Annotated in this window: 108 protein-coding genes, 1 tRNA gene and 1 pseudogene (2 of these 110 only partly in view); 44 read left to right on the forward strand and 66 right to left on the reverse strand. The window is 70.4% G+C overall.

Annotated features, from left to right (window positions below; all coding sequences use genetic code 11):
* Together ACE3TA_RS10495 and ACE3TA_RS10500 are read right to left on the reverse strand one after the other, a co-directional pair.
* Window positions 1–362 carry the 5' portion of a sulfotransferase gene (locus ACE3TA_RS10495; RefSeq protein WP_374573312.1) on the reverse strand. Its footprint begins 457 nt before the window's first position, so the window shows 362 of its 819 coding nt (coding positions 1–362); its start codon is at window positions 360–362; the stop codon falls past the left edge of the window.
* Window positions 359–1081, reverse strand: a complete 723-nt coding sequence (locus ACE3TA_RS10500; RefSeq protein ID WP_374573314.1) for a WbqC family protein — start codon at window positions 1079–1081, stop codon at window positions 359–361. The genes ACE3TA_RS10495 and ACE3TA_RS10500 overlap by 4 nt, the downstream gene beginning before the upstream one ends.
* A 115-nt stretch (window positions 1082–1196) precedes the next feature.
* Between ACE3TA_RS10500 and ACE3TA_RS10505 the strand changes: the two genes are divergently transcribed.
* A complete protein-coding gene (locus ACE3TA_RS10505) occupies window positions 1197–2906 on the forward strand; it encodes a hypothetical protein (RefSeq protein ID WP_374573316.1) in 1710 nt (569 codons plus the stop codon).
* Between the two features lie 4 nt (window positions 2907–2910).
* Here the strand turns inward: ACE3TA_RS10505 and ACE3TA_RS10510 are convergent, their stop codons facing one another.
* Window positions 2911–3570: a trans-aconitate 2-methyltransferase gene (locus ACE3TA_RS10510; protein WP_374573318.1), complete on the reverse strand. Its 660-nt coding sequence runs from the start codon at window positions 3568–3570 to the stop codon at window positions 2911–2913.
* Between the two features lie 174 nt (window positions 3571–3744).
* On the opposite strand from ACE3TA_RS10510, the gene ACE3TA_RS10515 reads away from it, so the two are divergent.
* Window positions 3745–4674, forward strand: a complete 930-nt coding sequence (locus ACE3TA_RS10515; protein ID WP_374573320.1) for a hypothetical protein — start codon at window positions 3745–3747, stop codon at window positions 4672–4674.
* A 22-nt stretch (window positions 4675–4696) separates the two neighbouring features.
* On the opposite strand, the gene ACE3TA_RS10520 is transcribed toward ACE3TA_RS10515, so the two are convergent.
* The 8 genes from ACE3TA_RS10520 to ACE3TA_RS10555 all read right to left on the reverse strand — a co-directional run bounded on the left by ACE3TA_RS10520 (window position 4697) and on the right by ACE3TA_RS10555 (window position 11699).
* On the reverse strand, window positions 4697–5086 hold the full coding sequence (locus ACE3TA_RS10520; protein ID WP_374573322.1) for a nuclear transport factor 2 family protein: 390 nt from the start codon (window positions 5084–5086) through the stop codon (window positions 4697–4699).
* Window positions 5087–5213: 127 nt separating this feature from the next.
* Window positions 5214–6710 (reverse strand): NAD(P)/FAD-dependent oxidoreductase, encoded by a 1497-nt coding sequence (locus tag ACE3TA_RS10525; protein WP_374573324.1) that lies wholly within the window; start codon window positions 6708–6710, stop codon window positions 5214–5216.
* Window positions 6711–6889: 179 nt separating this feature from the next.
* Window positions 6890–8659: a hypothetical protein gene (locus ACE3TA_RS10530; RefSeq protein WP_374573326.1), complete on the reverse strand. Its 1770-nt coding sequence runs from the start codon at window positions 8657–8659 to the stop codon at window positions 6890–6892.
* A gap of 65 nt (window positions 8660–8724) precedes the next feature.
* The gene (locus ACE3TA_RS10535; protein WP_374573328.1) at window positions 8725–9096 is read right to left on the reverse strand and encodes a limonene-1,2-epoxide hydrolase family protein; all 372 of its coding nucleotides are present in this window, start codon (window positions 9094–9096) and stop codon (window positions 8725–8727) included.
* A gap of 35 nt (window positions 9097–9131) precedes the next feature.
* Window positions 9132–9374, reverse strand: coding sequence for an SHOCT domain-containing protein (locus ACE3TA_RS10540; RefSeq protein WP_374573330.1), 243 nt, complete (start codon window positions 9372–9374; stop codon window positions 9132–9134).
* A 161-nt stretch (window positions 9375–9535) separates the two neighbouring features.
* Window positions 9536–10372, reverse strand: coding sequence for a phytanoyl-CoA dioxygenase family protein (locus ACE3TA_RS10545; RefSeq protein WP_374573332.1), 837 nt, complete (start codon window positions 10370–10372; stop codon window positions 9536–9538).
* 65 nt (window positions 10373–10437) lie between these two features.
* Window positions 10438–11487: a hypothetical protein gene (locus ACE3TA_RS10550; RefSeq protein WP_374573334.1), complete on the reverse strand. Its 1050-nt coding sequence runs from the start codon at window positions 11485–11487 to the stop codon at window positions 10438–10440.
* A gap of 86 nt (window positions 11488–11573) precedes the next feature.
* Entirely contained in the window at window positions 11574–11699 is a 126-nt protein-coding gene (locus ACE3TA_RS10555) for a hypothetical protein (RefSeq protein WP_374573336.1), read from the reverse strand.
* Window positions 11700–11891: 192 nt separating this feature from the next.
* Between ACE3TA_RS10555 and ACE3TA_RS10560 the strand changes: the two genes are divergently transcribed.
* On the forward strand, window positions 11892–14873 hold the full coding sequence (locus tag ACE3TA_RS10560) for a cation-translocating P-type ATPase (protein WP_374573338.1): 2982 nt from the start codon (window positions 11892–11894) through the stop codon (window positions 14871–14873).
* Here ACE3TA_RS10560 and ACE3TA_RS10565 read toward each other — a convergent pair.
* The 5 genes from ACE3TA_RS10565 to ACE3TA_RS10585 form a co-directional block, all read right to left on the reverse strand.
* Entirely contained in the window at window positions 14865–15326 is a 462-nt protein-coding gene (locus tag ACE3TA_RS10565) for a hypothetical protein (RefSeq protein WP_374573340.1), read from the reverse strand. The two genes, ACE3TA_RS10560 and ACE3TA_RS10565, sit on opposite strands and share 9 nt — an antisense overlap.
* Before the next feature lie 7 nt (window positions 15327–15333).
* Window positions 15334–15696 (reverse strand): hypothetical protein, encoded by a 363-nt coding sequence (locus ACE3TA_RS10570; protein WP_374573342.1) that lies wholly within the window; start codon window positions 15694–15696, stop codon window positions 15334–15336.
* A gap of 118 nt (window positions 15697–15814) precedes the next feature.
* Entirely contained in the window at window positions 15815–16909 is a 1095-nt protein-coding gene (gene pstS, locus ACE3TA_RS10575; protein WP_374573344.1) for a phosphate ABC transporter substrate-binding protein PstS, read from the reverse strand.
* Between the two features lie 95 nt (window positions 16910–17004).
* Window positions 17005–17622 (reverse strand): cyclopropane-fatty-acyl-phospholipid synthase family protein, encoded by a 618-nt coding sequence (locus tag ACE3TA_RS10580; protein WP_374573346.1) that lies wholly within the window; start codon window positions 17620–17622, stop codon window positions 17005–17007.
* Between the two features lie 85 nt (window positions 17623–17707).
* Window positions 17708–20728: a DUF748 domain-containing protein gene (locus ACE3TA_RS10585; RefSeq protein WP_374573348.1), complete on the reverse strand. Its 3021-nt coding sequence runs from the start codon at window positions 20726–20728 to the stop codon at window positions 17708–17710.
* Window positions 20729–21060: 332 nt separating this feature from the next.
* On the opposite strand from ACE3TA_RS10585, the gene ACE3TA_RS10590 reads away from it, so the two are divergent.
* Window positions 21061–22950: a methyl-accepting chemotaxis protein gene (locus ACE3TA_RS10590; protein ID WP_374573350.1), complete on the forward strand. Its 1890-nt coding sequence runs from the start codon at window positions 21061–21063 to the stop codon at window positions 22948–22950.
* Between the two features lie 31 nt (window positions 22951–22981).
* On the opposite strand, the gene ACE3TA_RS10595 is transcribed toward ACE3TA_RS10590, so the two are convergent.
* The 6 genes from ACE3TA_RS10595 to ACE3TA_RS10620 all read right to left on the reverse strand — a co-directional run bounded on the left by ACE3TA_RS10595 (window position 22982) and on the right by ACE3TA_RS10620 (window position 28314).
* Window positions 22982–24193 (reverse strand): MFS transporter, encoded by a 1212-nt coding sequence (locus ACE3TA_RS10595; RefSeq protein WP_374573352.1) that lies wholly within the window; start codon window positions 24191–24193, stop codon window positions 22982–22984.
* Between the two features lie 194 nt (window positions 24194–24387).
* The gene (locus ACE3TA_RS10600) at window positions 24388–25317 is read right to left on the reverse strand and encodes a hypothetical protein (protein ID WP_374573354.1); all 930 of its coding nucleotides are present in this window, start codon (window positions 25315–25317) and stop codon (window positions 24388–24390) included.
* A 307-nt stretch (window positions 25318–25624) separates the two neighbouring features.
* Window positions 25625–25714: transfer RNA gene (locus tag ACE3TA_RS10605), tRNA-Ser, on the reverse strand.
* Window positions 25715–25812: 98 nt separating this feature from the next.
* Window positions 25813–26235 carry a PaaI family thioesterase gene (locus ACE3TA_RS10610; protein ID WP_374573356.1) on the reverse strand — a complete coding sequence of 141 codons (423 nt, stop codon included), beginning with the start codon at window positions 26233–26235 and terminating at the stop codon, window positions 25813–25815.
* A gap of 22 nt (window positions 26236–26257) precedes the next feature.
* Window positions 26258–26770: a ribonuclease E activity regulator RraA gene (rraA, locus tag ACE3TA_RS10615; RefSeq protein WP_374573358.1), complete on the reverse strand. Its 513-nt coding sequence runs from the start codon at window positions 26768–26770 to the stop codon at window positions 26258–26260.
* Entirely contained in the window at window positions 26767–28314 is a 1548-nt protein-coding gene (locus tag ACE3TA_RS10620; RefSeq protein WP_374573360.1) for a class I adenylate-forming enzyme family protein, read from the reverse strand. The genes rraA and ACE3TA_RS10620 overlap by 4 nt, the downstream gene beginning before the upstream one ends.
* Before the next feature lie 201 nt (window positions 28315–28515).
* On the opposite strand from ACE3TA_RS10620, the gene ACE3TA_RS10625 reads away from it, so the two are divergent.
* From ACE3TA_RS10625 to ACE3TA_RS10635, 3 genes are all read left to right on the forward strand, one after another.
* Window positions 28516–29982, forward strand: a complete 1467-nt coding sequence (locus ACE3TA_RS10625) for an AMP-binding protein (protein WP_374573362.1) — start codon at window positions 28516–28518, stop codon at window positions 29980–29982.
* Between the two features lie 148 nt (window positions 29983–30130).
* Window positions 30131–31303, forward strand: a complete 1173-nt coding sequence (locus ACE3TA_RS10630) for a thiolase domain-containing protein (RefSeq protein WP_374573364.1) — start codon at window positions 30131–30133, stop codon at window positions 31301–31303.
* 5 nt (window positions 31304–31308) lie between these two features.
* The gene (locus tag ACE3TA_RS10635) at window positions 31309–31734 is read left to right on the forward strand and encodes a Zn-ribbon domain-containing OB-fold protein (RefSeq protein ID WP_374573366.1); all 426 of its coding nucleotides are present in this window, start codon (window positions 31309–31311) and stop codon (window positions 31732–31734) included.
* Window positions 31735–31933: 199 nt separating this feature from the next.
* Here the strand turns inward: ACE3TA_RS10635 and ACE3TA_RS10640 are convergent, their stop codons facing one another.
* The 3 genes from ACE3TA_RS10640 to ACE3TA_RS10650 form a co-directional block, all read right to left on the reverse strand.
* Window positions 31934–32482: a hypothetical protein gene (locus ACE3TA_RS10640; RefSeq protein WP_374573368.1), complete on the reverse strand. Its 549-nt coding sequence runs from the start codon at window positions 32480–32482 to the stop codon at window positions 31934–31936.
* A 124-nt stretch (window positions 32483–32606) separates the two neighbouring features.
* Window positions 32607–33833 carry a CaiB/BaiF CoA transferase family protein gene (locus ACE3TA_RS10645; RefSeq protein ID WP_374573370.1) on the reverse strand — a complete coding sequence of 409 codons (1227 nt, stop codon included), beginning with the start codon at window positions 33831–33833 and terminating at the stop codon, window positions 32607–32609.
* Complete coding sequence (locus ACE3TA_RS10650; RefSeq protein WP_374573372.1) at window positions 33830–34600, reverse strand: IclR family transcriptional regulator; 771 nt, start codon at window positions 34598–34600, stop codon at window positions 33830–33832. The genes ACE3TA_RS10645 and ACE3TA_RS10650 overlap by 4 nt, the downstream gene beginning before the upstream one ends.
* Window positions 34601–34725: 125 nt before the next feature.
* Between ACE3TA_RS10650 and ACE3TA_RS10655 the strand changes: the two genes are divergently transcribed.
* The 4 genes from ACE3TA_RS10655 (at window position 34726) to ACE3TA_RS10670 (ending at window position 37657) form a co-directional block, all read left to right on the forward strand.
* A complete protein-coding gene (locus tag ACE3TA_RS10655; RefSeq protein WP_374573374.1) occupies window positions 34726–35892 on the forward strand; it encodes an acyl-CoA dehydrogenase family protein in 1167 nt (388 codons plus the stop codon).
* Window positions 35889–36665, forward strand: a complete 777-nt coding sequence (locus ACE3TA_RS10660) for an enoyl-CoA hydratase/isomerase family protein (protein WP_374573376.1) — start codon at window positions 35889–35891, stop codon at window positions 36663–36665. Before ACE3TA_RS10655 ends, ACE3TA_RS10660 begins: the two co-directional genes overlap by 4 nt.
* 376 nt (window positions 36666–37041) lie before the next feature.
* Window positions 37042–37275, forward strand: coding sequence for a hypothetical protein (locus tag ACE3TA_RS10665; RefSeq protein ID WP_374573378.1), 234 nt, complete (start codon window positions 37042–37044; stop codon window positions 37273–37275).
* 115 nt (window positions 37276–37390) lie between these two features.
* A complete protein-coding gene (locus tag ACE3TA_RS10670) occupies window positions 37391–37657 on the forward strand; it encodes a hypothetical protein (RefSeq protein ID WP_374573380.1) in 267 nt (88 codons plus the stop codon).
* 7 nt (window positions 37658–37664) lie between these two features.
* Here the strand turns inward: ACE3TA_RS10670 and ACE3TA_RS10675 are convergent, their stop codons facing one another.
* The 10 genes from ACE3TA_RS10675 to pyk all read right to left on the reverse strand — a co-directional run bounded on the left by ACE3TA_RS10675 (window position 37665) and on the right by pyk (window position 46139).
* Entirely contained in the window at window positions 37665–38048 is a 384-nt protein-coding gene (locus tag ACE3TA_RS10675; protein ID WP_374573382.1) for a hypothetical protein, read from the reverse strand.
* Between the two features lie 83 nt (window positions 38049–38131).
* Window positions 38132–38464: a hypothetical protein gene (locus ACE3TA_RS10680; RefSeq protein ID WP_374573384.1), complete on the reverse strand. Its 333-nt coding sequence runs from the start codon at window positions 38462–38464 to the stop codon at window positions 38132–38134.
* Between the two features lie 46 nt (window positions 38465–38510).
* Window positions 38511–39170: a lysoplasmalogenase family protein gene (locus tag ACE3TA_RS10685; protein ID WP_374573386.1), complete on the reverse strand. Its 660-nt coding sequence runs from the start codon at window positions 39168–39170 to the stop codon at window positions 38511–38513.
* 86 nt (window positions 39171–39256) lie between these two features.
* Window positions 39257–40033, reverse strand: a complete 777-nt coding sequence (locus tag ACE3TA_RS10690; protein ID WP_374573388.1) for a sulfite exporter TauE/SafE family protein — start codon at window positions 40031–40033, stop codon at window positions 39257–39259.
* Between the two features lie 75 nt (window positions 40034–40108).
* Window positions 40109–40543 carry an Rrf2 family transcriptional regulator gene (locus ACE3TA_RS10695; RefSeq protein ID WP_374573390.1) on the reverse strand — a complete coding sequence of 145 codons (435 nt, stop codon included), beginning with the start codon at window positions 40541–40543 and terminating at the stop codon, window positions 40109–40111.
* Window positions 40544–40579: 36 nt separating this feature from the next.
* Window positions 40580–41194, reverse strand: a complete 615-nt coding sequence (eda, locus tag ACE3TA_RS10700) for a bifunctional 4-hydroxy-2-oxoglutarate aldolase/2-dehydro-3-deoxy-phosphogluconate aldolase (protein ID WP_374573392.1) — start codon at window positions 41192–41194, stop codon at window positions 40580–40582.
* Window positions 41191–42165 carry a glucokinase gene (gene glk / locus ACE3TA_RS10705; RefSeq protein WP_374573395.1) on the reverse strand — a complete coding sequence of 325 codons (975 nt, stop codon included), beginning with the start codon at window positions 42163–42165 and terminating at the stop codon, window positions 41191–41193. Before glk ends, eda begins: the two co-directional genes overlap by 4 nt.
* Complete coding sequence (gene edd / locus ACE3TA_RS10710; RefSeq protein WP_374573397.1) at window positions 42162–43976, reverse strand: phosphogluconate dehydratase; 1815 nt, start codon at window positions 43974–43976, stop codon at window positions 42162–42164. The genes glk and edd overlap by 4 nt, the downstream gene beginning before the upstream one ends.
* A gap of 14 nt (window positions 43977–43990) precedes the next feature.
* Entirely contained in the window at window positions 43991–44674 is a 684-nt protein-coding gene (gene pgl, locus ACE3TA_RS10715; protein ID WP_374573399.1) for a 6-phosphogluconolactonase, read from the reverse strand.
* 46 nt (window positions 44675–44720) lie between these two features.
* Window positions 44721–46139 (reverse strand): pyruvate kinase, encoded by a 1419-nt coding sequence (gene pyk / locus ACE3TA_RS10720; protein WP_374573401.1) that lies wholly within the window; start codon window positions 46137–46139, stop codon window positions 44721–44723.
* A 145-nt stretch (window positions 46140–46284) separates the two neighbouring features.
* Here pyk and ACE3TA_RS10725 point away from each other — a divergent pair, with 145 nt between their 5' ends.
* Window positions 46285–48093 (forward strand): glycoside hydrolase family 15 protein, encoded by a 1809-nt coding sequence (locus tag ACE3TA_RS10725; protein ID WP_374573403.1) that lies wholly within the window; start codon window positions 46285–46287, stop codon window positions 48091–48093.
* Between the two features lie 6 nt (window positions 48094–48099).
* Here the strand turns inward: ACE3TA_RS10725 and ACE3TA_RS10730 are convergent, their stop codons facing one another.
* The gene (locus ACE3TA_RS10730; RefSeq protein ID WP_374573405.1) at window positions 48100–49152 is read right to left on the reverse strand and encodes a helix-turn-helix domain-containing protein; all 1053 of its coding nucleotides are present in this window, start codon (window positions 49150–49152) and stop codon (window positions 48100–48102) included.
* Between the two features lie 219 nt (window positions 49153–49371).
* Between ACE3TA_RS10730 and adh the strand changes: the two genes are divergently transcribed.
* Window positions 49372–50892 (forward strand): aldehyde dehydrogenase, encoded by a 1521-nt coding sequence (gene adh / locus ACE3TA_RS10735; protein ID WP_374573407.1) that lies wholly within the window; start codon window positions 49372–49374, stop codon window positions 50890–50892.
* Window positions 50893–51034: 142 nt separating this feature from the next.
* Here adh and ACE3TA_RS10740 read toward each other — a convergent pair whose 3' ends face one another.
* Together ACE3TA_RS10740 and ACE3TA_RS10745 are read right to left on the reverse strand one after the other, a co-directional pair.
* Window positions 51035–52018, reverse strand: coding sequence for a threonine/serine dehydratase (locus ACE3TA_RS10740; RefSeq protein WP_374573409.1), 984 nt, complete (start codon window positions 52016–52018; stop codon window positions 51035–51037).
* A gap of 10 nt (window positions 52019–52028) precedes the next feature.
* The gene (locus ACE3TA_RS10745) at window positions 52029–52448 is read right to left on the reverse strand and encodes a VOC family protein (protein WP_374573411.1); all 420 of its coding nucleotides are present in this window, start codon (window positions 52446–52448) and stop codon (window positions 52029–52031) included.
* Window positions 52449–52634: 186 nt separating this feature from the next.
* On the opposite strand from ACE3TA_RS10745, the gene ACE3TA_RS10750 reads away from it, so the two are divergent.
* Both ACE3TA_RS10750 and ACE3TA_RS10755 read left to right on the forward strand, forming a co-directional pair.
* Window positions 52635–53921, forward strand: a complete 1287-nt coding sequence (locus tag ACE3TA_RS10750; RefSeq protein ID WP_374573413.1) for an adenylosuccinate synthase — start codon at window positions 52635–52637, stop codon at window positions 53919–53921.
* Between the two features lie 111 nt (window positions 53922–54032).
* Window positions 54033–54857, forward strand: coding sequence for a two-component system response regulator (locus ACE3TA_RS10755; protein WP_374573415.1), 825 nt, complete (start codon window positions 54033–54035; stop codon window positions 54855–54857).
* Between the two features lie 9 nt (window positions 54858–54866).
* Here the strand turns inward: ACE3TA_RS10755 and rpoH are convergent, their stop codons facing one another.
* Together rpoH and ACE3TA_RS10765 are read right to left on the reverse strand one after the other, a co-directional pair.
* A complete protein-coding gene (rpoH, locus tag ACE3TA_RS10760) occupies window positions 54867–55754 on the reverse strand; it encodes an RNA polymerase sigma factor RpoH (protein ID WP_374573417.1) in 888 nt (295 codons plus the stop codon).
* A 219-nt stretch (window positions 55755–55973) separates the two neighbouring features.
* Window positions 55974–56984, reverse strand: a complete 1011-nt coding sequence (locus tag ACE3TA_RS10765; protein ID WP_374573419.1) for an RluA family pseudouridine synthase — start codon at window positions 56982–56984, stop codon at window positions 55974–55976.
* A 182-nt stretch (window positions 56985–57166) separates the two neighbouring features.
* Between ACE3TA_RS10765 and ACE3TA_RS10770 the strand changes: the two genes are divergently transcribed.
* Window positions 57167–58882, forward strand: coding sequence for an alkaline phosphatase (locus ACE3TA_RS10770; RefSeq protein ID WP_374573421.1), 1716 nt, complete (start codon window positions 57167–57169; stop codon window positions 58880–58882).
* A gap of 109 nt (window positions 58883–58991) precedes the next feature.
* On the opposite strand, the gene ACE3TA_RS10775 is transcribed toward ACE3TA_RS10770, so the two are convergent.
* On the reverse strand, window positions 58992–59618 hold the full coding sequence (locus ACE3TA_RS10775; protein WP_374573423.1) for a LysE family translocator: 627 nt from the start codon (window positions 59616–59618) through the stop codon (window positions 58992–58994).
* Entirely contained in the window at window positions 59615–60010 is a 396-nt protein-coding gene (gene hisI, locus ACE3TA_RS10780; RefSeq protein ID WP_374573685.1) for a phosphoribosyl-AMP cyclohydrolase, read from the reverse strand. Before hisI ends, ACE3TA_RS10775 begins: the two co-directional genes overlap by 4 nt.
* A gap of 67 nt (window positions 60011–60077) precedes the next feature.
* Between hisI and ACE3TA_RS10785 the strand changes: the two genes are divergently transcribed.
* Complete coding sequence (locus ACE3TA_RS10785) at window positions 60078–61154, forward strand: serine hydrolase domain-containing protein (RefSeq protein WP_374573425.1); 1077 nt, start codon at window positions 60078–60080, stop codon at window positions 61152–61154.
* Window positions 61155–61233: 79 nt separating this feature from the next.
* Window positions 61234–61857, forward strand: coding sequence for a glutathione S-transferase family protein (locus tag ACE3TA_RS10790; RefSeq protein WP_374573427.1), 624 nt, complete (start codon window positions 61234–61236; stop codon window positions 61855–61857).
* Window positions 61858–61860: 3 nt separating this feature from the next.
* On the opposite strand, the gene ACE3TA_RS10795 is transcribed toward ACE3TA_RS10790, so the two are convergent.
* Entirely contained in the window at window positions 61861–62628 is a 768-nt protein-coding gene (locus ACE3TA_RS10795) for a molybdopterin-binding protein (RefSeq protein WP_374573429.1), read from the reverse strand.
* On the reverse strand, window positions 62625–63470 hold the full coding sequence (locus tag ACE3TA_RS10800; protein ID WP_374573431.1) for a cytochrome b/b6 domain-containing protein: 846 nt from the start codon (window positions 63468–63470) through the stop codon (window positions 62625–62627). The genes ACE3TA_RS10795 and ACE3TA_RS10800 overlap by 4 nt, the downstream gene beginning before the upstream one ends.
* 129 nt (window positions 63471–63599) lie before the next feature.
* Here ACE3TA_RS10800 and ACE3TA_RS10805 point away from each other — a divergent pair, with 129 nt between their 5' ends.
* The gene (locus ACE3TA_RS10805; protein ID WP_374573433.1) at window positions 63600–64544 is read left to right on the forward strand and encodes a thioesterase family protein; all 945 of its coding nucleotides are present in this window, start codon (window positions 63600–63602) and stop codon (window positions 64542–64544) included.
* Here ACE3TA_RS10805 and ACE3TA_RS10810 read toward each other — a convergent pair.
* Both ACE3TA_RS10810 and ACE3TA_RS10815 read right to left on the reverse strand, forming a co-directional pair.
* Window positions 64541–65341: a hypothetical protein gene (locus tag ACE3TA_RS10810; protein WP_374573435.1), complete on the reverse strand. Its 801-nt coding sequence runs from the start codon at window positions 65339–65341 to the stop codon at window positions 64541–64543. The genes ACE3TA_RS10805 and ACE3TA_RS10810 overlap by 4 nt on opposite strands.
* A gap of 25 nt (window positions 65342–65366) precedes the next feature.
* Entirely contained in the window at window positions 65367–66257 is an 891-nt protein-coding gene (locus ACE3TA_RS10815) for an alpha/beta fold hydrolase (RefSeq protein ID WP_374573437.1), read from the reverse strand.
* Between the two features lie 109 nt (window positions 66258–66366).
* Here ACE3TA_RS10815 and ACE3TA_RS10820 point away from each other — a divergent pair, with 109 nt between their 5' ends.
* Entirely contained in the window at window positions 66367–67242 is an 876-nt protein-coding gene (locus ACE3TA_RS10820; protein ID WP_374573439.1) for a crotonase/enoyl-CoA hydratase family protein, read from the forward strand.
* A gap of 3 nt (window positions 67243–67245) precedes the next feature.
* On the opposite strand, the gene ACE3TA_RS10825 is transcribed toward ACE3TA_RS10820, so the two are convergent.
* The 3 genes from ACE3TA_RS10825 to ACE3TA_RS10835 form a co-directional block, all read right to left on the reverse strand.
* A complete protein-coding gene (locus ACE3TA_RS10825; RefSeq protein WP_374573442.1) occupies window positions 67246–68460 on the reverse strand; it encodes a pentapeptide repeat-containing protein in 1215 nt (404 codons plus the stop codon).
* A 93-nt stretch (window positions 68461–68553) separates the two neighbouring features.
* The gene (locus ACE3TA_RS10830; protein WP_374573444.1) at window positions 68554–69234 is read right to left on the reverse strand and encodes a CHAP domain-containing protein; all 681 of its coding nucleotides are present in this window, start codon (window positions 69232–69234) and stop codon (window positions 68554–68556) included.
* A 70-nt stretch (window positions 69235–69304) separates the two neighbouring features.
* The gene (locus ACE3TA_RS10835; protein ID WP_374573446.1) at window positions 69305–70399 is read right to left on the reverse strand and encodes an acyltransferase family protein; all 1095 of its coding nucleotides are present in this window, start codon (window positions 70397–70399) and stop codon (window positions 69305–69307) included.
* A 176-nt stretch (window positions 70400–70575) separates the two neighbouring features.
* Between ACE3TA_RS10835 and ACE3TA_RS10840 the strand changes: the two genes are divergently transcribed.
* Complete coding sequence (locus tag ACE3TA_RS10840; protein ID WP_374573448.1) at window positions 70576–71394, forward strand: TerC family protein; 819 nt, start codon at window positions 70576–70578, stop codon at window positions 71392–71394.
* Between the two features lie 4 nt (window positions 71395–71398).
* Here the strand turns inward: ACE3TA_RS10840 and ACE3TA_RS10845 are convergent, their stop codons facing one another.
* From ACE3TA_RS10845 to ACE3TA_RS10855, 3 genes are read right to left on the reverse strand one after another with little or no spacing between them, the layout of a single operon-like run.
* Window positions 71399–74542, reverse strand: coding sequence for an efflux RND transporter permease subunit (locus ACE3TA_RS10845; RefSeq protein WP_374573450.1), 3144 nt, complete (start codon window positions 74540–74542; stop codon window positions 71399–71401).
* Window positions 74539–75651, reverse strand: coding sequence for an efflux RND transporter periplasmic adaptor subunit (locus ACE3TA_RS10850; protein WP_374573452.1), 1113 nt, complete (start codon window positions 75649–75651; stop codon window positions 74539–74541). The genes ACE3TA_RS10845 and ACE3TA_RS10850 overlap by 4 nt, the downstream gene beginning before the upstream one ends.
* A 3-nt stretch (window positions 75652–75654) precedes the next feature.
* Entirely contained in the window at window positions 75655–77076 is a 1422-nt protein-coding gene (locus ACE3TA_RS10855; RefSeq protein WP_374573454.1) for an efflux transporter outer membrane subunit, read from the reverse strand.
* A gap of 315 nt (window positions 77077–77391) precedes the next feature.
* Between ACE3TA_RS10855 and ACE3TA_RS10860 the strand changes: the two genes are divergently transcribed.
* Both ACE3TA_RS10860 and ACE3TA_RS10865 read left to right on the forward strand, forming a co-directional pair.
* Entirely contained in the window at window positions 77392–79053 is a 1662-nt protein-coding gene (locus ACE3TA_RS10860; RefSeq protein WP_374573456.1) for a M28 family metallopeptidase, read from the forward strand.
* 20 nt (window positions 79054–79073) lie between these two features.
* Window positions 79074–79874, forward strand: coding sequence for a DUF72 domain-containing protein (locus ACE3TA_RS10865; RefSeq protein ID WP_374573458.1), 801 nt, complete (start codon window positions 79074–79076; stop codon window positions 79872–79874).
* Here the strand turns inward: ACE3TA_RS10865 and ACE3TA_RS10870 are convergent.
* Window positions 79855–80238 carry a hypothetical protein gene (locus ACE3TA_RS10870; RefSeq protein WP_374573460.1) on the reverse strand — a complete coding sequence of 128 codons (384 nt, stop codon included), beginning with the start codon at window positions 80236–80238 and terminating at the stop codon, window positions 79855–79857. The genes ACE3TA_RS10865 and ACE3TA_RS10870 overlap by 20 nt on opposite strands.
* A 137-nt stretch (window positions 80239–80375) precedes the next feature.
* On the reverse strand, window positions 80376–80819 hold the full coding sequence (locus tag ACE3TA_RS10875) for a nucleoside deaminase (RefSeq protein WP_374573462.1): 444 nt from the start codon (window positions 80817–80819) through the stop codon (window positions 80376–80378).
* Window positions 80820–81083: 264 nt separating this feature from the next.
* On the opposite strand from ACE3TA_RS10875, the gene ACE3TA_RS10880 reads away from it, so the two are divergent.
* The 11 genes from ACE3TA_RS10880 to ACE3TA_RS10930 all read left to right on the forward strand — a co-directional run bounded on the left by ACE3TA_RS10880 (window position 81084) and on the right by ACE3TA_RS10930 (window position 90281).
* Window positions 81084–82001 carry an SDR family oxidoreductase gene (locus ACE3TA_RS10880; protein ID WP_374573464.1) on the forward strand — a complete coding sequence of 306 codons (918 nt, stop codon included), beginning with the start codon at window positions 81084–81086 and terminating at the stop codon, window positions 81999–82001.
* A 42-nt stretch (window positions 82002–82043) separates the two neighbouring features.
* Window positions 82044–82376, forward strand: coding sequence for a hypothetical protein (locus ACE3TA_RS10885; protein WP_374573466.1), 333 nt, complete (start codon window positions 82044–82046; stop codon window positions 82374–82376).
* Between the two features lie 78 nt (window positions 82377–82454).
* Window positions 82455–83075 carry a TetR/AcrR family transcriptional regulator gene (locus ACE3TA_RS10890; RefSeq protein WP_374573468.1) on the forward strand — a complete coding sequence of 207 codons (621 nt, stop codon included), beginning with the start codon at window positions 82455–82457 and terminating at the stop codon, window positions 83073–83075.
* Between the two features lie 9 nt (window positions 83076–83084).
* Complete coding sequence (locus ACE3TA_RS10895) at window positions 83085–84131, forward strand: alpha/beta hydrolase (RefSeq protein WP_374573470.1); 1047 nt, start codon at window positions 83085–83087, stop codon at window positions 84129–84131.
* Window positions 84131–85114, forward strand: coding sequence for an NADPH:quinone oxidoreductase family protein (locus ACE3TA_RS10900; RefSeq protein WP_374573472.1), 984 nt, complete (start codon window positions 84131–84133; stop codon window positions 85112–85114). Before ACE3TA_RS10895 ends, ACE3TA_RS10900 begins: the two co-directional genes overlap by 1 nt.
* 10 nt (window positions 85115–85124) lie before the next feature.
* The gene (gene map, locus ACE3TA_RS10905; protein ID WP_374573474.1) at window positions 85125–85874 is read left to right on the forward strand and encodes a type I methionyl aminopeptidase; all 750 of its coding nucleotides are present in this window, start codon (window positions 85125–85127) and stop codon (window positions 85872–85874) included.
* Window positions 85875–85931: 57 nt separating this feature from the next.
* A complete protein-coding gene (rpmH, locus tag ACE3TA_RS10910) occupies window positions 85932–86066 on the forward strand; it encodes a 50S ribosomal protein L34 (RefSeq protein WP_374573476.1) in 135 nt (44 codons plus the stop codon).
* Window positions 86067–86094: 28 nt separating this feature from the next.
* A complete protein-coding gene (rnpA, locus tag ACE3TA_RS10915) occupies window positions 86095–86508 on the forward strand; it encodes a ribonuclease P protein component (RefSeq protein WP_374573478.1) in 414 nt (137 codons plus the stop codon).
* Window positions 86505–88310 carry a membrane protein insertase YidC gene (yidC, locus tag ACE3TA_RS10920; RefSeq protein ID WP_374573480.1) on the forward strand — a complete coding sequence of 602 codons (1806 nt, stop codon included), beginning with the start codon at window positions 86505–86507 and terminating at the stop codon, window positions 88308–88310. The genes rnpA and yidC overlap by 4 nt, the downstream gene beginning before the upstream one ends.
* Window positions 88307–88954, forward strand: coding sequence for a ribosome biogenesis GTP-binding protein YihA/YsxC (gene yihA / locus ACE3TA_RS10925; RefSeq protein WP_374573482.1), 648 nt, complete (start codon window positions 88307–88309; stop codon window positions 88952–88954). The genes yidC and yihA overlap by 4 nt, the downstream gene beginning before the upstream one ends.
* 184 nt (window positions 88955–89138) lie before the next feature.
* Window positions 89139–90281, forward strand: coding sequence for an acyl-CoA dehydrogenase family protein (locus ACE3TA_RS10930; RefSeq protein ID WP_374573484.1), 1143 nt, complete (start codon window positions 89139–89141; stop codon window positions 90279–90281).
* A gap of 145 nt (window positions 90282–90426) precedes the next feature.
* On the opposite strand, the gene ACE3TA_RS10935 is transcribed toward ACE3TA_RS10930, so the two are convergent.
* Window positions 90427–91701 carry an amidohydrolase family protein gene (locus ACE3TA_RS10935; RefSeq protein ID WP_374573486.1) on the reverse strand — a complete coding sequence of 425 codons (1275 nt, stop codon included), beginning with the start codon at window positions 91699–91701 and terminating at the stop codon, window positions 90427–90429.
* Window positions 91702–91838: 137 nt separating this feature from the next.
* Here ACE3TA_RS10935 and argB point away from each other — a divergent pair, with 137 nt between their 5' ends.
* The 7 genes from argB to ACE3TA_RS10970 all read left to right on the forward strand — a co-directional run bounded on the left by argB (window position 91839) and on the right by ACE3TA_RS10970 (window position 97748).
* Entirely contained in the window at window positions 91839–92753 is a 915-nt protein-coding gene (gene argB / locus ACE3TA_RS10940; protein ID WP_374573488.1) for an acetylglutamate kinase, read from the forward strand.
* Window positions 92750–93412, forward strand: coding sequence for a pyrimidine 5'-nucleotidase (locus ACE3TA_RS10945; protein WP_374573490.1), 663 nt, complete (start codon window positions 92750–92752; stop codon window positions 93410–93412). Before argB ends, ACE3TA_RS10945 begins: the two co-directional genes overlap by 4 nt.
* Window positions 93412–94251 carry a 2,3,4,5-tetrahydropyridine-2,6-dicarboxylate N-succinyltransferase gene (gene dapD / locus ACE3TA_RS10950; RefSeq protein ID WP_374573492.1) on the forward strand — a complete coding sequence of 280 codons (840 nt, stop codon included), beginning with the start codon at window positions 93412–93414 and terminating at the stop codon, window positions 94249–94251. The genes ACE3TA_RS10945 and dapD overlap by 1 nt, the downstream gene beginning before the upstream one ends.
* 348 nt (window positions 94252–94599) lie before the next feature.
* Complete coding sequence (locus tag ACE3TA_RS10955) at window positions 94600–95094, forward strand: hypothetical protein (protein ID WP_374573494.1); 495 nt, start codon at window positions 94600–94602, stop codon at window positions 95092–95094.
* A 58-nt stretch (window positions 95095–95152) separates the two neighbouring features.
* Window positions 95153–96226 (forward strand): hypothetical protein, encoded by a 1074-nt coding sequence (locus ACE3TA_RS10960; RefSeq protein ID WP_374573496.1) that lies wholly within the window; start codon window positions 95153–95155, stop codon window positions 96224–96226.
* 81 nt (window positions 96227–96307) lie between these two features.
* The gene (locus tag ACE3TA_RS10965) at window positions 96308–96685 is read left to right on the forward strand and encodes a VOC family protein (protein ID WP_374573498.1); all 378 of its coding nucleotides are present in this window, start codon (window positions 96308–96310) and stop codon (window positions 96683–96685) included.
* 4 nt (window positions 96686–96689) lie between these two features.
* Window positions 96690–97748, forward strand: a complete 1059-nt coding sequence (locus ACE3TA_RS10970; protein WP_374573500.1) for a PLP-dependent cysteine synthase family protein — start codon at window positions 96690–96692, stop codon at window positions 97746–97748.
* 6 nt (window positions 97749–97754) lie between these two features.
* On the opposite strand, the gene ACE3TA_RS10975 is transcribed toward ACE3TA_RS10970, so the two are convergent.
* Entirely contained in the window at window positions 97755–99659 is a 1905-nt protein-coding gene (locus tag ACE3TA_RS10975; RefSeq protein WP_374573502.1) for a winged helix-turn-helix domain-containing protein, read from the reverse strand.
* Between the two features lie 128 nt (window positions 99660–99787).
* On the opposite strand from ACE3TA_RS10975, the gene ACE3TA_RS10980 reads away from it, so the two are divergent.
* Entirely contained in the window at window positions 99788–100126 is a 339-nt protein-coding gene (locus ACE3TA_RS10980) for a UrcA family protein (RefSeq protein ID WP_374573504.1), read from the forward strand.
* A 77-nt stretch (window positions 100127–100203) separates the two neighbouring features.
* Here ACE3TA_RS10980 and ACE3TA_RS10985 read toward each other — a convergent pair whose 3' ends face one another.
* The 3 genes and pseudogenes from ACE3TA_RS10985 to ACE3TA_RS10995 form a co-directional block, all read right to left on the reverse strand.
* Window positions 100204–101298: a glycosyltransferase family 4 protein gene (locus ACE3TA_RS10985; RefSeq protein WP_374573687.1), complete on the reverse strand. Its 1095-nt coding sequence runs from the start codon at window positions 101296–101298 to the stop codon at window positions 100204–100206.
* Window positions 101299–101406: 108 nt separating this feature from the next.
* Window positions 101407–101601 (reverse strand): annotated as a pseudogene (locus tag ACE3TA_RS10990) (TetR/AcrR family transcriptional regulator); the annotation flags it as partial.
* A gap of 50 nt (window positions 101602–101651) precedes the next feature.
* Window positions 101652–102470: a UDP-2,3-diacylglucosamine diphosphatase gene (locus ACE3TA_RS10995; RefSeq protein WP_374573506.1), complete on the reverse strand. Its 819-nt coding sequence runs from the start codon at window positions 102468–102470 to the stop codon at window positions 101652–101654.
* 151 nt (window positions 102471–102621) lie between these two features.
* On the opposite strand from ACE3TA_RS10995, the gene ACE3TA_RS11000 reads away from it, so the two are divergent.
* Window positions 102622–103260, forward strand: a complete 639-nt coding sequence (locus tag ACE3TA_RS11000; RefSeq protein WP_374573508.1) for a TetR/AcrR family transcriptional regulator — start codon at window positions 102622–102624, stop codon at window positions 103258–103260.
* Here the strand turns inward: ACE3TA_RS11000 and mtaB are convergent.
* The 6 genes from mtaB to purE form a co-directional block, all read right to left on the reverse strand.
* Window positions 103257–104606, reverse strand: coding sequence for a tRNA (N(6)-L-threonylcarbamoyladenosine(37)-C(2))-methylthiotransferase MtaB (gene mtaB / locus ACE3TA_RS11005; protein WP_374573510.1), 1350 nt, complete (start codon window positions 104604–104606; stop codon window positions 103257–103259). The genes ACE3TA_RS11000 and mtaB overlap by 4 nt on opposite strands.
* The gene (gene dapF, locus ACE3TA_RS11010; RefSeq protein ID WP_374573512.1) at window positions 104534–105361 is read right to left on the reverse strand and encodes a diaminopimelate epimerase; all 828 of its coding nucleotides are present in this window, start codon (window positions 105359–105361) and stop codon (window positions 104534–104536) included. Before dapF ends, mtaB begins: the two co-directional genes overlap by 73 nt.
* A gap of 327 nt (window positions 105362–105688) precedes the next feature.
* Complete coding sequence (locus tag ACE3TA_RS11015; protein ID WP_374573514.1) at window positions 105689–105976, reverse strand: DUF2218 domain-containing protein; 288 nt, start codon at window positions 105974–105976, stop codon at window positions 105689–105691.
* An 11-nt stretch (window positions 105977–105987) separates the two neighbouring features.
* Window positions 105988–106572, reverse strand: a complete 585-nt coding sequence (locus tag ACE3TA_RS11020) for a PadR family transcriptional regulator (protein ID WP_374573516.1) — start codon at window positions 106570–106572, stop codon at window positions 105988–105990.
* A 165-nt stretch (window positions 106573–106737) separates the two neighbouring features.
* The gene (locus tag ACE3TA_RS11025) at window positions 106738–107820 is read right to left on the reverse strand and encodes a 5-(carboxyamino)imidazole ribonucleotide synthase (protein WP_374573518.1); all 1083 of its coding nucleotides are present in this window, start codon (window positions 107818–107820) and stop codon (window positions 106738–106740) included.
* 4 nt (window positions 107821–107824) lie between these two features.
* Window positions 107825–108331, reverse strand: coding sequence for a 5-(carboxyamino)imidazole ribonucleotide mutase (gene purE, locus ACE3TA_RS11030; RefSeq protein WP_374573520.1), 507 nt, complete (start codon window positions 108329–108331; stop codon window positions 107825–107827).
* A 110-nt stretch (window positions 108332–108441) separates the two neighbouring features.
* Here purE and ACE3TA_RS11035 point away from each other — a divergent pair, with 110 nt between their 5' ends.
* Window positions 108442–109158: a GGDEF domain-containing protein gene (locus tag ACE3TA_RS11035; RefSeq protein WP_374573522.1), complete on the forward strand. Its 717-nt coding sequence runs from the start codon at window positions 108442–108444 to the stop codon at window positions 109156–109158.
* A gap of 2 nt (window positions 109159–109160) precedes the next feature.
* Here the strand turns inward: ACE3TA_RS11035 and ald are convergent, their stop codons facing one another.
* Window positions 109161–110144: the 3' portion of an alanine dehydrogenase gene (gene ald / locus ACE3TA_RS11040; RefSeq protein WP_374573524.1), read on the reverse strand. The gene runs 132 nt beyond the window's last position; the window shows 984 of its 1116 coding nt (coding positions 133–1116); its start codon lies beyond the right edge, outside the window; the stop codon is at window positions 109161–109163.

Raw genomic sequence — 110144 nt, forward strand, 5'->3', positions numbered from 1 at the left:
ACGATGCCGACGCCGCTGAAGCGGTCGATCTCCATGAGCTGCGGCAGCAGATGGTGGAAGCGCACCTCCTTGTAGACGAGAGCCTGCGGCGCGGCCTTGGCGAAGCTCACCTCGCGCTGGGCGAGCCGGCGCTCGCCGGTCTGCAGGATGTAGGCGTCGTCCGTCAGGGCGATGTCCCGCAGGATGGCGTCCAGGTCGCCGGCCGTGCGGGCGTTGTCGGCGCGCTCGTGAAAGGCGTAGGCGAAGAACGGCTGGAAGCGATAGGCGACCTCGGGCGCGCTGTTGAAGATCTGGCCGATCCAGCTCGTCCCGGACCGCGGCGCGCCGTGCAGGCCGATGACCGGCATGTCCTTTGAGCTCATGCTAAGGCGTCCTGACCGGCGATCACGATGTCATAGGCGCGCAAGAGCTCGGCGCAGGCGTCGGGCGCGCAGAACATCAGGGCGTCGATTATCGACAGATTGGGCACGTGCTCGGTTCCGAACTGCGCATAGGCGGGCGGCCTGGGCGCGATGAAGCTGAGTTGCAGGCCCGCGCGCGCGAAGTCGCCGCCCTGATAGAGCCCGACGCCGCCAGGGGCGTTCAGATAGGTGCTCGCGCCCAGCCTGCGGCAGATGTCGAGCACCGCGTCCTGGCCGCCGAGGGTCGCGTCGCGTCCCAGGTCCGACGACCACACGACCTTCGTCTCCACCCCCAGGGCCTGGCATACGAGGCCGATCGCATGCGCGTTGAAGCGCGCCACATTGGTCTGCGGCGAGGCGAAGATCTCGGCGGCGAGCGCCTGGCCGGCGGCGAAGCACGGCGCCTTGCGATAGGCCTGGTGCAGCAGACCGGCCGCCTTGGCGTCGGCGGCGGGCCCGCGCAGGTAGTCCTTGTCGCGGATCAGGGTGTGCAGCGGCGAATGGGCCACCGGCATGGTCAGCCAATGAGGCGCGCCGTTCAGCAGAACGCGGTTCCGATTGATCCAGCCGCCCTTCATGTACTGCACGTCGTCGTAGATCACGAAGACGTCGCTGGCGGCGATGAGCTGAAAGTACCCGATATAGGGGAGCAGGTACGGCTGCATTATCGACACGATCATCGCCGGCCCCTTCAGCCCCCGCCTGCGCCAGCCTGACGCCGCGGACTTATTCATTGGTTAACCACGATTTGAGACCCATGGGGTCCCTGGACCGGCGCTGAACGTGGAGGCTCCCATGGACGGAACGATGTCGCAGGACGACGCCCTCGCCGAAGAGATCGACCTTGCGCTTGAAGACGTCCGGCAGGGCCGCGCGCCGGCCGCCGTGGAGCGCCTGCGCGCCCTGATCGCGGCCCCGCACTACGACGTCAGGCTCCACTACGCCCTGTCCGCCGCCCTCGGCGCGGCCGGAGACCGCGAAGGACAGCGCGCGACCCTGGCCGACGCCCAGACGTTCCACGCCTTCCAGCACCTGAACGCGGCCGGGGTGGACCTGGAGCGCCTGAGTTCGGACCTGGCCTACGCCACCCAGGTCGGCCAGCAGTTCTACAACGCCAAGCTGATGGGCCCGGCGGCCGCGGCGTTCGGCCAGGCCGCCCTGCGTCCTGGCGCGCCGGTGCAGGTGCTGCTGAGCTGGGGCCTGGCGCTGCAGCACCAGGGGCGGATCGACGAGGCCCTGATCGCGTTCGAGGCCACCTTGAGCCAGTTCCCGAGCTCGCGGGCCCACGAATTCCTGCTCTACATCTCGCTGTTCGCGCCGAACGGCGTCCGGCGCCACGCCGAGGAGGTGCGCCGGTGGGCCGAGCTCTACGCCCCCGCCTACACGCCCGGAACGCGCCGCTTCGCCAATAAGGCGCTCGACGGGCGGCGCCTGAAGATCGGCTACGTGGCGCCGAGCTTCACGCGAAGCCAGCTCAAGCAGTTCATCCTGCCGGTGCTCGACAATCACGATTCCTCCGCCGTGGAGGTCGTCCTGTACAGCGCCGACGCGGCGGCCGAGGACGCGCCGCGCGCGGACGCGATCCGCACGATCGGCGCCATGAGCGACGACGATGCGGCGGCCCTGATCCAGCGCGACGGCGTGGACGTGCTGGTCGACCTGTGGGGCCATACGGCCGGCAGCCGGCTCGGGGTGTTCGCGCGCAAGGCCGCGCCGGTGCAGGCCGCCTGGATCAACTACGTCCAGTCCACGGGCGTGCCGGCGATGGACTACGTGATCCATGCCGACGGCATGGCGACCGACGGCGTCGACGAGCTGTTCACCGAGAAGATCTGGCGGATCGGGCCGATCATGGCGCCGTTCCGGCCGGGCCCGCGCCTGGGGCCAAGCCCGACGCCGGCCCTGCGCAACGGCTACGTGACCTTCGGCAGCTTCAATCACCCCGTGCGGCTCAACGACGAGACCGTGGCGGCCTGGGCGCGGATTCTCAACGCCAGCCCCGAATCGCGCCTAGTCCTGAAGTACGGCTTCTTCATCGACCCCATCCTGCAAAGAGGAACCCGCGCGCGGTTCGCCGCCCACGGCGTGCCGGCCGAGGCCATCGAATTCCAGGGCCACTCCACCGGCGAGGCCTATCTGCAGGCGTTCGGCGAGATCGATCTCGCGCTGGACCCGTCGCCCTGCCCCGGCGGGACGACGTCGTCGGACGCGGTGTCGAACGGGGTGCCGCTGCTGACGCTTCGCGGCGCCGACTTCTACAGCCGCATCGGCACGCTGCGACTGGAGCCCCTGGGCCTGGATCAGCTTATCGCCGAGTCCTGGGACGACTATGTGGCCCGCGCCCTGGCCGTGACCGCGGACGCGGAGGCCCTGAACGCGCTGCGCTCCACGATGCAGGAGCGCTTCGACCGGTCCGCCATCCGCGACGAGGCCGGCTTCACGCGCCGGCTCGAAGACGCGTTCGGCCAGATGTACCAGCGATGGTGGAAGAACCCGTCGGCCTGAGACCTCAGCCGGCGTGCGCCTCGCGATAGACGAAGGTGGTGTATTCCGGCAGGCCGTAGTCGGCGCGGATCATCACCTGTGAGCTCAGCTCGCGGGTGGCGAAGGCGGTGGCCGCGTCCATCGGCCAGTGGAACAGGTCCTCGCGCCGCCAGTCCAGGTGGACGCTGATGACGTTGAACGCCAGCCCCACGCGGCAGTTGCGCCAGACGGCGGCCAGCAGGGTCTGGACGAAATCCTCCATCTGCGCCTGCGACAGGTCGCGCTTGACCGTGAAGACGCCGTTCAGCACCGCGAAGTCGAAGGGCTCGCCAAGCTCCGGCGCGGCGATCAGGTCGCGCACCATGAAGCGGGCGTAGGGATGGCGCGCGCGGGCCTGCTCGACCATCGCCGCCGAGATGTCCAGGCCCGCATAGGTCCAGGCCCAGTCGCGCTCGTGGGCGGCCAGATGGTCGAACAGCAGGCCCACGCCGCAGCCGACGTCGAGCAGGCGCACGGGCTCCTGGCCACGCGGCGCCCCGCTCAGCATGATGCGGAACCGGGTCTCCAGATCGTCCATGTTCGGCCAGTCGACCCCGTGGACGTTGGGGCCGAAAAGGGCGAGCGTCTCCTCGTAGTGACGCTGGATCGCCCGATAGTCCGCCTTCGGCGGCGCGTGAGCGTTCATTCAGTCCCCGTTCTAGGGCGGCCGCTTCGACGGCCGGGAGCGGTCATCATGCCGCAGGAGTCGCTACGACAAGGTTTCCGTCGTGGCCGGCCCGCCTCACGGTTCGTTAACCACGGCCTGCGAGCGTTCCGTCCAGACAATGGGCGCCGCGCGCCCGCCCCAGGAGACGCCTGGATGAGCCTCGCCCGGAAACTCGCCTCGCCCACGCACCCCGCCGTGGAGCATCTGATCGCCGACGGCGCGCACGTGTTCGACCAGCGCGTCGATCCCAAGGCCGCCGCCGACCTCCTGGCCGAGATCCGCGCCACGCGGCATTTCGACCACCGCCTGTTCCTGTCCGAAGCCGAGTTCGACGCCGATCCGCAGTACACCGGCGTCAATCCCAAGCCGGGCCGCAACCTGCTGGAGCGGTTCGAAGATCGCCTCGGCTTCGTCGAGCAGGCGCCGCACATCGTCGAGGCCGTCTCCGCCGTGCTGGGGCCGGACTACACGATCCTGAACAAGAAGGTCGTCTGCGGCGTGCCGCAGACCTCCGTGCCCGAATGGCTGCGCAAGCGCATCCTGGGCAATCCGGTGAACAACCTGGGCGCCTATGTGCGGCCCGAGAACCGGGACGTGACCTATTTCTACGGCATCGACTTCCACCAGGACCTGATCGACTACAAGGACCGGCCGGCGGACTTCCTGACCCTCTACGTCTACCTGCATCCGGTCACGAAGCTGGACGCGCCGCTCTACCTGCTGACCGGCACCCACGTGCTGGGCGGCACCCTCTTCCCGCACGACCTGGAGCGCTCCGGTCCGGACCACTGGACCTATCGCGACCGCCGCGGCGGCCAGGTGGAGGCCCGCCAACTCGTGCTGACCGGCGAGGCCGGCTACGCGGCCATGTGGCACGCCTGCACTCTGCACGGCACCCAGCCGGACGCCGCCGACCACGAGCGGATCTCGCTGCGCTACCTCCTGGCCCAGGGCTCGGGCCGCGCCGGCATCGACGAAGTGAACGCCGCCCTCAAGGGCCCGCTCAGCCTGGACGAGACCCGCAACGACCTGGACGCCAAGGGCGCGGCGGTGATCAAGGCGAACTCGGTCAACAAGGCCTGACTGCGGCCCGGGCGAGCGGAAATCACGCCCGCGCGGTGAGTCGCGCGGCCATCTTCTGGTGCAGGAGGTTGATGGCCTTCAGTGGACGGACCATCACCTTGAAGCGGGTGATCCGGCCGGCCTCGTTCCAGGCGATCATGTCGACGCCATTGATCCTGATCCCGTCGATCTCGCAGGCGAACTCCAGCACCGCCGAGCTTTCGGCGAACCACTCGCCCTCGTAGCGGAAGGTCTCGTTCCCCAGCACCTGCATGGCCGCCAGCAGGTACTTCTCCACGACCGGCCGGCCCGCCTGGGGCGTGTGGACCACCGGGGATTCGAAGACGGCGTCCTCGGCCAGCAGCGCGTGCAGCGCCGCAGGATCGCGCGATCGCACGAAGGCGTGCCAGTTCGCGATCACGTCCTTGCCCATGGCCCTCTTCCCTCGCTGCGCGCGGACGCGGGACGCGCCGGCGCGAAGTCGAAGTTCGACCGGGCGCCGGGGCGGAAGTCAATCCGCCCCTTTGGCCGCCCCCTTTTGGCCGACCCGCTCGCCGCCGTCAGGCGGCGACGCGCCGCGGAACCAGGCGCTGGCTGGCCAGGGCTTCCTGGGCGCCGGACACGCCCGCCTCGCCGTATTCGGCGTCCTCGTTGACCTGCCAGGTGTCGTAGAGGGCCTCGCCGGCGCAGATGTTCAGGGCCGTCAGCAGGCCCGTCATCATCGCGTGGTCCTGGTTGTTGTACTTGTGCATGCCGTTGCGGCCGACCAGGTGCAGGCCGGGGAACGAGCGCGCCAGCTCCAGGCGGATCATCTCCACATTGTGGGCGTAGGCGTCGTCGTAGACCGGATAGGCCTTGGGCTGGCGCACCACCGAGGCGTCGTAGACGTCGGCCGGGTCCATCAGGCCGATCTTGCCGATCTCGGCCTTGGCCAGCTCGACCAGGTCGGCGTCGTCGGCCGTCCACAGGCCGTCGCCCTCGAAGCAGAAGTATTCCAGGCCGAGGCACGTGGAGACGCCGTCTGGGATCATCTCCGGCGACCAGGAGCGGAAGTTCTGCACGCGGCCGACCTTCACGCTCGGGTCGTGGATGTAGACCCAGTTGTCCGGCAGCTCCTTCTGCGGCTTGCCGATCAGCACCACGGTCAGGAAGTCGCGGTACTTCAGCTCGCGGGCATGGAAGATGGTGATGGGCGTCGGCGAGATCGAACCGATCAGCTCGCGCATCGGCGCGGACGAGACCACGTTGGCGGCGGTGAAGGTCTCCTCGGCGCCGTCCGCGCCGACGGCGGTCACCGTCCAGATCTTCGAGGCCGCGTCGAAGACGAGGCCGGTGACGCGGCGGCCCATGCGCACCTCGCCGCCCAGCGATTTGATCTTGGCCGCGCAGGCTTCCCACATCATGCCCGGGCCCTTGCGCGGGTAGCGGAAGCTTTCGATCAGGCTCTTGGCGGTGGCGCCGCCCTTCCTGTTCAGGCCCAGCGAACGCTTCAGGCCGTCGATGATCGCCGAGCCCAGGTCCAGGCCCTTGATGCGTTGAGCGGCCCAGTCGGCCGAGATCTCGTCGCACTCCATGCCCCACACCTTCTCGGTGTAGGTCTTGAAGAAGATCGAGAAGAGCTTTTCGCCGAACTGGTTGCGCACCCACTGGTGGAAGGTCTTCGGCGCCTTGACCGGGAAGGCCTTGGCCCAGGCGAAGGAGGCCATGCACACCGAGCTGGTGAAGACGCCCAGGTTGGCCAGCGCCTCGAAGGCCTTCAGCGGATAGGCGTAGAACTTGTTGCGGTAGTAGATGCGCGACAGGCGCGGGCGCTCGATGAAGTCGTCGGGCAGGATCTCGTTCCAGAGGTCCACGATCTCCTTCGACTTGGAGAAGAAGCGGTGGCCGCCGATGTCGAACAGGAAGCCCTTGTAGTTCACCGTGCGGCTGATGCCGCCGACATAGCGGGCGTCCTGCTCCAGCACGATCACGCCCCGGCCTTCCTTGGCCAGCGTGTAGGCCGTGGTCAGGCCCGCCGGGCCCGCGCCGATGACAAGGGTTTCGATATGCTGGCTCATGCCCGGCTCCCACTTCGATTGGGAGCACTTTGGGCGGCCCATAGTTAAGGCCTTACGGTCGAACGTAGTGAATCTCGATTAATCTCACGCACAGGTCGCGTTTTCTTCGGCGCCTGTTCCTCGATAGACTTAACGGCAGTTAGGACTTCCGCGTTCTTAACCACGGGCGCGCGCCTGGCTCAGCGCACCCGATAGACGCGCACCGGCCCGGCGGACGAGCCCACCGGCTCCAGCCAGCCGGGAACCTCGCCGGCGTCGAGCCGGGCGCCCAGCCCGTCGGGCTCGAATCTGAGCATCCGCAGGATCTCGCCCGAACGGCACATCACCACGTAGCGGACGCCCATGCGCTCGGCGAGGGCGCGGGACTGGTCCGGCTTGCCGGCGAGGAATTCGTGGCCGGCCAGCACGCCCGCGGCGTTGCGGTGGTAGGGCGCGCTCACCACCGACAGGGGCGACGACATCAGGATGAACGGGCCGGAATCGATCGGCGCGACGGCCAGGCCGGCGGGCAGGCGCGCCAGCCCCTTGTAGGCGGCCGGATCGAAGCACCCTTCGGCCTCCTTGGGCGCGCCTTCGTCCGTCTTCTTCCGGGCCAGATTCGTCACCAGGCCCGAGCCCAGGGGAAGCGAGGTGAACACCAGGAGACCCGCCAGCATCGCGGCGCCCCAATGGACCCGCGGGGTCCCGGCCTTGCGCGCGACGACCACCATCGCCGCTGCGATCAGCGGGCTGGCCAGGCCCGCCGTGTAGGTGATGGCGCGCATCTGCACGAACATCAGCGCCACCGCCACCAGGAAGACGCCGCTGACGATCGCGACGGGGCGGATCAGGACCGGCCTGAGCCAAAGGAGCAGCCCGACAGCCGCCAGGCCCAGCGCGGCCTGCACCGCCGAGGTCACGCCGAACACGTTCATCCGGGCCAGCAGCCAGGGCAGGGTGTGCGCTTCCACCACGTGGTTGAGCCAGATCGGCCCGAGCCGCGGATCGATGTCGGCGAACGGCCCGCGCACGCAATGCGGACCGGCCGCAACGAAGGCCGCCGCGGCGAGCGCGCCGGCCAGGGCGACCAGCGCCAGGCGGGCCAGGCGGGACTTCACGACGCCGGCAAGGGCGGCCGCCAGCGCCAGGCCGAGGCCGCCGACCACCGCCAGCGCCAGCACCGGCATGGCGATCTGGTCGCAGGCCTGGGACATCACGTAGCGCGTGGGGTTGGAGGCGAAGGCCAGGAGCGGGGTGGCGACGGCGACCGTCAGGCCGAAGGCGGCCACCGCGCCGCGGGCGAGCACGCCGTCGCGCGCTAGCACCAGGCCGGCCATGCCGCAGAGCATGAGCCAGAAGACCAGCCCCTCCAGGCCGATGGCGAGGGCGAACGCTCCGCCCAGGCCGGCCGCCACGCCGGCCCACGGGCGTCTCCGCAGGCCGAGGACGCCGACCAGCATCAGGAAGATCCCGAACATCTGCGCGCCGTGATGGTCGATGCGTCCGGGGTGGAACTGCCACGACGCCGCGCCGAGCAGGGCGAACAGCAGCATGGCCGGGGCGACCGCCCGGACGCCAGCCATGCGCCGGGCGGCCAGGCCGACCAACGGCAGGGTGGCGGCCAACTGGACCAGGGGCCAGACGATCATGGCTGCGAACTCGGCGCCGGCCCTGGGCAGGGCGACGCCGAACAGGGCGATCAGCCCGCCGATGGCCAGGTCGGGAATCCGCGACCAGTGCATGGAGAAGCCAGGCGCGGGCCAGCCCCGGTGCTGGGTGGTGTCGAACCACCCCTGGCCGGCCAGCCAGTCGCGCACCTCGACCAGGCGCATGGCGTCGTCGGTGTCCAGATTATGCAGGCCGTGCCAAACCTGCGATCGGGCCAGCAGGAAGATCGAGACCAGGAGCCACACGATCGCGGTCGTGCGCCAAAGCCCCAGCCGTCCCCGGAAAAACCCGCCGACGTCCATCGTCCGCCCCTCGAAATCCCTGGCCAGGGCATAAGGGCGGCGACTTAAGAAAGGGTGCGGGGCCCCTATCCGCGCAGCGCGTTCACATAGGTCCCCATGTCGAAATAGTCGCGCCAGATCTTGATCTTGCCGCCTTCCATCTCGAACACGCCGCAGCACGGCAGGTTCACCGGCTTGCCGCCGACCATGGTGCGGTCCAGCCGCTCGGCGATCACGACGTCGCCGCTGGAGACCAGGTTCAGCACGTCCCAGGTGGTCGAGGTCCAGTCCTTCAGGAACGCGCCGATGAAGGCCTTGAGCGCCGCGCGGCCCTGCACCGGCTGGGTGGGCATGTTGTGGTAGACGCCGTCCTCGGCGAAGTAGCCGACCAGTTCGTCGACATCCAATCGCGACCATGCGGCGATGAAGTCGCCGATCACCTGTTCATTGCTCGCCACGAGCCCCTCCCTTGTGGTTTCCGGCGACTGTAGCGTCAGGCGCCGCCCAGATCCTTTTTCTTCTCGAGATATTCCTCGCGCTGAATCTCGCCGCGCGCGTAGCGCTCCTCGAGGATGTGCAGCGCCGACGAGCGGGCCGGCCCGCCGCCCTGGCTCGGCGAGGAGATCGCCCGCCAGATCAGCACCGCGGCCACCGCCAGCACGACCAGCCAGAACAGGTTGTTGGCCAGCATGAACCAGCCGCCCGGCCAGCCGTAGCCCATCATCGACGACCACATGGCTGGTCCTCCGTTTCGGCCAAGGCCGCAGGACGCGTCGCCCGGAGCATGATCGCACTCCTTTTCCAGCAGCGGGCGGCGCGCACGGCGCCGCGCGATGACGGAACGATGCTAGGCCGCGATCCGATCCCGCCATTGACGCGCGTCAACCGGCCGGCGGCTCAGTGGCGGGGCCGCTGCGCCTCCACCGGCGGCGTGAAGTCCGGCTCGAGCGCCTTCAGGGGATGGGAGCCGGTCACCTGGCCCATGAACGGCGGCCAGATGTCGTAGCCCAGGAGCTGCTTCAGTCGCGGCGACATGGCCCGCGCCTGCTCGCGGGGAACGCCCAGGTAGAAGTTCTCCTGGGTGCGGGCCCAAGGCTCGCAGTACTGGTTGGTGAAGGCCAGCCTGGGCGACGCCGAGCGGTTGGCCCCGCCGCGATGCAGCAGCGTGCCGGCCAGGATCACGCAGGCGCCTGCCGGCATCACCACCGGCCGCGCCAGCGCCTCCAGGCCGCCGGGCTCGCCGGCCTTCTCGGCGATCTCGTCCTGGCTCCAGCGATGACTGCCGGGGATGACGTCGGTGGCGCCGTTGGTGTCGGTGAACGGATCGATCGCCGCGATCAGGGTGTAGCTGATCGCCGGGCGCGGCCGGGGCTGGCGGTAGAAGCCGTCGTCGTAGTGGATGTCCTGGGCCGCCTCGCCCGGGCGGATGCAGATCGCCTGGCTGGCGGTCAGCAGGAACCCCGGCTGCAGCAGCCCGCCGAGCAGCTCCATCACCCGCGGCTCCTCGGTCAGGCGCTCGAACACCGGCGCGCGGGCCACCAGGGTGTAGACCCGCTCGGTCTCGAAGCCCTCGAAGGCGTTGCGGCCCGAATGGCTGCCCAGGAAAGGCGCCAGGGCGGCGCGCGCCTCGGCGACCGTATCGGCGTCCATGAAATCGTCGATGACGGTGAAGCCCCGTTCCTCCAGCCGCGCGGCGTGGGCCTCGACGTCGAATCCGTTCGCGGACTGCGGCATGCGCCCGTCCTCCCTGATCGTTTTCCCGCATATGGGACTGGGGCGCCCCGGCCGACAGGCCACGCCTAGCTGCGCACCCGCCAGACGATCGCGTCGCCGCGAAACTCCGAGTCCAGCGACAAGAACCGATCGTGGGCGGCGCACATGCCTTCCCACAGCGGCTTCCAGGCGGCGAAGGCCCAGTCGGGGTCCACCGCCACGCCATCCATCAGCCGCCAGCCGGTCTGCGTCACCGTGGCCGAGCCCTCGTCCAGCTCGGCGGTCTCGCCGTGCGCCAGGGCCAGCCGGTGCAGCATCCGCGCGAAGGCCCGCGCGTCGCGGCCCTCGACGCCGGTCAGCCGGGCGGCCTCGTCGCGGAACTGCAGGCCGATCAGCCGCCCGGCGCGCCCGATCAGCGCCTGGGCCGCCTCGGCGGGGAACAGCGCCCGCATCACCGGCATCAGGGTGCGCACGTATTCGGCGGCGTAGGATCGCTCCACCCGCATCCGCCGCTCGGCGGGCCAGGAGGCGCTGTCGAGCCTGGGCTGGGCCGCCGGGTCCAGCGGTGGGCAACGCTCATCGGGCGCGAAGCGCACCCGTTCGGCGGACGAGAGCTCGTGATCGTACTCGAAGTAGTATCCCTCCAGCCCCGGATCGCCGAGCACGGTCTGGCCGGTGCACACGAACCCCAGGCGAGGATTGCCTAGCGAGACGCCGTTGTGGCCGTGCCAGCCATGCAGCATGGCCTCGTTGACCTGGCGCGGCACGCCACAGATCGCCGTCCCCTGCCAGATCCAGCGCGGCGGCGGATAGCGCACCCAGGCCTTTTTGTCCGACTCCGGAATATATTCGGTCTTCACCCCGCCAAGGGCGTTGGAGAAGTAGTGATACTGGGCGCAGGCCACGGCGTGGGGCAGGCCGTCCAGCCCCAGCTTCTTCAGCCCGGGCAAGAACTTCTCCAGATGCTGGTGGCGGAAGTGGGCGACCACGAAGTCGGCCGCATCGGCCGCGCCGCGCTGGGAGACCAGCGTCAGCACCAATCCGGTCATCAGGGCGTTGTAGAGGGTGGAGACGGCTTTGTAGTCGCCGGCCTGCAGCCCTGCTGAAACCGCCGTCGCGTTCCCGGACTCGCGCATCGGCCCGCCCTCCCCTGTCTTATCGTTCACCGCCTGAGGCGACGTCGGATTCAACAGGGCTGGCGGCCGGCTTCAAGCAAAACCGCTCAGCCGCCGCCGCGGGCCTCGACGATCTGGCGCACCACCGCGGCGTTGAAGCCATGGGCCGCGGCCAGCGCCGTCGGTGAGGCCGGGACGGCCGCGAGGGCCGCCGTCGCCAGGATCGTCTTCATCGGAAAGCTCCCCGGATGCTTCGCGCGAAAAGCGCCTTCGGCGCTCAGCCTAGGAAGCGGCTGGGGCCGGCCGCATCGTCCATATGCGCTACGGCACGGCTTCGGCGGCGTGACTTCGCTGTCGCAGCTCCGCCACGAGTCCGTGATAGGCTGCGTTCCCTTCAGTCCCCGAAGAGGCGAATCCAACCCTCGATGAACGCCGCGGTCGATCCCAAGTCCTTCGGGCCGGTCCCGCCGCAGGCCGTCCGCGTGCGCCACTACATCCCCGGCCGCACCCGCCTGGAGGCCCTGGCCCCGCTGGACCCGGCCGGCCGCGACGAGCTGGCCGCGGCGCTGGCCGCCCGGGGCTGGACCCTGGCCGGCTTCAACACCGTCACCCGCAGCCTCCTGGTGCAGCATCCGCCCGGCTGCTCGCCGACCGAGGTGGTCGACACCGTCGGCGAGGCCCTGGCCGGACGGCTGATCGCGCGCACGCCGGCCGGCCCGCGCCCGGTGCGCACGCCCCAGGCCGACGCCGACCTGGCGCGCCTGATGACCCTGCCCGCCGACAAGGTGCTGAAGCTGGTGGGGGCGAGCCGCTCGGGCCTGGACGAGGACGAGGCCGCCCGCCGGCTCGCCGAGGCCGGCCCCAACGCCCTGCCCGTCGCGCGCCGGCGCCCGCGCGTGGCGATCCTGGGCGCGCAGCTTTCCACCCTTCCGGTGGCCCTGCTGGCGGGTTCGGCGCTCCTGTCTCTGGCCACCGGCGGGGCGTTCGACGCAGCCGTCACGGTGGGCGTCATCGCGCTCAACGCCGGCATCGGCTTTTTCACCGAGGATGCGGTGGAAAGCTTGATCGCGCGGCTGGGCAAGCCGGTGGAGCACACCATCATGGTGATGCGCGCGGGCGGGCCCCGGCTGATGTCCGCCCGCGACATCGCGCCCGGCGACGTGCTGCTGCTCGGCCCCGGCCAGGCCATTCCCGCCGATGCGCGCCTGATCGAGGCCCGCGACCTGACCGTCGACGAATCCATCCTCACCGGCGAGAGCCAGGGCGTGGAGAAGACCGCCCGGCCGCTGGAGCGGGGCGACGGGCCGCTGGCCGAGCGCGCCAACATGGTCCACGCCGGCTCGGTGGTGATCGGCGGCCAGGGGCTGGCCGTGGCCGTGCGCACCGGCGCGAACACCGAGGCGGCGGCGGTGCGCGGCCTGATCGCCAACGCCCGCCCGCCCAAGCCGGTGATCGAGGAGAAGCTCGACGGCTTCAGCCGCACCCTGGTCTACGCCGCCCTGGCCGCCAGCGGCGTGGTGCTGGCCGTGGGGCTGATCCGCCGCCGGCCGCCGGTGGACATGATCCGCAGCGCCGTCAGCCTGGCCGTGGCCAGCCTGCCCGAAGGCCTGCCGGCGGTGGCCACCACCACCTTCGCCCTGGAAGCCAAGGCGATGGAGAAGCGCGGCGTGTTCGTGCGGATGCTGCCGGCCATCGAATCCATCGGCGCGATCGACACCCTCTGCCTCGACAAGACCGGCACGCTCACCGAGAACCGCATGAGCGTGGCCGGGGCGGCGGCCGGCAGCGCCTTGTACGGCGTCGCCGAGGGGCCGACCCTGATCCGGGCCGACGGCGCGCCCGCCGAGGAGAAGGACCGCCGCGCCCTGGCCGCCCTGGCCGAGGCGGTGGCCCTGTGCAACACCGCCGAGCCCGGCGTCGGCGGCGAGGGAAACGGCAGCGGCACCGAGCTGGCTCTGCTGGCCTTCGCGGCCCTGGCCGGAACCGACGTGGAGGCCGTGCGGACCGCCGCCCCGCGCCTGTCCGCCCGCGAGCGCAGCCAGGCCCGCCGCTACATGTTCACCCTGCACGAGCGCGACGGCGAACAGCTCGTGTTCGCCAAGGGCGCGCCGGACGAGGTGCTGGCGCTGTGCCTGCACGAGCGGCGCACGCGCGGGCGCATCGCGCTCGACGAGGTCCGTCGCGACGAGATCCTGGCGCAGAACGCCGAGCTGGCCGGCCGCGGCCAGCGGGTGCTGGGCGTCGCGCGCCGCCGCGCGCGCACCGGCGCGTTCGATCCCGACGCGCCGGACGACTTCGAATGGCTGGGCCTGGTGGGGCTGGCCGATCCCCTGCGCCCCAGCGCGCGCCAGGCCGTGGCGATGTTCCAGGCCGCGGGCGTGCGCACCCTGATGATCACCGGCGACCAGCCGGTCACGGCCCGGGCGATCGCCGCCGAACTGGACCTGGCGGGCGGGGGCGCCGTGCGCGTGATCTCCGGCGCCGAGATGGCCGAGCTCGACGACGCGGCCCTGGCCGAGGCGGCGCGCCAGGCGACGGTGTTCGCCCGCGTCAGCCCGGCCGACAAGCTGCGGATCGTGCGCGCGCTGCAGGCCAACGGCGCGGTGGTGGGCATGCTGGGCGACGGGGTCAATGACGGGCCGGCCCTGCGCGAGGCCCGCGTCGGCATCGCCATGGGCAAGAAGGGCTCCGACGTCGCCCGGGAAGTGGCCGATGTGGTGATCGCCGACGACGACCTGGCCGCCCTGGGCCGCGCGGTGGCCCGCGGCCGCTCCACCGACGACAACATCAGGAACGCCGTGCGTTTCCTGCTCTCCACCAACCTCTCCGAAGTGCTGGTGATGCTGGCCGAGTCCTTCGGCGGGCCGCAGGAGCTGGAGACGCCGATGGAGCTCTTCTGGCTGAACCTGGTGACCGACGTGCTCCCGGCCATCGGCCTGGCCATGGCCGAGCCGGCCGGTGACGTGATGGCCCGCGATCCCGCCGCCCTGCAGGGGCCGATCCTCCAGCCGGGCGAGTTCGCCACCCTGGGGCTGGACGGGGTGCAGATCGCCGCGGCGGCGCTCATCGCCCACCTGGCCTACACCCGGCGCATGCCGCCGGGGCCGGGTTCGCGCACGGCCACCTTCCTGACCCTGGCCGGCGCCCAACTGGTGCAGGCCTTCAGCCTGCGCGACCGCTCGCCGGGCGAGCGCGCCGCCAAGACGCTCAGCATCCGCCGCCTGGAGATGACGGTGGCCGCCTCGGCCGGCCTGCTGGTGCTGCCGTTCGCCTTCCCGGGTCTTGGCCGGTCGATGGGAATCAGCCCCGCCCGGCCCGGCCAGCTTGCGCTGTCGGCGGGCCTGACGGGCGGATCGCTGCTGTTGTCGGAATTGCGCCGGCTGCGCCGGCCCGGGCGGTCAGGCTGACGGCCGGCCGCGGCGCGCGGCCATCAGGTTGAGCGCCTGGCTGAACAGGGTCGTCGCCGGACCCACGACCTCGCCGCGGGCCAGTTGCACCGCGCCGGCCAGGACCAGCGCCAGGAAGGTCAGCTCGGACAGGTTCGTGCGCCCGCCCAGGGCCTGGCGCGCGCCCTGGTCCAGGGCCTCGACGAAATCGCCCACGCTCGCCAGGGCGTCGCGCTCGACCACGGCCGCCGCCTCGATCGGCGCGCCGAGGGCCTCGGACAGGTTCTTGGAGAACTCGGCCCATTCGCCGGTGTGGAAGATCACCAGGCTGCCGGTCGCCGCGCGCGCTTCGACCTTGCTGACGCCCGCGAGCGCGCCGACGGCCTCGGCCAGGCGCCGCGCCTCGGCGAGGTCGCCCCTCAGGCCCGGCGCCTCCAGGCGCACGCGGCCTGCACTCTTGTGAACGAGGCGCATGGCGGCCTCAGGCCTCGGCCTTCGTCGGCTCGGGCGAAGCCGCCTCGGCCGCCGGAGCGCCCGCCGCGCCGGCCATCACGGCCGAAGCCGCCGCCGCGCCGGCCGCCGCCGCATGGGCGGCCTCCGCGGCCGGACCGGGCTCTTCGTGGGCCATCTCATGGGCCACCTCGGCCAACAGGTCTTCCAGGTGCTCACCGGCCTTCATCACCGCCACCTGGGCCGAGGCCATGCCGGCGAAGCCCGCCTTGAGCGCGGTCTTCAGTCCGGGCCGCGCGATACGAAAAACCGCCGGCGCCACCACCGCGGCGCCGACGCCGATCGCGGCCCCCGCCAGGAGGCCCGCCCGCAGGGGCCAATCCTTCAACGACATTCGAACACCGTTTGCAGTTGCTCCGCCGGAGCGGCGGATCGGACGAGGCTACCACAGCCGCAGGGCCATGGCCGCCTCGTCCTGACGTCCGTGAGCTTAGATGCTCACGCCCGGGCGATCACGGGGCGGGCGTGTAGACGGGCTGGCCGTCCGGGCCCTTGATGTCGGCCCATTGGCCGCGCATCCGGTCCTTCACCTCGGTCGGCAGCGGCACGTAGTCGAGCGCCTTGGCCGCGTCGTCGCCGTTCTTGTAGGCCCAGTCGAAGAACTGGAGCACTTGCTTGGCCTTCGCCGCATCGGTCTGCTGCTTGTAGACCAGGATGAAGGTCGCCCCGGTGATCGGCCAGGACTTGGCGCCCGGCTGGTCGAGGAGCAGCAGGAAGTTGCCTTCGGCCTTGGACCAGTCGGCGCCGGCCGCGGCGGCCGAGAACGCGTCGATCTCAGGCGCGACGAACTGGCCGTCGTGGTTCTGCAGGTCGGCGTAGGCCATGCTGTTCTGCTTGGCGTAGGCGTACTCGACGTAGCCGATCGAGCCGGAGGTCTGCTTGACGAAGGCGGCGACGCCGTCGTTGCCCTTGCCGCCCAGGCCCGTCGGCCATTCCAGCGAGTCGCTGGCGCCGACCTTGTCCTTCCAGGCCGGGTTCACGATCGACAGGTAGGAGGTGAACAGGAAGGTCGTGCCCGAGCCGTCCGAGCGGTGGACCACCGTGATCGGCAGGTTCGGCAGGTTGACGCCCGCGTTCAGCTTAGCGATCTCGGGGGCGTTCCACTTGGTGACCTTGCCCAGGAAGATGTCGGCCAGCAACGGACCGCTCAGCTTCACCTGGCCCGCTTCGATCCCGGGCACGTTGAGCACCGGCACGACGCCGCCCATCACGGTCGGGAACTGGTAGAGGCCCGCCTCGTTCAGCTCTTCCGGCTTCAGCGGCTTGTCGGACGCGCCGAAGTCGACGGTCTTGGCCTTGATCTGCTTGATGCCGCCGCCCGAGCCGATGGCCTGGTAGTTCAGGCTGACCTTCGATTCGGTCTGATAGGCCTCGGCCCACTTGGCGTAGAGCGGCGCCGGGAAGGTGGCGCCTGCGCCGGCGATGGAGCCGCCGGCCGCAGCCGGTTCGGCGGTCTTGGCCTGATCCGGGGCCTTGTTGCACCCGGCCAGAACCAGCGCCGCGGCGCACAGGGCGAGGCCGATCGACGAAAAGGGCGTCTTCTGCATCACGAATCCTTTTGGTGTTGCCGTACGCGGATGATGAACCCCTACCACGACGATGGCGTGACGGCCCCTTGATTGGTCGGCGCGCCGGCGGGCGGTCAGGCCGGCTTGCGCGCCACCAGGTCGATCAGGGCTGACATGCCCTTGTGGCCCGCGCCTTCCTCGATCTCGGCGTCATAGGCCTTCAGCTCGACGATCTCCAGGTCGGCGAACGCTTCGCGCAGCATGGCCTCGGTGTAGAGGTTCTCGACGACGCGCGGCCCGCCCGTGCCGTAGGCGATCTGCTCGGGCCGGTAACCTTCCAGCAGCAGGAGCCCGCCGGGCTTGAGCGTCCGCTTCATGCCCTCGAACAGCCGGGCGCGGAGCGCAGGCCCCGCGAACTGGATGAAGATGGCCGCCACCACGTCGAACCGCGCCGGCGGGAACTCCCAAGCGGCTAGGTCGCCAAGCTCCAGGCGCAGCGGCGCCCCCCGCGCCTGCGCCAGCCGCCGGGCCTTGTCCTGGGCCACGGCCGAGGAGTCCAGCGACAGCACGTCCAGCCCCTGCTGGGCCAGCCAGACGCCGTTGCGGCCCTCGCCGTCGGCCACCGCCAGCGCGGTTCCGCCCGCCTTCAGCCGCGGCGCCTGGGCCGCCAGGAAGGCGTTGGGCGCCTCGCCGAACAGATAGTCTTCGCGGGCGTAGCGGGTGTTCCAGTCGGAGGTCTGCTTGTCGCTCATCGGGCGCTCCTGGCTTGCGCGGCTCGGTCGGCGAGGTCTTCAAGCCAAGCGGGCGGTCCGGTCAAGCGGCGCGCGGCCGGCGGCGTCAATTCAGCGACAGGGTCATGCGCACGGGCGCAGTCCTGCTGTCCAGGAACGGCTGGGCGGTGACGAAGACCCGCGAGGCGGCGAGCTGGCCGTCGGCCAGGAGCGCCGACTGCACGGCGCGGGCGCGCTCGCGGCCCAGGGCCTGCAGGTCCTCGTCGGACACGCCGATCCCGCCGCGCAGCTTGTCCTCCAGCCAGGCGACCGCGGCCTGGGTCGCGTCGACCTTGGCGCCGTCCGGCGCCGGCTCGGGCTTGGGAATCTCCGGCTTGGCGCCGAACTGCTTGCGGTAGAGGTCTTCGAGGATCGCCTTGCGGGTCTTCGGTTCGGCCAGGGCCGCCTCCACCGCGCCGGCCTTGTCGGCCCGCTTGCCGAGCTTGGCCGTCGCAGCCGCCGACAGGGCCGCCTGGAACCGCGCCTCGGCGAGGGCCGGCCGGTCGACCGCCGGGCTGACCGCCATCGGCGCCTCCAGATTGAGCGCGGGGCGCTCGGCCAGGGCCTTGACCAGGGCCGCGGTCTTCTGCCGCCCAGTCTCGTCCAAAACCGCGCCGCCCGGCGCGAAGTCGATGTATTGCAGGTCCTCGCCGCCGCCGAGCGACCCCAGGAGCGCGAACGGCGAGGTGGCGATCTTGACCATCAGGTTGCGCACCACCTGCCAGATCACCGGCCAGAGCCGGAACTTCGGATCGTCCAGCGTGCCGACGACCTCGATCGGCACGTCGATCACCCCGTGGCGGTCCTTCAGCAGGGCGATCACCAGCTTCACCGGCAGCTTGACCGCGTCGGCGCTGTCCACCCGGTCGCCCAGCTCGAGCTGGTCGATCACCACGTGGTGCTTGGCGTCCAGCTTCTGGTCGTCGATGTTGTAGTGCAGGTCGACGTTGAGCTTGCCCTTGTTGATCCGGTAGCCGGCGAACTTGCCCGAGTAGGGCGAGAAGGTGGTGAGCTCCATGTTCTGGAAGCTCATCTTGACGTCGGTGAAGCTGCGCGCGGCGAAGTAGTTCACCTGGCCGTCGATCTTCACCGGCGAATAGCGGTCGACCTGGCCGGTCAGGTCCACGTCGGCCCGCGCGTCCTGCCTGCCCGACAGGCCCTTGATGGTCCCGTCCAGCGCCTGGATGCCCGCGGCGAAATGCGGCTCGAGCGACAGGTCGGAGAAGTCCATCTTGCCGTTCTCGACCTTCACCAGCGCCACCTCGACCGGCAGGGCCTGGCGCGGCGCGCGCTCGGGACGAGGCGGTGCGGGCTCGCGCTTGGTCTTGGTGAAGGGGCCAAGCTTCAGCATCTTGGACTTGGGCGCCGGCGGAGGCGCGGCCGGCGGCGGCGGCGCGGCGCCCTCGGGCGACAGCACCGTGGCGACGTTCATCACGTAGTTGGGGCCGATGACGACGCGGGCGTAGGGCTCACGGGCCACCACCTGGCGCACCTTCACGGCCAGGGGCTCGGTGCGCACGCTGATCCCGTCCAGCCGCAGGCTGCGCCAGTTGACGAAGTCCTCGCCGAGGATGGTGTCGACGGTGTGCAGCCGGTCGACCTGGGCGGCGCCGGTGAACCGGATCGGGCCCTTCGCCGCATAGGCCACGTGGCCCTTGGTCGAGAGCCGTCCCGAAAGCAGCCGCAGGCTGACCGACTTGTCGAGGTAATGCTGGAAGCGCGGCAGCTCGACGCCGGCCGCCTCTACGTCGAGGTCGGCGGCGATCTTGTCCAGCTTCACCGTCCCCTTCGCCGCCACCCGGCCGCCGCCGTCCAGGCCGGCGCTGGCCTCCACCTGGACCGGAGCGGCGAGCGGCAGCGCCAGGCCGGTCACGGAGACGTCGAGCGGCGCGGCCGTCAGCCGGACAGGCTCGCCGAGGGAGCGATCCTCGAAGTCCACCTTGGCCGAGCGGACCCGCAGGTCGGGCAGCGCGACCTTCCAGGGCTCGTCGGGCTCGGCCTTCGCCGGCGCGTTCGCGGCGGCGGGCGCGGCGGCCTTGGCGGACGGGGCGGGCGCATAGCGGGCCAGGTTGATCTCGCCGCCGGGCTCGAGCCAGGCGCTCACGGCCGGGTCCGTCGCCTCGACGGCGCCGACGCTCACCGTCCGGGCCGGCACGTCGACGTGGACCTTGGAGACCTTCACCTGCGGCAGGCTGATCCAGTCGGCGTCCGCGCCCCGCGCCCGCAGGCCGACGCCGCTCAGGCCCAGGTCGCCCACGTCGACCTGCAAGGTCAGCTTCTGGCCGTTCAGGGCGAAGCGGTAGCCGCCGGACAGGCCCAGCTCGCCGCCGGTGACGCCGAACGGCAGGGCCTCGCCCGCCAACTCGGCGAGCGGCGCGACCTTGACCTTGGTCAGGACGAAGGTCCCGCGCGAGGCCAGCGGCGAAAGCCCCAGGACGCCGCGCCAGGACAGGCCCTCGCCCCGCTCGGACACCGCGTTCAGCACATAGGCGGCGCCCTCCTTCACCGTGCTGAAGTTGTTCAGGGTGAAGCCAACGGGCGAGAAGCTCTTGGTGAACGGCGTCTCGCGCGCCTGGTCGACGACCGCGACGCGCCCGCGACGCACAGCCAGGTGGTCGATCATCACCTTGGGCATGGGCCCGCCGCTGGGGGGCGGGATCAGGTCCTGGACGTTCAGCCGCCCGTCGGGACGCCGCACGAGCCGCACGCGCGGCGCATCGAGGGCGATCTCGTTGAACGCCAGGCCGCCGCGCCAGATTGAGGCGGCCGACAGGTCCACCGTCAGGCGATCGAAGCCGATCATCGGCGCGCCGTCGGCGTCGGGCAGGCTGAAGCCGTCGGCCTGCAGCTTCAGGGTGAAGGGATTGAACCGCACCTCTCCCAAGGACGCGGTGCGGTGGTAGCGCTCGGCCACCTGGCTGACGACCTGCGACTTGATGATGCGCGGCGCCAGCCAGAAGCCGGCGGCGGCGTAGAGCCCGACCAGCAGCGCCGCGCCCAGCGCGACCCAGGCGGCGACAATGAGCCCCCCGCGGCGGCGGGGCGTCTTCGACGGTTGGGGCGCCGGGGGTTCCGCCGAAGACTGCACGCTGGCTCCACCTGCTGAGATCCGACCCGAGGGCCCAGGCCTGCTCCGCCGCCATTAGAGGACATCCGGCCCCGGCCTGTCACGATCCGAGCGAGCCTGCTTCGGAGATCGGCGCACATTGGCGCGTCTCGACGGCGCGGATCCGAGCTCGGCGCGACGCTGTTCGCCATCCCGTCCGCGCGGCCAGGTCGCGATGGATCGCGCCGGCGCGACAACCGGTCGCTGGCCAAGGGCGCGCTCTTAACCAGCGCGTAAACCTATCGGCGCCTACCAACATAAGTCCTTTGATTTCAATCGCGCGAGGGGGGTGCATGTCGTTCCGCGACTTGAGAGTGTCATCGAAGCTTGCGTTCGGATTCGCCGGCGTCGTGGCCATCGTGCTGGCGATGGTCGCCATGGTGCTCGTCAATGTCGTGTCGATCCGGGCGGTCACCCGCGCCAACGCCGAGGAAGTGAATACCCTCGACGCCGCGCACGCCGTGCTCTCAGCCCTGGTCGAGCAGCAGAACGCCGTACGCGGGTTCGCCGCGACCGGCGACGAGAGCTTCCCCAAGCGCATCAAGGGCTTTCAGGACGATGTCGACGCCGCCCTCAAGGCGCTCAATGGGCTTGCCGGTGATGACATCGAACTGAAGGCCATGGTGGCCGACCTGGCCGCGGCCACGGAGGTCGTGAGCCAGGAGGAAGGCGAGCAGATCGCCATGCGGCGCGATCCCGCGCGGTTGGCGGAGGCTCAGGCCAGCATCTTCACCATGGGCCGCCTGACCAAGAGCCGGGAAATCCTGAAGTCGATCGACGACCACGAAGCGCGGCTCATCGCGACGCGCTCGGCGGGCCAGGCGCGCGCCTTCACCACCGCGCTGGTCGTGCTTGGCGCCGGCGGCCTGATCAGCGTGCTGCTGTCGGTCTGGGTGGGCTTCATGCTGACCCGCGCGATCGGCGGGCCGATTTCGGCCATGACCGCCGTGATGAGCCGGCTCGCCGGCGGCGACAACAGTGTCGACGTGCCCGCCGCCGAACGGCGCGACGAAGTGGGCGCGATGGCCAAGGCCGTGCTCGCCTTCAAGGATGCGGCCTTGCGCAAGATCGCCCTGGAGGCCGAATCCGCCGACGCCCGCGCCGCGGCCGACGCCGAACGGCGACGCGGCGAGGAAGCTCAACTGGAAGCCGCCCGCAAGCAGGCCCACGTGGTCGAGGCGCTGGCCGCCGGCCTGCGCAAGCTGTCTGCAGGCGATCTCACCGGTCGCCTGGCCGATGCGTTCGCGCCGGAGTACGAGCAGATCAAGCAGGACTTCAACGCCACCGCCGAGGCCCTGCAGGGCACGATGCGGGGCGTGGCCGACTGCGCGAACGGGATGACCAGCGGCGCCGCCGAGATTTCGGTCGCGGCCGACAACCTGTCTCGACGCACCGAACAGCAAGCCGCGAGCCTGGAAGAGACGGCCGCCGCGCTCGACGAGATCACCGCCACGGTCAAGCGCGCGGCGGAGGGCGCCAACCATGCCCGCAGCATCGTCGGCAAGGCCTCCGAGGACGCCGAACAGAGCGGCGTGGTCGTGCGCCGAGCCGTCGCGGCCATGGGCGAGATCGAAAGCTCCGCCCAGCAGATCAGCCGGATCATCGGCGTGATCGACGAAATCGCTTTCCAGACCAATCTCCTGGCCCTGAACGCCGGGGTCGAGGCGGCCCGCGCCGGCGAGGCTGGACGCGGCTTCGCCGTCGTGGCCTCCGAAGTGCGGGCCCTGGCCCAGCGCTCGGCCGAGGCGGCCAAGGAAATCAAGACCCTGATCTCGGCCTCGACGGAGCAAGTCGGCGCCGGCGTAGAGCTGGTGGGCGAGACCGGCCAGGCGCTGGAACGCATCGTCGCCCAGGTCTCCGAGATCACCACGCTCGTGACCGACATCGCGGCCAGCGCCCAGGAACAGGCGAGCGGCCTGCAGCAGGTCAACGTGGCCGTGAATCAGATGGACCAGGTCACTCAGCAGAACGCCGCGATGGTCGAGGAATCCACCGCCGCCAGCCATGCCCTGGCCGGCGAAGCCGAGGAGCTGATGCGCCTTCTCGGCAAGTTCCAGGTGGGTGAATCCGGCGCACGGCCGCGGTCGTCGCGGCCCGCGGCCGCCAGGCCCGCCCCAAAGGCGAGCGCCAAGCCCGCCTATGCGTCGGCCGCCGCCACGGCGACCAAACTGGCGCCTGAAGCCGAAGGCTGGGAGGAATTCTAGGCCGCCATTGCCACTTCAGCTTCCGCGATAGTCACGATCCGGATGCGCCGACGAGCATCGCGCTCTTCTCCGAAGCCCGCGCACGAAGCGCATAAGCCCCCGCGAGCGTCAGCGCGAGACTTACGCCGACACCGATCGCGGCGACGACGAAGGCGAAGTGAAACTGGGCGCCGCGCACGAAGAACGACAGCACGCCCGGCCCTGCGCCGTAGCCGATCAGGATCGCCGCATTGCCGAACACGCTCGCGCTTTCCCCGCGCCCGGCCTCGGCGAGCATGGCCAGGAAGTATGGCGTCAACACCACCACCGACAGGTTCAGCAGCAGGATGGCGACGAAATAGCCGGCCATGCCCGGCCCGGCCATCACCCAAAGAACGGCGCCGCCCAGCGCGAGATGCGCGGCGATGAGCGGCTTGAGCCGCCCAAAGCGGTCCTCGATCATCCCGACCAACGCGACGCCCAGAGTCCCGAGCAGCATCGCCACGGCCAAGAGCCGCCCGAGCGTTATGGCGTCGAAACCGGCCGACCGGCCGATCTGCTCGGCGTAGATCCAGACGCCGCCGTTGCAGATGAAATTGACCACGATGGCCGCCCAGATGAGGCCGACCCCCACCGCCCGCGGCGCCTTCGAGGCGGGCTCGACGCCATCGGCGGCGTCGCGCGGCTCTCGCCGGCGCGGATAGAGCAGCATGAGCGGCAGAGCGACGAGGAGCCCCGCCGCATAGGCCCAGTAGACGTGCGCCAGCCCGATCGCCGCGATCAGAGGTGGCGCGCACCACAGGCCCAGGGGCCCGGCGACGCTCAACAGGCCGAACGAAATCGCGAACGCGCGATCGGGCTTCTTGAGGCTCGAGATATAGACCGAGCCCAGCGATTGGACCGCGCCGGCCGCGAAGCCCGCGACCGCGCGAACGGCGGCGAAAAGTCCAAGCCCGCTGACGAATCCGGACGCGACATGGGCCAGGGCCAGGACCACGAAACAGGCCAGGGCCGCGTTGCGGAGATTGACGCCGGGGCGCGCCAGGAAGATCGCTGTGAAGATGCTTCCGGCGGCGCCGCCAAGCGTTTCCGCCGAGGCGACGCGGCCGGCTTCCGCGACGCTGAAGTGCAGCGTGTCGACATAGGCGCCGACGAAGACCGGCATCGCCGCAACCGAAAGCATGCCGACGAGAATCGAGGCGTAGATGATCAGCAAGGGGCGCGTCGCGATCGCGCCGCCCCCGTTCTTGCGCTCACCGCTCACGACTTCGCCCCCAGTATCTCTTCGCCCCCAAGTATTTCGCTCCAGGCCTTTCGCCCGAAGGCCCGGCCGCGCTCATTTGGTGCGCACGGCGCGGGGCGCCGTCCATCACCGGCTGTCAATGTAGGCTTCGCGCCGACGCGAACGCGGCGCGCAAACGAACCCTCCCGGCGCCTGCGGGCGGGCCTTCCGCCGCTTCAGTTTCGCGTCGATCGCAGTTCTATCGCCGGCTCGATCGTGAGCCCGCTGGCCGACACGGGCCAGGGCGCAAGCCCCCTTTCCGGCTTCAGCGGCCCCGGCCAGCGATAGCACGCGCGCTGTTCTATCGGCGGGCAACTCCGTCCGTCGGCCGCCTCGCCGCCGGTTTCAAACGCACATTCGACCGTTGCGGAATGCACGCTCACGCCCGCCACCGCACCATCGGCGCTCTGGGCGCCGGCGCGATAGTCGATGAATGAGACGAAGACGGTGTAGCGAAGCCCCGGCTCGAGCGTTCCGGCCGGCAGGGTCAGTCCATGCGTGTCGACGGAGAGGCTCGGCCGCCGCGCGCCGGAGCCGGAAGAAAACACCGTCTCGCCGCGACAGTTGTCCATGAGGAAGAAGATGGTCGGCTGCGCGAAAAGCGGCGGGATCCCATCCGGCGCGGGCGCCGGACTGAAGGGCGTCCAGGCGACTTCGATCGCGGCGTCGGCGTCGAACGGCGCTTCGGCCCGGCCGCCCTGCGAGAGCGTGATCCGCGGCGGCGCCGGCAACAGCGTTCGGCTCTCTCCGCCGCCCAGGGCGAGCGCGAAATCGCGTTCGCCGTGCGCGTCGCGGACATGGCAGCGGTAGACGTCATTGGGAATGGCCGCGTCGAGTTCCGACAATGAGGCGAACGAGCGAGCCTGGCGATCCAGCAGCCATTCGTTCACGAAACTGAGCCGGCCGCCGGAGGCGAAGCGCGCCAGTTCCCGTCCCTGGGTGTCGGTGACTTCCGCCGCGTATCTGGAATGCAGGCCGACCACGCCCAGTTCGGCGAGGAACAGGTGGTCAAGCAGCGCGGGAGATCCATCCGCCTGCTGCCGATAGATCGCCGCCTTTTCCAGCCAGACCGCCACGACGTCCGACTGCGCTTCCTCACCCGCCACTTCGTTCTCCCGTCCGTGCGAATTCGTGCGGCGCCGCCCACTCAGACCAACGCCAAGGGCGAGGCTCGAAGCCGCGCGGCCCTTCAGGGGGTGGGTCTTTGATCGGCGCCGGTTGGTCTCGAGAATACCGCCTGCCTCCGCGGCCTTCAGCGCCTCAAGCCTTTTCGCCGGCCTGCCAGCGGCGATGTCCCCGGCGCCGATTTTCGGGAACGCCCCGGCGTGCGGCCGGTCATGATCTGATCAGCCTGGCGCAACGCCCGACCGCCCCAGGTTCACGGGGCTCAGCTTGGATCAGGCTGACGCGTGATGGCGGAGAGGGGGGGATTCGAACCCCCGATACCCTTGCGAGTATGCCGCATTTCGAGTGCGGTGCTTTCAACCACTCAGCCACCTCTCCAGAGCCGGGACGGGGCGGTCCTGGCGGAGGCCCCCTGAGCGAGGCGCGGAACCTACTCATCCGTCCCTTGCCGCGCAAGCCCTCAGCATGCGGCGCGTTCAGCGCGGGTAGAGCACCATCTGGGTGCAGCGGAAGACGGCGATCAGCTTGTCGGTGGAAAGGTTCTTCGCCTCGGCGTCCCACACCTGGGTCATGCGCCCGCCGTGGACCAGCCGGGCCTCGCAGGCCACCGTCTCGCCCTCCTTGGCCGTGCCCAGGAAGTTGGTCTTCAGCTCCACGGTGGTGAAGCCTGACGCCCCCTCCGGCAGCGAGCTCATGCAGCCGTAGCCGCAGGCGGAGTCCACCAGGGTGATCACCGAGGCGGCGTGCATGAAGCCGTTGGGCGCCATGTGCCGGCGCGCCACCGTGTAGCGGCCGCGGGCCTGGCCGCGGCGCACCTCGTCCCACTCCAAGCCCAGTTCGCCGGGCAGCAGGCCCTCCTGGCGCGCGGCGAACTCGGCGGCCCTGTTGTCGTCCGGCATCGCGATCTCCCTTGGGCCAGGTTCAGGCGTCGGCCGGCAGCACGATCACCCCGTCGGCGTCGGCGTGCAGCATGTCGCCGGGCACGAACACCACCCCGCCGAAGGCCACCGGCGTATCGACGATGCCCTCGCCGCGCTTGACGCTGCGCATGGGATTGGAGCCGAGCGCCTTGATGCCGATGTCCAGGCCCGCCAGCAGGGTGGTGTCGCGCACCGCCCCGTAGACCACGATCCCGGCCCAGCCGTTGCGCACCGCGTCGGCGGCCAGCATGTCGCCCACCAGCGCGCGACGCAGGGAGCCGGCGCCGTCCACCACCAGCACCCGCCCGTAGCCGGGCTCGGCGAGCGTGGCCTTCACCAGGCTGTTGTCCTCGTAGCAGCGCACCGTGCGGATCGGCCCGGAGAAGGCCGAGCGGCCGCCGAAGTCGCGGAACTGCACCAAGCACACCTCGGCCGTGGCCTCGTGCTCGTCGCACAGGTCGGCGACAGAGATCGCGTCCTCGCCCAGGTCGTCGTCCATGTCGTCGTCGCTCACGCCAGCGCCTTTCCCTGGTAGCCGTCGCGCAGGTCGCGCTTGAGGATCTTGCCGATGTGGCTGCGCGGCAGGGTGTCGACCACGATCAGGTCGGCCAGGCGCTGGGTCTTGCCGACATTGCCGTTGACGAAGGCGACGATCTCCTCGGCCGTGGCGCTCTTGCCCTTGCGCAGCACGACGAAGGCCACCGGCGTCTCGCCCCACTTCTGCGAAGGCACGCCCACCACCGCCGATTCCAGCACCGCCGGATGCTTGGCGAGCTCGGCCTCCAGGTCCGACGGATAGATGTTGAACCCGCCGGAGATGATCATGTCCTTCTTGCGGTCCATGAGCGTCAGGAAGCCGTCCTCGTCGAAACGGCCGACGTCGCCCGTGCGGATGAAGCGCAGCCCGTCGGGCGAATGCCACTCGGCCTCGGAGGTCTTCCCGGGCTGATTGTGGTAGCCGACCATCATCGCTCCGGAGCGGCCGACGATCTCGCCCACGTGGCCCTGGGGCACCTCCTTGCCGTCCTCGCCGATCAGGCGGATGTCGTGCCCTGGCAGCGGCTTGCCGACGGTGTGCAGCTTGTCCGGATATTCGTGGGCGACCAGGCCGCAGGAGCCGCCGCCCTCGGTCATGCCGTAGTACTCGATCAGCCCGCCGGGCCAGCGCTTGAGCACGTCGGCCTTCAGCTCGGCGGCGAATGGCGCGGAGGTGGCGAACTTCATCACGAAGCTGGACAGATCGTAGCTGTCGAAGTCCGGCCGCTCCATCAGCCGGCGGTACTGCACCGGCACCAGCATGGCGTGGGTCACCCGGTACTGCTGCGACAGCTTCAGGAACTGCTCGGCGTCGAACTTGGGCATCAGCACCGCCGTGCCGCCGTTGGACACGGTCGGCAGGAACGAGACGAGCGTGGTGTTCGAATAGAGCGGGGTGGAGACCATGGTCACCGCCCCGGCCGGATAGACGCCCCGGCGGATCTGGCCCCAGCGCATGCTGTGCGGCTGCACGATGCCCTTGGGCGTGCCGGTGGTGCCCGACGAATAGATGATGTTGAAGGGTTGCTCCGGCGCCACCGTGACCGGCGCCGGCTTGGCCCCCTCGGCGGCGAGCCAGGTCTCGAAGGGAACGCCGGCGTCGGAACCGTCCAGGGACACCCGCTTGGCCGTGATCTGGTCGGCCACGCCGGCCAGGGCGTCGGACACGCCCTTGTCCAGGAAGAAGACCTTGGCCCCGCTGTCGGTGAGCATCATCACCAGGCTCTCGGGCGTGGACGAGGGGGCGAGCGGCGCCACGGCGGCCCCGGCGCGCAGGATCCCCAGGAAGGTCGCGGCGTATTCCACCGAGGTGGTGGCGCAGGCGGCGGCCACGTCGCCGTTCTTCACGCCGTCGCGCTGCAGCGCCGCGGCGATCCGGTCCATCAGCGCGTCGAGCTGGCCGAAGGTGAGCTGGCGCTTGGCGTCGACCAGCGCGAGCTGGTCCGGCCGCTCCCCGGCCTGTTCGGCGATCACTTCCGGCAGGGTGGCGAAGTCCCGGCTCAGGATTTCTTCGACGGACATGCGGCTTCCTCCAAACGCGTGTTCGAGCCCTTTGGGTGATTAGCCCGCCCATCGGCGCAGCGACAACCGCAATCGCGCCCTTGCGGCCGAAGGGCCCGGCGGGGGAGACTGTCGGCGGCCGCCGGTCATTGGGCGGCGATGCATATTTTCCTTCGCCGATCGCGGGCCAACCGCGGCGGCCCATTTCTCAGGGATGGAACCATGGCCGAAGAGATGATTTCCCTTGGCGCGCGGCTCAGGGACCTCGCCCAAACCAAGCCGGACGCCCCGGCGGTCACCAGCGGCGGGACCACGTTCACCTACGCCGAGCTGCACAGCCGCACCAATCGCATCGCCCGCGCCCTGATCGACAAGGGCGTCAAGCACGGCGACCTGGTCACCCTGGGCCTGCCCAACTCCACCGGCTTCATCGAGGCGGCCTGGGCCATCTGGAAGGCCGGCGCCACGCCGCAGCCGATCTCCTTCCGCCTGCCGAAGAACGAACTGGAGGCGATCATGGAGCTGGCCAAGACGCCGGTGGTGATCGGCCAGTTCGCCCATGAGATCGACCGGCCGCTGCTGGACGTCGACGAGCTGCTGGCCCTGTCCGACGACGACAGTGACCTGCCCGACCTCGTCGCGCCGATCTACAAGGCGCCCACCTCCGGCGGCTCCACCGGACGGCCCAAGCTGATCCTGTCCGGCAACCGCGCGGAGACCACCAAGGAGATGCCGGAGGCCGGCGGCTTCCGCATCAAGCCGGGCGCGACCGTGGTGATCCCCGCCGCGCTCTACCACAACGCCCCGTTCGGCATGGCCGCCGCCGGGATCACCCTGGGCGCCCACGTGGTGGTGACGCCCCGCTTCGACCCGGAGGCGACGCTCCAGGCCGTCCAACAGCACAAGGCGACCTGGCTCTATCTGGTGCCCACCATGATGAGCCGCATCTGGCGCCTGCCCGAGGAGGTGCGGGCGGCCTACGACGTCTCCTCGCTAGAGACCATGTGGCACATGGCGGCCCCCTGCCCGGCCTGGCTGAAGGAGAACTTCATCCACTGGTTCGGGCCCGAGACGGTGATGGAGCTCTACGCCGGCACCGAGGCCCAGGCGGTGACCATCATCAACGGCGCCGAATGGCTGGAGCACCGCGGCTCGGTGGGCCGGGTGACCACCGGCGAGATGATCGTGGTGGGCGAGGACGGCCAGCCCCTGCCGGCGGGCCAGCCGGGCGAGATCTACATGCGCCGCCCGGCCGGCGCGCCGCCCAGCTACCAGTACCGGGGCGCGACGCCCCGCACCCTGCCCGGCGGCTGGGAGAGCCTGGGCGACATCGGCTGGTTCGACGAGGACGGCTATCTCTACCTGGCCGACCGGCGCACCGACATGATCCTGGTGGGCGGCTCCAACGTCTATCCGGCCGAGATCGAGGCGGCGCTGGACGAGCACCCGCTGGTGCAGTCCTCCGCCGTGATCGGCCTGCCGGACGAGGACATGGGCGCTGTGGTGCATGCCATCGTCCAGCCCAGGCCCGGCCTTGACGAGGCCGGCCTGCGCGCCTTCCTGGCCGACAAGCTGGTCACCTACAAGCAGCCGCGCAGCTACGAGTTCGTCGAAGAGCCCCTGCGCGACGACGCCGGCAAGGTGCGCCGCACGGCCCTGCGCGACGCGCGGATCAAGGCGCAGGCCTGACGCCGTCCCGCATCGTCCGCCGCCGACGCGCGTCGACCGACGACGCCGGACGGACCGCCGTCCTCACCCAGCGGACGGTTGTCCGTCATGGTGCGCTGCGATAAGCGAGACCCCATTCATCCAAAGACGATACTTTGCGGAAGAGAGCATGAGCATAAAGGGCAAGGCCTACATCATGGGGGCCTATGAGCACCCCACCCGCGACGCGCCCGACAAGTCGACGCCCCAACTTCACGCCGAGTGCGCCCTGGGCGCGCTGAAGGACGCGGGCCTGACCAAGGACGACGTGGACGGTTATTTCTGCGCGGGCGACGCGCCCGGCTTCGGCGCCATGTCGATGTCCGACTACATGGGCCTAAAGCTGCGCCACATGGACTCCACCGAGACCGGCGGCTCGTCCTACATCCTGCACGTCAGCCACGCGGCCCAGGCGATCGCCGCGGGCAAGTGCTCGGTGGCGCTGATCACCCTGGCCGGGCGGCCGCGGCAGTCCAGCCGCATGGCCGGCGGCGGCCGTCCTAGCATGGGCGAGGCCCCGCCAGAGGCTGGCTTCGAAAACATGTACGGCGGCACCACGCACAACACCTACGGCATGTGCGCCATGCGCCACATGTACGAGTACGGCACCACCTCCGAACAGCTCGCCTGGATCAAGGTGGCGGCCAGCCATCACGCCCAGTGGAACGAGCACGCCTTCCTGCGCAACGTGGTCACCGTCGAGGACGTGGTGAACTCGCGGATGATCTCCGATCCGCTGCACCTCTTGGACTGCTGCGTCGTCACCGACGGCGGCGGCGCCCTGATCGTCACCAGCCCGGAAGTGGCCAAGTCCCTGAACCGGCCCAAGGTGAAGGTGATGGGCGCGGGCGAGGCGCCCAAGGGCCCGGCCGGCGGCCTGGACCTGGACCTCACCTATTCCGGCGCGGCCTGGTCCGGCCCGCGCGCCTTCGCCGAGGCCGGCGTCACCCCCGCCGACATCAAGTACGCCTCGATCTACGACAGCTTCACCATCACGGTGCTGATGCAGCTTGAGGACCTGGGCTTCTGCGAGAAGGGCCAGGGCGGCAAGTTCGTGGCCGACGGCAATCTGATCTCCGGCGTCGGCAAGCTGCCGTTCAACACCGACGGCGGCGGCCTGTGCAACAACCACCCCACCAACCGGGGCGGTATCACCAAGGTCATCGAGGCCGTGCGGCAACTGCGCGGCGAGGCCCATCCCAAGGTCCAGGTTCCGAACTGCGACCTCGCCATCGCCCACGGCACGGGCGGATCCCTGGGCGTGCGCCACGGCGCGGCGACCCTCATCATGGAACGGGAGTAGGCCCCATGAGCGATCAAGCCCAAAAGGACGCCCCCAAGGCGGCGGTCCGCCAGTTCCGCGCGCCGGCCGTCAACGTCGAGACCCAGCCGTTCTGGGACGCGGCCAGCGAGGGCCGGTTCCTGATCAAGCGCTGCACCGCCTGCGGCAAGGCCCACTGGTATCCGCGGGCGATCTGCCCGTTCTGCTTCTCGCCCGAGACCGTGTGGGAACAGAGCCCCGGCGAAGGGGTGATCTACACCTACTCGGTGATGCACCGCTCGCCGACCGGCCCCTACGCCATCGGCTACGTCAACCTGGATGAAGGTCCGGCGGTGATGACCAACTTCGTCGACTGCGACCTGTCGGCCCTGAAGATCGGCCAGCGGGTGAAGGTGAAGTTCGCCCCCACCGAGGAAGGCGCCCCGCCGGTGCCGGTGTTCACGCCGGTCTGACCGCGGCTTCTTCACCCTTTCGGGATGGACACGGCGCTAGTCTCCTCCCCCTCTGGGGGAGGTGGCGGCGAAGCCGACGGAGGGGGACTGCAAGTCGCTCGGGTCGCGCCTGGCGAGGGTCAAAGTCCCCCTCAGTCCCTACGGGACAGCTCCCCCAGAAGGGGGAGCATCCGTATTCGCGATCCGTTAGAGAGAAGGGCTAGGCGCCGGCTTCCGCCTTCAGCGCGGCGATCAGCGGCTCCAGCTCGCGCGGGTGGCGCAGGCGGTGCTGCGTCAGGCCGGCGAACTGAGGCTCTGTCAGCATTTCCTCGAACTGCACGCGGCGGCGGGCCCAGGTGTCCCAGGCCCAGCGGATCGGGTGGTCTTTGGAGAACCAGCGGCCGAATTCCTCGCGGTTGCCGGTGCCTTCCCACAGCTCGCGGCCGGTGATCGCGCGCGCGAACGAGCGGCGGATCACCCGGGGCATGATCACCGAGCGGTCGTAGTCCAGCCAGATCAGGCAGGTGGCGCGCGCCCAGACGCGCAGGCGCACCTTGCCGTAGTTGCCGTCGCACACCCAGCGGTCGGCGGCGATCCGCTCGTCCACGCGGCGGACGAACTCCTCAGGCTCATGGGTGTTGAGGTCGCGCCAGCCGGCCTGCCAGTTGATCGCGTCCAGCTCGATGCGCGGAAGCGACAGCTCCCGCTCCAGCCGCTGGGCGAGCGTGGTCTTGCCCGAGCCGGAACTGCCGACCACCGCGACGCGCATCACCCCTCCTGAAGAAAGACGGCGAGGCCGGGCCTGGCCGCCCGGCCGCCGGTTCCTGCTCCAGTTTCGTTAAGTTTGGCGCGCGGTCGAGAGGCGAAACCGGCGGACAACTTCGGCGTCGCGCCTAGGACGTCTTCTCCGCCACGCCCAGTTCGGCCCAGACCTCATCGGTGTTCTCGCCCAGCCGGGGCGGATGGCGGCGGATGTTGGACGGCGATTTCGAGAACTTCACCGGCGGCTTCATGGCGTTGTAGGGGCCGGCGTGCGGGTGCTCATAGGTCTGGAAGAAGTCGACCGCCTTCAGGTGCGGGTCCTCGGGCAGGTCGTCCAGCCGGTTGGTGCGCACCACCGGGATCGACAGCGGCTTCAGGACGTCCAGCCACTCCTGGGTGGTGCGCGTGGCGGTCACCGTCTCCACCAGGGCGTAGAGCTCCTGGATGTGCTTGGCGCGGGTGGCGTAGTCGCAGAAGCGCGGATCCTTGCCGAAGGTGTCGCCCATGCCGGCGGCGGCGAAGAACTGGTCCCACTGCTTATCCGTATACGGAAGAAGGCCGATGTAGCCGTCCTTGGTCTTGTAGGGCTTGCGGTTGGCGTTCATCACCCGCTGGTAGCCCCACTGGCCGATCGAGGGCTCCCAGACGTGGTCATAGAGGTGCTCGACCAGGTTGAAGCTGGTCACGCACTCCAGCATCGGCACCTCGATGAGCTGGCCCTGGCCGGTGCGCTCGCGGTGCAGCAGGCCGGCGGTGATCGCCTGGCACATGAACAGGCCCGAGACCTTGTCGGCCACCAGGGTGGGCAGGATGCGCGGGGTGGGGTTGTCGTCGATCCGGGGAAGCAGGTCGGAGAGGCCCGAAGCCGACTGGATCAGGTCGTCATAGGCCGGCTCGCCCGCATAGGGCCCGTCCGAGCCGTAGCCGGCGGCGTGAACGTAGACGACGTCGGGACGGATCTTCGCCACGTCCTCGTAGCCCAGGCCCAGGCGCTTCAGCCCCTCGTAGCGCACCGAGGCGGCGAATACGTCGCAGGAGGCGATCAGCGCCTCCAGCGCCGGGCGGCTCGCCGGGTCCTTCAGGTCGATCAGCACCGAGCGCTTGTTGCGGTTGATGGTCATGAAGATCGGGCCGAGATCGCGCGGCGCGCCCTCCGGCACGTGGCCGGCCCAGCGCATGATGTCGCCGCCGTCGCCGCGGCCCGAGCCCGGATCCTCCAGCTTGAAGACCTCGGCCCCCTGGTCGCCCAGCATCTGGGTGGCGTAGGCGCCGAACACCACGCTGGTCAGGTCCAGGATGCGGACGCCGGCGAGAGGCCCGGTGGCCTTGGTCTGAAGTTCCTGGGTCTTGCCGGTCATGCGTAAAGGCCTTTCCTCTCCAACTGGGTCTGCTTGAGCCGGGCGACGCCGGCCTTCAGTTCCTTCAAGATCAAGTCTTCCTTCGCCTCCAGCCGGGCGACCGGCCCAGCCACGCCCACGGCGAAGACCCGGCCGAACGCGCCGGGCGGCAGAGGCGCGCCGATCACGCCGGCGCCGACCGAGACGGTGTGCTTGGAAATGGCGTAACCGCGGGCGCGCACCTCGTTGACCCGGCTCATCAGCGCCTCGCGCGAGAGCGGCGGACCGGCGTCCGGCTCGGCGTTGATCCGCCGGCGCAGGCGCTCGATCTCCTCGTCCGACTTGGCGCTCAGCAGGCACCAGCCCAGGCCCGAGGCCGCCAGCGGCCGGCGCGCGCCCGGCGGCACGGAGAACTGCAGAGGCTCGGACGAATGCAACAGGTGCACGTACTGGGCGTGCAGGTCGCTCTGGGTGGCCAGGATCACCGTCTCGCCGGTGGCCGCGCGCAGCCGCTCCATGATCCCCAGGAGCGCCCCGTCGCCGAACAGCGCGTCGGGCACCCAGGCGCCCAGGGCGGCGATGCGCATGGTGGGGAAATAGGTCCTCCGGTCGCGATCGTAGTCCAGGTAGCCCAGGGCCACGAGCGACTTCAGCAGCGCCGACCCGCTGGAGGCCGGATAGCCCAGGCCCTCCAGGATGTCCTTCAGCGCCAGCGGCCGCCGCTCCCGGTCGAACAGCTCCAGGATCTCGAAGGCGCGTTTGGCGGACTTGACCGCGTCCCGATCCATGGAGCTCCCGTAGCGCCGTTGATTTTCAAGGATGTGAAAATTCCATCCACGTATAGGAAATTCTTAGAGCCCGCCTTAGGACTTGGCCAGCGCAAAAAAAGACAACTGTCCGGCGGAGGACGCCCATGAACTTCGAACTCGCCGAAGAGCATCGGATGCTCAAGGACCTGGTGGAGCGCTTCGTGCGCGACGAGCTGATGCCGCTGGAGACGCCGGTCATGGCCCGCGAGGCCGCCGGTCAGGGCGTCTTCCTGACCGCCGAGGAACGCGAGCGGGTGGACGGGATCGCCCGCGACCTCGGCCTGTGGGGCCTGGACGCTCCCGAGGACGTCGGCGGCGTGGACCTGCCGATGGTGGCGCTGGTCGGCGTGAACGAGGCCATGGGCTCGACGGTCACGCCTTACACCCTGCGTCCGGACTCGCCGAACCTGCGCATGCTGATGGCCACGGTGAACGACCAGCAGCGCGAGGCCTATCTGGCGCCCTACGCCCGCGGCGAGACGGTGAGCGCCATCGGCATCTCCGAGCCCGGCGCGGGCGCTGATCCCGCCGGCATGACCACCCGCGCCGTGCGCGACGGCGACGACTGGGTGATCAACGGCCGCAAGATCTGGACGACGCGCGCGGCCGAGGCCGACTTCACCATCGTCATGGCCATCACCGACATGGAGAAGCGCGCCCGTGGCGGCATGAGCGCCTTCCTGGTGGACAAGGGCACGCCGGGCTTCAACGTGCTGCGGCGCATTCCCATGCTCGGGGGCGAATACACCTACGAAGTGGCGCTGGAGGACTGCCGCGTGCCCGGCTGGAAGCTGCTGGGCGTCGAGGGCCAGGGCTTCGCGCCCATGCAGGTGCGGCTCGGCACGCGGCGCATGCAGATGGCCGCCTGGTCGGTCGGCATGGCCCAGCGGGCGCTGGACATGATGTGCGAATACGCGCCTCAGCGCGTCACCTTCGGCCAGCCGCTTTCCCAGCGCCAAGCGGTGCAATGGTGGGCGGCCGACGCGGCCATGAAGATCCACGCCGCGCGGCTGATGACCTATGACTGCGCCTGGAAGCTCGACCAGGGCCGCGACGTGCGCAATGAGATCTCGATGATCAAGGTGTTCGCCACCGAGACCGCCTGGGAGGTCATCGACAACGCCATGCAATGCTTCGGCGCCATGGGCATGACCAAGGAGCTGCCGCTGCAGCTGATGGCCGCGCACGTGCGCAATATGCGAATCTACGACGGGCCTTCCGAAGTCCACCGCATGGTGGTGGCCCGCAACCTGATGGGAACGAAACGATGAGCAAGCCCGACCACCTGAGCGTGACCCGCGACGGCTTCGTCGCGACGGTGGAGATCAACCGCCCGCCGAACAATCACGTCAGCGTGGAGCTGATGCGCGATCTGGCCGACGAGCTGGGAAAGCTGGATGCGGACAATGGCTGCCGCGCCATCGTGCTGTGCTCGGCCGGCAAGCCGTTCTGCGCCGGCGCGGACCTGGTCAGCCCGCAGGGCATCGGCGGCTCGGGCATGAGCGGCATCGCCCCGCTCTACGACCAGGCGGTGCGCCTGTTCTCGGTGGAAAAGCCGGTGGTGGCGGCGGTGCAGGGCGCGGCCGTGGGCGCGGGCCTGGGCCTGGCGCTGGTGGCCGACTTCCGCGTGGCCGCGCCCGAGGCGCGCTTCACCGCCAACTTCGTCAAGCTGGGCTTCCACCCGGGCTTCGGCCTGACCTACACCCTGCCCCGGCTGATCGGCCATCAGCGGGCCGAACTGATGTTCCTGACCGGACGGCGCATCAAGGCCGACGAGGCCCTGGCCTGGGGCCTGGTGGACGAGGTCGCGCCCCTCGAGGCGCTGCGCGAGCGGGCCCACGCCCTGGCCGCCGAGATCGCCGAAAACGCGCCGCTGGCGGTGGTGGCCACCCGCAAGACCCTGCGCGGCGAGGTCGCCGCCGCCGTGCGCGCCCAGACCGCCCACGAGCACGAGCAGCAGGCCATCCTGCGCGTCACCGAGGACTTCGCCGAGGGCGTGCGCGCCGTCCAGGAGCGCCGGCCGGGCGTTTTCGTCGGCCGCTGATCTTCAAGCCCCGTCCCCTACCGCCGCCCGGCGAGGCCGCCCGTCCCAGACGGCGCGGCCCGTCCGCATGCGTGCAGGCTTAACCTTGAATCCGGGCTGCGGCGTCGCCATATGCGCCTTGTCCCACCTGCCCTGGGACGCTCCACGCCGCAGAAGCTGAAGTATTCGTCGATAACCTTGTCGACGACTATTTCATGACGAGAACACGTCAGCGCGGAGACTTTATTGCGCCGCGATATCGCACCAGCGAAACATCTAGTCGGCGCAACTAATCTTGTCGCCGCCCTTGAACTATTCGCGAGGTGTGGCATTTTGTCCAAGTTGGGGGGCGAATCAGAGCCGCCTCGGCTTCGCAATTTGTTGCGGAGATCATTCGATGAATTTGGAGTCCGTTTCGTCTGTCCGCGTCCAACGCGACCTGAGCCTGCTGAAGATGGCCAAGCCGCTGAGCCGCTACGCCTTCAGCCTGCAGTCTGATCCGAACGAGGCCTACTTCCTCGTGCATGAGGCGCTGCACGCGGCCTTCCAGCGCGACCCCGACGACGGCGCATTCACCGAGACCGCCCTGCGCATGGATATCGAGCGGAGCTTCAGCTCCAGGCGGGCGTGAGGCGCCCGACTTCGCGGCGCCGGCGGCCGACGCGCAGAAATCCGCCCGCGGCTTGACTTCAATCAACGCGTCCCGCGCGATCCGGCGGCGGCATGGAGCAAGCTTGGAGGCGCCCATGTCTGACCCTACCCCGGCCAACGTTCCGCAGGCCCCGGCCGAGACGGCCGTCCGCAACCTGTGGGAGGGCTACGAGCTGTGGAAGAGCGGCTGCGAGCTCTGGATGGACTACCTTTCGGCCCTGCCCGGCCTGCGCTCGCCCGCCGACCTGATGGACCTGAACACCCGCTTCGTCGCCCGCAGCCTCAGCCTGTCCGGCTTCGCCTCGGGAGAGCTCCTGAAGGACGCGGGCCTGAACCAGCCGTTGCTCTGCGACGAGTGCTGAGCCCCGCTCAGCGACCGAGCTCCTCCAGCCGCCGCTTCAGCGCCATGGCGTCCCACCAGGCGTTGTGCTCGACCGCGTCCGGCAGGCTGGAGGGATAGGTCTCCAGGTGGATGATCGAAAAGCTCAGGCCCGGGATTTTCACCATGCGGCCGGGCCCGATCACGATCAGCCGGCAGAACAGGGCGATGTCCTCGGGCCAGTCGGCGACCACGTGAGGCGCCTCGTCGCCCGCCAGGAAGGCGCCAATGTCCTCGGCGGCCTCCAGGCGCGTCCAGCGGCGCGGCTCGAACGGGCACGACCACAGGATCGGCAGCACGTGCTCGGCCGTCCACGGATCGGCCGGGTCCGGCGGGTCGAACGCGTAGTAGACCGACTCCCCGTCCTCCCGCACCAGGCCCAGGCTGATCAGCGCCCCGCAGAAGCCGTTGAACTCGGTGTCGAGAAAATACCGCAGAGCCGGCCCCCTCCCCGCGCCTAGGCGGCCTGCGCTTCGCGGGCGCGACGCTTGACCTGACGCACTTCGGCGAGCTGGCCCTTGAGGATCTCCAGCGCGTCCGCCTCGGCCTCGCTCAGCCCGTCGAGCTTGAGGTGGTCGATCAGGACCTCAAGGGCGTCGCCGATCCGGCCAAGCTGGCGGCCGTAGCTGCCCACCTCGTCGAGCACCGCCTGCTCGATCTCCGGATGCGGCGTCTGGCCAAGGTCGATGTTGATCAGGCCGAACTGCGCGCCCTGCTGGTAGAAGGTCCAAGGATTGATCGCCTGCCAGAGCTTCTGCGGCGCCACGGAGAATTGGAACGATTTCGACATGCTCGCCTCCAGGTCGCGGCGAGCTTAGGCCGGGACCGGCCGGCGGTCACGCGCGGCGGGCGGCCGACAGGGTGTCCGTCACCCCAAGGCAGATCATGAGCTGGCCGGCGTAGTAGAGCCCCCAGATCGCCAGGCCGATCCAGGCCGCGCCGGCGAGCGGCCCGCCACGGGCGAAGATCAGCAGGTCCGAGGCCGTGAACATCACCGCGCCCAGGCCGGTCCGCAGGCGCGGGAAGCGGCTGGTCCAGGCGCAGGCGGCCATCAGCGACACGCCCAGGGCGTAGACCACGACGCCGGGGATCATCTTCGGATCGCCGATCAGGCCGGCGGCGATCAGCGCCGTCGCCGGGGGCAACACCCCGGCCAGCGCCTTCTGGGTGAGGGTCAGCCTGGGGCGGCGGTTGCGCAGATAGAGGCCGATGGCCACCAGATGGCCCGCCAGGAAGGCCAGGGCCCCGACGACCAGGCCCGCGGCGTCCAGGAGCACGTCGCCCAGGGCGCCCAGCGCCATCACCAGCGCGATCAGCCAGCCGTCCAGCGTGCGGGCGCGCAGGCCCGCGTAGACCGCCAGCAGGGCGACGCCGGCGCCCTTCCAGGCGATCTCCAGCGCCGGCGCCAGGCCCAGGTTCCAGGAGGCGACATAGCTGACGCCGGCGAGCACGGACAGGAAGAGCGCGCCGCGGCCCAGCGCCCCAGATTGCGTCACGTCGTTTCCCCCCTCGGACGCCGATCCGTCCGGACGGGGCAGACTAGCAGGCCGCCGCGCGGGGAAAAGGCCCGCGCGGCGAAGCATCAGACAAGGCCGACGAGCTTGGCGGTCTGCCAGGAGGCGAGCAGCAGCACCAGGCCGCCCACCAGCCAGGTCATGGCGCGCACCGGGGCGACCTTGACCACGTAGCCGGCCACGGGCGCGGCGGCCAGGCCCCCGACGATCAGGCCGGCGATGGCCGTGGCGTGGGCGACCACGCCCTCGGCGTCGTCCCAGTGGCCGGTGAGCAGCGCCGCCAGGAAGGTCGCCGAGATCGCGGCGGTGACGAAGAACTCGGCGGTGTTGACCGTGCCGATGCTGGTGCGCGGGTCAGCGCCCGAACCGACCATGGCGCTGGTCACCGTGGGCCCCCAGCCGCCGCCGCCCACGGCGTCGAGGAAACCGCCGACGAGGCCGAGCGGGCTGGCCCACTTGCGCGGAAACGGATTGGGCCTGGCCGCGCGGAAGGCGCGATAGAGGATCAGCGCGCCCATCAGCGCCAGATAGCCGGTGATGAACGGCTTGATCACCGCCCCGTCGATGGAGGTGAGGACGAAGGCGCCCAAGGCGCCGCCCAGCACGCCGCCCAGCGCCAGGCGCGCGAAGAGCTTCCAGTTGACGTTCTTGTGCACCGCATGGGAGCCGGCCGAGGCGGCGGTGGTGAAGACCTCGGCGGCGTGGACGCTGGCCGAGGCGGTGGCCGGCGGCACGCCGAAGGCCAGCAGCACGGTGGACGAGATCACGCCGTAGGCCATGCCCAGGGCGCCGTCGACGATCTGCGCCAGGAAACCCACGAACGCGAACAGGGTGAAGTCGGCCATCGGCGAGGCTCCGTATCAGTCGCCTGACCGTGTACTTTAATTCCTATTAGATCGATAGAGATTAAGTGGTAACGCCTAGAGGGATTCTAAAGCCGCGGGCGAGCGGCTGGCGGCCTCCAGGGTCCAGCCTTCCAGCACGGCCGCGACCGCGTCGCGGGCCTTCACCAGCGCCGGGCGGATCGGGCAGTCCTCGACCGTGGGACAGGTCTCGCAGGGGCGATAGGCGGTGCGCGAGGCGCAGGGCGCCAGGGCGAGCGGACCGTCCAGGGCGCGTATCACGTCGGCGAAGCTGGTCTCGGCCGCCGGCCGGGCGAGCGCATAGCCGCCGAAGCGGCCGCGGGTGCTGACCAGCAGGCGGCCGCGCTTCAGCTCGAGCAGGATAGCCTCGAGGAACTTGCGCGGCGCGGCGGCGCCTTCGGCGATCTCGGCGATCGAGGCCGGCCCGTCCGCCGGGCGGCCGGCCAGATAGACAAGGGCGCGAAGCGCGTAGCGGGCCCGCTGGGAAAGCATGGCCCATCAGTAGAGCGGCGACGCCCGCCGCGCCAGTCAGGCCCGGCCCAAGGCCGCGGCCTCGCGGGCGAGGGCGGTGATCCGGTCCCAGTCGCCGGCGCGCACGGCGTCGGCGGGCGCCACCCAGCTTCCGCCCACGCAGACCACGTTGGGCAGGGCCAGATAGTCCGGCGCGGTCCTGGCGTCGACGCCGCCGGTGGGACAGAAGCGCGCCTGGGCGAAGGGGCTGGCGAACGCCTTCAGCGCCGCCGGGCCGCCGACCACGTTGGCCGGGAACAGCTTGAAGTACTCGAACCCGGCCGCGAGCCCGGCCATCAGCTCGGTGGCCGTGGCGATTCCCGGCAACAAGGGAACCGGCCCCTCGGCGGTCTCCCCGGCGATCAGGCCCGGACTGACGGCGAACCGCGCGCCGGCGTCGGCGACGGCCTGGCGCGCCGAGGCGGTGGTGACCGTGCCCGCGCCCACCACCGCGCCTTCCACCGCGTTCATCCGCTCGATCGCCTCGATGGCGGCCGGCGTGCGCAAGGTGACCTCCAGGGCGCGCAGCCCGCCGGCCACCAGCGCGCGGGCCAGCGGCTCGGCGTGGCCTGGATCTTCGATGATCAGCACCGGGACGACCGGCGCCAGGCGCAGGATATCCTCAAGGGTCACAGCCGCATGCCTTTCTGCCGCTGAAGCTCGCGCGCGGCCCCGACCAGCGCGGCATAGGGGTGGACGATCAGGGTGGTCGGGATCGCCTTGACGTAGTCGGACATGCGGCCCTTGTCCTCGAACCGCCGGCGGAAGCCGCCCGCCTCCAGCCGCTCGACCATCCGCGGGGCGATGCCGCCGGTGATGAACACCCCGCCGCGCGCGCCGAAGGTGAGGGCCACATCGCCGGCCACGCTTCCCAGGATCTCGCAGAAGCGGTCCAGGGTGCGGCCGGCCAGGGAATCGCCGTCCAGCGCCGCCATGAACACCGCCTTCTCGTCGGCCAGCGGGGCCTGCGCGCCCTCGATGTCGGCCAGGGCGCCGTAGAGATCGTAAAGCCCGGCGCCCGACAGGATGCGCTCGCGCGAGACGCGGCCGAAGCGCGCCTTGAGCCGGCGCCAGACCTCGACCTCCACCTCGTCATAGGGCGCGAAGGCCGCGTGGCCGCCCTCGGTGGCGAGCGGCACGTCGACCAGCCCGGAGCGCGCCAGCCCGGCCACGCCGAAGCCGGTGCCCGCGCCCAGCACGGCGACGGGCGCGTCTTCCGCCCCGCGCAGCTCCGGACCGATGCGGCGCAGGTCGTCCGGCTCCAGCAGCGGGGCGGCCAGCGCCTGGGCGGCGAAATCGTTGATCAGGGTGACCGCCTCGAACTCGAAGGCGCCCACCAGCTCGGTCTCCGAGACCACCCAGGACAGGTTGGTGAACTCGGTCTCGCCGTCGATCACCGGGCCGGCCACGGCGATGGCCGCGCGCGGCGGGCGCAGCCGCCCGGCGCTGCCTTCAATGTACTCGGCGATGATCTCCGACAGCGAGCCGAAGTCGGCGCAATGATAGCTCTTGGGCGACTTGAGCCGGCCTTCTTCGTCCACCAGGGCGAGGCGGGCGTTGGTTCCGCCCACGTCGCCCACCAGCCCCTGATGCTCCCCCTTCACGCCGCAGCCTCGAACAGCACGCTGGCGCCCTCGTCGGCGCGGCCGGCGGCCTGCCGCATCCAGCCGAACAGCTCACGGCCGTAGCCGCGCCCCGGCGGCGGCCGGCCCGCAGCGGTCCGCGACCGGAGCTCGGCCGGCTCGACCTTGATCTCCAGGGTCCCGGCATGGGCGTCCAGGCTGATCACGTCGCCGTCGCGCACGAAGGCCAGCGGGCCGCCGTCAACGGCCTCGGGCGTCACGTGGATCGCCGCGGACACCTTGCCCGACGCGCCCGACATGCGCCCGTCGGTGACCAGCGCCACCTTGTGGCCGCGGTCGAGCAGCACCGAAAGCGTGGGCGTGAGACTGTGGAGTTCGGGCATGCCGTTGGCCTTGGGTCCCTGGAAGCGGACGACGCAGATGAAGTCGCGGTCGAGCTCGCCGCGCTTGAAGGCGGCGATCACCTCGTCCTGGTCGTCGAACACGATGGCCGGCGCCTCGACGCGCAGGTGCTCGGGCTTGACCGCCGAGGTCTTGATCACCGCCCGGCCGAGGCCGCCCTCCAGGAGGCGCAATCCGCCCTCGGACTGGAAGGGATCGTCCACCGGCCGCAGGAGCTCGCGGTTCAGCGACACGGCCGGCCCCTCGCGCCAGACGAGGCGGCCGTCCTCCAGGAACGGCTCGGTCTGATAGCGGCGCAGGCCGCCGCCGGCCACGGTCGTCACGTCGTCATGGGCCAGGCCCGCGTCCAGGAGCTGGCGGATGATGAAGGCCATGCCGCCGGCCGCGTGGAAGGCGTTCACGTCCTCCGAGCCGTTGGGATAGACCCGCGCCAGCAGCGGCGTCACCCGCGACAGGTCGTCGAAATCCTGCCAGGTCAGGATGACGCCGGCGGCCCGGGCCATGGCCAGGATGTGCAGGGTGTGGTTGGTCGACCCGCCCGTCGCCATCAGGCCGGCGATCGCGTTCACCAGGCTCTTCTCGTTCACCACCTCGCCCATCGGCGCATAGGCGTTGGTTCCCTGGGCGATCTCCACCGCGCGCCTGGGAGCGGCGGCGGTCAGGGCGTCGCGCAGCGGCGTGTTCGGCGTGATGAAGGCCGAGCCGGGCAGGTGCAGGCCGGTCATCTCCATCATCATCTGGTTGGAGTTGGCGGTGCCGTAGAAGGTGCAGGTGCCCGGCCCGTGGTAGGACTTCATCTCGGAGTCCAGCAGCTCCTCGCGGGTGACCTTGCCCTCGGCGTAGAGCGCCCGCACGTGCGCCTTCTCCTTGTTGGAGATGCCCGAGGTCATCGGCCCGGCTGGCACGAAGATCACCGGCAGGTGGCCGAAGGCCAGGCCGCCGATCACCAGCCCCGGCACGATCTTGTCGCAGACGCCCAGCAGCAGGGCCGCGTCGAAGGCGTCGTGGGTCAGGGCCACGGCCGTCGACATGGCGATCACGTCCCGCGAGAACAGCGACAGCTCCATCCCCGGCCGGCCCTGGGTGACGCCGTCGCACATGGCCGGAACCCCGCCGGCCACCTGGGCCGTGGCGTGCGCCTTGTGCGCGGCGGCGCGGATGATGTCGGGAAAGCGCTCGAACGGCTGATGCGCCGAGAGCATGTCGTTGTAGGCGGTGACGATGGCGATGTTGGGCGCGGTCGGGTCGCGCATGCGCACCTTGTCGCCGTCCGGGCTGGCGGCGAAGGCGTGGGCGAAGTTGGCGCATGACAGCTTGGCCCGGCCTGGGCCCGAGCGGCGCGCTTCCTCGATCCGCGCCAGATAGTCGGCGCGCGTGTCGCGGCTGCGTTCGATGATCCGCTCGGTGACCTCGGCGACAACGGGATGCATGGCGACAGTCCTCCTCACGGCGACCAGATGATGCGAACCGGCGTTTCGGTCTGCTGGACGATGGCGCGCACGGGATAGTCCGCCCCGCCCGCCGCCGCGCGCAGAACCTCGCGTTTGGCCTCCCCGGCCACGGTGATCAAGATGGCGCGGGCCTTGAGCAGCGCCGCACGCGTCATTGTGATCCGGGCCAGCGGCGGCGAACCGACCCCTGCCGGAACGCCCAGCAGCACGCGATCGCTGTCCGGGTCCATGCCGGCCTCCAGGACGGGGCTGCCCGGAATCAGCGAGGCGATGTGGCCGTCGTCGCCCATGCCCAGATGGACCACGTCGGCCGGAACCAGCGCGCGGGCCACGGGCTCGGCGGCCAGGGCGGCGGCTTCGGGACTGTCCGCCGCCGAGTAGAGCGGCGCGAAGATCGAACGCGCGGCCGGCCCCACGCGCAGATGGGCGTTCACCAGGGCGGCGTTGGACGCCTCGTGATCGGGCGGCACGAAGCGGTCGTCCGACAGGGTGACCACCACCCGCGTCCAGTCGAGCGCCGCATGGGCCAGGCGGTCGTAGACCGGGCCGGGCGAGCGCCCGCCGGTGGCCACGAAGACCGCCCGGCCGCGCAGGCCCAGCGCCCGCGACAGGTGGTCGGCGATGAAGGCCGCGGCGGCGTCCGCGGCCGAGGTCTGGTTGGAGAAGGCCTCGATCATCTCGGCTCCTTAACGCGCCATAGCCGCAGGGCGCTTCATGGGCGGGTCAGCGGCGGGGCGTGTGGGCGAGTCTCAGGATGTTGGCCGCCCCCGGCGAGCCCATCGGCAGGCCGGCCAGGATCAGCACGCGGCGGCCCGGCGGCGCCACGCCGTGGGAGGCGGCCTCGCCCACGGCCACATGCGCCAGGGATTCCGGATCGTTCGGCTGGTCGACCACCCGCGGCTCCACGCCCCACACCAGGCCCAGCCGCCGGGCCGTGGGCAGGCTGGGCGTCAACGCCAGGGTGGGCTGCAGCGGGCGCTCCCGGGCGAGCCGCAGCGCGGTCTGGCCGGTGGTGGTGAAGGCCACCAGGCAGGCGATGTCGGCCACCTCGGCGGCCTTGGAGGCGGCGCTGACCAGGGCGTCGGCGTCGCTCTCGTCGTGCGGATACTCCGCGCGCATCAGCTCGGGCCAGCGCGGGTCGAGCTCCACGCGCTCGATGATGCGGTCCATCATCGCCACCGCCTCCACCGGATAGTCGCCTGCGGCGGTCTCAGCCGACAGCATCACCGCGTCGGCGCCCTCGTACACCGCCCCAGCCACGTCGGAGGCCTCCGCCCGGGTGGGCGTGGGCGAATGGATCATCGATTCCAGCATTTGGGTGGCGACGATCACCGGCAGGCCGCGCAGCCGGGCGGCGCGCACCAGCGTCTTCTGCGCCACCGGCACCTCCTCGGGCGCCAGCTCCACGCCCAGGTCGCCGCGGGCCACCATCACCGCCTGGGTCAGGTCGAGGATCTCGTCCAGCGCATCCAGGGCGGCGGGCTTTTCGATCTTGGCCAGCACGCCGGCCCGGCCCTGCACGATCTGGCGCAGCTCGGCCATGTCTGAGGCGCGCTGGACGAAGGAGAGCGCCACCCAGTCGACCCCCTGGTCCAGCGCGAAGGCCAGGTCCTCGCGGTCCTTGGCGGTGAGCGCCGGGATCGGAATGGCCAGGCCCGGCAGGTTCAGGCCCTTGTGGTTGGAGAGCCGGTCGCCCGCCACCACTGTGGTGTTGGCGAAGTCCGCCCCGTGCTCGACCACCCGCAGCCGCACCTTGCCGTCGTCCAGCAGGACGTCGGCGCCGACCCTCAAGGCCGCGAACACCTCCGGGTGCGGAACGCAGACGCGCGCGGCGTCGCCCGGCGCCGGATTGGTGTCGAGCCGGAAGTCCTGGCCAGGCTTCAGGCGCACCGCCTCGTCGACGAATTCGCCCAGCCGCAGCTTGGGGCCCTGCAGGTCGGCCAGCACGGCGAGCGGCCGGCCCACCGACTTTTCGGCGGCGCGCACCGCGGCGATGGCCCGGGCGTGCATCACATGCGCGCCATGACTGAAATTCACGCGAAACACGTCCGCGCCGGCGCGGGCCAGGGCGACGACCTTGTCGGGAGCGGCGCTGGCCGGGCCCAGTGTGGCCACAATGCGGGCACGGCGAGACCGAATCATTGAAGCTCCATAAGGTCTTGCGGATGCACGCTGGCGATCGGCGCGGCAAACCGCGACGCGGATCAAACCACGGTAGAAGACGTTCTAGCGCCGTCGAGCACAAGGGGCTGCGGCCGACGTCTCCGACACAGCGAGGACCCGTCCCGTGACGCAAACGCTTGACCTCTTTCCCATCGGCAACTGCCTGGCCAGCGCCCTGATCGATCGGCAAGGACGGTTCGTATGGGCCTGCGCGCCCCGGGTGGACGGCGACCCGGTGTTCTCGGCCCTGCTGCAGGACGCCGATCCGGCGGCGGCGGAAGGCCTCGGCCACTGGTCGATCGACGTCGAGGGCCTGGCCCACGTGCACCAGGCCTACGACCGCAACACGCCGATCCTGCGCACCGAGCTGACCGACAAGGATGGCGCCTGCCTGGAGATCATCGACTTCGCGCCGCGCTACCGTCAGTTCGGCCGCATCTATCGGCCGCTGGCCTTCATCCGCATGGTGCGGCCGATCTCCGGCACGCCGCGCATCCGCATCCGCCTGCGGCCCACGGCCGACTGGGGCGAGCGCCCGGCCCGCCGCACCTCCGGCTCCAACCACATCCGCTACGTCGGGGGCGGAGCGACCCTTCGGCTGACCACCGACTGTCCGGTCTCGCACATCGAGGCGGAACGGACGTTCCGCCTGGAAGAGCCCATCGCCATGTTCCTGGGCCCGGACGAAGGCTTCGACGCCGACGTAGCCGCCACCGCCCAGCGCATGCTGACCGAGACCACCAACTACTGGCGCGCCTGGGTGCGCACCCTGTCGGTGCCGCTGGAATGGCAGGAGGCGGTGATCCGCTCGGCCATCACCCTGAAGCTGTGCGCCTACGAGGAGACCGGCGCCATCGTCGCGGCCCTGACCACCTCGATCCCGGAGCATCCGCCCGAGAACGGCGACCAGGGCCGCAACTGGGACTACCGCTACTGCTGGCTGCGCGACGCCTACTACGTGGTGCAGGCGCTGAACCGGCTAGGCGCGGCCGACATCCTGGAGAACTATCTCGGCTACCTGCGCAACCTGGTGGACGAAGCCAGCGGCGGGCACATCCAGCCGGTCTACGGGGTGGGCCTGGAGCCGGCGCTGACCGAGCGCTTCGCCGAGCACCTGCCCGGCTATCGCGGCATGGGGCCGGTGCGGATCGGCAACCAGGCGCACGAACACCTGCAACATGACGTGTACGGACAGATCATCCTGTCCAGCGTGCAGGCCTTCTTCGACGAGCGGCTGCTGCGGCCCGCCACCATCGACGACTTCCGCGCCCTGGAGCCGGTGGCGCAGCGGGCCTTCGAGCTGCACGACAAGCCCGACGCCAGCCTCTGGGAGTTCCGCGGGCGCGAGGCGGTGCACACCTATTCGGCGGTCATGTGCTGGGCCGCGTGCGACCGCATGGGCAACGCCGCCGAGCGGCTGGGCCTGCGCGAGCGCGCCGACTTCTGGAACGGCCGGGCGGCGATCATCCGCGCCACCATCGAGGAGCGCGCCTACAACAAGGCGCTCGGCCGCTTCGCCTCGACCTTCGACGGCGAGGCGCTGGACGCCAGCCTGCTGCAGCTTGTGGACGTGCGCTTCATCCCGGCGGACGATCCGCGGATGATGGCCACGATCCAGGCGCTGGAGACCGGCCTGCGGCGCGGACCCTACATGCTGCGCTACGCCATTCCCGACGACTTCGGCGAGCCGAAGACGGCCTTCAACATCTGCACCTTCTGGCTGATCGAGGCGCTGCACATGTGCGGCCGCGTCGAGGAGGCGCGCGGCTTGTTCGAGGAGATGCTGGGGAGGCGCACGGCCGCGGGCCTGCTCTCCGAGGACATCTCCCTCGACGGGGCCGAGCTGTGGGGCAACTACCCGCAGACCTATTCGCTGGTGGGCCTGATCAATTGCGCGGGCCTGCTCTCCAAGCCTTGGACCTCGGTGCGCTGAACCCGGCTAGGCGCTCAGCAGGCGCCGATAGAGCGTGGAGCGGTGCACGCCCAGCCGCCGCGCCGCCAGGCTGACGTTGCCGCCCGCCGCCGTGAGCGCCCGGCGCATGGCGGCCAGCTCGGCGTCCTCCAGGGTGCCCAGATCCGGCCCCGGCGCGATCGGCCGGCCGGCGCCGCCGTGCGGGAAGCTGGCGACAGCGGCGAAGCGCTCGCCCGAATGGGCGGTCAGCCCGCCGCGGCGCTCCAGGTCGGCGATCGGCGCGGCGAAGATCTCCTCGAAGCGCGTCTCGTCCAGCGCCTCCCAGCCGCGGCCCACCAGCGACAGCCCCCGGCGGTTGGCGCCCACCAGCCGCTCGTCCTTGAACACCAAGACGCCCTCGCGCACGGCGCCCAGCAGGTTCGGGTCGGAATGGAAGCGCACCACCACGCAGCCGTCGAACGGCTGGCTGAACAGCCGATGCTCGATCTGCTCGACGGCCATGCGCACCAGGCCCAGCGCGTGGGCGTGCGGCACGGCGGCCGCGCCGGACATGTCCAGCGCGCCGATGATCGCCCCGCGCGGGTCGATGATCGGCACGGCCGCGCAGGTCAGCCCGCCATGCTCGGCGTAATAGTGCTCGGCCCCGTTGACGGCCACGCCGCGCCGCTCGGCCAGGGCCGTGCCGATGGCGTTGGTGCCCGCGCCGGCCTCGCTCCAGGTGGCGCCGGGCCGCAGCGCCACCCGCGCGGCCCGGTCGGCGAAGCCCGGATCGCCCACCGCGTCCAGGATCACCCCGTCGGCGTTGGTCAGGATGACGATGGCGCCGGTCTCGCGCGCCTCGGCGTAGAGGGCGTCCAGCTCCGGCCGGCTGAGCCGGCGCAAGGTCTCGTGCCGCTCGCAGGCGGCCCGCAGCTCGGCGGCGGTCATCGGCGACACCCGCGGCTGGCCGGCCGCGTCCAGGCCCATCTCCGAGCAGCGGATCCACGAGCGGAGCACCGAGTGGTTGAAGTTCGCCGGCAGGCGGCCGTCGTTGAAGAACGCCGTCCGGGCCGCATCGACTGTTCTCGGGTCCGCCGTCATGCGTCGCCTCCAAGTGTCGCATCTTGCGACAGGGGCGCTCTTACTGTCGCCTCACGCGACAAAGTCGGCCGCCGACCAGCAACTTGTCTACTGAATTCTGGGTTTTGATTGTCGCACGGGCCCTCGCGCATTTGACCGCCGACACCCCCGATCCTTTCGTGAAGGCCCCAAGATCACCAGGAGGCGGACGAGCGTTCCGCCCCGTTAGGGAGCCAGGATATGACCAAGCACGAACGCGTCGTCGCCCAGTCCGCGCCCTTCAAGGCGCGCTACGGCAACTTCATCGGCGGCCGGTGGGTCGAACCCGCCGCTGGCCGGTATTTCAGCAACATCTCGCCGGTGAACGGCCTGGCCCTGTGCGAGGTCGCCCGCTCGGACGCGGCCGACGTGGAGCTCGCGCTGGACGCCGCCCACGCCGCCAAGGCCGCCTGGGGCCGCACCAGCGCCGCCGATCGCTCGCTGATCCTCAACCGAATCGCCGACCGCATGGAGGAGAACCTCGACCTGCTGGCCCGCGCCGAGACCTGGGACAACGGCAAGCCGATCCGCGAGACCATGGCCGCCGACGTGCCGCTGGCCATCGACCACTTCCGTTATTTCGCCGGCTGCATCCGCGCCCAGGAAGGCACGATCGGCGAGATCGACCACGACACCGTCGCCTATCACTTCCATGAGCCGCTCGGCGTCGTGGGCCAGATCATCCCGTGGAACTTCCCGCTGCTGATGGCCGCCTGGAAGCTCGCCCCGGCGCTGGCCGCCGGCAACTGCGTGGTGCTCAAGCCCGCCGAGCAGACCCCGGCCTCGATCCTGGTGTTCGCCGAACTGGTGGGCGACCTGTTGCCCCCCGGCGTGCTGAACATCGTCAACGGCTTCGGCCTGGAAGCGGGCAAGCCGCTGGCGTCCAGCCCGCGCATCGCCAAGATCGCCTTCACCGGCGAGACCAGCACCGGCCGCCTGATCCTGGAGTACGCCGGCAAGAACCTGATCCCGGCCACCCTGGAGCTGGGCGGCAAGAGCCCGAACATCTTCTTCCAGGACGTCACCGCCGAGGACGACGACTTCCTCGACAAGGCGATCGAAGGCTTCGTCATGTTCGCCCTGAACCAGGGCGAGGTCTGCACCTGCCCCAGCCGCGCGCTGGTGCACGAGAAGATCTACGACAGGTTCATGGAGAAGGCCCTGGCCCGCGTGGCGGCGATCAAGCAGGGCGACCCGCTCGACCCCACCACCATGATCGGCGCCCAGGCCTCTTCCGAGCAGATGGAGAAGATCCTCGGCTACATCGAGATCGGCCGCCAGGAGGGCGCCCAGGTGCTGGCCGGCGGCGCGCGCAACACCTCCCTGGAGGGCGACCTGGAGGGCGGCTTCTACATCCAGCCCACGGTGCTGAAGGGCCACAACAAGATGCGGGTGTTCCAGGAGGAGATCTTCGGCCCGGTCGTGTCGGTGACCACCTTCAAGGACGAGGACGAGGCGCTGGCGATCGCCAACGACACCCTCTACGGCCTGGGCGCCGGCGTCTGGAGCCGCGACATCAACCGCTGCTACCGCTTCGGCCGCGCCATCGAGGCGGGCCGGGTGTGGACCAACTGCTACCACGCCTATCCGGCCCACGCCGCGTTCGGCGGCTACAAGCAATCGGGCATGGGCCGTGAGACCCACCGCATGATGCTCGACCACTACCAGCAGACCAAGAACATGCTGGTCAGCTACAGCCCGTCCAAGCTGGGCTTCTTCTGAAGCCCTGCCGCCCGCCTTCCGGCCAACCCTCCCTGCTCGCCGGAGCCGCCGGCGCGAATGTGGGCTCCCGCATTCGGCGCCTGGCGCTCAAGGGAGGCGGGCGGCTCCCTTGGAGCCTTCCACCCGCCGCCGCGCGCGGCGCTCAGGCCAGGGGCTCGTTCCGGATCACCCGGGCGAACAGGTCCGGGTCGACGTTGCCGCCGGACAGCACCAGCCCAACCGTCTTGCCGGCCGCGGCGACCTTGCCGGCCAACAGCGCGGCCAGACCCGCCGCCCCGCCCGGCTCCACCACCAGCTTCAGGGCCGAGAACGCGTAGCGCAGCGCCTCGGCCACCTCGGCGTCGTCGACCACGGCCACGTCCGCCAGGTTGCGCTGCAGGATCGGAAAGGTCAGTTCGCCCGGCGCGGGTGATTCCAGGGCGTCGCACAGGGTGCGCGCGGAAGGCTTCAGCGTGATGCGCCGGCCGGCTCTCAGCGATTGCAGGGTGTCGTCATAGCCGGCGGGCTCGACGCCGACGAACTGCGTGGCCGGCGACAGCGCCCGGATCGCCGTGGAGACCCCGCTCATCAGTCCACCGCCGCCGAGGGGCGAGATCACCAGGTCCAGGCTCGCGCCCAGCGCGTCGGCCTGCCGCGCCAGCTCCAGCCCCAGGGTTCCCTGTCCGGCGATGATGTGCGGATCGTCGTAGGAGGGGACCACCGTCGCCCCGCGCTCGGCGGCGACCTCGGCGGCGATGGCCGCGCGGTCTTCCGTCAGCCGGTCGAAGAGCCGAATCTCCGCGCCGTAGCCGCGGGTGGCGTCCAGCTTCACCTTCGGCGCGTCCGAGGGCATGACGATCAGCGCCGGGACGCCCAGCAGCTTCGCCGCCAGGGCCACGCCCTGGGCGTGGTTGCCGGAGGAGAAAGCCACCACGCCGCGCCGGCGCTCGGCCTCGGAAAGCTGCGAGAGGCGGTTGTAGGCGCCGCGGAACTTGAAGGCCCCGACCCGCTGCAGGGTCTCCGGCTTGATCAGCACCCGCGCGCCCAGGCGCTCGTTCAGCGCCAGGCTCTCAATGAGCGGCGTCGTCACCGCATGGCCGGCCAGACGCCCGGCGGCGGCCTCGATATCGGCGAGGGTGACGCTCACGCGGCCGGCCTCACTTGGCGAAGACCATCTTGTCGTCGGCGAAGGCCTTGAACTCCAGGGCGTTGCCGGACGGGTCCAGGAAGAACAGCGTCGCCTGCTCGCCCGGCAGGCCCTTGAAGCGCACCTGCGGCTCGATGATGAACTTCACCTTCGCCGCCTTCAGCCGCTCGGCCAGCTCGCGCCAGGCGTCCAGGGTCAGGATCACGCCGAAGTGGCGCACCGGCACCTGCTCGCCGTCCACGGCGCTGGTGTTGCGGTGGCCCGCCTCGTCCGGCGACAGGTGGGCGACGATCTGATGGCCGTAGAAGTCGAAGTCGACCCAGTCAGGCGCCGAGCGGCCCTCGGCGCAGCCGATCAGGCCGCCATAGAAGGCGCGGGCCTCGGCGATGTCGCGGACGGGAAAGGCCAGGTGGAAGCGAGGGATGTCCATGGCCGGCTAGATAGCGCCGGCGCCGTCCCGGTGCGAGGGGCTTGACGCTGGCGGTCAATCGCTGTTTAGAGCGTGCCGCTGCGTCCGGCGCCGTGCGCGCGACGCGATCACAATCGATCCCATCCACCCGCCGAGGGCCTGTCGAAGGGCTGGTGGATCAGCCTGGGCAGGCGGAGGATCGTATCCATGGCCAACGTCACCGTGATCGGCGCCCAGTGGGGCGACGAAGGCAAGGGCAAGCTTGTCGACTGGCTGTCCAACCGCGCCGACGTCGTCGTGCGCTTCCAGGGCGGGCACAACGCCGGCCACACCCTGGTGGTGGGCGACCAGACCTACAAGCTCAGCCTGCTCCCCTCCGGCGTGGTGCAGGGCAAGCTGTCCATCATCGGCAACGGCGTGGTGGTCGATCCCTGGCACCTGGTCGAGGAGATCGCCAAGCTGCGCGGCCAGGGCGTGAACATCACCCGCGAGCTTCTGGTGCTGGCTGACAACGCCTGCCTGATCCTGCCGGTGCACCGCGACCTGGACCAGGCGCGCGAAGCGGCGGCGACCAACAAGATCGGCACCACCGGCCGCGGCATCGGCCCGGCCTATGAGGACAAGGTCGGCCGCCGGGCGATCCGGGTGGCGGACCTGGCCGACCGCGACGCGCTGGAAGCCAAGATCGACCGCCTGCTCGCCCACCACGCCCCGCTGCGCCAGGGCCTGGGCCTGCCGCCGGTGGACCCGGCCGGCCTGCTGGCCGAGCTGGAGGCCATGGCCCCGAAGATCCTGCCTTACGCCCGGCCGGCCTGGCGGCTCCTGGACGAGGTGGTGAAGTCGGGCCGCCGCGTGCTGTTCGAGGGCGCGCAGGGCGCGCTCCTGGACGTGGACCACGGCACCTATCCGTTTGTCACCTCCTCCAACACCGTGGCCGGCCAGGCGGCGGCCGGCTCGGGCCTGGGCCCCAAGGGGCCGGGCTATGTGCTGGGCATCGTCAAGGCCTACACCACCCGCGTGGGCGAGGGTCCCTTCCCGGCCGAGCTGTTCGACGACGACGGCAAGCGCCTGGGCGAGCGGGGCCACGAGTTCGGCACGGTCACCGGCCGGGCCCGCCGCTGCGGCTGGTTCGACGCGGCGCTGGTGCGCCAGTCGGTGGCGCTGAACGGCATTGAGGGCGTGGCGCTCACCAAGCTCGACGTGCTGGACGGCTTTCCCACTCTGAAGATCTGCACCGGCTACCGGATCGGCGACCGCGAGATCGACCACCTGCCCGCCGGCCTGAAGGATCAGGCGGCGCTGACGCCGGTGTTCGAGGAGCTGGAGGGCTGGAGCGAAAGCACCCAGGGCGCACGCTCGTGGATGGACCTGCCGGCGGCGGCCATCAAGTACGTGCGCCGGGTCGAGGAGCTGATCGGCGCGCCGGTCGTGCTGCTCTCCACCAGCCCCGAGCGGGACGACACCATCATGATGCGTGATCCCTTCCAGGACTGATTCCACAAGGGCCCGGAGCCTGGAGCGCGCGGATCGGCCGCGCCGCCGTCAAGGCGTTCTTTACCGAACCTGGGGCATGGTCGGGCCGTGTAATCCGCAAGGCCCGCGCCTGTGTTCGACGACGACGCCAAGTTGATCCGCAAGATGGCCCCGCAGCTGCAGCGGGTGCTGATCATCGATCCGCAGCCCGCTGGCGCGCGCCTGCTCGCCGACCTGATGCGCACCCTGGTGCGCTCGCAGGTGTGGATCGCGCCGTCGGGCCGCAAGGCGCTGGCGATGATCCACGAGGTCGACGCCCAGATCATCTTCGTCGAACTGGCGGGCGTGGACACCGACGGGGTGGAGTTCACCCGCCGCCTGCGGCGCAGCGATGCGCTCTGCCGCCAGGCGCCGGTGGTGATCATGACCGCCGAGGCCACCGCCCAGGCGATCCGCGCCGCGCGCGACGCCGGCGTCAGCGAGTTCATGCGCAAGCCCTTCACCACCAAGGACCTCCTGCGGCGGCTGGAGGCGGTGACGCTGCACCCGCGCGACTGGATCGAGGCGGTGGAGTACATCGGCCCCGACCGGCGCCGGTTCAACTCGGGCGACTACAAGGGCCCGCGCAAGCGCAAGTCCGACGCGCGGCAGACGCCGGACGCCGAGCGCATCAGCCAGGCCCTGAAGATCCTGAAATCCGCCGCGGCGGCGGCCGCCAGCGACCCGACCCAGGCGCTGCGCGCCATGCTCGCTCAGGCCGCGGACCTGGATAGGGCCGCCCGCACGGTGGGCGACGGAAACCTGGCGAACGCCGTGGCCGTCCTGCAGCGCTATCTGAACGCCGTGGTGGACAAGACCGCGCCGTTCACGCGCGAGGAAGCGGAGCGGCGGGTCGCGCCGCTCCTCCTGTTCCTGCCGGCCGAAACCTCGGCCAAGGCGAAGACCGCCGCGGCCTAAGCCGTTCCGTCAGGCGTCGACGAGGTTGCGCGCCTCGGCGGCGGCCCGCATCGACTTCTGCAGCTTCTCGAAGGCGCGCACCTCGATCTGGCGCACCCGCTCGCGGCTGACGCCGTATTGCGAGGCGAGTTCCTCCAGGGTGGTGGGCTCGTCCTTCAGCCGCCGCTCGGTCAGGATATGACGCTCGCGGTCGGAGAGCTCGGTCATGGCCTCCTCGAGCAGGCTCATGCGGATCGAGCGCTCCTCGTTGTCGGCCACCAGGGTCTCCTGGCTGGGGGTGTCCTCGTCCACCAGCCAGTCCTGCCACTCGCTTTCGCCGTCGGCGCGCAGGGGCGCGTTCAGCGAGGCGTCGCCGCCCGAGAGGCGCCGGTTCATCGACACGACTTCCTCGTCCAGCACGCCCAGCTTGGTGGCGATCTGGTGCACCTGGTCGGGATGCATGTCGCCCTCGTCCAGGGCGCTGATCTCGCTCTTGGCCTTGCGCAGGTTGAAGAACAGCTTCTTCTGCGCCGCCGTCGTGCCCATCTTCACCAGCGACCAGGACCGCAGGATGTATTCCTGGATCGAGGCGCGGATCCACCACATGGCGTAGGTGGCCAGGCGGAAGCCGCGATCCGGGTCGAACTTCTTGACCGCCTGCATCAGGCCGACGTTGCCCTCGGAGATCACCTCGCCGATCGGCAGGCCGTAGCCGCGGTAGCCCATGGCGATCTTGGCCACCAGGCGCAGGTGGCTGGTGACGAGCTGGCGGGCGGCCTCGGGATCCTCATGCTCCTGCCAGCGCTTGGCGAGCATGAACTCCTCGTCCTTAGCCAGCATGGGGAACTTGCGAATTTCATTCAGGTACCGGCTCAGTCCGCCTTCCGGCGACATCACGGCGAGCGTGTTCGCAGCCATTGTCTATCCCCTCAATTTTTGTCGGAAGTCCGGGTCGCACGCGAAAACGCGCCAAACGGCCCCTCTTTCCCCCTCATCACCCAGATAGGTATCCGAGCCTTCAAGGGGAAGACCGTCCCGGGGAGGAACGCCCGAAAATCCGACTTCTCAGGTGGGTTATTAGTACGCCGCCACGGCGCCGGCATCAAGGCCGCCATGTTTCAGTTTGCTTCGAAGATTTCAGAGGGCGCCCAGGAGTTTCTCTAACGCCGCCATGTCGGCCGGCAGCGTGCTTTCGAATCGCAGCGTCTCGCCCGTGACGGGATGGACGAAGCCCAGCACGGCCGCATGCAGGGCCTGGCGCTTCAGGCCCGCCCGGGCGATCGCCTCGCGCACGGCCTGGGCGGGCGGGCCCGAGCCGTAGACCGGATCGCCCAGGCACGGCGCCCCCTTGGAGGCCAGGTGCACGCGGATCTGGTGGGTGCGGCCGGTCTCCAGGCGGCAGGCCACCCGCGCGGCGAGCGGCTTGTCCTCGGGCCCGAACGCGCGCTCGACCCGATAGTGGGTGACGGCCTCGCGCCCGCCGGACCTGACCACGGCCATCTTCTTGCGGTCGTGGGTCGAGCGGGCGATCCGCGCCTCGATGGTCCCGCGCGCCGGATGCGGCGCGCCGCGGGTGAACGCCACATAGACCCGCTCGATGTCGTGGCGGGCGAACAGGGCCGACAGCCCCTGGTGCGCCGCGTCGGTCTTCGCCGCCACGACGATCCCGGAGGTGTCCTTGTCGATGCGGTGGACGATGCCCGGCCGCGCGACCCCGCCCACGCCGGACAGGCTGTCGCCGCAATGGGCCAGAAGCGCGTTGACCAGGGTGCCGGTCTCGCTGCCCGGCGCCGGATGCACGGCCATCCCCGCCGGCTTGTCCACTACGATCAGGTGCGCGTCCTCGAACAGCACGACGAGGGGGATGTCCTCGGCCGCGGGCTCGGCCGGCGCCGGCGGCGGCACGGCGATCTCGTAGTCCCCTGGCCGGGCCTTGGCCGAAGGGTCGCGCAGCGCCTCGCCGGCCAGGCTCACCCGTCCCTCGGCCATCAGCGCCTGGATGCGCGCCCGCGACAGGGCGGCGGCGCCCTGGGCCAGGACCTTGTCGAGGCGCTCGCCGGCCTGGTCCGGGCCGAGCGTGACGACCAGGATCTCGCCCGGCTCGTCCTCGTCGTCGGCCGGCGGCGGCGGACCAGCGTCAGTTTCCATGCATAGGGCTCCGGCGCCCCGGCGGCCGGGACTGTGGTTTGTGCGGACGAGTCGTCTTCCGCGGGCGCTTTTAGCGTGGACCTGCGGCCCCTCGCTGGACATCCGTATCACGCTGCTGTCGTAGATATGCCGTCTATTGCGCGCGCGCCGAGGGGCGCCGCGGACAGTCGGGGGTGACGCATATGAAACTGGATCGTCGTCGGGCCTTGGCCCTGTTGGGATTGGGCGCCGCCGCCCCGGCCGCCACCGCCGCGGCCGCCGCCTACAAGGGCGAGGTCGCCTTCAACCACGGCGTGGCCTCCGGCGATCCGACCCAGGACAGCCTGATCCTGTGGACGCGGATCACCCCGCTGGACAAGAAAGGCGGCGACATCGCCTACAAGTGGCGGCTCAATCCGATCGACCGCCGCGCCGGCGGCGCCAAGTCCGGCGAGGGCGTGACCGGCCCCGACCGCGACTACACCGTCAAGGTCGACGTCGGCGGGCTCGACGCGGGCCGGGCCTACACCTTCGAGTTCGAATCGGCGGGCGCCACCTCGCCGATGGGCCGCACGGCCACCCTGCCGGCCGGGTCGGTGGACGACGTGGTTCTCGCCGTCGCCTCCTGCGCGCTCTATCCGAACGGCTACTTCAACGCCTACCAGGCGATCGCCGACCTGCCCCGCGTCGACGCGGTGCTGCACCTGGGCGACTACATCTACGAATACGGCGGGCCCGGCTCCTACGGCATGGATTCCAAGGTCGCCGACAAGCGGCCGCACGATCCGCCGCACGAGATCATCACCCTGGCCGACTACCGGACGCGCCACGCCCAGTACAAGACCGACCCTCAACTGCAGGCGGCCCACGCCCGCGCGCCCTGGATCGTCGTCTGGGACGACCACGAGACGGCCAACGACAGCTACAAGGACGGCGCCGAGGATCACCAGCCCGAAACCGAGGGCGACTGGAACACGCGCAAGGCCGTGGCCATCAAGGCCTACTACGAGTGGATGCCGATCCGCGAGCCGGCCAAGGGCAAGTCGATGGAGGCGGCCTGGCGCAGCTTCCACTTCGGCGACCTGGCCTCGCTGATCATGATCGAGACCCGGCTCACCGCCCGCGACCACCAGCTCAACTACAACGCCGACCTGAAGGGCACGACGCCCGAAGACATCGCCGCCTTCCGCGCCAAGCTGGACGATCCTTCGCGCAAGATGATGGGCGAGGCCCAGCACGCCTGGGTGGCCGACGAGGTGAAGCGCTCGGTGGCCGCCGGCCACGCCTGGCAGGTGCTGGGCAACCAGGTGGTGATGGCGCGCGCCAACATCGCCAGCTTCTCCGACGCCATGGGCCAGGACGGCTTCGAGAAGGCGGCGGCGGACCTGCCCGAGAACGTGCGGGCGCGCCTGACCAAGCTCAACAACCTGGCTCCGCTGAACCTGCCCTACGGCCTGGACATGTGGGACGGCTATCCGCCGGACCGTCAGCGTCTGTACCAGAACCTGTCGGCGGCCGGCGCCAGCCCGATCGTGGTGTCGGGCGACAGCCACGCCTTCTGGGCCAACGAGCTCTATGACGCGCCCGAGGGCGGCCGCCGGGTGGCGGTGGAGTTCGGCACGACCGGGATCACCAGCCCGGGCGGCGGCGACTACCTGAAGACCATCCCGCTCGGCGAGGTCTACATGAAGGCCAACCGCGAGATCGTCTACAACAACCAGGCGGTCAAAGGCTTCGTCCTGCTCACGCTCAACCGCGACCAGGCCAAGGGCGAGCTGATGAAGGTCTCGACCATCACCGACACGGCCTATGAGACCACGGTCGACAAGGCGTTCACGGTGACGCCCGTGGCCGGCGGCGGCGTCTCGGCCCTGGCCGAGGCGAGCGAGCAGCCGGCCGGCTTCAACTGCGGCTGCTAAAGCGGCCCTAGAGCATTTTCCGCCGAAGCGGACGCCGGTTCGGCGGAGGAAATGCTCGAAATCCAAAGAATCTTGAGCGAAATCCGATTCATTCAAATCGGATTTCGCTCTAGCGCCGGTCGAACGCCAGCCGCGCGGCGAAGGCCAGGAAGACGCCGCCGGTCAGCCGGTCGAGCCAGCCCACCACGGCCGGCCGCCTGAGGGCCAGGGCGATCGGCCGGGTGGCCGCGATCAGGACGGCGAACCAGGCGACGCCCATCAGCCCGTGGATCACGGCCAGCAGCAGCATGAAGCTGGTCGGCTCCACGCCCCCGGGCATGAACTGGGGCAGGAACGAGACGTAGAAGACGCCGACCTTGGGGTTCAGGAGATTGGTGAGGAGGCCCCGCCGGAACCAGGCCGAGGCGCGGGTGGGCCGCACGTGCGCGCCCGCCGCTTCGAAGCTGGACCGGGGCTTCATGATCAGGTTCACGCCCAGCCAGGCGAGATAGGCCGCGCCCGCCCACTTCAGGACCGCGAACGCCGCCTGCGACGCCGCCAGCAAGGCGCCCACGCCGAAGGCGGCCGCCGCGCCCCACACCAGGCAGCCGCAGACGATCCCGAGCGCCGCCAGGGCCGCGCGCCGGGGCCCTTCGGCGGCGGCCGTGCGCAGCACCAGGGCCGTGTCCAGCCCCGGCGTGATGGTCAGGAGCCCCGCCGCCAGGCTGAAGGCGGCCAGGGCCTGAAGCACGCTCACGGCTGCTCCTTCAGCGTCCCGTCGGCGCCGACGACGCGATAGAAGCAGGAGCGGAACCCTACGTGGCAGGCGCCGCCGTCGCCCTGCGGGCGCACCTTGATCCACACCGCGTCCTGGTCGCAGTCGATCCGCATCTCCTCGACCGTCTGGATCTGGCCGCTGGTCGCGCCCTTGTGCCAGAGCTCGTTGCGCGAGCGGCTGAAGTAGTGGGCCTCGCCGGTCTCGATCGTGCGCTGCAGGGCCTCGGCGTTCATCCAGGCGAACATCAAGACCTCGCCGGTGTCGGCGTGGGTGGCCACCGCCGCGATCAGGCCGTTGGCGTCGAACCGCGGGGCGAGGACGGAGCCGCGCTCCAGGGCGTGCGTGTCGGGGGCGGTGGGAAAGGCGCTCATGGCCTTCATATAGCCGCGCGAAGCGGGCATGAGGAACGTCCGTCTTCGACCTGGAGAAATCTCGCCCATGGCCGCCACCCGCCGCTCGCTGATCGCCGCCGCGACCGCCTTCGCCCTGCCGGCCCTGCTTCCCCTGGCCGCCGACGGGCGCGAGCGGCGCGGCAAGCCGGTCGGGTGCCGCGAGCGCGCGGCCTACGTCGGCGAGGGCCTGCGCCCGCAGCTCTTCCCGCAGGTGTTCGACGCGGCCGCCGCCTCGGCCGGCGCGCGGGCCCACATGGTGATCCACGACAGCCTGGACGAGGCGTTCGACAAGGCCGCCGGACGGATGAAGCCCGCCGCCTTCGCCGCCGCGGTGATCGCGCCGGACGGCGGCCAGTGGAACCAGCTCCGCGCCCCGCGGGGCGCGCCTGAGCCCGACCGCTTCCTGTGGACCGGCGCCGAGCAGGTGTTCGTCGCCACCGCGGTCCTGCAGATGGTGGAGGAGGGCAAGGTCTCGCTGGACGACAAGCTGGCCAAGTGGGCGCCGGACGCGCCCGGAGCCGCCGTCGTCGCCGTCGACGACCTGTTGTCCCAGACCAGCGGCCTCGCCGACATCGGCGCGCCGGCCGCCTTCTGCCCCGGCGCGAACTGGGCGCCGAGCCCCGGCGGCCAGGCGATGCTGGGCAAGATCGTCGAGGCGGTGGACGGCGCCCCGGTCCACCAGGCGCTGACAAAGCGCATCGTCCAGCGCCTGAGGCTGGAGGAGACCACCGTCCTGGCGCCCGGCCAGACGCTGGAGGGCCTGGCCGGCCCGGCCGCGGCGGGGGGCGTGGCGGCCTCGGCCCTGGACATGGTGCGCTTCTGGCGCGGCCTGATGGCGAACAGGCTGCATGGCGAGGCGATCACCCGCGGCCGCTTCTACCGGCTCTATCCCATGACCGGCGCCGGCCCCGGCTACTACGGCCAGGGCGTGATGGTGACCGACCTCTACAAGATCGACCAGACCGCCCGCGACACCTGGCTGGGCTACACCCAGGCCACGGCCGCGGCGGCCTATTCGGTGGAGCGGGACGCCTTCGCCGCCGTCGCGCTCACCGGCGAGGGCTCGGCCGAAGACGCCCTGCGCCAGATCTTCAAGGCCCTGCCCAAGGTGAAGACGGCCTGACCGGGCGCCGTTGACCCGCGTCAAGGCGGCGCCGGCGCGGGCCGCCCAGACTTCGGCCTCCACGCCGGAGCGCCCCGCCATGACGCCGCTCGTGATCCACACCCATCCGCTCAGCCCCTATGGCTGGGGCGCGCGGCTGATCTGCGCCGAAAAGGGTGTGCCGCACACGCTGCAGCCCGTGTGGGACGCCTCCGCGCCCGAGCACCGCAAGCTGCACCCGTTCGGCAAGGTGCCGGTGCTGCAGCATGGCGAGGTGATCATCTACGAGAGCCTGGCTATCGCCCACTACGTCGCCCGCGCCTTCGAGGGCCCGGCGCTGGAGCCGATCGACTACCTCGGCCAGGCGCACATGCTGCGCTGGATGAGCATCGTGAACGGCTACTGCTTTCCCACCATGAACGGCCTGATCAAGGAGCGGCTGGCCGACATGATCCGCGGAACGCCGCCCGACCCGGCCGTGCTCGCCGCCTGCCGCCAGGCGATGGGCGAACAGCTCGCGCTGATCGAGGAGGCGCTGTCGGCCCATCCGTTCCTGGTCGGCGAGCACCTGACCCTGGCCGACCCGTTCCTGTTGCCGCACCTGCACTTCGCCGCGCAGACGCCGGAGGGCGCAGACGCCCTGGCCCAGGCGCCGGCGACGCAGGCGTGGCTGGAGCGGATGCGCGCGCGGCCGAGCTTCGCGGCGACCAGTCCGTCCGCCTGAGAGCTAGATGCCGGCGTACCAGGCGTAGCCGGCGCGATCCTCCCAGAAGCCGCCCTTGCCGCGGCCGATGTGGGCGAAGTCCTCCACCGCCTCGATGCGCATGACGTACTTGGCGTGCTTGTAGCCGAGCTGGCGCTCGACCCTGAGTCGGAGCGGCGCGCCGTGCGCCACCGGCAGCGGCCGGCCGTTCATGTCGTAGGCCAGGATGGTCTGCGGATGGAACGCGTCGATCAGGTCGATGCTCTCGTAGTACTGGCCGGTGGCGTCGCCGCCCAGGTTGTCGGCGCAGTGGAAGACCAGGTAGCGCGCGTCGGGCTTCAGCCCCGCCCGGTCCAGCAGCGGGCCGAGCCGCGCGCCGGTCCACTTGCCGATCGAGCTCCAGCCCTCCACGCAGTCGTGCCGGGTGATCTGGGTGCGCGCGGGCATGGCGCGCAGCTCGGCCAGGCTGAGCGACATGGGGTGCTCCACCAGTCCGTCGACGACCAGCCGCCAGTCGGCGAAGCCGGCGGCGGCGAGGGCGCGGTATTCCGGCTCCCCCGGCCGCGTGGTGCCGTTGGCCCTGAAGTCGGGCGAGATGTCGGCCTCGGCGAACTCCTTGGCCAGCGCCGTGCGCGGCACGATCAGCCGCTGGGCCCGGCGCGTCAGGCCCTCGGCGCCGGCCAGGGTGTCGTGCACGGCCTTGCTGCGGTTGAGCTGGTCGCAGGCGGCCAGCCACAGCCCCGCCAGGCTCGCGCCGGCGCCCTTCAGCCAGCCTCGGCGATGGACGGTCATTGGGCGGCCTCCTCGGCCTTGGGCGGCTCGACCTCGATGGCGTAGCGGCCGGTGATCATCGAGCGGATGTTGTTCCAGGTGCCCGAGGCCACCACCATCGCCAGGTGGACGGCCACGAAGGCGACGATGGCGCTGGCCGACAGGAAGTGGATCGTGCGCGCCGACTGGCGGCCGCCGAACAGCTCCACCAGCCAGGGCAGGCCCGCGTCCATCCCAGGCGACATGGTCAGGCCGGTGCCGACCATCAGCGGCAGGAAGACCAGGATCACCGCCAGATAGGCCAGCTTCTGCAGGATGTTGTAGCGCCTGGCCTCCTCGCCCTTGGGGAAGCGCAGGCGGGCGTGCTCGACGATCTCACGCCAAAGGTGACCGGGCTTCAGCTCGGCCAGGCGCGGCCACAGGTCGTTCCTCAGATGGCCGCCGAGGATCGCCGCCGACAGGTAGACCAGCCCGTTCAGCACGAACACCCAGGCGAGCGCGAAGTGCCAGATGCGCCCGTCGGCGAGGGAGCGGTAGCTGGGGATCGTCGCCCAGGCGGGAAAGCCGCGCTTCTCGCCGTGACCCGCGCGGCCGGACCAGCCGAACAGGCCGGTGCTGTCGAACCTGACCGGCCCGATCTTGGTGACCCCGACCATGCGGTCGCCGAGGTCCTGCGCGGTCATGGATATCCACGGGCGCGAGAAGTGCGAGGCTTGGCCCCAGTAGAGCGCGGGATGGGCGTTGAAGATCTGCAGGCCGCTCATCAGCAGGACCAGCAGGGCGGCCACGTTGATCCAGTGCGTCACGCGCACGATCACGCCGTGGCGGCGAACGAGCTCCTTGCGGGGCGGAGCAGATGGCATCGACGTCTCCTCCGTGAGCGGCGCGAGCTTGCCTGATCATCAGTTCGCGCGAAACCGCCATTTGGTTACGCCGCGATTGCGAGGCGGGCTCATCGTCCTTAGGGTCCGCGCCGGCGAAAGGGGAGCGGCGTGACGGACCAATCCGAGGAACAGACGGGCCCGGAGGTATGGTCCGGCGGGGTCAACACCTGGGAATGCGACGAGATGGGGCACATGAACGTGCGCTTCTACGTCGCCAAGTCGCTGGAAGGGCTGGCGGGGCTGGCTGCGCTGCTCGGCCTGCGCCACGCCTTCGCGCCCAACGCCGATTCCACCCTGATCGTTCGCGAACAGCACATCCGCTTCCTGAAGGAGGCGCGGCCGGGCGTCGGCCTCTACATGACCGGCGGCGTGGTCGAGATGGGCGAGACCGGCGCGCGGCTGCTCTTGGTGATGCGCCACTTGTCCGGCGAGCCGGCGGCCACCTTCCAGACTGTTGTGAGCCACGCCACGCCCTTCGACGCGGCCACCTTCCCCTGGTCGGCGCGCACGCGGGCGGCCGCCGAGGCGATCCGCATTCCCGTGCCGGCCTACGCCGCGCCGCGCAGCCTGCCGCTGGATCCGGTGGTCACCACGGCCAGCCTGGAGCGGGCCGAGGCCATGGGCCTGAAGCGCATCGGCCTGGGCCTGATCGGGCCGCAGTCGTGCGACGTGTTCGGCCGCATGCAGGTCGACGAGTTCATGGGCCGGGTGTCCGACGGCATCCCGCGCCTGATCGGCCGCCGGGCCACGCCCGAGGAGGTCGGCGCGGCGCCCGGAACGCGGATCGGCGGAGCGGCGATGGAATACCGGCTGATCCACCACGCCTGGCCGCGCGCCGGCGACCGGCTGGAGCTGCGCTCGGGCACGGCGGCGGCCGACGGCCGCATCCGCCGCTTCGTCCACTGGCTGCTCGACCCGGAGACGGGCCGGCCCTGGGGCACGGCCTCGGCGGTCGCGGTGAACTTCGACCTGGACGCGCGCAAGGTCGTCAGCCTCACGCCCGAGGCGGCCAAGGCCGTGCAGGCCGAGGTGATCCCGGATCTGGCGCTCTAGGCGGCCTCTTCGCCGTCGGCGACCGACGCCCGCGACAGGGCCGCCAGGATCGGCGCCGAGGCGACCACCGAGGGCCGCTGGAACGGATTGCCGTGGATCAGCACGATCGCCGCGGTCGGCGCGGCGGCCGATCCGAACAGCACCATGGCGACCAGCGCGGCCTTGGGATCGCCAACGTGGACCACCGCCACGGACAGCAGCGTCAGGAACCCGAGGAAGGCCATGCTGAGCCATTTCAGCGGATCGACGTGGGTCTGGCTGAGCCCGATGCGCAGGTCGCGGCTTTCCCGGATCGCCGTCACCTGCCGCAGCATGAGCTGCTGAACCGTGCCGCCGACGCTGGCGCCCACGGCGCGCGAGGCGGCCAGCGACAGCAGGCGGTCGCCGCCGTCGATCGCGGCCGGGCTGATCGAACGCCGTGCGAGCAGCGGCCATTCGGCGACGCTGGCCCGCGCGTAGTCGGCGATCGCGGCGTGCAGCGCGTTCCGCTCGGGACCGTCCAGCGTGCGCGAGACGATCAGCAGGCCGCGGATCGCGTCCGCCTCGCGCAGGACCGCGTTGGTCGCCCGGTCGTGGGCGGTCCAGGTGTCATTCGCCAGGAAGGCCAGGGTCAGGCCGAACAGCACGCCGACGACGTTGGTGAACGGCGAGGAGACGCCGGCCAGCGAGCGCGCCCATTCGCTCCAGGGCGATCCGGCCAGCAGCCAATAGGTCGCCACGACCGCGGCCAGCGTGCCCAGCATGGCGACGGCTGCGTAGGCGTAGTGGTCGTAGGCGCGCCAGCCGCTCGTGCCCAAGTCTCCCCTCCCCGCCGCCGCGCCGCTAGCGGCCCCGCGCCGCCTGCAGCAGCGCCTCGCGCACCACGTCGGGCCGCTCCATGGGCAGGAAATGGGTCGTGCCCGGCACGGTCTCGATCGTCACCCGGCCGGTGGCGGCCAGCTCGTCCTCGGCGCCTTCGATGCGGCAGGTGGAGCCCTCCGCCGCGCGCAGGATGCGGATCGGCGCGCGGCCCTGGCGGAACGCGTCCCACGGATCGTGGGCGTGCGAGGCGAAGTTGGACGCTTCCCATTCGGGCGAACAGGCCAGCTCCACCTGGCCGTCGCCACGGTCGCGGAAGCCGGCGGCCACGTAGTCGGCGAGCTGCGTGTCGGTCCAGGTCTTGAAGGCGCCGCGCCCCTTGTAGGCGGCCATCGCCGCGGCCCGGTCCTCGAACACCGCGCGGCGGCGCAGCGCGCCCTGCACCATCGGCGAGCGGGTGATCTCCTCGGTCGTCGGCGCGCGCACGATGTCGGGCGACATGACCACCGGGTCGAACAGCACCAGCTGGCTCACGCGCTCCGGCGCCTTGGCCTCGGCCAGCAGCGAGGTCGCCCCGCCCATGGAATGGCCGGACAGGACCACCGGCGGCCCGTCGAGATGCTCCAGCAGGGCGACCAGGTCGTCGCGGAAGTCGTGCCAGTTGGTGCGCCCCTCGACCACGGGCGGCAGGCTGCTGTCGCCGTGGCCGCGCATGTCGATGGCCAGCACGTGCAGGTCGGCGGCCAGCGGCGCCAGGATCGAGCGATAGGTGCGCGCGTTGAAGCCGTTGGCGTGGCAGAACACCACGTCGACGGGCCGCTCGGCGTCGCCGAACTCCAGCGCGGCCATCTCCCCGCCCCGGGCGCTCAGCGCAAAGCGCCGCTGGCGCGGCTCATAGGCGACGATGGCGTCCATTTTGATGCTCCCTCCGACCCTCGTTCATATAAACATCGATCACCTTCTGGCCAGCCCGCACGGCGCCGCAGGCCGCCGGCCCAGGAGTTGAAAAATCGAGGAGACGCCCATGAACCTTCACGCCCCAGTCGCCGCCGACACGGCCGATTGGTCCTGCTTCGACGTGGTGATCGAGGACCAGGTCGCCCACATCCGGCTGAAGCGGCCGGACGCCTTCAACAGCATGATCCGCGCCTTCTGGAACGAGCTGCCGGCGATCGTGCGCGACATCGACGACAACGCGCGGGCGCGTTGCATCGTCATCTCCTCGACCGGCAAGCACTTCTGCGCCGGCATGGACCTGGCCGTCTTCCAGGGCGGCGGCTCCACCGCCAGCGCCCCGCCGGCCGACCGCCACATCGCCGCCGAGGCCCAGCGCCACCACATCCGCTACCTGCAGGACGCGTTCTCCTGCCTGGACGAGGCGCGCATCCCGGTGCTGGCGGCGATCCAGGGCGGCTGCATCGGCGGGGCGGTGGACATGACCTCGGCCTGCGACATCCGCTACGCCACGGCCGACGCCTTCTTCTGCATCCAGGAGATCAACATCGGCATGACCGCCGACGTCGGCACCTTCCCGCGCCTGTGCAAGCTGATCCCGGAAGGCTGGGTGCGCGAGATGGCCTACACCGGCCGGCGCATGCCCGCCCAGAAGGCCAAGGAGATCGGCTGGGTCAACGAGGTCTACGAGACCCAGGAGGCGATGCTGGACGCGGTGATGGCCACCGCCCGCGAGATCGCCTCCAAGGCGCCGCTGGCCGTCGCCGGCTCGAAGGTGATGATCAACTACGCGCGCGACCACACCATCAGGGACGGGCTGGACTACATCGGCGTGTGGCAGACCGGCATGTTCTCCGGCCCGCACATGGCCGAGGCGTTCAAGGCCAAGGCCGAGAAGCGCGACGCCGATTTCCCGGACCTGGCGCCCGTGCGCTGGGAGATGTGAGGCTCAGGCGCGGGGCAGCTCGGCCGAGCGCAGATCGGCCCCGCCCAGCTTGGCGCCGGCGAGGTCGGCCTCCAGAAGCCGGGCGCGGCGCAGGCTGGCCCCGCGCAGGTCGGCCTGGCGCAGGTTCGCCCCGGTCAGGTCGGCGCGCACGTAGCGGCCCTCGGCGATCATCAGCGGGCCGAGCTGGGCCCGGCCGAGGTTCGCCCGCTGCAGTTGGGCCCCGCCCAGCCGCGCGCCGCGCAGGTCGGCGCTTTGCAGGTTGCAGCAGCGCAGGTCCGCCCCCGTCAGGTCCGCGCCCTGAAGCTGCGCGCCTTCCAGGTCCAAGCCGAAGAAGATCGCCCGAGGGGCCGAAAGCCCGGTCAGCCGGCGTTCGCGCAGCCGGCGCATGGGCCGGAAGTCCACTTCCTCCAGGCGCGCCACCGCGCCTCGCTGGCCGTGGCTGTCGCAGAAGGCTTCGTGAGCGGCCAGCACCTCGGAAAGCGGCTGGTCGTCGATGTAGATCACCGGCGGCGGCGCGCGCAGCACTTCGCTGAGATCGGCATGGTCGATATTGGCGGCCGACAGGTCGACGCCGGCGATGACGGTCTTGCGCAGGGACGCGCCGGACAGGTCCGCGCCGAACACCGAGGCGCCGGTCATGTCGGCTCCGTTGAGCACGGCCCGCGCCATCCGCGCCCCGCTCAGGGTCGCGCCGGAGAGGTTGGCGTCGGTGAGGTCGGCGACGGTGGCCATGCCCGCGCCCAGGGCCGCCCCGGACAGGTTGGCGCCGTCCATCACCGCGTAGCCCAGCTCGCCGTCGCGCTTCTCGTGGTGGAGGATGCGGAAGCCGTCGACCCGATCCTGCATGGCGATCAGCCCCTCGCGCAGGTCGGCCTCGACCATCTGCGCGCCGGCCAGGTTGGCGCCGCGCAGGCACACGCCCTTCATGTCGGCGCGGGTCAGGTTCGCGCGCCTGAGGTCGGCGTCGCGCAGGTCGGCGCCGAACAGCACCGCGTTGGACAGGTCCGCGCCCTCGAGGATCGTGCCGATCAGCCGCGCGCCGGTCAGCTCGGCGTCGCGCAGGTCGACGCCTTCGAGCGAGAAGTTGGAGAGATCCGCATGGGCCAGGGCCGCGCGGGCGCCGCCGCTGCGGCCGGCCAGGAAGCGTTGGTGGCGATCGACGATCCGGCGCACAGCCGCAGCATCGAACTGACGCACGAGGTCTGATGCTGAGGACATGGAGCTCGCGGACGGCTTCTCAGGAATCCGCGCAGCATCGCCAGCCGCCCTTAAGGAACCCTTGCGAGAATCCCTCTCCGCGCGGCGTTTCGATCAGTTGCTGATCGCTTCCTCGCGCGCCGTGGCGGCCTGGATCAGGGCCGCGATCCGGTCAGTGGAATCGGCGGCCTGGCTCAGCATCGACAGCGGCCCGGAGCCCGGACGCACGGCCGTGACCACCTGGTTGGCGGCCGACTGGGCCACCGCGATGGCCACGTTCTGGGCGGTGTTGAGGCTGGAGGCTGCGGCCAGCTTGGCGCTGGCGTCCTGGTAGATGAAGCCGTAGGTCGGGTAGGTGCTGGAGCCCAGGTCGCGCACCGGGTCGTACCAGACCTTGACCGTGCTCCAGTCGCCGGCGGGCGAGACGTCGATCACGGTGACGTCTTTTTCGATCTGGCCGCGCGAGCCGCCGATACGGGACCAGTTGGCGTGGGTGATCTGGATCACGCGGTCGGTCAGCACCTGGGTGACCACGGCCACGTGGCCCAGCTTCATCTTGGCGGTCGGCTTGAAGCACAGCACCGCGCCGGCCTTGGGCTGGACGCCCGTGTCGTACTTGCCGGCGGCCTGCTTCCACCAGGTCCAGGCGTCGCCAAAGATCTGGATGCCGCTCACCAGACGGGCGAACGGCACGCATTGCCAATAGGTATCGGCCGAAGCGCCGCTGACCGGCGCGAGGCTCATAACGACCGCAACGGCCAGGGAACCGAGCACGGTTCTCGCCCGCATAAGCATGGTTATGGGTACTCCCCCGACGCGAACTGTCGTTAGGGGTAACAATCCTGTGTGTGAATGAAAAGAGGGTTTAAGCCCCTGCGACGCAGGGTCGCCGAACCCGCCATGAGTCAGCCCACAGCTTCATGCGCATCCGGGCGGGATGTTCGATGAGATGATATGACAGCGCCGCCAGTGGAATCACGCCAATCAGCATGATGAACCACAGCGCCGGCGGCAGGATTTCGCCATTCAGCTTGAGAATCCTGGTCGCGCCGTTCACGAATACGATCTTCCACGGCACGCAGATCATGTAGATCGAATAGCTGATCTCGCCGAGATAGACGAACGCCGGATTGGCGAAGACGCCAGAACCGCTCTGCGCCAGACGCGCCAGGAAAAAGATCAATGCGCCGAGCGCCAGGACGATCATCGTGTCCGGTCCGCCGAGCGCGGCGACGCCCAAGGCGCCGGCGCCGAAAAATAGGGCGCCCAGGCCGGAGACCAGCTTGCTCACGGCCGGGCGGGCGCGCCACAGCGAGTGCAGGGCGCAGCCGTAGGCGAAGCAGGGGACGATGCGCAGCGCGCCCCAGCTGATCGTGGCCTTGGTCAGGGGGAAGCCGGCCACCAGCGGGAAGACGGCGTAGAGCCCGGCGAGCAGCGCCGCCGCACCGGCCACCGCCACGACGGGCCGGTCCTTGAGCTTCAACGCGGTCCAGGCGAACAGCGGGAAGGTGAGATAGGCGAACCACTCCGCCGAGATCGACCAGGACGGATGGTTCCAGCCGGCCACGGGCGCGAAGCCCCAGGCGTGCACCATCAGCAGGTTCGCCGGCAGCGAGGCCCAGGACAGGATGTTGGGATCCACCGCCAGGCCGGCCAGGGTCGCCGCGCCGGCCATCAGGCCCATGCCGAGGAGCGTGGCCAGATGCAGCGGATAGACCCGCGCCAGGCGCGCCCACAGGAAGGAAAAGTAGCGGAAGCGGCCGGTCTCCACGCTGGTGCGGTAGACGTGGCTGAGGATGAAGCCGGACAGGACGAAGAACAGCTCCACGCCCAGATAGCCCTTGTCGACGATCGCCGGCGTGGCCGCGGTCAGGTTGGGCCAGTAGTGGAAGAACACCACCCAGAAGGCTGCGAAGAACCGCAGGGAGGTCAACTGGCGGATATTCTGGCCGTCGGTCATCAAGCTCGCGTCCCGTTCCGGCGCCGCGAAGGGGCGCCTTAGCCAGGCGAGTGCAAGTCGCGCGCCGGGCGAGCCCATCATCGCCGGCAAGCCTCACCAGCCGGTTGACGACCGAAACCCCTGGGCGGAGCCGCCGAATGCACTAGATAGGCTTCAGGCAATGGAGCGCATCGACGATGGAGAACGTGTTCGGCTGGACGTCGGACCCCGCCGCCTGGGCGGCCCTGGTGACCCTGATCGTGATGGAGGTCGTGCTGGGGATCGACAACCTGGTCTTCATCTCGATCCTGTCCAACAAGCTGCCCGAGGCCCAGCGCAGCCGGGCCCGGCGCGTGGGCATCTCGCTGGCGCTGGTGCTGCGGCTCGGCCTGCTGTCGACGCTGGCCTTCATCGTCAGCCTGACCCAGCCGGTCCTCTCCATCCCCTGGACGCCGCCGGTGGGCGCGGACGGCCACGCGTCCGTGGACCTGAATTTCTCCTGGCGCGACCTGATCCTGATCGCCGGCGGGCTCTTCCTGCTCTGGAAGGCCACCACCGAGATCCACGAGAAGGTCGACGTGCGCTCGGCGCACAGCGTGATGGACGTCAAGGGCCCGGTGACGGCCGGCTTCGCCGCCGCGATCGTGCAGATCCTGCTGCTCGACCTGGTGTTCTCGGTGGACTCGATCCTCACGGCCGTGGGCATGACCGATCACCTGCCGATCATGATCACCGCGGTGATCGTGGCGGTGAGCCTGATGATGCTGGCCGCCGATCCCCTGGCCAAGTTCATCCACGACAATCCCACCGTGGTGATGCTGGCCCTGGGCTTCCTCTTGATGATCGGCGCGGTGCTGATCGCCGACGGTTTCGGCATGCACGTGCCCAAGGGCTACATCTACACCGCCATGGCCTTCTCCGCCGGGGTGGAGGCGCTGAACATGGCCTCGCGCCGCGCCGCGCGCGCGGCCGGGACGGGAGAGGCCCCGTCCGAAACCGAGGCCGGCGAACCCTAGGCGGCTAGGCCTGTTCGACGGAGCCCTCGGGCGCGGGCGCCTCGCGCGGGGTGATGATCTTGCCGAGCTTGGGCTTCAGCCATTGCTCGAAGTCGTCGACGAACTCATAGACCACCGGCACCAGCACCAGCGACAGCATGGTCGAGGTGATCAGCCCGCCGATCACCGCCACGGCCATCGGCTGGCGGAACTCCGCGCCCTTCTCCAGGGCGAAGGCGGTGGGCAGCATGCCGGCGGCCATGGCCACCGTGGTCATCACGATCGGACGGGCCCGCTCGCGGCAGGCCTCCAGCAGCGCCTGGCGCTGCGGCACGCCCTCGCGCTCGCGCTCGATGGCGTACTCCACCAAGAGGATCGAGTTCTTCGCCGCCAGGCCCAGCAGCATCAGGAAGCCGATCAGCGAGGGGATCGACAGCGACAGGTTGAGCAGCAAGAGGCCCAGGAACGCCCCGCCCACCGCCAGCGGCAGGGCCGACAGGATCACCAGCGGCTTGAAGAAGCTGCGGAACAAGAGCACCAGCACGCCGAAGATCATCGACACCCCGGCGAAGATCGCCATGCCGAACGAGCCGAACAGCTCCTGCATGGCCTCCAGCTCGCCGGTCTCGGCGCGGGTCACGCCGGCGGGCAGGTGCTTCATGATCGGCAGGTTCTGGATCGCCTTGTTGGCGCTGCCCAGCTCCGAGCCGTTGAGCTCGGCCACCATCTGCTGCTGGCGCTTGCGGTTCAGCCGGTCGATCCGGGCCGGGCCCGCCTGGAAGGTCACGTCGGCCACCGCGCCCAGGGTCGTGACCGCGCCCGACGAGGTGAGCAGCCGCAGCGACTTGATCCGCTCCAGGTCCGAGCGCGCGTCCACCGGCAGGCGGATGCGGATGGGCACGCGGCGCTCGCCGTCGGTGAGCTTGGCGACGTTGGCGTCGATGTCGCCCACCGTGGCCACCCGGGCGACCTGGGAGATGGCGTCCACCGACACGCCCAGGCGCGCAGCCTCCGCGGCCCGGGGCCGGATGATCACCTCCGGCCCGATCGGCGCGGCGGACGGATGCGGGTCGGCGATCACGTCCAGGGTGCGCATCTGGGTCTCCAGCTCGCTGGAGGCCGCCTGCAGCGCCGCCGGGTCGTTGCTGGTCAGGGTGGCCTGGATGCCGGTCTGGCCCTGGAAGTCCAGGAAGGTGAGCCGCGCGTCGGGCACCTGGCGCAGGGCCTCGCGCGTCATGTTCTTCAGCTCGTCGCCGGTGATCGAGCGCCGCTCGTTGAGCAGCACGGTGATCGTGCCCGCGTTGAGCGCGCTGGACGCGCCGCCGCCGAAGCCGGGGCCGCCGCCCGAGGCGGTGGAGCCCACCTGGGCGAAGACGCCGCGCACGCCGGGCTTGCCCTCGAACACCATGGTGGCGCGCCGCACCACCTCCTCCATGGAGTCCGCCGTCGCGCCGGGCGGGCCCTGGATGCTGACATAGACGTAGTCGGGGTCGCCCGCCGGCTGGAAGCCGGTGGGCAGCAGCGGCACGATCAGCAGGGAGGCGACGAACACCACCCCGCCGATCACCGAGGCGACGATCCGGTGGTCAAGCGCCCATTCCAGGGCCTTGCGGTAGAACCCCTTGAACTCGGCGCGCGGCTTGGGGTGCGAGCTGGGCTTGAGCAGATAGGCCGCCATCAGCGGCGTGAGCAGCCGCGCCACCAGCAGCGAGAACAGCACCGCCACCGACACCGACAGGCCGAACTCGCGGAAGAACTGGCCGGCCATGCCCTTCATGAACGAGACCGGCGTGAACACCACGACGATGGCGAAGGTGGTGGCCACCACCGCCAGGCCGATGGCGTCGGCGCCGACGATCGCCGCCTGGTAGGGCCGCATGCCCATGGCCACGCGTTTTTCGATGTTCTCGATCTCGACGATGGCGTCGTCCACCAGGATGCCGATCACCAGGGTCAGGGCCAGCAGCGTCACCACGTTCAGCGAGAAGCCGAACAGGTGCATGACGAAGAAGGTGGGGATCAGCGACACCGGCATGGCGAAGGCCGTGATCAGCGTGGCCCGCCAGTCGCGCAGGAAGAAGAACACCACCAGGGCCGCCAGCAGCATGCCCTCCACCAGCACGTGCTCGGTCGCGCGGAAGCTGGCGCGCGTCTCGTCCACCGACGAGAAGATGCGCGTGAAGCTTACGCCCTTGTACTGGGTCTGCATCTTGGCGAGCGCCGCCACGACCGCGTCGTCGACGTCGACGTCGCTGGCCTCGCGCGTCTTCATCACCTGGAAGCCGACCACCGGCTGGTTGTCGAGCCGGGCGAAGCCGCGCACCTCGCTGGAGCCGTCGCCCACCTCGGCCACGTCGGTCAGCTTCACATAGCGCCCGCCGCCCGTGGGGATGGTCAGCTCGCGCAGGGCCTTCAGGGTGTTCACCGCCCCCAGCACCCGCAGGGTCTGTTCGCGCCCGCCCACCGACACGCGCCCGCCGGGCGCGTCGACGTCGAAGCCGCGCAGGGCGTTGTTCAGCGCAGGCGCGGTCAGGCCGCGGGCGGCCATGCGGTCCGGATCGATGATGACGTTGATCTCGCGGGTGACCCCGCCCACCCGGCTGATCTGGGCCACGCCCTTCAGCGACTGCAGCTCGCGCGCGATTGTGTCGTCGATGAACCACGACAGCTCCACGTCGCTCATGTCCGGCGCGGCGACCGCGTAGGTCAGGATCGGCTGGGAATCGAGCTCGACCCGCGTGACGATCGGCGTGTCGATCTCGCTGGGCAGGATCGCGCGGGTCTGGTCGACCTTGGAGCGGACGTCGTCGGTCTTCTTCTGCAGGTCCGAGCCCAGCTCGAACTCCACGTTGGTGGTCGACGCGCCCTGGGTGACCACCGAATAGATGTTCTTGACGTTGGAGATGCCGGCCAGCGCGTCCTCGATGGGACGGGTCACCTGGGTCTCCAGCTCGGCGGCGGCGGCCCCGCTCTGGGTCACGGTGACGGACACCGCCGGGAACTGCACGTTCGGGAACTGCTTGATCGGCAGGCCGGTGTAGGCGAACAGCCCGGCCAGGATCAGGGCGACGAACAGCACCGCCACCGGCACCGGGTTGCGGATCGCCCAGGCCGAGATGCGCAGGCCGCCGGTGGGCTCTTCCTCGCCGGAATGCGGTTCGTGGCTCATTTCGCGCTCGCCTTGGCCGGCGCGGCGGGCTCGTCCTGCGGCCGCACCAGGTCGCCGTCCAGCAGGAAGGAGCCGGCGCTCTTCACCACGCGCGAACCGGCGGCCGGGCCCTTGGTCAGCACCACCATGCCGCCGCCGCGGGCGCCGGTCTCGACATGCACGCGCCGCACCCGGTTGTCGGCGCCGACAACCATCACGCTGGCGCCGTCGGCGTCATAGCGCACGGCGGTCTCCGGGACGGTCAGGCCCTGGGCGGACACGTCGTCGAACACCGCCCGGCCAAAGCCCCCGGCGCGGATGTCGGAGCGGACCGGCAGGGTCAGGCGCACGGTGCCGAGCTTGGTCTGGGCGTCCACCTGCGGGGAGACCAGCCGCACGCGGCCCTGAGCGGTCGCGCCGGACGGCAGGGTCACCGTGGCGGTCTCGCCCACGCGCACGCGGGAAAGGTCCTCCTCGGTCATCTCCGCCTCCAGCTCGATCTGGCCGTCCTCGGCGATGCGGAACCAGGGGGTCGTTGCGCCCACGGCGGACATGTCGCCCGGACGCACGCTGCGGCTCAGCACCAGGCCGGTGACCGGCGCGGTGACCTTCAGCTTCATCTGGCGGGTCTCGGCGTCCTTCAGCGCCGCGGCCTGGGCCTCGGCGGTGGCGCGGGCGGCCTTGGCCTGGAAGCGGCGGGCCTCGAGCTGTTCCTCGGAGAGCACGCCCTGGCCGTCGAGGCCGTCCACCCGGGCGGCCTGGGACTCGGCCTGCCTGGCCTGCACGTCGGCCTGGGCCGCGGCGGCGCGCTGCTGCTCCACCTGGGCGGCGAGCAGGGCGCCGTCCAGCACGGCCAGCGGCTGGCCGGCCTTCACCCAGGCGCCGGCGTCCACCAGCACCTTGTCCACCCGATAGCCGCTGACCTCGGGCAGCACGGCGGCCTCCTCGCGCGGGATCAGCGAGCCGGACGCGGCCAGGGCGCCGGCGATCGGCTTGGCCTGGATGCGCACCACGCTGACGGCGCGGGCGCGCTGGGCCTCTGTCTCCTTGGCCTTGGGCTTGTCGCAGGCGCTGAGCGAGACGGCGGCCAGCATGAGCGCGAGGGCGATGGCGGTCTTGGATCTCGTCACGTCTCAGGGCGCCTTCTGTGCGGTCTTGATGGGCTCGGCGGACCAGCCGCCGCCCAGGGCCTTGTAGGTCTGGACCGCCCGGCGCAGGCCCTGCACCTGGGCGGCGGTCAATTGCGATCGGGCCGAGCGCCAGCTCTGCTCGGCGCTCAGCGTGGTCTGCAGGTCGGTCAGCCCGTCCTTGTAGGCGCGGCTGGAGGCGTCGAAGGCGCGATGGGCCCTGGCCTCTCCGTCGGTGAGCAGGGTCACCCGCTTGCGGTCGGCGGCCAGTTGCACCAGGGCGCTGTCGGCCTCGCCATAGGCGGTCTGCACCGCCTTCTCATAGGCGATCACCGCCTGCTCGGTGCGGGCGTTCTGCGCCTTCAGCTCCAGCAGCAGCTTGGGGATGTCCAGCACCGGCACGGTGGCGGTCGCGCCGATCGACCAGTCGCCGGTGGCGTATTCGTAGGCCGGCTGCACCGAACGGGACAGGCCGAGCCCCGGCGTCAGCTTGAAGGTCGGGAAGAAGGCTAGCCGGTCGTAGGCGCGCCGCCCGACGGCCGAGCGGATGCGCGCGTCGGCCTCGCGCACGTCGGGCCGCCGCTCCAGCAGCTCGCCCGGCACGGTGGTGGGGACCTGCGGGATCGTCCCCACGCTGGCGGGCGTGGGCATGTCGGCGAGCGGATCGGCGCCGCGGCCCACCAGCACCAGCAGCGAGCGCTGGGCGGCCTTGAGCTGGGCCTGGAGGCTCTCGGCCTGGCTTTCGGCCTGGGCCAGCTCGCCGGCGGCCCGGTCGGCGTCCGCGCCCGGCCCCAGCCCGCGGTCGGCCTTGGCCTGAGCCACGCTGTAGAGCTCGCGCTCGATGCGCACCGTCTCGTTGGCGTCGTCGAGCTGGATCGCCAGGCCCCGCGCCTGGAAGTAGGAATCGGCGATGCTGGCGGCCAGGCTGGTCCGCGCGCCCTCGTAACTGAAGCGCGCCGCGGCGGTGTCGCCCTTGTAGCCCTCGCGGGTGGCGAAGAAGCGGCCGAACAGGTCCATCTCCCAGCTCACCTGGAAGTTGGAGGCGTAGGCGTCGGACGTGCCGCTCAGCGTGTAGCCCGGGATGTTGAGGGTCGGCCCCTCGATCTGGCGCGTGTGGGTGCGCTTGGCCGAGCCGGTGGCGTTGCCCTGCGGCAGGAAGGTGGTCAGCGCCTCGCGGCCGGTGGCGCGGGCCTCGGTCAGGCGGGCGGCGGCGGCCCGCGCGTCGGGCGCCTCCACCAGGGCCTTGTCGATCAGCGAAACGAGCTGAGGATCGTCGAACGTGGTCCACCAGCGGTCGAGCCGCTCGGCGGGCAGGTCCCCGCCCTTGGCCTCATAGGCGGGCGGCAGGCGCACGTCGGGCTTGGGCCCGCCCATGCAGGCGCTGAGCATGAGGCTGGCCAGGACGGCTGCGGATCTTGCGGGGCGCATCGTCTCTTATTTTCTATCCGAGCCGCGAATCGTCCGTGAATCATAGCCAAGGGCGCCCCCAGAGACGGCCCCCCGCCGGCTTTGAACATAGGTGGAGGTCTCTCAGATTACACTCCCGCCAAAAACGCCAGCGGAACGCGACGTCCCGTAAGGGTTCACCGCAGGGTGTGGCCCAACGGCGACAGAACGCTGTGTTGTGACAGGCAGGAATTCGCGGCGGATGGCCCTCCTGGCGGAGATTTTCTGCGCGTGGTCGTCGCCATCGTCGGAAAATGCTCTAGGGTCGCCGCAAATTTTCGACTTTCGAGAGTTGCGATGAAATCCTTCTTCCTGGCCGCCGCCTCCGCCGCGGCCGTTCTGTCCATCTCGGGCGCGGCGCTCGCCGGCGAGATCGACCCGGTCAAGATCGGCCAACACGTTCAGGTGCTGGCCTCGGACGACTTCCAGGGCCGCGGCCCGGCCACCGAGGGCGAACTGAAGTCGGTCGCCTACATCGAGGCCCAGTATAAGGCGCTGGGGCTGCAGCCCGGCGGCGACCTGCAGAAGGACGGCACCCGCGCCTGGACCCAGGACGTTCCCCTCGCCAAGTTCGAGATCAAGGGACCGGTCGCCGTCAGCGTGAAGGCCGGCAAGGACACGCTGAACTGGACCCAGGGCGATGAAGTGGCCCTGCGCGCGCCCTCCACCGGCGCCGACCACGTCTCCATCAAGGACGCCCCCATCGTCTTCGCCGGCTACGGCGTCGAGGCGCCGGAGCGCAAATGGGACGACTTCAAGGGCATGGACCTGAAGGGCAAGGTGGTGATGGTTCTGGTCAACGACCCGGACTACTACGCCGGAAAGGGCGACTTCGGCGGCAAGGCCATGACCTACTACGGCCGCTGGACCTACAAGTACGAGGAAGCCGCCCGCAAGGGCGCGCTGGGGCTCCTGGTGATCCACGAGACCGCGCCGGCCTCCTACGGCTGGGCGACGGTGAAGAACTCCAACACCAACTCGATCTTCGACATCATCCGCGACGATCCGAGCAAGGTGCACCCGCTGCTCGAAGGCTGGATCCAGCACGACGCGGCCGCCGACATCCTCAAGCGCGCCGGCCTCGACTACGAGGCCCTGAAGAAGCAGGCCCAGACCCGCGCCTTCAAGCCGGTGGTGCTGAAGGGCGTGACCTTCTCCACCGACTACGCCGTCGACGTGGAGAAGATCGTCTCCAAGAACGTGGTCGGCGAGATCGTCGGGGCCAAGCGGCCGGACGAGCGGGTGATCTATTCGGCCCACTGGGACCACCTGGGCGTGGGCCTGCCCGACGCCAAGGGCGACACCATCTACAATGGCGCGGTCGACAACGCCGACGGCGTGGCCACCATGATGGAGATCGCCCGGGCCTTCACCACCGAGGATAAGAAGCCCGACCGCACGGTGATGTTCCTGGCCGTGACCGCCGAGGAAAAGGGCCTGTTGGGCTCGGAATACTACGCGGCCAATCCGCTCTATCCGCTGGCGACCACCGTGGCCGACATCAACATGGACGCGCTCAGCGCCTCCGGCCCGGCCAAGGATTTCTCCACCTCGGGGAACGCCCAGCTCACCCTGCAGGACGACCTGATCGCGGTGGGCAAGGAGCACGGGCGCTACTACAGCCCCGACCCGCGCCCCGAGGCCGGCAGCTTCTTCCGCTCCGACCACTTCTCCTTCGCCAAGCGCGGCGTGCCGGCGATCTCGTTCGATTCGGGCGAGGACCTGGTGAACGGCGGGCGCGAGGCCGGCGAAGCCAAGAGCAAGGAATACGTCACCAACCGCTACCACCAGCCGGCCGACCAGTTCGACGACACCTGGAACCTTGAAGGCATGGCCCAGGATGGCGATCTGATGTTCGAGCTGGGCGACAAGCTCGCCAACTCGGACGAATGGCCGGTCTGGAAGGACGGCTCGGAGTTCAAGGCCGAGCGCGACAAGACCGCCGACCAGCGCAACTAGGCGAACGCGGGGGGATCTCCATGGCCGGGACGATACGCGCCGGGATCGGGGGCTGGACCTTCGAGCCCTGGCGCGGGGTCTTCTATCCGAAGGGATTGAGGCAGGCGGACGAGCTCGCCTACGCCGCCGAGCGCCTCACGGCCATCGAGGTCAACGGCACCTACTATTCCAGCCAGAAGCCGGAGAGCTTCGCCAAGTGGGCGGCCTCCGCTCCCGACGGCTTCGTCTTCTCGCTGAAGGCGTCGCGCTTCTGCACCAACCGCCGGGTGCTGGCCGAGGCCGGTCCCTCCATCGAGAAGTTCCTCTCCCAGGGGCTGACCGAGCTGGGCGACAAGCTGGGGCCGATCCTGTGGCAGTTCATGGCCACCAAGAAGTTCGACCCGGACGACTTCGCCGCCTTCCTGAAGCTCCTGCCCGCCGGCCACGACGGCCTTTCCCTGCGCCACGTGGTGGAGGTGCGCCATCAAAGCTTCGTCGATCCGGCGTTCGTGGCCCTGTGCCGCGAGCACGGCGTGGCGATCTGCCTGGCCCACCACGCCGAGTTCCCGCAGATCGCCGACGTGACCTCCAGCTTCGTCTACGCCCGGCTGATGTGCGGCGCCGACGAGGTGGAGACCTGCTACCCGCCCGCCGAGATCGACGGCTGGGCCGAGCGCCTGAAGACCTTCGCCGCGGGCGGCGCGCCGGCCGACCTGGCCTACGCCGCGCCGGACGCCCCCGCGCCCGAGGCCGACCGCGACGTCTTCGCCTTCTTCATCTCCTCGGGGAAGGTTCGCGCGCCGGCCGGGGCGATGGCGCTGATTAGCTCAGCCAGCCGCTAATTCTGAGAAATAGCAGCGCAAATATCAAAAAGGCGGTCGGAATGGAGCAAAGCCAAGCGATGCGGTACCTTGTGGATCGGCCGTCGATCAAGTGAATTTTCTTGGTCCACAAAGGATCTCCCAACTCACTTAATTTCGATATGTCTTCTTTGATTATCCAATGTATCCAAGATACGCTCAATAAAAGAATTATCGAAAAGGCCGCCAGGGCGGCGGCTGCGATCGCGACGCCCTCCACAATGCTGATCGGCAGCAGCTTCGGTCTGACGGGAGCCCCCACCGCTCCGTAGCTGAAGGCGATAATCGCGAAATATATGCCGTTCGTTCTCAACAAGGCGCTCGCCTTGGAGTCGACGACATTCATGTGGGAATATATGAAATCCACATACTTCCGATTAACATCCCAAGATTCAATATATCTTTTGATCTCGTTCTCAGGATGGCAAATCGACGCCCCGAAAATCGGATGACCAGACGATTTCAGCCCCTTCCAAAGCATAGCTAGACCCCTATATCGCCGTTCCACAACTTCTCATTCGCGCCTTTCCACTCACGAAAGAACTTTATCATCTTTTCGTCATTGACGATCACGACCTCGACGCCGCTCGCGCGCAGAAACTCCTCATTCCCACCGAAATTCACGGCGTCCGCGATAACGACGCGCGCTATCCTGAACTGCGCAATCGCGCCAGAGCACATTTTGCATGGGCTAAGCGTCGTGTACATTGTTGTTTCTGAAAAGGGCTTAAAAAGCCCGGCATTCGCCAGACAATCCATCTCGCCATGAAGTATGACAGTTTTCTTTTGTTGCCGCCGATTTCGCCCCTTGGACACAAGTGCTCCGCGCCAAGAAAGCGCCGCCCCAACGGCCACTCCGCCTTCTGCAGCGCCTTCGAGCGCCTCTGTGATGGCGAGATTCAGGAACTTGGCGTCATAAGATTGCATTTCGGCTTCCTCCCTGGCGCGGACGGTGGCCTACACTAGACTGGCGCTTGCGGATTGTGACGCTGGAATTCCGCGTCGCCCGTTTGATCTGTGCTTCAAGCTCATCCGACGCGACAAACCGGCCGCGCCCTCGGCGCCGATCCGGGCAGCCATTCGCCACGCGGCTCGCTTCGCCCCCGTCGAAAGAGCAAGTCCCCAGCCGGCCCCTTGACCTCCCCGGCGTCAGGGCGGCGCAGTTCCTCCAAACAATAAGCGGAGGAACCCATGGCCGAGCTTTCCATGGACGACCTGATGTTCAAGCCCGGCCTGATGACGGGCGAACGCATCCTGATCACCGGCGGCGGCACCGGGCTGGGCAAGGTGATGGCCGAGGCCTGCCTGATGCTGGGCGCGACGGTCTATATCTGCGGCCGGCGCGGCGGGGTGCTGGAAGAGGCCGCCAAGGACCTGATGGACGCCCATGGCGGCAAGGTGGTCCCGATCCCCTGCGACATACGCGTGCCCGAGGCCATCGCCGAGATGATGGACACGATCTGGGCCGACGGCGGGGCGCTGACCGGCCTAGTCAACAACGCCGCCGGCAACTTCATCAGCCGCACCGAGGACCTCTCGCCGCGCGGGTTCGACGCCATCGCCAACATCGTCTTCCGCGGCTCGTTCTTCGTCACGCTCGAAGCCGGCAAGCGCTGGATCGCCGAGGGCAAGCCCGCCTCGGTGGTCTCCATCCTGACGACGTGGATCTGGAACGGCGGGCCCTTCACCGTGCCCTCGGCCATGTCGAAGGCGGCCATCGCCACCATGAGCCAGTCGCTGGCGGTGGAGTGGGGCGGCCATGGCGTCCGCTTCAACAACATCCTGCCCGGCCCCTTCCCGACCGAAGGCATGAGCGCCCGGCTCAATCCGAGCCAGAGCCAGGAGACCGGCGGCGGCTACCGCGACATGAGCGGCAATCCGATGGGCCGGGTGGGCGAGATGCGCGAGCTCGCCAACCTGGCCGTCTATCTGCTGCACCCGCTGTCGGCCTATGTGAACGGCCAGTCGATCGCCATCGACGGCGCCTCCTGGCAGGCGGGCGGCGGCGGTTTCGCGCGGCTGCGCTCGTGGACCGACGATCAGTGGAAGGCCGCGCGCGAGGCGATCCAGGCGACCAACGCCAAGGACCGGGCCAAGCGGACGGTATAGTTAACCAGGTCTTAAGATCGGCCGGCGAGGCTCTCCGACATCATGCGCCGCGCCGTCCTGATCCTCGGACTCAGCTTCGCCCTGGTCGCCCCCGCGGGCGCCCAGGAGACGCCGAACAAGGCCCCGCGCAAGCTGCAGGTGGTTCCCGCCGAGCCGCGCAAGGCCGCCCCGCCGCCGGCCGACGAGACGCCGCCCGTCGTCCTCCTGGCGCCCCCCGCGCCCCAGGCGCCGGCCCTCGACGCCGGCCAGTGCCGGCTGACCTGCGCCCAGAGCTATTACTTCTGCCTGTCGTCGGACACGCCGGACGATTGCCCGGGCGCCTGGAGCCAGTGCAGGGCCGCCTGCGACGCGCCCTCCGCCGCCCCGGGCATGTAGCGGCCGTGTCACAAGTCTTGGCTCAGCCTCGCCGCCGCCTCTAGAATGACGCGCGTCAGTTTCAAGAGCAGGGGTTTCATGTCGCAGGTCGCTTACCTTTCGGCCGGAAAGCGCGAACAGACCAAGGTGCAGAACCGTCAGGCGATCCTCGACGCCGCGCGCGCCGTGTTCGCCGAGATGGGCTATGACAACGTCACCGTGCGCGACATCATCCGCCGCACGGGCCTGGCCGCCGGGACCTTCTACAACTACTTCAAATCGAAAGAGGAAGTGTTCGCCGCCCTGGCCGACGACGGCGCGCGGCGCTTCGCGCCGGTGCTGAAGGAGCTGCGCGGTCAGGGCAAGGGTTTCGAGGCGTTCGTGCGCGACGCGATCCACGCCTACTTCCATTTCCTGGAGAAGGAGCACGCCACCTGGGCCGCCCAGCGGCTGGTGAGCGAGCCGCATCCGCATGTCTACGGCCCGACGCCGGAGATGGGGGCCGTGTTCGCCGAGGTGCGCGCCGCCATCCTGGAGGAGACCGCCCGCGGCGGGCCGGTCGCCGACCCGGACTTCCTGGCCGGCGCCTGCATCGCCGTGGCCCGCGAGGTGGGCGACCGGATGCTCGAGCGGCGGCCGGTGGACGTCGAGGCGGCCGCAGACTTCGCCGTTTCCATGATCGTGTCGGGCCTCCGGGGCCTGCCCAAGGCGGGGGGTTAGGGGCGCCGCATGGCCAACGCCGGCGTTCAGCGCCTCATCCTCAAAGTCCTGCTCTCCCTGCCCGCGCCGATCCTGCGGCTGATGTCCGGCGGCGGCGTGGTCTATCAGGGCGGGCGCACGCTCGACCCGCGCCTGCAGTTCCTGGCCGCCGCCGGCCGCCGCGCCCCCGGCATGCAGACCCTGTCGCCGCAGGAAGCCCGGGCGGCCAGCGCCCAGGCCCTGGCGATGATGGCCGGCAAGCCCGAACCGGGCGTCGGCGTCCAGTCGCTCGACATCGAGGGGCCGGAGGGGACGATCCCGGCCCGCGCCTATCGCCCGCAGCGCCAGGACCCCGAGGCGCCGCTGATGGTCTACGCCCACTTCGGCGGCGGCGTGATCGGCGACCTGGACACCTGCGACGTGTTCTGCCGCATCCTGGCGCGCATCGCCCGCTGCCCCGTGCTGTCGGTGGACTACCGGCTGGCGCCCGAGCACCGCTTTCCCGCGGGGCTGGAGGACGTGCTGGCCGCCTATCGCTGGGCGCGCGAGCACGCCGAGGAGTTCGGCGCGCCGCCGGGCGCGGTGGCCATCGGCGGTGATTCCATGGGCGGCAACTTCGCCGCCATCGTGGCCCAGGAGATGAAGCGCAAGGGCGAGCCGCAGCCGTGGCTGCAGCTCCTGATCTATCCGGCGGTGGACGTCGCCAGCGAAACGGCCTCCATGACCACCTACGCCGACGCCTATCCCCTATCGAGGACGATGATGGACTGGTTCATGGGCCACTACATGGCCCCCGACGCCGATCCGGCCGACCCGCGCCTGTCGCCGGTCCACGAGAGGGACCTGAGCGGCCTGGCGCCGGCGATCGTCGTCACCGCCGGCTTCGATCCCCTCGTGGACCAGGGCGAGGCCTACGCCATCGCCCTGCGCGCGGCGGGCGTGCCGGTGGTCTACCGCTGCTACGACAAGCTGGCCCACGGCTTCACCGCCATGACCGGCGCGATTCCCTGCGCCGACGTGGCCTGCCGCGAGGTCGCCGGCCTGGTGCGCGAGGGGATCGAGGGGCGCATCCACTGATGCGCGCGCTCCTGGTCGAGGCGCTCGCGCCCAACTACGCCGGCTGCGCCGTGCGCGAGATCGACACCCCCGAGCCCGGCCCGGGCGAGGTGCGGGTGAAGGTGCGCGCCGCCGCCGTCAACTTCCCCGACCTGCTGCAGACCCGCGGCGAATATCAGCACAAGCCTTCGCTGCCGTTCATCCCCGGCCTGGAGATGGCCGGCGAGGTGGACGCGCTCGGCGAGGGCGTGACCGGCTGGACGCCGGGCCAGGCGGTGACCGGCCCGGCCCGCGTGGGCGGCTTCTCCGAATACGCCCTCAGCCCAGCCTCGGCGCTGCACGCCAAGCCCGCGGCGTTGAGCTTTTCCCAGGCCGCCGGCTTCGGCGCGGCCTACATCACCGCCTATGTCGCCCTGGTGCGGCGCGCCGCCGTCCAGCCGGGCGAGTGGGTGCTGGTGCACGGGGCCGCCGGCGGCGTCGGCCTGGCCGCCGTGGACATGGCCAAGGCCCTGGGCGCGCGGGTGATCGCCGCCTCGGCCTCCGACGCCAAGCTGGCCGTGGTGGAGGCCGAGTACGCCCCCGACGCGCTGGTCAACGTCACCGGCGGCTTCCGCGACAAGGTCAAGGAGATCACCGGCGGGCGCGGCGCCGACGTGATCTACGATCCGGTGGGCGGCGACGTGTTCGACGAGAGCGTCCGCTGCATCGCCTTCGACGGCCGCCTCCTGGTGGTGGGCTTCGCCTCGGGGCGCATTCCCACCGTCAACGCCAACATGCCGCTGATCAAGGGCTTCTCGGTGATGGGCGTGCGCGCCGGCGAGTACGGCCGCCAGTTCCCCGAGCGCGGCCGCGAGAACCAGGACGCCATCTGGAAGATGGCGGCCGAGGGCATGGTCCATCCCCGCGTGGACAAGGAATTCCCGCTGGAGCGCTGGCGCGAGGCTTTCGAAACGCTCGCCCAGCGCCAGGTGGTGGGCAAGACCATCATCCGACCCGACCTCTAGGAGCCGCTCCATGACCATCGGCAACGAAGACGAGCTCGACAAGCTGAAGACCGCCGGCCGCCTGGTGGCGCGCACCCTGGAGGCGATGGGCAAGGCCCTGGAGCCCGGGATCACCACCGCCGAGCTCGACGCCCTGGGCCGCCGGATGCTGGAGCGCGAAGGCGCGCGCTCGGCCCCCGAGATCACCTACGGCTTTCCCGGCGCCACCTGCATCTCGATTGGGCCGGACGTCGCCCACGGCATCCCCGGCGATCGGAAGGTCCAGGCCGGCGACCTGGTGAACATCGACGTCTCCGCCGAGGTGGACGGCTATTTCGCCGACACCGGCGCGAGCTTCGCCGTGCCGCCGGTGAAGCCGCGCATCGAGCGGCTGTGCCGCGACGGCCGCCGCGCCCTGTGGACCGGCATCCGCGCCGTCAAGACCGGCGGGCCGCTGAACGCCATCGGCCGCGACATCGAGGCCTTCGCCGACCGCAACGGCTACACCCTGATCCGCAACCTCGCGAGCCACGGGGTGGGCGCGGCGCTGCACGAGGAGCCGACCGAGCTGGCCACCTGGCGCGAGCCCGGCGACAAGCGGCGCATCCACGAGGGTCTGGTCTTCACCATCGAGCCGTTCCTGTCCCTCGGCGACGACTGGGTCGAGGAGACCGGCGACGGCTGGACCCTGCGTCCCCTGGGCGGCCAGCCGGCCGTGCAATACGAGCACACCCTGGTGGCGACGCCTCGCGGACCGGTCGTGCTGACGCTGGCCAGTTGACAGGGCCGGCCCCATCCCCTAATCACCGCCGCTCGATTTTGACCCGGAGCTACACCTGTGAAGCGGACTTTTCAGCCGTCCCGACTCGTGCGCAAGCGCCGTCACGGCTGGCGTGCGCGCATGGCCACCAAGAACGGCCAGAAGGTGCTCGCCCGTCGTCGCGCCAAGGGCCGCAAGCGCCTGAGCGCCTAAGTTCTCGAAAGAGGACTATGGTGTCCGCGTGACGGACGCCCCGCCAGCCATCCAACGCCTCAAGTCGCGCCCCGACTTTCTGGCCTGCGCGCGCGCGCCGTCGTGTGCGCGCGGCGCCGTCGTGATCCAGGCCAGGCCGCGCGGCGACGGCGAACCCTTGATCCGCGTGGGTTTCACGGCCACCCGCAAGATCGGCGGAGCGGTCGTGCGCAACCGCGCCAAGCGCCGCCTGCGCGAGGCCGCGCGGCTGTTGCTGCCGCAATTGGCGCGGCCCGGAACCGACTATGTCTTCATCGCCAGAAACGGCACGCCCACCCGCGCCTGGGCGCGTTTGCTTGACGATGTGAAAAGCGCGCTGATAAGCCTCGCCGCCGACAGCGAGAACCGGGCCCCTGGGCCTGCGGCCCCATCCTCCCCCCCGCTTGAGCGCACGCCTTCATGAATGAGCAAAACCGCAACACGATCATCTTCGTGGTCAGCGCCGTCCTCATCCTGCTCCTCTATCAGGTGTTCGTGCTGGATCCGGCGGCCAAGCGGCGGCAGGCCGAAGCGGCGCTGAAGCATCCGCCGGCCGCGGCCGCCGCGGCGGCGGGAGGTCCGAGCTCAGCGGCCGCCCCGCAGCTCGCCCCCGCCGACAAGGTGGTCACGCGTGAGGAAGCCGCCGCGGCCAGCCCGCGGGTTCCCATCGCCACCCCCGCCCTCAGCGGCTCGGTGGCCCTGCGCGGCGCGCGCATCGACGACCTCTATCTGAAGGGCTACCGCGAGGGCCTGAACAAGGACTCCCCGCCGGTGGAGCTGCTGCGCCCCGAAGGCGCCGAGCACGCCTGGTTCGCCGAGTTCGGCTGGGCCGGCGCCAATCTGAAGGGCCTGCCCAGCGGCGACAGCCTCTGGCAGGTGGTCGACGGCTCGACCCTGGCGCCCGGCAAGCCGCTGACCCTGCGCTACGACAACGGCCAGGGCCTGGTCTTCACGCGCAAGATCGAGGTGGACGACAAGTTCATGTTCACCGTCACCGACACCGTGGCGAACCTGTCGGGCGCGCCGGTGACGCTCGCCGCCTACGGCTCGGTGCAGCGCCAGGGCCTGCCCGAGGTCCAGGCCCACAGCGCCATCGTCCACGAGGGCGCCGTCGGCGTGCTGGACGGCAAGCTGCGGCTGGTGAAGTACAAGAAGTGGGCTAAGGACGGCGGCGGTCCCGAGATCGCCTCTGACGGCGGCTGGGTGGGCGTCACCGACAAGTACTGGCTGGCTGCGCTGATCCCGGGCCAATCGGAGAAGATCAAGGGCGACTTCCGCGTCACCAAGACCGGCGGGCCCGACATCTTCGAGGCCAACTTCGTCGGCCCGGCGCACCACCTGGAGCCGGGCAAGCAGGCCACCGAGACCACCCACTTCTTCGCCGGCGCCAAGACCGTGCCGGTGCTGACCGCCTACGAGACCTCGATCGGCGCGCGGCGCTTCAGCGACGCCATCGACTGGGGCAACTTCTGGTTCTTCACCAAGCTGATCTTCCGGGTCCTGGAGTTCTTCTACCGCCACGTGGGCAACTTCGGCGTGGCCATCCTGCTGCTCACCGTCTCGGTGAAGGCGCTCTTCTTCCCGCTCGCCAACAAGAGCTACGAGTCGCTCTCGAAGATGAAGAAGATCCAGCCGCAGATGGAAGAGCTGCGCAAGAAGTACAAGGACGACGCGGCCAAGCAGCAGCAGGAGCTGATGGGCCTCTACCAGCGTGAGAAGATCAATCCGATGATGGGCTGCCTGCCCATGCTGATCCAGATCCCGGTCTTCTATTCGCTCTACAAGGTGCTGACCGTCACCATCGAGATGCGCCACGCCCCGTTCTTCGGCTGGATCCAGGACCTTTCGGCGCGCGATCCGACCACCATCGTCAACCTGTTCGGCCTGCTGCCGTTCGACCCGGCGACGGTGCCGATGATCGGCAGCTTCCTGAACGGGCCGCTGCACCTGGGCGCCTGGGTGATCCTCTACGGCCTCACCATGTTCCTCTCCACGGCGATGAACCCGCCAGCGGGGGACCCGACCCAGCAGCGCATCTTCCAGCTCATGCCGGTGATGTTCACCTTCATCATGGCGCCCTTCGCCGCGGGCCTTCTGATCTACTGGACCTGGAACAACGTCCTGACGATCGCCCAGCAGTACGTGATCATGCGCCGCTTCAAGGTGGACAACCCGATCGACGGGCTGATCGCGCGCTTCAGCGGTCGCGGCAAGGCGGTCGGGTGACCGACGAAGCGCTCTTCAGCCCCGAGGAGATCGAGGCCGGCCGCGTGCTCTTCGCCCGGCCGGCGGTCTTCCTGATGGGGGCCACGTCGATCGACGGACTGCCCGCACCCGACCTGCCGGAGGTGGCCTTCGCCGGCCGCTCCAACGTGGGCAAGTCCTCGCTGATCAACGCCCTGGTGAACCAGAACCACCTGGCGCGGGCCTCCAACGAGCCGGGGCGCACCCGCGAGGTCAATTTCTTCGTGCTGGACGAGAAGCTGCGCCTGGTGGACCTGCCCGGCTACGGCTTCGCCCGGGCCTCCAAGACCGAGACCAAGAAGTTCCAGAACCTGGGCCGCGACTACCTGCGCGGCCGGCCCAACCTGAAGCGCGCCTACCTGCTGATCGACGCGCGCCATGGGCTCAAGGACGTCGACGCCGAGGCCATGGACGCCTTCGACCGCGCCGCCGTGTCCTATCAGATCGTCCTGACCAAGGCCGACAAGCTCAAGGCCGCCGAGGTCGCCGCGGTGACCGCGCGCACCTTGCAGGCCATCGCCAAGCGCCCGGCCGCCTATCCGCGGGTGCAGGCCACCTCCTCGGAGAAAGGGACGGGCCTGCCCGAGCTGCGGGCCGAGATCTCCGCCGCCTGCGCCATCGGCTAGAGCGCATTGGGCGAAAGTGCGCGCGGTTTCGCCCGCTAAACGCGCTCTACGTTTCTGATTCTAGAGCACGATTCAGCGGTCGGCCGGTTCCGGCCGGCCCCATCGTGCTCTAGGCGCACCCTACGGCAAGCCGCTAGAACGGCGTCGAAATTCCAGACCACGCCCGCGCCAGGGAGGCCGCGCCATGCTCGACACCGCCAATCGCACGATCTTCGACGAAGAGCTCAACCTCTTCCGGGACCAGGTGCGCAAGTTCTACGACCGCGCCCTTGTCCCCAACCTGGATCGCTGGGAGGAGGAAGGCGTCGTCGACCGCGAGTTCTGGCGCGCCTGCGGCGAGGCGGGCCTGCTGTGCCCGCAGGTTCCGGCCGAATACGGCGGCCTGGGCCTCGACTACCGCTACAACACCGTGATCGGCGAGGAGCTGACCTACGCCGGCTCCAGCGCGGGCATCACCCTGCAGTCGGACATCGTCGTCGACTACATCATCAACTACGGCTCCGAGGAGCAGAAGAAGAAGTGGCTGCCGGGCATGGTCTCCGGCGAGGTGATCACCGCCATCGCCATGACCGAGCCGGGCGCGGGCTCCGACCTGCAGGGCGTGCGCACCAGCGCCAAGCGCGACGGCAACCACTATGTCATCAACGGCAGCAAGACCTACATCACCAACGGCCAGAACGCCGACCTGATCGTGGTGGTCGCCAAGACCGATCCGGACAAGGGCGCCAAGGGCACCTCGCTGATCCTGGTGGAGGCCGATCGCGCCGGCTTCAAGCGCGGCCGCAACCTGGACAAGATCGGCCAGAACTCGGCCGATACCTCCGAGCTGTTCTTCGAGGACGTGCGGGTGCCGATCACCAACTGCCTGGGCGAGGAGAACCGGGGCTTCGCCTACCTGATGAACCAGCTTCCGCAGGAGCGCCTGCAGATCGCCTCGGCGGCCCAGGCCGGCGCCCAGCGGGCCTTCGACGAGGCGGTGAAGTTCACCAAGGAGCGCAAGGCGTTCAAGCAGACCGTCTTCGACTTCCAGAACACCCGCTTCACCCTGGCCGCCCTGAAGGCCAAGCTGCAGGCCGGCTGGGCGCACCTGGACTGGTGCATCGAACGCCACCTGAGGAAGGAGCTGACCGCGGCCGAGGCCTCGGCGGCCAAGCTCTTCCACACCGAGCTGCAGTGGGAGGCCTGCGACACCTCCCTGCAACTGCACGGCGGCGCCGGCTACATGAACGAGTACCCGATCGCCCGCATGTGGCGCGACGCCCGCGTCCAGCGCATCTACGGCGGCACCTCCGAGATCATGAAGGAAGTCGTCGCCCGCTCGATCTGAGGCGGGCCGAGGCTGCGCGCAGGGATGCTCCCCTTCTGGGGGAGCTGGCGCGCAGCGCCTGAGGGGGACTGAAGACTCAAAGTCCCCCTCCGTCGGCTTCGCCGACACCTCCCCCAGAAGGGGAGGATTTCGAGGCCGCCGATCCCTACGGGGCCTTCACCGTCTCGCCGCCCTTCATCACGAACACCGGGTGCTCCAGCACCGTCACGTCGGCCAGGGGATCGCCGGTCACGCCCACCAGGTCGCCGAAGGCGCCGACCTTGACCTGGCCCACGTCGTTGGGCTGGCCCAGGGCCTCGGCGGCGGTGACCGTGGCCGACTGGATCGCCTGCAGCGGCGTCGCCCCATAGCGCACCATCACGGCGAACTGCTTGGCGTTGTCGCCGTGCGGATAGACCCCGGCGTCGGTGGAGTAGATCATCTTCACCCCGGCCTTCAGCGCCTTCCTGAAGTTCTGCCGCTGGATCTCGCCGATGTCGCGGTCCTTCTTCAGGTTCTCCTCCAAGACGCCGTTCTTGGCGCCCTCGGCCTGGGTGTAGTCGGTGTTGTAGATGTCCATGCCGAAGTAGGCGCCCTTCTGCACGGCCAGCTTGATCCCCTCGTCGTCGACCAAGCTGGCGTGCTCGATGGTGTCGACGCCGGCCAGGATCGCGTCGCGGATGCCCGAGGCGCCGTGGGCGTGGGCGGCCACCTTCAGGCCGGTCATGTGCGCCTCGTCGACGATCGCCTTCATCTCCTCCAGCGTCAGTTGCTGCGCGCCGGGCGTGTCGCCGTGGGAGAACACCCCGCCGGTGGCGCAGATCTTGATCACCTGGGCGCCGTACTTGTGGAGCTGGCGCACCATCTGGCGGCCCGCATCGGGGCTGTCGATCACCGCCGGGCTCTTCTGGTCCATCGACGGCGGGAAGAAGGTGGAATCGCAGTGGCCGCCCGTGGCGCCGATGGCGTAGGTGGCCGTGACGATCCGCGGCCCCTCGATGAAGCCGGCGTCGATCGCCTGGCGCAGGCCCACGTCGTCGTAGAACTCCGAGCCGACGTTGCGCACCGTGGTGAAGCCGGCCTCCAGGGTGTCCTTGGCGTGCTTCGTGCCGATGACCGCCCAGAAGGAATCGGTGAACAGCAGCGAGTTGTAGCCGCCGAACAGGGGCGAGCTCGTCAGGTGCACGTGCATGTCGATCAGGCCGGGCAGCAGGGTCACGCCCGGCAGGTCCACCGTCTTGGCGTCCGCCGGGACCTGGACGGCGCCGGTCTTGCCCACGGCGCTGATGCGGCCGTCGACGATCACCACCGTCGGATCGTCGGTCACCTTGCCGCTGGCCACGTCCACCAGGTGCGCGGCGTGCACCGCCACCGTCTGCGCCTGCACCGCTCCGGCGCCCGCCCAGACCGCCAGCGCCGCCACAACCCCCGCAATACGCATCTCGCCCCTCGCTCGTCGCAGAAAGGCCGGACGCTAGGCCACGGCGCCGCTTCGGTCGAGCCGTGATGCGCCCGCGTGGGTGACAGGGCCGCCTGCGTCGGCTATCGCACCGGCGCCGACCCGCCGGAGCCGCATAAGTGACCGACACCCCCGCAGAACAGGGCTGGGCCACCGCCAAGACGCTGGCGGAGTCCCTGCCCTACATCCAGATCTACGACCGCGAGACCGTGGTCATCAAATACGGCGGCCACGCCATGGGCGAGGAGTCGGTGGCCAAGCTGTTCGCCGCCGACGTGGTCCTCCTGAAGATGCTGGGCGTCCATCCGGTGGTGGTGCACGGCGGCGGCCCGCAGATTTCGGCCATGCTCGACAAGGCTGGCGTGAAGTCCACCTTCGTCGACGGCCTGCGCGTGACCGACGCGGCCACCATGGAGGTCGCCGAGATGGTGCTGTCCGGCGCCATCAACAAGGAGATCGCCAACTGGATCACCCAGGCCGGCGCCGAGGCCGACGTGCGCGGCGTGGGCCTGTCGGGCAAGGATGCGCGGCTGATCACCGTCGAGAAGGCCAAGCGCACCAAGAAGGACCCCGACAGCCAGATCGAGCAGGTCGTCGACCTGGGCTATGTGGGCGAGCCCACCCGGATCGATCCGAAGCTGCTGGAAGCCCTGATCTACGCCGAGGAGGACTACATCCCCGTCGTCGCGCCGATCGGCGTGTCGGTGGAGGGCGAGACCTACAACATCAACGCCGACACCGTGGCGGGCGCCCTGGCCGGCGCGCTCAACGCCAAGCGCATGCTGCTGCTCACCGACGTGGCCGGCGTGCTGGACAAGAACGGCGAGCTGATCCGCCAGATGACCGTCGCCGAGGCCCGCGCGGCGATCGCCGGCGGCGTGGCCACCGGCGGCATGATCCCCAAGCTGGAGACCGCCATCGACGCGGTGGAGAGCGGGGTGGAGGCCGTGGTGATCCTCGACGGGCGCAGGCCGCACGCCATGCTGGTGGAGCTGTTCACCGAGCACGGCGCGGGCACCATGATCCGCCCATGACGACCGACCTGCGCCACGTCGACACCTGGCTCTTCGACCTGGACAACACCCTCTATCCGGCCGAGACGGGGTTCATGCGCCAGGTCGAGGCGCGGATGACCGAGTTCGTCATCCGCGTGACCGGCCTGACCCGCGACGAAGCCTACGCCCTGCAGAAGAAGTACCTGGCCGAGCACGGCCTGACCCTGGGCGGGCTGATCGCCAACCACGGGGTCGACCCGGCCGACTTCCACGCCATGTTCCACGACCTGTCGCTGGACGCCCTGGCGCACGACCCGGCGCTGGTGGCGGGGCTGGAGCGCCTGCCCGGCCGGCGGCTGATCTTCACCAACGCCGACGTCATCCACGCCGAGCGCGTGCTGAGCCACCTGGGCCTGACGCACCTGTTCGACGAGGTCTTCCACATCCACTCCTTCGGCTTCGCGCCCAAGCCCTCGGCGGAGGGCTTCGAGCGGATGATCGCCGACCACGGCGTGGCGCCGGCCGCCACCGCCTTCTTCGAGGACTCCGAGCGCAACCTGAAGCCGGCCGCCGAACTCGGCATGACCACCGTGCTCGTCGGCGCCCACGCGCCGGACTCCGCCGCCCCGTTCATCCACCACAAGACCGTAAAGCTCGCGCCGTTCCTGGCGGGCGCGCGCCTGAAGGAAGCCGCCTGATGACCACGATCACCACCGACGACCTGAAGACCGAGATCGAAGCCGCCTGGGAGGCCCGCGACGGGATCTCCACCGCGACCAAGGGCCCGGTGCGCACGGCCGTCGATGAGACCCTGCGCCTGCTGGACCAGGGCAAGCTGCGGGTGGCCGAGCGGGGCGACGACGGCCAGTGGGCCGTCCACCAGTGGGCCAAGCAGGCGATCCTGCTCTCCTTCCGGCTCAATCCGAACAAGGTGATGCACGCCGCCACGCCCGGCCCCTACTGGGACAAGGTGCCCACCAAGTTCGAGGGCTGGGACGCGGCCCAGTTCGAGGCGGCGGGCTTTCGCGCCGTGCCCGGCTGCGTCGTGCGCCACGGCTCGCACATCGGCCGCAACGTGGTCCTGATGCCGTCCTTCGTGAACATCGGCGCCTTCGTCGACGAAGGGACCATGGTCGACACCTGGGCCACGGTCGGCTCGTGCGCCCAGATCGGCAAGAACGTGCACCTGTCCGGCGGCGCCGGCATCGGCGGGGTGCTGGAGCCGCTGCAGGCCAACCCGACGATCATCGAGGACAACTGTTTCATCGGCGCCCGCTCCGAGGTGGCCGAGGGCGTGATCGTGCGCGAGGGCAGCGTGATCTCGATGGGGGTGTACCTGACCTCCACCACCCCGATCATCGACCGCAAGACCGGCGAGGTCTTCACCGGCGAGGTGCCGCCCTATTCGGTGGTCATGTCCGGCTCGCGGCCCAGCCCGCACGAGGGCATGCCCTCCACCTACTGCGCGGTGATCATGAAGACGGTGGACGCACGCACGCGGTCCAAGACCAGCGTCAACGAACTGCTGCGCGACTAGCGCGCCCGCTCGAGCGCGCCGTCTCGTCCGAAGGGCTCCGATCCGCCCGCCTCCCGCCCGGGAGGCGGGCGGCTTCGTCATGGCCGCCCGGCGGCGCCGATTCCGCCATCACGTCCACAGGAAAGGCGTCGCAGGCCGCCGTCGTCCACCCATTTTGGGCGGAGTCGCTCTTCTCTCGCGGCAAGTAGATACCTAGAATAATTCCATCGAGGACACGATTAAGCCGCACTAGGTGGAGAGAATTTCCACCAAAGGCGGCGGCGTTGAAAACAAAGGACAAATTGAAACAAAAAGATCAACCCCGTGTCTACTGTGGTTAACTGAGTGTTAATTGGCGAACGCTGACCCATGCTCCCTGCTGCTATACGAGACGAAGACAACGAACCGCGGCAAGAGCGCCGCGCCGCTGGAAACGATCGCGAGGTCAGTGCGCGTAACGAGCCCACGCCCGGCTATCTGGACCAGGATGTCTCGCGGTTCTTCTACCGTTGGGGCGGACATCTCTCGGCCACCCTGGTGCGCGTGCGCGCCCGTTTCGACGGCGACCTGGACCAGTACCTGCTCTACCTGGTCTTCCTGCTGTCCGAGCTGCAGCAGACGATCGCGGCGGGCGGTCCCTCGCGCTCCTTCGCGCCGCGGCGGGGCCTGAACGCGCTCAGCCTTTCGGACATCACCCAGATCCCGCGCGAGACCGCCCGGCGCAAGCTCCTGGCCCTGGCCGACCGCGGCTATCTGCTGCGCGACGAACAGGGCCTGTTCGTGCTGGGCGACCGCTACGGCCTGGACGAGTTCTTCCTCGACCTGAAGCCGCTGTTCTGGGACGCGGTGCGCGTCGAGCGCTGAGCCGGGGGTTTTCCTTCCCGGGGGTTTTCCTTCAGGGCGGCGCGCTCTAGTTGAACGGATGCTCGACCGCGAACTCGACGATCTGACGATCCTGCTGCCGCCGCTCCTGCAGTCGCTGGAGGCGCTGGGCTTCATCAGCCGCTACCTCGACCCGCAGCAGGTGGCCGAGGTCGTCGAGTCCGTCGGCCGGCCCGACGACGTGGTGCGCGAGACCCTGCCGCGCCTGGCCGGCTGGTCGGAGCCTCTGGCCGCCCTGCGCGGGGCCCTGACGCAGGCCGCCCAGGAGACCCTGGCGGCCTACGACGAGTTGCGCGGCCTTCTGGATCAGGGCGGCGACATGGGCGCGATCTACCGCGCCCTGCGCCACGTCCCGCGCGCCCAGGAGACGCTGTTCCCGCTGGCGAGCGGGCTGAAGCCCGTCAGCCGCTTCTTCCTGGAGCCGGAGCTGCGCGGCGACGACGAGCTGCTGACCCGCCTGGCCCAGGCGCCCCAGCGCGAGGACACCGGCCTCGCCCACGTAGGCGACGCGCCCGGCGCGCGCGGCGGCTTCTCCATCTACGTGCCGGAGACCTATACGCCGGACGTCGCCTGGCCGCTGGTCATGGCGCTGCACGGCGGCGCCGGGACCGGCCGCGGCTTCCTGTGGAGCTGGCTGCGCGAGGCCCGGGGACGCGGCGCCATCCTGATCGCCCCCACGGCGACCGGCGAGACCTGGGCGCTGCAGGGCCCGGACACCGACTCGCCGAACCTGGCGCGCATCCTCGCCTTCGCCCGTGACCGCTGGAACGTCGATCCCGACCGCCTGCTGCTGACCGGCATGAGCGACGGCGGCACCTTCAGCTACGTCAGCGGGCTGGAGGCGGGCTCACCCTTCACCCACCTGGCGCCGGCCAGCGCGGCCTTCCATCCCATGCTGGTGGAGACGGCCGACCCGGAGCGCCTGGCCGGCCTGCCGATCCATATCGCCCATGGGGCGCTGGACTGGATGTTCCCGGTCGGCATGGCCCGCGAGGCCGCCCAGTTCCTGGCCGCGTCCGGCGCGGTGGTGACCTATCGCGAGCTCCCTGACCTCAGCCACGCCTATCCGCGCGAGCTGAACCCGCAGATCCTGGCCTGGCTGAACCGCGCCTGAGCCGGCCGCGCGGGCGCCGGCCATTGCCTTGCGCCCCGTCTTGCCGCATGTGCGGACGCATCGAACACGAGGGACGACGACATGTTCTCGCACATCATGGTGGGCGCCAGCGATCTGGACCGGGCCAAGACCTTCTATGACGCCGTGCTCGGCGCGCTGGGCGTGCCCCCCGGCATGGTGGACCGCCACCGCATCTTCTGGCGCACGCCCACGGGCGTCTTCTCCGCCTCCCTGCCGATCAACGGCGAGCCGGTCTCCTTCGCCAACGGCGGCACCATCGGCTTCCTCTGCGAAACGCCCGAGCAGGCCGACGCCTGGCACGCGGCGGGCCTGGCCAACGGCGGCGTGACCTGCGAGGAGCCCCCCGGCGTGCGCGAAGGCGCGGCCGGCAAGATGTATCTGGCCTATCTGCGCGACCCGGACGGCAACAAGCTGTGCGCCCTGCACCGGATGGCGTGAGCCGGTGACGCGGGTCGATCGCGCCTGGCTCGCCGACGCCGTCCGGCGCATCGAGGCTGACTACAACCGCTCGTCCGACACCCACCTGATCCGGGTGGAGCTGCCGCGGCGGGCGGGCGTCACCCTGTACCTGAAGGACGAGAGCTCCCACCCCACCGGCAGCCTCAAGCACCGGCTGGCGCGCTCCCTGTTCCTCTACAGCCTGTGCAACGAGTGGATCGGCCCCTCGACCACGGTGATCGAGAGCTCCTCGGGCTCCACCGCCGTGTCGGAGGCCTATTTCGCCAAGCTGCTCGGCCTGCGGTTCGTGGCCGTGGTGCCCGCCGGCACCGCCACGCCCAAGCTGGAGGCGATCCGCTTCTACGGAGGCGAGATCCATACGGTCGACGACCCGACCGCCACCACCGAGGCGGCCAGGCGCCTGGCCGCCGAGACCGGCGGGCACTTCATCGACCAGTTCACCTACGCCGAGCGGGCGACCGACTGGCGGGGCAACAACAACATCGCCGAGAGCATGTTCGCCCAGATGAGCCGCGAGCCGCATCCCGAGCCCACCTGGGTGGTGTGCGGCGCGGGCACCGGCGGCACCTCGGCCACCATCGGCCGTTTCATCCGCTACCGCCGCCTGGACACGCGCCTGTGCGTCGCCGATCCGGAATGCTCGGTGTTCCACCGCTGCTACGCGGACCCGGCCGTGCGGGGGCTGGGGCCCGGTCCGCGCTCGGTGATCGAGGGCATCGGCCGCGCCTGCGTCGAGCCGAGCTTCATGCCCACCGTGATCGACCGCATGGAAGCGGTGAGCGACGCTCAGAGCATCGGCGCCATGCGCGCGCTCTCCGCCGCCCTCGGCCGCCGGGTGGGCGGCTCCACGGGCACGAACCTGTGGGCCTGCGCCGACATCATCGACGAGATGGCCGCGTCCGGCGAGGAGGGCTCTGTGGTCACCCTGATCTGCGACGGCGGCGAACGCTATGCGCAGACCTACTACGACGACGCCTGGCTGGAGCGGCAGGGGCTGGACTGGCGCGGCCCCGCCGAACGCATCGCCGCCCTCCTCGGCTGAGGCCGCTCAGCCCTTGGCCGCCGCCGCGGCCATGGCCCGGCAGCTATAGCCGAGGTTCGGCTCCGCGCAGAAATCGGGCCAGCGATCGGTCTTGATCCAGTAGTCGACGAGGCCGATGCGCCGCGCCAGGCGCCAGAACCGCGGGTCGGCGCGCACCGCCCGCATCTCCGGATAGTAGAACACCACCGCCCCGCCATCCGGCGGCGGGTCGATGTTGGCGAACACGGCGTCCACGTCGCCCTCGCGCGCCAGCATGCGCAGCCGCCAGTTGCGGTTCAGGGCCGCGCAGCCCTCCGGCAGGCCCTTGGCCGGCCCGCCCTGGCGTTCGATCACCCCGGCGAGAAAGCGCTCCATGCAGTCGAGCTCGGCGGGCGTCATCTCGCCGCCGGCCAGGCTCCGCAGCTTGCCGATCGCGACCTTGGGGTCTTCCCACCAGAAGGCGATGGTCAGGCGCATCAGGTCCTGCGACACCCGGGTGGCCGCCTCCAGGTGGCGCAACTGGGCCTCCGCGCCCTCCAGGTCTCCCTCGACCGCCATCAGCATCGCCGTGCGCGGATCCCCGCCGGGCCCGATGCGCGGGTCGCCGGTGGCGTTCATGCCGCCCATCACCTCCAGCGACTCCTTCAGCCGCCCCACGGCGCGCAGGAACATCGCCTGCTCGTGCCGCGCCGGCGGCAGGTCCGGATCCAGCTTCAGCGCGCTCAGCAGGTACCGCTCCTCGGCGAGCCAGTCCTGGTCGAGGCGGCTGCTCAACGCGCCCTCGTTGATCGCCAGGGCGGAATAGGCCTTGGCCGTGCGCGGGTCGAGCTCGAGCGCCCGGTGCGCGGCAGCGACGGCTTCGGCGTGGAGCGCTGCGGCGGACGCCTGGGGCTCCTGGCGGTTGGCGACCAGCGCCGCGGCGATGCCGTGCATGGCGTGGGCCCCGGCGAAGCGCGGCGCGGCCTGCACCAGCCGGCGGGTGACCGCCAGCATCCGCCTGGGGTCGGCGTCGTCGCCGAACACCGCGTCGCAGGCGTTCAGGTAGAGGCCGAGCGCTTCCAGCGACAGCGGCTGGCGCGCCGCCTTGCGATCGTCCAGCGCGCAATAGAGCACGCCGCCCAGCGCCAGCCCGATCTCGGCGGCCGACGCGTCCAGCGTCGCCACCGGACGCTCGAAGCGGTCGGACAGCAGCACCAGGCCGGTGCGCCCGTCGATCACCTGGCTCTGCACCACATAGACGTCGCCCTGGCGCGCGGTCTCGCCCGTCACCCGCAGCTCCGAGGCGCTTCCGGCGTCGCGCGGCAGCGGATGCTCGCCGGTGGGCACGCCCATGCTGGTCAGCACCTGCACCAGGGTGCGCGACAGGTCGTCGGAGACCTTCACCGCGTCGGGATCGGCCGCGTCGGCGGCGAAGGCCACCACGTCCACCCGGCCATATCCGGGCGGATGGTGCGGACGGCCCAGCACCGACCACGCGATCCAGCCGGCGAGCCCCGCCGCCAGGAGCACGCCCGCGGCCACCGCCATCCAGAGCCGCCCGTCCCGCTTCGGCGCTTGCCGCGCGGCCTCGGCGGGCGCGGCCATCCCGGCGGTCGTCAGCCGGAAGCCCACCTTCGGCACGGTGTCCACCTGGAACGGCGCCGGGTCCGGCCCGCGGGCGAGGGCGCGGACCTGGGCCACCGCCCTGGCCACCGCGTCGTCGCTGACCACCCGGCCGCCCCAGCACGCGTCGATCAGCTCGCCGCGGCTCACCGTGCGGCCGGCGGCGCGGACCAGCACGATCAGCACCTGCATGACGCGCGGCTCGACGCGGCGCTCGCCGCCGGGGCCGCGCACGCGGCAGGCCGACGGGCTCACCTCCAGCTCGCCGAGGCGGAAATCGGCCTCGCGGGCCAGATCCACGCCCTCGGACGCCTCAGACGCCGCCGGCATCAGGGAAAACTCGGAAATTCATCGGCCGCCGGTCGGCGTTTCCTCCGGCGCCCGACGGTCGATTCCGGTCTGCTCCAACCATCGACGCGGCGCTCCCGTCGCTCGAGCGAATTTAGGGAGAAGACAACATGAAGACCGTCATCGCAATCGCCTCGACCCTCGCCCTGGCCGCCGCAGCCCAAGCCGCCCAGGCCGCCGACCCGTCCGCCGCGCCCAAGGCCGCGACCGTCGCCTACGCCGACCTCGACCTCGCCAGCGCCAGCGGCCGCGCGACCCTGGAACGGCGGATCGAGCACGCCGTCCGCCAGGTCTGCCCGGCCCAGCCCATGCCCATGGAGATCGCCAAGCAGGGCGAATATCGCGCCTGCCGCGACGTCGCCTGGAACGGCGCGCGCCGCCAGCTCGCCTCGCTCTACGCCGGCCCGCGCTACGCCGAGCTGTCGCTGCAAGTCAGCGGGTCCAAGTGAACTGATCCCTCACTGGAGCCGCGGAGCGGGGGGCGCCCCACAACGCCCCCCGCTCTAACCCTTTTCGGCCCCGCCCGTCAGGCCGCCGTCTGCGAGCGGCGGCGCACCCGGGCGAGACGGCGCAGGCGCCGCCAGAAGCGCGTCTTCTCCGGCTCGGGATAGGGCTGCAGGTTGCGCACGAAGTCCTCGGCGCAGGCCCGCCAGGAGAAGGTCTCGGCGAAGCCGCGCACGCCGCCCCGATCGAGCTTCAACGCCTCCAGGCAGGCCTCGCGCAGGCCCTCGGTGGCGCTGGCCGCCAGGGCCCCGGCGCCCGATTCCGGGATGATGTCGATCGGCCCCGGCGCCGGATAGGCCGCCACCGGCGTGCCGCAGGCCATGGATTCCAGGATCACCAGGCCGAAGGTGTCGGTCAGCGAAGGGAAGACGAAGACGTCGGCGCAGGCGAAGTGCGCCGTCAGCTCCTCGCCGAACTTGGCGCCGGTGAACACCGCCTTGGGATACTTGGCCGCCAGCTCCTCGCGCTGCGGCCCGTCGCCCACCACCACCTTGGAGCCCGGCAGGTCGATGCCGAGGAAGGCCTCGATGTTCTTCTCCACGGCCACGCGGCCGACATAGAGGAACACCGGCTTGGGCAGGTGGGCGAAGACGTCCTTATCCCGCGCCGCCGGGTTGAAGGTCACCGTGTCGACGCCGCGCGTCCACGGCGAGATGTTGCGAAAGCCGTGCTGCGTCAGCTCGTTGCGCATGGTGGGGGTGGCCACCATCAGCCGGCCGGACGGACGGTGGAACCATTTCATGTAGGCGTAGCCCGCCGCCAGCGGCACCGGCAGGCGCGCGGAGACGTATTCCGGGAAGCGCGTGTGGTAGCTGGTGGTGAAGGGCAGCCTCCATTCCACGCAGATGCGCCGCGCCGCCAGGCCGATCGGCCCTTCGGTGGCGATGTGGATGGCCTCCGGCTCGAAGGCCTTGAAGCGCTCCTGCACCGGCTCGTAGACCCCGATCGCCACCTTGATCTCCGGATAGGTGGGCAGCGGGAAGGTCTTGAACTGGTCGGGGCTGACCACCTCGACGGTGTGGCCGAGCTCGCGCAGCTCGTGCACCACCTTCGTCAGGGTGCGCACCACGCCGTTCACCTGCGGCTCCCAGGCGTCGGTGGCCAAAAGGATGCGCATCGGCCGCTGGGCGTCGTCCCTGGGCGGGGCGACCGGCTCGCGCGAGCGCGCGGGCGCGGGCCGCGTGACCGCCTGGGTCTGCATCCAGGCCCAGAAGGCGCCCAGCAGCGCTTCCTTTGTGGGAAAATGACGGTAGACCGTTCGCTCGCCGACACCGGCCTCCTGGGCGATTTCGGCGAAGCCGAGCTCGTCGAGCGGCGTGGTTTCGAGCTTGCGCGCGACGGCGCGGAGGATCTCATCGCGGGTGGCGGCCTTCTGGCGGTCGCGCAGCCCGGACGAATAGCCGGATCGAGGCGTGTTCATGGCAGCGCGACTGTCGTCAATTCGCGGCCGCTGTCAATCTCTGTGACGCGTCAGGCCGCCTTCGGGGCCGGCAGGGCGTCGAGCGAACGCGAGCGGGTGATCGCCGACCAGTGGCGAAGTTTGGCCCACTCCAGGATCTCCAGCCGTCCGTCCGGATGCTCCACCAGGGCGGTGCAGCTTTCCACCCAATCGCCGTCGTTGATATAGGCGACGCCGTCGATGTCGCGCATCTCGGCCTTGTGGATGTGGCCGCAGATCACCCCGTCCACGCCGCGGCGGCGGGCCTCCTCGGCGACCGCGGCCTCGAAGTTCTCGATGAACTGCAGGGCGTTCTTCACCCGCGTCTTCAGATAGGCCGACAGGCTCCAGTAGCCGAAGCCCATGCGCCGGCGCGCGCGGTTGAACAGGGTGTTGGCGGCCAGCAGCGCGCGATAGGCGTAGTCGCCGAGGAAGGCCAGCCACTTGGCGTGCTGCACCACGCCGTCGAACTCGTCGCCGTGGGTCACCAGGAAGCGGCGGCCGTCGGCGGTCTCGTGGATCGCGTCGCGCGCCACCACCACCCCGCCGAAGTGCACGCCGCAGAACTCGCGCACGCGATCGTCATGGTTGCCGGGTATGTAGGTGACGTTCACGCCCTTGCGGGCCATGCGCAGGATCTTCTGCACCACGTCGTTGTGCGGCTGCGGCCAGAACCAGCCCGACTTCATCTTCCAACCGTCGATGATGTCGCCCACCAGATAGAGCGCGTCGCACTCGAAGTGGCGGAAAAAGTCCAACAACAGCTCGGCCTGGCAACCCCGGGTGCCCAGGTGGAGGTCGGAAATGAACACGGCACGATAACGCCGTTCTCCGAGTTCGTCCACAAACATCCCCCGAGGCTGTGGCAGGCGCCTGCCGATTAGGCTGATTGCATGTCGCTTTTGTGAAAGCGCTGCTGCGATCTCGCGCCGCAACAAAGACGGCTAGGCGCCGGGGCCATCCGCCCCTACCTAAGCGTTGATAAGTTCCTCCCCGAGTACCATGGACGCCAAGACCTACCCCGCCAAGGAGACGCCCAAGTCTCGACGCACGCGCGCGCGCATTCTCGATGCGGCGATGCGCCTGTTCGCCGAGGTCGGCTATCACGCGGCGACCAACGCCATGATCGCCGACGCGGCCAACCTGACGCGCGGAGCGATGCTCTATCACTTCGCCAGCCGTGAAGAGCTGGTGGAAGCGGCCGTGGCGCACATCGACCTGGAGCGGGCGCGCCTGTTCGAACAGGCCGCCGCCGCGCCGCCGGCGCCCGGCGTCGACGCCGCCGAGCACGCCATCGACGCCTACTGGCGGCTGCTGCACGAGCTGCCCTTCGTCGCCTTCGCCGAGCTGGAGGCCGCCGCGCGCACCGACAAGATGCTGCGCGAGCGCCTGGCCGCCGCCCAGAGCGCCTTCGACCGGGCCCAGGTGGGCGACCGCTTCCTGGCTCTGGCGCAGGCGGGCCTGGATCCGCGCTTCCAGACCAGCCGCGACCTCGGCCGCTTCCTCCTGGAGGGCATGGCCAAGGGCGCGCTGACCTATGACGAGCAGGCGCGCAAGGATCGGCTGTTGCAGGTGGTCAAGCGCGCGGTGCGGGTGCTGAACCGCAAGGGCGACACCCAGGACCTCTGGTCCGACCTCTAGGCCGCTGCCGCTACGGCCGGCTCGGCCAGGGCCCGGCGCCCGTCGTGACTAACAATCCGTAGGCTGACGATCTCGCCGGCCGGCGCCGCGCCGGTGAAGGCGATCTCCGTGAAGTCCGGCGCGCGGGCGTGGCCCTCGCGTTCCACCAGCGCCGCCACCGTGCGTCCGACCTGGCGTTCCAGGTGGCGGGAAAGCGCAGCCTCGCCGGCGGCCCGCAGCCGGGCGGCGCGGTCCTTCACCGCCGCGCGGGCGACCTGCGGCATGCGCGCGGCCGGCGTGCCGGGGCGCGGGCTGAACGGGAAGACGTGCAGGAACGACAGGCCCGCCTCCTCCACCAGCGTCAGCGTGTTCTCGAACATCGCCTCGGTCTCGGTGGGAAAGCCGGCGATCAGGTCGGCGCCGAACGCGGTGTCCGGGCGCACGGCGCGCACCTCCTCGATCAGCCGCAGGGCGTCGGCGCGGCTGTGGCGGCGCTTCATGCGCTTCAGGATCATGTCGTCGCCGGCCTGCAGCGACAGGTGCAGATAGGGCGCCAGGCGCTCCTCCTCGGCCAGACACCGCATCAGGTCCGGGTCGATCTCGGCCGCGTCGATGGACGACAGCCGCAGCCGCGGCAGGTCCGGCGCCAGCTTCAGGATCCGCGCCACGAGCTGGCCCAGCGTCGGCTGGCCGGGCAGGTCCGCGCCCCAGCTCGTCACGTCCACGCCGGTCAGCACCACCTCGCGGTAGCCCTCGGCAGCCAGGCGGCGCACCTGCTCGACCACCTCGCCGGCCGGCGCCGAGCGGGAGTTCCCCCGCCCGAACGGAATGATGCAGAAGGTGCAGCGGTGGTCGCAGCCGTTCTGCACCTCCACATAGGCCCGCGCGCGGTCCTTCAGCCCGTCGATCAGATGGCCGGCGGTCTCGCGCACGCTCATGATGTCGTTGACCCGCACGCGCGGCGCGTCCGGCGCGGCCTCGGCGTAGACGCCCGCGGCGGCCTTCTCGGCGTTGCCCAGCACCAGGTCCACCTCGGCCATGCCGGCGAAGGCGGCCGGGTCGATCTGGGCCGCGCAGCCGGTGACGATCAGCCGGGCGCCCGGCCGCTCGCGCCGGGCCTTGCGGATCGCCTGGCGCGCCTGGCGCACCGCCTCGCCGGTCACCGCGCAGGTGTTGAACACCACCGCGTCGGAGAGCCCGTCCTCGGCCGCGCGGGCGCGGATCGCCTCGCTCTCATAGGCGTTCAGCCGGCAGCCGAAGGTGACGATCTCCACGTCGGGCGCGAGCGGCTTGGTCACGGCAGGGTTCCCGTGAAGTCGACCTCCGCCGGGCCGGTCATGATCACGTGCCCGTCGGCCTCGCGCCATTCGATGACCAGTTCGCCGCCGTCCAGCTCCAGGGTCGCCTTGCGGTCCGTGAGCCCGCGGCGGGCGGCGGCCACCAGGGCCGCGCAGGCGCCGGTGCCGCAGGCCCTGGTCAGGCCCGCCCCCCGCTCCCACACGCGCAGGCGGATGCGGTCGCGCGCCTTGATCTGCGCGAACCCCACATTGACCCCTTCGGGAAACAGCGGGTGGTGCTCGATCAGGGGCCCCACCTCGCGCACCGGCGCGGCCTCGGCGTCGGGCACGAAGAACACCACGTGCGGATTGCCCATGGAGACGCAGCCCGGCGTGTGCAGGTGCGGCGCGTCGATCGGGCCGACCTGCAGCTCGATCCCCTTGGTGTCCATCTCCTCGGCCAGGGGGATCTGGTCCCACCTCAGGCCCGGTTCGCCCATGTCGACGCTGACCCGGCGCTCGCCGGCGCGGGTGGCCTTGAGCAGGCCCGCGCGGGTCTCGATCACCGCCTCGTCGCGGCCGGACGCCTCCATCAGCAGCCAGCCGACGCAGCGCGAGGCGTTGCCGCAGGCGCCCACCTCCTCGCCGTCGGCGTTCCAGAAGCGCACGGCCGCGTCGGCCCGCGCCGACGGCTCGATCGAGACGAGTTGGTCGCAGCCGACGCCCCGCTCGCGATCGGCGATCGCGCGCACGTCCTCGGCGCTGGGCGCGAAGGGCTTGGAGCGGGCCTCGACCACGACGAAGTCGTTGCCGAGCCCGTTCATCTTCAGGAACGGACGGCTCATGGCTGGCGCTATATAGGGGCAAATGATGCGCCTGGCACGCGGGACGCCGAACAGGGGCCTCCGCAGCGCCGTTTGCTGCACCTGCGAAGGTGCAGCATGGAAAGCCCCGGTCCGTCGGCCGGCGAGCATTCCGGAGCCGTCCCGACCGCCGCCGTCACGCGCCGCACGACGGACGACGCGCGCGGTGATAGAGTCAAATTTTCCGGATATTTTTTATAGACTTACCGCACTTTTTGCAGTGCGGCAAAAGCGCTTCGATTCCAGCGCCCTCCTGCAAAATGCTGCGCAGCATGAAGCGCAGCATTTTTCGGGTCGGGCGGGGCCTTTTCAGGCCCCGCGGCGCCAATCCACGCTCAGCTCCGGCTCGCGGAACGCGAAGCGGACGAGGTGGCTGGCGACGACCTTTTCCAGCCGCTCCAGCCCTTCGGCGTCGTTCGCCGTGGCCACCAGCATCAGGGTGTCCGGCGAGGCCCGCATGTCGGCCTGGCCGACGTCGAAGGCGATATGGCCCTCGTGGTCGTCGAAGCTGGCCGGCAGGCGGTGGCCGAAGTGCTTGCAGAGCTGGATCATGTAGCGGCGGGCGTTGGCCGTCGCCACCGTGGCTGAGGATTTCATCGGCGCCTCCGTCAGATCCGTTCGATCTTGCCGGCGGCCTCGTCGATCGCCGCGGCGATGGCGTCCACCTGCTCCTCGGTCACGTCGCCGCGCTGCATGCGCAGGCGAAGCGCCAGTCCGAGGTTCTGCATGGCCCGATGCAGCTTGGGCCGCGCGTCGCTGGAGTGGGCCGCGGCCTCGTCCATCCGGGCGAAGACGGCGTCGACCGCTCCGCGCGCGCCGTCCAGCGCCTTTCGGCCTTCGTCGGTGATTTCATAGGCCTTGCGCCCGCCGTCCGCGCCGGTCTGGCGCACGAAGCCTTCGTCCTCCAGCAGCGACAGGGTGGGATAGATCACGCCCGGGCTCGGCCGATAGGCGCCGCCGGTGCGCTCTTCCAGGGCGCGGATCAACTCGTAGCCGTGCGCCGGCTTGTCGGCCAGCAGGGCCAGGATGACGAAGCGCAGGTCGCCGTGCTCCAGCAGGCGGCCGAGCCGTCCGCCGCGACGCCCGCCCGGGCCGCCGCGCATGCGGCCGCCGCCCATGAACTCGTCGCCCATGCGCCCGCCGAAGCCGTGGCGCGCGAAGCGTTCGCGATGTTTCGAGAAGTGTCTGTGCATTTTCAGTTTCGATCCTATTTCGATATGTCGAATTATCGACGATGCAGATATATCTAAATAGGATCGGATTGCAAGGCCCGATATATCGAAAAATATCTTTTCACGCAGCAAGACGCCCCCGCCGCGGCGCGCCGGGCGATCAGGCGACGGATCGGGCCCGTCGGCTCAGTCCAGGGGATGCAGGCGGTTGACGTGGCCCATCTTGCGGCCGGGCTTGATCTCGCGCTTGCCGTAGAGGTGCAGCCGGCTTTCCGGCTCGGCGGCCAGCCGCGGCCAGTCGGCGGCTTCCTCGCCCAGGAGGTTGGTCATCTCGACGAAGGCGTGGGGTTCGGTCGGCCCCAGCGGCCAACCGGCGACGGCGCGGATGTGCTGCTCGAACTGGTCCACCTCGCAGCCGTCCTGCGTCCAGTGGCCGGTGTTGTGCACCCGGGGCGCGATCTCGTTGACCAGCAGCTTGCCGCCCTTGATCTCGAACAGCTCGACGCCGATCACGCCGACGTAGTCGAGACTGTTGAGGATCTGGTGGGCGATCCGCTCGATCTGCTCGGCGGCCTTCTTGGTGATCTTCGCCGGCGCCGCCGTGCGCCGCAGGACGCCGTTTTCGTGGTGGTTCTCGCCCGGCGGATAGACGGCGATCTCCCCGTCGCGGCCGCGCGCGGCGATCACCGACAGCTCGCGCAGGAAGTCGGCAGGCGCCTCGACGATCGCCGGCGCGCCGCCCAGGTCCTTCAGCGCGGCGGCCGCGCCGGCGGCGTGCTCCACCCACTTCTGGCCCTTGCCGTCATAGCCGTCGCGGCGGGTCTTCATCAGGGCCGGCGCGCCGACCAGGGCCATGGCCTCGGCCGCGCTCGCCGCGTCGTGCGCCTCGGCGAAGGCCACGGTGGGAACCCCGGCCTTGTTCAGGAAGCTCTTCTCCTCCACCCGGTCCTGGGCCACGGCCAGGGCGCGGGCGTTGGGGGCCGTCGCCGCGCCCAGCTCGGTCAGCATCGCCACCGCCTGGGCCGGCACGTTCTCGAACTCGTAGGTGATCACGTCGGCCAGCTCGGCGAGCCGGGCCAGGGCCGCAGGGTCGTCATAGGCCGCGACGATGGAGTGGGCGGCCACGCGCGCGGCCGGCGAATCGGGCTCCGGCTCCAGGATCGCCACGTCGAAGCCCAAGCGCGCGGCGGCCAGCGCCAGCATGCGGCCCAATTGGCCGCCCCCGAGGATGCCGATCACCGAGCCGGGAGGGAGCGGAAAGGCGGCCATGGGATCAGGCGTCCTCGACAGTCTCGGGGATGGAGGCGGACTGGCGCGCCACGTACTGGCTCAGCCGCTCGGCGAGACCGGCGTCCGACAGGGCCAGGATGCGGGCGGCCATCAGCCCGGCGTTCTTGGCGCCGGCCTCGCCGACCGCCAGCGTGCCCACCGGGATGCCGCCCGGCATCTGCACGATGGAGAGCAGCGAATCCATGCCTTTCAGGGCCTTGGACTCGATCGGCACGCCCAGCACCGGCAGTTCGGTCATCGAGGCGGTCATGCCCGGCAGGTGCGCCGCGCCGCCGGCCCCGGCGATGATCACCTTCACCCCGGCGGCCTTGGCGCCCTTGGCGAAGGCGTACATGCGGTCCGGGGTGCGGTGGGCGGACACGACCTTGGCCTCATAGGCCACGCCCAGGGCGTCCAGGCTCTCGGCGGCGGCCCGCATGGTGGGCCAGTCCGAGCGGCTGCCCATGATGATGGCGACGGGCGCGGCCTGGCCGCTCGAAGATTTGGCCATCGATAGGGCCCCTGCGACGAAAGGCGCGGAGTATAGGCGCCGGCTTTGCGCGAGCAACCGAGGAACGGTAGCATCGTTAACGGTTTCGGTCGGGGGCGATTCGAACGGCCATGAAGATCAGCGGCGCGCGCAATCAGCCGTTCTCCGACATTCGCCGCCGCGCCCTGGCCAAGGCGGGCGCCCAGGCGGCGGTCTCGGCCTCGACCGTGGACAAGGCGGCCTTTCTGGGCCTCTCCGAGGACGACCTGACGCCGGTGGTGCGCAGCGCCGTCCAGACCCTGCTCACCGAGATCGACGACCTGCGCGGCGAGGTCGGGCGCCTGAAGGGCCGGCTCTCGGAGATGGAGGGCCTGGCCGACCGCGATCCCCTGACGCCCCTGCTCAACCGCCGCGCGCTCGTGCGCGAACTCGGCCGCATCCGCACCTTCGCCGCCCGCTACGGCTCGCCGGCCAGCCTGATCTACTTCGACCTGGACGGCTTCAAGCTGGTCAACGACCGCTTCGGCCATGCCGCCGGAGACGCTGCGCTGCAGGCGGTGGCCGAGCGTCTGGCCGCCCAGGTTCGCGAGAGCGACGTCGTCGGCCGCATGGGCGGCGACGAGTTCGCCGTGATCCTGGTGCAGGCCGACAAGACCGCCGCCGAGGCGAAGGGCCAGGCCCTGGCCCGGGCCATCGAGGCCCAGCCGATCACCTTCGGCGACTGGTCCGCGCCGCTGCACATCTCTTTCGGCGTGGCCGACGTCGCCCCCGACAGAGAGCCGGAGGCGATCGTCGCCGAGGCGGACGCGGCCATGTTCGCCCGCAAGCGGGCGCGTCAGGCCAAGTAGTCCTACTTGCCCCAGATGCCGTAGGGGTCGGCCAGGGCCATGCCATGGGCCGCGGCGACCGCCGGGTGGGTGATCTGGCCCTTCAGCACGTTCAGGCCGCGGGCCAGGTGGATGTTGTCCTTCAGCGCGTCCAGGCCCTTGTCGGCCAGGGCCAGGCCGAACGGCAGGGTCGCGTTGCCCAGGGCTTCGGACGAGGTGCGCGGGGCCGCGCCCGGCATGTTGGCCACGCAATAGTGGACGACGCCGTCCACCGTGTAGGTGGGTTCGGCGTGGGTGGTCGGCAGGCTCGTCTCGAAGCAGCCGCCCTGGTCGATGGACACGTCCACCAGCACCGAGCCGGGCTTCATCCGGCTCAGGTGTTCGCGGCGCACCAGCTTGGGCGCGGTGGCGCCGGCGGTCAGCACCGCGCCGATCACCACGTCGGCCTTCAGGATCTCGTCCTCCACCGCGTCCAGCGTGGAATAGCGGGTCAGGATGCGGCCCTGATAGAGGTCGTCCAGCTCGCGCATCCGCGGGATCGAGCGCTCCAGCACCACCACCTCGGCGCCCAGGCCGGCGGCCATGCGCGCGGCGTTGGAGCCGACGACGCCGCCGCCCAGCACCGCCACGCGGGCCGGCGCCACGCCGGGCACGCCGCAGAGCAGCAGGCCCATGCCGCCGTTGTGCTTCAGAAGCGTCTCGGCGGCGGAGAAGACGGCGATGCGCCCGGCCACTTCCGACATGGGGGCCAGCAGCGGCAGGCCGCCGCGCGCGTCCGTCACGGTCTCATAGGCCACGGCCGCGCAGCCGGAGGCGAGCAGGCCCTCGGTCTGGGCCAGGTCCGGCGCCAGGTGCAGGTAGGTGAAGAGGATCTGGTCCGGCGTCAGGCGCGCCCATTCGACGGCCTGCGGCTCCTTCACCTTCACGATCATCTGCGCCTGGGCGAACACGGTCTCGGCGTCGGCGACGATCTTCGCCCCGGCCTTCTCATAGGTCTCGTCGGCGTA

This window comes from Phenylobacterium sp. (assembly GCF_041916435.1).
In the GTDB taxonomy this organism is placed as follows: domain Bacteria; phylum Pseudomonadota; class Alphaproteobacteria; order Caulobacterales; family Caulobacteraceae; genus Phenylobacterium.

Excerpts from the sequence above, each read along its gene's own strand:
- ACE3TA_RS10650 (WP_374573372.1), bottom strand. The coding sequence starts at position 34,600 with ATGGATCGGGACGCGGTCAAGTCCGCCAAACGCGCCTTCGAGATCCTG.
- ACE3TA_RS10750 (WP_374573413.1), top strand. The coding sequence starts at position 52,635 with ATGGCCAACGTCACCGTGATCGGCGCCCAGTGGGGCGACGAAGGCAAG.
- ACE3TA_RS10545 (WP_374573332.1), bottom strand. The coding sequence starts at position 10,372 with ATGCCGCAGTCCGCGAACGGATTCGACGTCGAGGCCCACGCCGCGCGG.
- ACE3TA_RS10620 (WP_374573360.1), bottom strand. The coding sequence starts at position 28,314 with ATGTCCGTCGAAGAAATCCTGAGCCGGGACTTCGCCACCCTGCCGGAA.
- ACE3TA_RS10795 (WP_374573429.1), bottom strand. The coding sequence starts at position 62,628 with ATGACCGTCCATCGCCGAGGCTGGCTGAAGGGCGCCGGCGCGAGCCTG.
- ACE3TA_RS10680 (WP_374573384.1), bottom strand. The coding sequence starts at position 38,464 with ATGTCGAAATCGTTCCAATTCTCCGTGGCGCCGCAGAAGCTCTGGCAG.
- ACE3TA_RS10525 (WP_374573324.1), bottom strand. The coding sequence starts at position 6,710 with ATGAGCCAGCATATCGAAACCCTTGTCATCGGCGCGGGCCCGGCGGGC.
- ACE3TA_RS10580 (WP_374573346.1), bottom strand. The coding sequence starts at position 17,622 with ATGAGCGACAAGCAGACCTCCGACTGGAACACCCGCTACGCCCGCGAA.
- ACE3TA_RS10825 (WP_374573442.1), bottom strand. The coding sequence starts at position 68,460 with ATGTCCTCAGCATCAGACCTCGTGCGTCAGTTCGATGCTGCGGCTGTG.
- ACE3TA_RS10855 (WP_374573454.1), bottom strand. The coding sequence starts at position 77,076 with ATGCGCCCCGCAAGATCCGCAGCCGTCCTGGCCAGCCTCATGCTCAGC.
- edd (WP_374573397.1), bottom strand. The coding sequence starts at position 43,976 with ATGCATCCCGTTGTCGCCGAGGTCACCGAGCGGATCATCGAACGCAGC.
- ACE3TA_RS10895 (WP_374573470.1), top strand. The coding sequence starts at position 83,085 with ATGGCCAACGCCGGCGTTCAGCGCCTCATCCTCAAAGTCCTGCTCTCC.
- ACE3TA_RS11020 (WP_374573516.1), bottom strand. The coding sequence starts at position 106,572 with ATGCACAGACACTTCTCGAAACATCGCGAACGCTTCGCGCGCCACGGC.
- ACE3TA_RS10670 (WP_374573380.1), top strand. The coding sequence starts at position 37,391 with ATGTCTGACCCTACCCCGGCCAACGTTCCGCAGGCCCCGGCCGAGACG.
- ACE3TA_RS10730 (WP_374573405.1), bottom strand. The coding sequence starts at position 49,152 with ATGACGGCGGACCCGAGAACAGTCGATGCGGCCCGGACGGCGTTCTTC.
- ACE3TA_RS10505 (WP_374573316.1), top strand. The coding sequence starts at position 1,197 with ATGGACGGAACGATGTCGCAGGACGACGCCCTCGCCGAAGAGATCGAC.
- ACE3TA_RS10900 (WP_374573472.1), top strand. The coding sequence starts at position 84,131 with ATGCGCGCGCTCCTGGTCGAGGCGCTCGCGCCCAACTACGCCGGCTGC.
- ACE3TA_RS10840 (WP_374573448.1), top strand. The coding sequence starts at position 70,576 with ATGGAGAACGTGTTCGGCTGGACGTCGGACCCCGCCGCCTGGGCGGCC.
- ACE3TA_RS10885 (WP_374573466.1), top strand. The coding sequence starts at position 82,044 with ATGCGCCGCGCCGTCCTGATCCTCGGACTCAGCTTCGCCCTGGTCGCC.
- ACE3TA_RS10815 (WP_374573437.1), bottom strand. The coding sequence starts at position 66,257 with ATGGACGCCATCGTCGCCTATGAGCCGCGCCAGCGGCGCTTTGCGCTG.
- ACE3TA_RS10935 (WP_374573486.1), bottom strand. The coding sequence starts at position 91,701 with ATGCGTATTGCGGGGGTTGTGGCGGCGCTGGCGGTCTGGGCGGGCGCC.
- pyk (WP_374573401.1), bottom strand. The coding sequence starts at position 46,139 with ATGATTCGGTCTCGCCGTGCCCGCATTGTGGCCACACTGGGCCCGGCC.
- ACE3TA_RS10635 (WP_374573366.1), top strand. The coding sequence starts at position 31,309 with ATGAGCGATCAAGCCCAAAAGGACGCCCCCAAGGCGGCGGTCCGCCAG.
- ACE3TA_RS10500 (WP_374573314.1), bottom strand. The coding sequence starts at position 1,081 with ATGATCGTGTCGATAATGCAGCCGTACCTGCTCCCCTATATCGGGTAC.
- ACE3TA_RS10955 (WP_374573494.1), top strand. The coding sequence starts at position 94,600 with ATGCTCCCTGCTGCTATACGAGACGAAGACAACGAACCGCGGCAAGAG.
- ACE3TA_RS11000 (WP_374573508.1), top strand. The coding sequence starts at position 102,622 with ATGGACGCCAAGACCTACCCCGCCAAGGAGACGCCCAAGTCTCGACGC.
- ACE3TA_RS10555 (WP_374573336.1), bottom strand. The coding sequence starts at position 11,699 with ATGAAGACGATCCTGGCGACGGCGGCCCTCGCGGCCGTCCCGGCCTCA.
- ACE3TA_RS10550 (WP_374573334.1), bottom strand. The coding sequence starts at position 11,487 with ATGCGCGAGTCCGGGAACGCGACGGCGGTTTCAGCAGGGCTGCAGGCC.
- ACE3TA_RS10865 (WP_374573458.1), top strand. The coding sequence starts at position 79,074 with ATGGCCGGGACGATACGCGCCGGGATCGGGGGCTGGACCTTCGAGCCC.
- ACE3TA_RS10695 (WP_374573390.1), bottom strand. The coding sequence starts at position 40,543 with ATGCTTTCCCAGCGGGCCCGCTACGCGCTTCGCGCCCTTGTCTATCTG.
- pgl (WP_374573399.1), bottom strand. The coding sequence starts at position 44,674 with ATGATCGAGGCCTTCTCCAACCAGACCTCGGCCGCGGACGCCGCCGCG.
- ACE3TA_RS10820 (WP_374573439.1), top strand. The coding sequence starts at position 66,367 with ATGAACCTTCACGCCCCAGTCGCCGCCGACACGGCCGATTGGTCCTGC.
- map (WP_374573474.1), top strand. The coding sequence starts at position 85,125 with ATGACCATCGGCAACGAAGACGAGCTCGACAAGCTGAAGACCGCCGGC.
- dapF (WP_374573512.1), bottom strand. The coding sequence starts at position 105,361 with ATGAGCCGTCCGTTCCTGAAGATGAACGGGCTCGGCAACGACTTCGTC.
- ACE3TA_RS10610 (WP_374573356.1), bottom strand. The coding sequence starts at position 26,235 with ATGCCGGACGACAACAGGGCCGCCGAGTTCGCCGCGCGCCAGGAGGGC.
- ACE3TA_RS11035 (WP_374573522.1), top strand. The coding sequence starts at position 108,442 with ATGAAGATCAGCGGCGCGCGCAATCAGCCGTTCTCCGACATTCGCCGC.
- adh (WP_374573407.1), top strand. The coding sequence starts at position 49,372 with ATGACCAAGCACGAACGCGTCGTCGCCCAGTCCGCGCCCTTCAAGGCG.
- ACE3TA_RS10945 (WP_374573490.1), top strand. The coding sequence starts at position 92,750 with ATGACGACCGACCTGCGCCACGTCGACACCTGGCTCTTCGACCTGGAC.
- ACE3TA_RS10985 (WP_374573687.1), bottom strand. The coding sequence starts at position 101,298 with ATGCGCATCCTTTTGGCCACCGACGCCTGGGAGCCGCAGGTGAACGGC.
- ACE3TA_RS10565 (WP_374573340.1), bottom strand. The coding sequence starts at position 15,326 with ATGCGCCTCGTTCACAAGAGTGCAGGCCGCGTGCGCCTGGAGGCGCCG.
- ACE3TA_RS10690 (WP_374573388.1), bottom strand. The coding sequence starts at position 40,033 with ATGGCCGACTTCACCCTGTTCGCGTTCGTGGGTTTCCTGGCGCAGATC.
- ACE3TA_RS10560 (WP_374573338.1), top strand. The coding sequence starts at position 11,892 with ATGAACGCCGCGGTCGATCCCAAGTCCTTCGGGCCGGTCCCGCCGCAG.
- ACE3TA_RS10790 (WP_374573427.1), top strand. The coding sequence starts at position 61,234 with ATGACGCCGCTCGTGATCCACACCCATCCGCTCAGCCCCTATGGCTGG.
- ACE3TA_RS10770 (WP_374573421.1), top strand. The coding sequence starts at position 57,167 with ATGAAACTGGATCGTCGTCGGGCCTTGGCCCTGTTGGGATTGGGCGCC.
- ACE3TA_RS10845 (WP_374573450.1), bottom strand. The coding sequence starts at position 74,542 with ATGAGCCACGAACCGCATTCCGGCGAGGAAGAGCCCACCGGCGGCCTG.
- ACE3TA_RS10745 (WP_374573411.1), bottom strand. The coding sequence starts at position 52,448 with ATGGACATCCCTCGCTTCCACCTGGCCTTTCCCGTCCGCGACATCGCC.
- ACE3TA_RS10765 (WP_374573419.1), bottom strand. The coding sequence starts at position 56,984 with ATGGAAACTGACGCTGGTCCGCCGCCGCCGGCCGACGACGAGGACGAG.
- ACE3TA_RS10785 (WP_374573425.1), top strand. The coding sequence starts at position 60,078 with ATGGCCGCCACCCGCCGCTCGCTGATCGCCGCCGCGACCGCCTTCGCC.
- ACE3TA_RS10630 (WP_374573364.1), top strand. The coding sequence starts at position 30,131 with ATGAGCATAAAGGGCAAGGCCTACATCATGGGGGCCTATGAGCACCCC.
- ACE3TA_RS10625 (WP_374573362.1), top strand. The coding sequence starts at position 28,516 with ATGGCCGAAGAGATGATTTCCCTTGGCGCGCGGCTCAGGGACCTCGCC.
- ACE3TA_RS10830 (WP_374573444.1), bottom strand. The coding sequence starts at position 69,234 with ATGCTTATGCGGGCGAGAACCGTGCTCGGTTCCCTGGCCGTTGCGGTC.
- ACE3TA_RS10930 (WP_374573484.1), top strand. The coding sequence starts at position 89,139 with ATGCTCGACACCGCCAATCGCACGATCTTCGACGAAGAGCTCAACCTC.
- ACE3TA_RS10510 (WP_374573318.1), bottom strand. The coding sequence starts at position 3,570 with ATGAACGCTCACGCGCCGCCGAAGGCGGACTATCGGGCGATCCAGCGT.
- ACE3TA_RS10540 (WP_374573330.1), bottom strand. The coding sequence starts at position 9,374 with ATGTGGTCGTCGATGATGGGCTACGGCTGGCCGGGCGGCTGGTTCATG.
- mtaB (WP_374573510.1), bottom strand. The coding sequence starts at position 104,606 with ATGGCGCGAGGCCGACGGGCACGTGATCATGACCGGCCCGGCGGAGGT.
- ACE3TA_RS10880 (WP_374573464.1), top strand. The coding sequence starts at position 81,084 with ATGGCCGAGCTTTCCATGGACGACCTGATGTTCAAGCCCGGCCTGATG.
- ACE3TA_RS11025 (WP_374573518.1), bottom strand. The coding sequence starts at position 107,820 with ATGGCCGCCTTTCCGCTCCCTCCCGGCTCGGTGATCGGCATCCTCGGG.
- purE (WP_374573520.1), bottom strand. The coding sequence starts at position 108,331 with ATGGCCAAATCTTCGAGCGGCCAGGCCGCGCCCGTCGCCATCATCATG.
- ACE3TA_RS10975 (WP_374573502.1), bottom strand. The coding sequence starts at position 99,659 with ATGCCGGCGGCGTCTGAGGCGTCCGAGGGCGTGGATCTGGCCCGCGAG.
- ACE3TA_RS11015 (WP_374573514.1), bottom strand. The coding sequence starts at position 105,976 with ATGAAATCCTCAGCCACGGTGGCGACGGCCAACGCCCGCCGCTACATG.
- dapD (WP_374573492.1), top strand. The coding sequence starts at position 93,412 with ATGACCACGATCACCACCGACGACCTGAAGACCGAGATCGAAGCCGCC.
- ACE3TA_RS10660 (WP_374573376.1), top strand. The coding sequence starts at position 35,889 with ATGAGCAAGCCCGACCACCTGAGCGTGACCCGCGACGGCTTCGTCGCG.
- ACE3TA_RS10890 (WP_374573468.1), top strand. The coding sequence starts at position 82,455 with ATGTCGCAGGTCGCTTACCTTTCGGCCGGAAAGCGCGAACAGACCAAG.
- ACE3TA_RS10870 (WP_374573460.1), bottom strand. The coding sequence starts at position 80,238 with ATGAATGTCGTCGACTCCAAGGCGAGCGCCTTGTTGAGAACGAACGGC.
- ACE3TA_RS10645 (WP_374573370.1), bottom strand. The coding sequence starts at position 33,833 with ATGACCGGCAAGACCCAGGAACTTCAGACCAAGGCCACCGGGCCTCTC.
- ACE3TA_RS10520 (WP_374573322.1), bottom strand. The coding sequence starts at position 5,086 with ATGGGCAAGGACGTGATCGCGAACTGGCACGCCTTCGTGCGATCGCGC.
- ACE3TA_RS10800 (WP_374573431.1), bottom strand. The coding sequence starts at position 63,470 with ATGCCATCTGCTCCGCCCCGCAAGGAGCTCGTTCGCCGCCACGGCGTG.
- ACE3TA_RS10835 (WP_374573446.1), bottom strand. The coding sequence starts at position 70,399 with ATGACCGACGGCCAGAATATCCGCCAGTTGACCTCCCTGCGGTTCTTC.
- ACE3TA_RS10965 (WP_374573498.1), top strand. The coding sequence starts at position 96,308 with ATGTTCTCGCACATCATGGTGGGCGCCAGCGATCTGGACCGGGCCAAG.
- ACE3TA_RS10530 (WP_374573326.1), bottom strand. The coding sequence starts at position 8,659 with ATGGACGTCGGCGGGTTTTTCCGGGGACGGCTGGGGCTTTGGCGCACG.
- ACE3TA_RS10980 (WP_374573504.1), top strand. The coding sequence starts at position 99,788 with ATGAAGACCGTCATCGCAATCGCCTCGACCCTCGCCCTGGCCGCCGCA.
- ACE3TA_RS10640 (WP_374573368.1), bottom strand. The coding sequence starts at position 32,482 with ATGCGCGTCGCGGTGGTCGGCAGTTCCGGCTCGGGCAAGACCACGCTC.
- ACE3TA_RS10860 (WP_374573456.1), top strand. The coding sequence starts at position 77,392 with ATGAAATCCTTCTTCCTGGCCGCCGCCTCCGCCGCGGCCGTTCTGTCC.
- ACE3TA_RS10995 (WP_374573506.1), bottom strand. The coding sequence starts at position 102,470 with ATGTTTGTGGACGAACTCGGAGAACGGCGTTATCGTGCCGTGTTCATT.
- ACE3TA_RS10515 (WP_374573320.1), top strand. The coding sequence starts at position 3,745 with ATGAGCCTCGCCCGGAAACTCGCCTCGCCCACGCACCCCGCCGTGGAG.
- yidC (WP_374573480.1), top strand. The coding sequence starts at position 86,505 with ATGAATGAGCAAAACCGCAACACGATCATCTTCGTGGTCAGCGCCGTC.
- ACE3TA_RS10960 (WP_374573496.1), top strand. The coding sequence starts at position 95,153 with ATGCTCGACCGCGAACTCGACGATCTGACGATCCTGCTGCCGCCGCTC.
- hisI (WP_374573685.1), bottom strand. The coding sequence starts at position 60,010 with ATGAGCGCCTTTCCCACCGCCCCCGACACGCACGCCCTGGAGCGCGGC.
- pstS (WP_374573344.1), bottom strand. The coding sequence starts at position 16,909 with ATGCAGAAGACGCCCTTTTCGTCGATCGGCCTCGCCCTGTGCGCCGCG.
- ACE3TA_RS10655 (WP_374573374.1), top strand. The coding sequence starts at position 34,726 with ATGAACTTCGAACTCGCCGAAGAGCATCGGATGCTCAAGGACCTGGTG.
- ACE3TA_RS10570 (WP_374573342.1), bottom strand. The coding sequence starts at position 15,696 with ATGTCGTTGAAGGATTGGCCCCTGCGGGCGGGCCTCCTGGCGGGGGCC.
- ACE3TA_RS10665 (WP_374573378.1), top strand. The coding sequence starts at position 37,042 with ATGAATTTGGAGTCCGTTTCGTCTGTCCGCGTCCAACGCGACCTGAGC.
- rpoH (WP_374573417.1), bottom strand. The coding sequence starts at position 55,754 with ATGGCTGCGAACACGCTCGCCGTGATGTCGCCGGAAGGCGGACTGAGC.
- ACE3TA_RS10875 (WP_374573462.1), bottom strand. The coding sequence starts at position 80,819 with ATGCAATCTTATGACGCCAAGTTCCTGAATCTCGCCATCACAGAGGCG.